This is a genomic window from Paenibacillus glucanolyticus NBRC 15330 (assembly GCF_004000885.1).
Lineage (GTDB): Bacteria > Bacillota > Bacilli > Paenibacillales > Paenibacillaceae > Paenibacillus_AQ > Paenibacillus_AQ glucanolyticus.
The window spans coordinates 230,687-344,129 of record NZ_BIMC01000004.1 but is presented as its reverse complement, the minus strand read 5'-3'; the positions used below and the strand labels follow the sequence as shown (position 1 = coordinate 344,129).

Sequence of the window (113,443 nt, the reverse complement as noted above, 5' to 3'; positions counted from 1 at the left end):
CCATCGATGCCGGCGCAAATGCCCTGCTCTTCAATGTGCTGTCGTACGGATATGATGTTCTGCACGAGCTAAGCAGCGATCCGGATATCACGGTCCCCATCGCGGCGCATCCTGCCCTTGCCGGTGCGATTTACCCGTCTCCTTACTACGGGATAGCGGCTCCGGTACTGCTGGGTCAGCTGATGCGGATAGCGGGTGCAGATCTGGTGCTCTTCCCTTCTCCTTACGGATCCGTAACGATGCCAAGAGAAGAGAATCTGGCCATCCGCGACGAACTGCATAGTGCCAAACTCCGTGTGAAGCGCAGCATGCCCGTACCGTCTGCCGGAATTCATCCGGGACTTGTTCCGCGCATCATCCGGGACTTCGGCACCGATGTGGTTGTCAACGCTGGCGGCGGGATCCACGGCCATCCGATGGGAACCGAAGCGGGCGGCAAAGCCTTTGTACAAGCCATTGAGGCAACGATGAAATCCGTGCCGCTCGCCCACTATGCCGAAGAACACGAGGAACTGAAAGCCGCACTGGACATCTGGGGAGGAGAAGTATGACATCAGGAGAGAAACAGCCGATTATTTTTTGCGACTTTGACGGAACCATTACAAATAACGACAACATTGTAGCCATTATGAAGCATTTCAAGCCGGAAGGTTATGAAGCTATCATGCAGGATACACTTGACCGTTCCATCTCCATTCGGGAAGGCGTGGGCCGCATGTTCGCCCTCTTCCCTTCCTCCATGAGAGACGAAATCACGGATTTCGTCCTTCAGCATGCAGGCATTCGCGAAGGATTCGGAGCATTCCTTGACTATTTGGAAGCCGAACAAATCGAGTTTTTTGTTACCAGCGGGGGGATCGATTTCTTTGTGGATCCGCTGCTGAAGCCTTTTGGCATCCCTGCCGACCATATATTCTGCAACGGTTCGAATTTCGAAGGGGATCGCATTGAAATTACCTGGCCCCATCCTTGCAAGGGATTTTGCCGCAACGACTGCGGCATGTGCAAGGTAACCGTAATGGAACGATTCCCTGCTGATCAGTATTACCGGATCCTGATCGGTGACAGCCTTACCGATTTCGAAGGCGCGAAGCAGGCCGATCTTGTCTATTCCCGTTCCACGCTCACCGAGCAGTGCAGGAAGCTGGGTGTGCATCATGTGCCGTTTGAGACATTTACCGATATCCAGGATGACATGAGAAACAAGTTTAAACAGGAGGTGCTGTAAATGGCATTTTCAGATATCCCGCTTGAACAGAAACAGGCGGCGCTGCATGATCTTAAAGAAATCAAGGCGCTGTTTGCTGCAAGAAACTGGTTCCCCGGCACCAGCGGTAATCTTTCGGTACGCGTTGGCGAGTTTTCGCCAGAACAATTTTATTTTGCAGTAACCGCCAGCGGAAAGGACAAGTCCGTACATACGCCAGAGGATTATTTATTCGTGGATCAGGACGGTGCGCCAAGTGAGGCAACGGGTTTAAAACCTAGCGCGGAGACCTTGATCCACTGCGAGATTTATCGCAAGACCGGCTGCGGTGCCATTTTCCATGTGCACACCATCGATAACAATCTAATCAGTGACTGGTATGGTGAACAAGGTTATGTACCTGCTCAAGGAATCGAGCTGATCAAAGCCTTTAACATCTGGGATGAAGATGCAGCGATTCGCATTCCTGTCCTTCCGAACTATGCCGACATCCCGCGGATTGCCGAATTGGTTCCAGATACGCTTGACCCTGCGGTACCCGGCATTTTGCTGCGCAACCACGGCATTTATGCTTGGGGAAAAAATGCCTTCGAGGCGAAAAAACATCTGGAGGCGTTCGAGTTTATATTCGAATACTCGTATCGGCGTCTTCTTCTCAATGCTGCCAGTACTAAATAAATCAACCAAGTAACACCATTAGAACTTCAACAAGCCGGGATCAGCCGCTTTGACATGTGGCTTGCACCCTGTCTCGACCTGTTTGCAGGGTGCATCCGGCGCTATTTTTTCCGAGGAGCGTGTAGAGGTGCTTGAAAGCTTATCTATTGGCATTGTGTTTATTCTGTACGGGTTGGTCCTCTTTCTTCTTCCACCTAAAAGTTCCAAGAGTTTTTACGCTTATAAAACCACATCATCGCTTAAAAATGAACGGAACTTCAAAGCAGCCAATGCCTACGTCAGCCTGCTGCTGATGGTGTTCGGTGTCATCCTTCTGCTGATCGCCAGGCTTACAGGCCATTTCTTAACCACCGGTATCGCAACTTTCATCGTCTTTATCTTGATCTATATTCTGGTTGAACGAAAACTAAAAAACATCTAAAACGATCCAGATCGTTTTAGATGTTTTACTTTATGTCCTTATATGGATTATAGCCGATTCTGATCATGCTCCGTTAAAGAGAGGGCAGGTATAGGTACCTGCTCAGGCGTTGAATACGTATTCGCGATAAACAAACAGGTTACAACAAACAAAGCAATATACAACAGATAATACAAATTCTTAGCCACGATATCTCCCTCCACGCCTTTTTCAATTATATTAGATCTGCTATCCAGCATCATATTGACTTGTATGCACCGTCTATGTAATGTGCTTTGCCCTAGCTGCTTCGGTCCCTCACGACCACTTTGACCGAAGCCGGCACGGACACCGTCACATCGAACCACGAAGACGATCCCCTGAATGCATAACGGGGTGGATCGTTCAGCTGAACATACAGAATATTACCCGATTGTTTGATTTGAATGAGTGCAGGCAGCTCGGCTTGGCTCCAAATTTCAGAATCTTCCGTCCGCAGACTGCCAAAGATGAGCATCTCATCCGCACTGGAAACATCCTGCCTGATGTTGTGATTGTAACTGCCCTGAACAATGACTTTCTTAACCCCGTCCGGTATGGCCACCTTCTGGTCCGGTATCGGAATCGTTTGCTGTATAGCCATCGTTTCACGCCGAATCTGCTCCATCAACCCAGTTGCACTCAAAGCTGCCATACCAATGCAGCAGAAGGTTAGAAAACCAATAAGGAGAATGCTGAACATATCGTATCTAACCGTATCCTGCTTACGAAAGATTAACGTATACACGACGATTTCCGTGCCTAACAGGACAAATACGATGGGCCACCATCTAACAGCGGAACTGTACACCTCTACACCCTTCCAGGCTGATGACAAGACAAGCAAGCCGAGTATAAGCAGGGAAAGTCCCATGGAGAGTGTGCCGACTCTCCACTGCCGGGCAAACTTCGATGGAGGGGCAGCCAAATCGTGAATAGATATATTATTCGTTGTCGGATTCATAATAGGAACGCTCTCCTCTCACAGGTCCTTTTTTCGAACCTGTCATCAGCTTGATTCCGCCCCCTATCAGGAGAACCGCTACGATTACCGTCTTCATCAAGTCGCGGAAGCGGGAATCCACATACGTCGCAAGATACGGCATAACAAAGCTGTTAAACACAAAATAAATCCCCAGAATCAGCAGTCCAAGCCCGAGCCAGCGCTGTTGATGTCCAAGCCCCGAGATGATCGGCCGATCCCGCAGCGGTTCCCTGCCATACCGGCTTACTTGCTGCAGGCCGTCAAAGAACGCATAGAACCAAATCAGCGGAATCAGAAACAGGAACACGGACAGCTTCAGCACATCCAATACATAAATGCTGCCCAGAAACAGAACCATGAGCTGAAGCCCGCGTTTTTGCAGACCCAGATACATTTGCCCGGCTCCAGGGAGCGCGGATAACAGGGTGGCAAACACCTTGCTGCGGCGCCCGCTCTCCCGGCCGCTCTCCAGTTCGTCAAATAGCGTACGGTCCTCCAGCAGCTCCCCGGCCTGTTTGCGGTGAACGAGCTGTACAACATCAAACATGCAGTAGAGCCATATAATGGGCAGCATCCCCAAAAACAGCAGGAATACGGATTCATGGGTCAGTCCTGTCAGAAACAGGAGGATCGTCCCAAGACCGAAAAATGCGATTAAAAACGACAGTCCGCGCTGCATCAAGCCCAGTTGAAAATGTCCCAGGCCCGGAATGAAGGATAATAAAATCGTGTAGAAGCGTTCCGACTCGTCGCTCTTATCCTGACGAATTTCCATGGGTCTGCCGTACTCGTCATGGATAATCGTGACGGGTGTGTACCTGATTAAGGCGACCAGCAGATCAAGCATGCTGATCCCCCAGATCATTAACGCCCCGAGAATCCCCAGGATCAATACCGAATCGGAGTGCGACATGATGCCGAGCAGAAATCCTCCAAACAAACTTCCGAAGAATAATAGTGGATACAGCAGGGCGCGTCCCTTCCTCCCCCAATAATAGTGACCGAGGCCCGGAAGGATATTTAATATGAAGGCGAACCCTTTATTTCGTTGCGGTTGCACTAGGCATCTTCCTTTCGTATTTTCTTATCTGGACAATAGCTGGTCCAGCCAGCCCGTTGTTTTATTCATCAATTGCTCGCTGTAAGAAGGAGTGTTCGATAAGGGAACTTCACCGCTGATCTCGCCGGGAAGAAGACGGTCGAATGCTCCGGTAAAGAGGAACAGCATGGTAATGGACGCGGCGAAGGTATAGTGAACGATGGCGCGTTCGTACCAGCGCTTGGGACGTTCCTGAATCTGCGACGGTTCTTTGCGAATGTATGGCTTAACGTGTTCATGAGCTACCACCTGATCCGCAAACCCTTCAGGATCTGCCAGATTGGGGAGTTCCGAATCAAGCTCTGCCAGCAATTGCATATATAACTCCAGCACACTGTCATCCGTTAACATGAGCTCTTCATAATACGTTCGTTCTTCAAGTGAACCTTCCCCTCGAATATAGCGTTCAGTTAGCTGTTTAAGCCCGTTGTCCTTAACGTTCATTTCCATTCCTCCTCCTTCCAGGATTTCCGAATCCATTGTCTGGCCCGGTACAGCTTCGACTCCACGGTCTTCACCGTAACGTTCAGCTCGGTCGCAATCTGTTCATAATTTTTCTCATCCAAATAAAAGGCCGTTATAATTTCTCGGTGATTGTCCGGCAGTTGTTCGATCTTCTCTCGAAGCTCTTCTCTTCGCTCCTTATGTATGAGCAGAGAGACCACATCTTCGTCCCGGGAAGGGAGTTTATCCAGCACTTCATCATGTTCACCGGGCAGCTGCTCCGGTGGTTTACGGGAAAGCTTCCTCTTCATATCAATCGCTTTATTTAGCGTGATGCGCGTAATCCAGGTTTTAAACCCTTCAGATCGGTACTGGGGGAGAGCTTTATATACTTGAATAAACACTTCCTGCGACGCATCCTCCGCTTCCTTGGCATCCCGCAAAACCGAGTACGCCGTATGGAACACGTGCTGACTGTAATGGTTCACCAGTTCCCGAAAGGCTTCTTGCTCACCCTGCAGGATGCGCGTGATTAACGTTTCCGCATCAATAGCTCTCCCCTCCTTCCCAAATACAATAGACGTCAGCTTTGGCGGCTGCCCCTGCACTTTTTCAAAAAAATATTTATATCATCAAAAAACGAAGTCCAAATGGCTCAAGCTGGTCCGCTTAGTCTTCCCAAATTCTCCAAACAAAAAAGAACGCCCATCGACGCCCTTTTTTAGAATTGATGATATAGACCGCAACCAGAATGTACAACTTCAAGTTACAGGATCATGCCGCTAAGCACAAAATAAAACGTTCATAACAACGTGCATGACCGTTACGGGGATCATTCCCTGTGAACGGGTAAACACGCCACCCATCATAAAGGCCACGCTATGATTTTATCATACGCCTCTATCATGATGGGATCAACTGGACATTGATTGATTAGTCCACCGGCTGAACCACATTCAGCAAAAATGAACTCCCGTTCAAAAAAGCATGAATATAGGCTAAAGCATAGATCTGCTCACCCTTCAAGCCATCCGTCTCCCTTGGATTGGAGGCGTGATGGCTATAATTCTCCATCATAATCATAATGAAAAAACATTCCAAAGTCCGAATGAAATCTGACTCCAGCTTCCGCACGCTCTTATAACCTTCAATCACCTTATATCGCTGCTTCGGAACTAGTGACAGCATAACCGCCGCCAGATCATAAAGAAAATAACCGAAGCCACATCTGCCAAAATCAATCGGTTGTGGACACTGTCCTGCAAACACGATATTCCCCAAATGTAAATCGGCATGAATGAGACCATAACTTCCATCATGAGCGGTCATAGCGTTAAGCTCTGATAAAACCTTCTCAGCGGCACGCTGATACAGTGCCCAAGAAACTTCTGACATAAAGGTTTCTGAGTATCGCTCCAGCTTGGCAACAGCTGTTCTATAGCTGTCTATCCCCCATGTGGGCCTAGTAAAAGCAGAAGGCCAATCAAAACCGATGGCTGCTTCGTGTAGTCCCGCAATCATGGCCCCAACCTGAAAAGCTTGAACCTCTGTAAGTTTATCGATGACATGCTCACCATCCATCCACCTCATGATAGTGACATAGGGAGATCGGAATCCTCGGTCCGTGTCGATCTTCATCACTCTTAACCCATTGGAAGCGACTACACCTGTCGGTACTGTGATTCCTGTTGCAATAAGGACATCCAGAAATTGAAGTTCCGATTCGATTTCATTCCTGCTCCATCGGTCTGAATGAATCCGCAACAAATATGTTTCTTCCAAGTTAGTCCGGATTTGATATGTAATGGTATCCGATAGGCCGATAAATCTAATGCCAACCCATTGCAAGTTATAGGACTGAAGTGCAGACATGGCAACCTTCTCAGCTCTTGCAAGCAGTCTACCCCGCTGCTCTTCGTTTTCAAATTGAAAAAAATCATCCACGGTCTCACCTCTCCTTGATTCGTTACAACGTTCCTGACTTATTATACTGGCGCAGTCCTGCCAAGCCTATATAACAAATGGATTGAAAAGATTTTTATTGGCATAGCAAAAAGCCACATCAGAATCGAGTCCAATGTGACTTGTCATTACTTGTTTTTGGTATATACGATTTTTTTGATCGAATCGCAGGATAGACAAAATTGAGAAGAAAGCTCATCGATCGTGGTACCCGAAGCAAACTTTTGCCGGATTTCCAGGTTTCTCGTTTTCAGATATACCCGGCTGCCGGAATTTTCTCCCCATTTCTTGCGCAATCCTTCAGGTTTCGGGATGTACACCATCCCGCCCTGTACATATTTCTGAACTTCCTTTAGCAATTCTTCTGGAAGTATAATATCCGCGTTTATATATTTCATGGTAAGCTCTGCTCCTTAAAATTAAAATAAAGGTTTTAAGGATGCAAAGTCCATTAGATAAACGGCCTCTCTACACGAGGTAATCAGGCGGCAACTTTCTTATCGCTCCATGCAAACAACCGCCGTTGTTCATCAAATAGACTTTGCATAGAGCTCATCTGCAATCTTCCCTTCATAATCATGCCCCTCCCTTCAAAATAATGACATTCCGACTGGTTATGACCATTATAACCGATCATACGCCGAAATCGAAATGAAGTTGTTCAAACCACTATACGTGTAAAAGATTGCATCAGCTCTTTCACCGTTTTGACATAATGGGTTGGCTGACATGCCGTCAGCTTGTCCTCTGATCCATATCCATAACCAACAGCCATACTGTGTACCCCGCAGTTAAAGGCACCAATCAGATCATGCTTCCGGTCTCCAATCATCACGGCGTCCGAGGTTTGGATATGGCATGTATCCAGAACGTACTGGATAACCTCGGTTCTGTCGGATCGGGTTCCGTCAAGCTCAAGTCAAATCCTTGATCTGCAGAAGATCACTGATGATATAAGAAGGACGATGATGATCATGCAAAACTTTGCCTCGACGATTATAATAGCAAAAATCAATGCCGGCACGCACAGCTCCTTCATAATCATCCGTGAGTGAATCCCCTATGTACAATACCTCACTCGGACTTAACGCCAATTCCCTCAAGGCCATCTCAAAAATCAACGGATCCGGCTTCCAGCACTTCACCTCGTCCGAGATGATAAAGGAGTCAAAATAATGAAACAAGCCCCCTGTCGTAAGACGCTGGCGCTGTGCTTCACCTATGCCATTGGAAATCACTCCAAGCGCAAATTTTCCATGCAGATGCTCCAGAATCAAATCGGCGTTAGGCTCCTTATGATCAGAACCGCAAAAGAATCCCCAGTATGTTTCCGAGATCTCCCTGAACTGATTGAAATCCCGCTTCAAACCCAGAAAGGTGTCCGTGAACGAATGCTCCAGCACCTGTCTGATGTCGTGATTATTCCGGGTGCGGTTCATCCAGTATTGGAAGTTAATCGGACCAAAGACACTCCAGAACTCATCCCAAGTCAGATCCTCATGCAGTCGGTAATGTTCAAGCGCTTGCTGCATACACGTCTGCTCGCTCTGATTGTAATCCAGCAGCGTGTTATCCAGATCAAAAATAATCGCTTTATATTTCATGTCTCTCTCTCCTCACATCCGGTTGCAGTAAATAGATGAATTCGCTGATGCAGGAATATTCTCCTGCTTCTGATAGCTCCTGTCTGCACATCCCATTTTCAACTATATAAAAAAACAGCCATCAATCCAATCAAATAGCGGATAACAAAAAAAGCACGTCCATATGGACGTGCTTCATCTATCTTCCAATATTCCTGAATTTCTGCGTATAAGCTTTGGCATCCTGCGCGGTGCGTACACGATTGCGGCTCCATTCGAGCAAGATACGGTCGATATAGCGGAAATGAAGCTTGCCCGCAAATACCGCTTCCTTCAGAGCTAACAATATCAACTCGTCCGGATATCGGTCCGCATCGACCCAACCGGAGATGGTCTCCAGCTCCATGGGCGATAAGGGACGGCCGAACTCTTTTTCGAATATCGAGAACAAATTTCGTTCTTCCTTCTCAGGCGTTGACTTCTCCGAGTCCGTTCCTTTGCCCGAAACCGGACGGGCATTTAATAGCGGGGACGCAAAAGTGGTTCCATCAGCGCTCATCTCCTTGCCCTCTTCAGCCAGGCAAGAAGCGAGCCTCTCATACAATCCATTCAGATTGTAGCGCTCATAATGAATCCCCTGTGTCTCGTCCACATACTCATCAATGCCGAGCAGCCCTTCCTTCATCAAGCGCTGCAGGCTTGTGGCGATGAAAGAAGCCGGAGCTCCCGTTACGTCCGAAAGCTCCTCCAGCGAAGGAAACGTCTTGAACTCCACCTGCTGATATCCGATCAGATGTATGAGCAGCATTGCTTCACGGTCGCTTAAACCGATGGAACGATAATACCGAAGCAACGCGTAAGGGATAAGGGTCATCCCTTGGCTCATGCCGGCAGCTGCGCCCGCTGTCCACCCTTTCACGCCTGTGCCAGCGTTGCCGTGGTCCATAGACTCACCTCTCACAGCTTACGGATACAACCGGTACAAGGTCCGTGGGAACGGAATTGTCTCACGTACATGATCCAAACCGCAAATCCAGGCAACGGTGCGCTCCAGACCTAAGCCAAAACCGGAATGAGGGACTGTACCGTATTTACGCAGATCCATGTACCATTGATACGTTTCCATCGACAGCTCATGCTCCTTGAAGCGCTCTTCAAGCAGCTGTTGATCGTCTATCCGCTGCGAGCCGCCGATAATCTCGCCATAGCCTTCCGGTGCGATCATATCCGCACACAGCACCACTTCAGGACGATTCGGATCCGGCTTCATGTAGAATGCTTTGATCCCTGCCGGATAGTGTGTTATAAAGACCGGCTTATCATATTTCTCCGCGATAGCCGTTTCGTGTGGTGCTCCGAAGTCCTCACCCCAAGGAATATCGAAACCTTGCGTATGCAGGAATTCAATTGCCTCGTCGTACGTAATTCGAGGGAATGGTGCATGTATCGCCTCAAGCTTGGAAATGTCGCGACCGATCGCCTCAAGCTCCTGACGGCAGTTCTTGACTACGGATTGCACCACATAACTAATGAACTGCTCTTGTACCTGAAGGCTCTCCTCATGGTCTGTGAAGGCCATCTCAGGCTCAATCATCCAGAACTCGATCAGGTGACGACGGGTTTTGGATTTCTCGGCACGGAACGTAGGACCGAAGGAGTATACCTTACCGAGTGCCATAGCAGCGGCCTCCATGTACAGCTGTCCGCTTTGCGTCAAATAAGCATCCTCTTCAAAATACTTCGTATGGAACAGGTTTGTTGTCCCCTCCGCCGAAGTTGGTGTCAAAATCGGAGGATCCACAAGGGTAAATCCGTTCGTGTCAAAATATGCTTGAACCGCACGGATGATTTCGGCGCGGATCACCATAATTGCCCGTTGTTTCTGTGTGCGAAGCCACAGATGACGATGGTCCATCAAATAATCGACACCATGCTCTTTAGGGGTAATCGGATAGTTTTCCGTAAGATGAATAATTTCAATGCCGGTAACCGTCATCTCGTAACCCGACTGACTGCGCGGCTCTTCACGTATCACACCCGTCACATACAAAGAGCTCTCTTGTGTCAGGCTTTTCGCGTCATCCCATACCTGCTCGGATACTTCGCTCTTCACAACAACACCCTGGATATATCCCGATCCATCGCGAAGCTGCAGGAACTGAATCTTCCCGCTGGAACGCTTGTTGTTAATCCAGGCGCCGATCGTGACGGTCTCACCGACATGCTGGTTGACGTTACGAATCACACTTTTGGTGGCCATGCTTAAATCTCTCCCTTATATCACTACTATTTAACGGTTAGAAGCTTGTACGATACGATGCGTATCCCGAGCAATAACCAATTCCTCGTTGGTAGGAACTACGAGAACCTCTACCTTGGAATTCGCCGTTGAAATACGACGCGGCTCGCCGGAACGAATGCTGTTCAGCTCCTCATCCAATTCTACTCCGAGATAGGTAAGCTGCTCAAGCACTCTTTGACGAAGAACGATCGAATTCTCACCGACTCCCGCCGTAAACACGATAACGTCCACACCGTTCATTGCCGCAGCATAAGAGCCGATGTATTTACGAACACGATATTCATACATATCAAAAGCCAATGTCGAATTCGGATCGCCCTTCTCCATGCCTTCCGTGATCTCGCGCATATCGCTGCTGATTCCGGAAATCGCCAGCAGTCCGCTGTGTTTGTTCAGCATCGAGTTTACTTCATTGACCGTCAATTCTTCCTTGTTCATGACAAACGGAACGATGGCAGGGTCCAAATCACCGCTGCGGGTACCCATCATCAGACCTTCCAGCGGGGTCATGCCCATGGAGGTATCGATAGATTTCCCGCCTTGAACAGCTGTCAGGGAAGCGCCGTTGCCGATATGACAGGTAATGATCTTCAGATCCTCGAGCGGGCGGTCCAGGAACTCTGCTGCTGCCTGGCTGACATAAGCATGGGACGTTCCGTGCGCACCGTAACGACGTACTTTGTATTTATTATAAAGAACTCTTGGAATAGCGTATAGATACGATTTTTCCGGCATGGTTTGGTGGAATGCCGTATCAAATACAACCACCTGCGGCACGCCCGGCATATTCGTTTCCGCAGCCTTAATTCCCATCATAGACGCCGGATTATGAAGCGGAGCCAAGTCAAACAAACGGCGAATCTCGGCTTTTGCATCACTATCTACAAGCGCGGACGCTTTGAAAGATTCACCGCCATGGACCACGCGGTGACCGACAGCCTGAATGTTCTCGATGGAGTCAATAACTCCATGTTCTTCATTCGTCAGCATGCCAAGCACCTTGCGGATGGCCGTTGTATGCTCCAGAATTTCGCTAACCTCGGTTACGTCCTGTTTTCCGGTCGGCTTATGGGTCAAAATGGAGGAATCCATACCGATCCGCTCAACCAGCCCTTTGGCCAGTACGGATTCATCTGTCATGTTGTACAATTGATACTTCAGTGAAGAGCTGCCTGCGTTAATTACGAGAATATTCATACCCGGTCACCATCCTTGTCGTACTTGAAAAAGCCTTCTCCGGTTTTGACGCCCAGTTGTCCTGCGCGAACCATTTTCTTCAAGACAATCGATGGACGGTATTTCAGCTCGCCATACTCGCGGAACATCCGCTCCAGCGCCGCAAGAATGGAATCGAGACCAAAGCGGTCTGCCATCTCCAGCGGCCCGTGCTGGAAGTTATAACCGATTCTCATCGCATCGTCGATATCTTCTGCCGAAGCCACGCCTTCTTGAAGCAGATGCATTGCTTCATTGATGAGGAGCGTGATCATGCGTGTTGTAACGAAGCCTGGGGATTCATAAACCATGATGCCTTTTTTATCGGAAACTTCCTCGACAAAGCGTTTCGTTTCCGTGAACGTATGATCGGAAGTTTTCAGACCGCGGATAATTTCAACCAGATCTACCTTGGAAACAGGATGTATGAAGTGCATGCCAATAACACGCTCAGGATATTTGGTAGAGCTGGCGAGCTCCGTCAAACTAAGCGTGGATGTATTACTTGCTAATATCACATGGCTGGGACATACTTGATCCAGCTGTGTAAACACTTCTTTTTTCGCTTCCAAGTCCTCTATAATGGTCTCAATCACCATATCGCAGGTGCTAAGCTCGGCAAAATGAGTTACTTTTTGAATCCGGTTCAGTATCAGTTTCTTCTCTGCTTGGGTAATTCCCCACTTCTCCAGCTGTTTATCTAGACTGGTCTCAATCATTCGGTATGAATAGTCCAGTTTCTCTGGAGTTTTCTCTACGAGCAGTACGTCAAGACCCTTTGCAGCCAGCATCTCCGCAATGCCCTGCCCCATAGTCCCGCCGCCTACAACGCCGATTTTTTTGAAGTACATGGTTTCTACTCCACCCTTTCCTTATCTCTATACTTTATTGTACCCCATTTGTCGAAAAATACAGTTTAGAGCACAAAGTATAATAATATCTTAGCACGATAAAAAAGTAAAAAAAAATAACCAGCATAACAATTTATGCTGGTAAAAGCGCGTTTTCACGAAATTGACAACGAAATTGTTCTCCCGAGAGGATTTCTTCCTTCAACAGGATGTCAAGAGAATTGTCGAATATTGGCCGATTCTGTTCCAAGAGGCTTTTCGTTCGGTTCATTAACTCTTCCAGAATCATATTATTCTCTTTCATTAACTCTTCCGTAGTTACCATATTCATATTGATGATGCCGAGCGCCGTCAGTCCTGACTTCATCATCGTCTCTACGATGTTAAGCGATTGCTCAAAGTCATTGCTGGAGCCCGTGCTTCGGCCCCCGTAATAAATCTCCTCGGCGGCAGCACCGCCAAGCGCTATCATAATCTGCTCTTCCAGGAACGCCTTGGTATACAGGTATTGTTCCTGTTGCGGATTATGCCTAACATAACCAAGTGCTTTACCACGCGGACTCAATGCTACTTGCTTGACACTGCCGGGACGCACAAGCTCTGCCATAATAGCATGTCCCAATTCATGGATGGCAACGCGCTTCTTCTCTTCGAAATTCGATTCTCGGTCCGAGCGTTCACCCATCATCACTTTGTCAATCGCCATGGATAAATGGCGCTGATGGATAAACTGCTCATTCTCACGCATCGTATAGATTGCAGCTTCATTCATGACACTCTCCAGCTGTGCGCCGGAAAAGCCATAGGCTTCCTCCGCGATTTTGTCCAAGTCGACATCCTCATGCAGCGGCTTGTTACCCGCATGGAGATTCAAGATATGTGTACGCCCCTTCTTATCGGGCAGATCCACCTGAATATGGCGGTCAAATCGTCCTGGACGCAGCAGTGCACTATCCAGCATTTCTTTGCGGTTCGTAGCAGCTATAACCAGTATACGCGGAGTATCCTGAGAATAAATGCCGTCCATTTCAGTTAACAGTTGATTCAGTGTCTGGTCATATTCACGCTGCTGGCCGCCTTCACGCTTGCCGCCAATCACATCAATCTCATCTATGAAAATGATCGCATTTTGTTTGTTTTCTTTTGCAGCGCGGCTTCTGGCATCCTTAAACAGATCCCGGACACGACCGGCACCAACCCCGACATACATTTCAACAAACTCACTGCCGGATGCAGCAACAAAGATAGAATCCGTATAATGGGCAGCGGCTTTGGCCATCAGGGTCTTCCCTGTTCCCGGAGGCCCGGTAAGAAGAATGCCCTTCAACGGACGAATGCCAAATTTCTTGATATCTTCATGACGAATGAGAAAATCCAGAGCCTCGCGGAGTTCTTGCTTGGCATTATCCTGCCCGCCGATTTCTTCGAACGTCAGTTTGGCCGGTCCGCTCTTCTTTCGCTTGCGTTCATTACCAGCCCCCACCGCGATGCCGCCCTTCATCTTTGCAATAAACAGCAGCGTACCCACGAGTGCCGCAGCAATAAACAGAGGCACAACGTTGACGCCTACAAACACGAGGAATACCAACAAAACCGGGATAAAACCCAGCATGATCTCTTTAGCCAGTTTAGGCATGGTTCCAAACCCCCATTTTACCCGGTTGACGCGGCAAGATAATAAATTTACCAGACTTCCCATCCGACAAGCTGACATAAACATTGGTGTCATCAATGGTTGCTTTCGCTTTTAAGTTTGTGGACTCGCCAGCCAATTGCTCAAGCGAAGATTGGATATCGGTGTACTGCTTGTTGTCCATCGCTTCTGCAACGGATAACATCGCCTGCTCCCACCATTGGTCCAGCGCTTCCGAGGAATGCTCCTCCACCTGGATTTTCAGCTCACGCTGCCCAATTACAGATTTGCCTTCTTGCTTTATATGCTGCACAAGCCCCTGCAAATTCGTTTCCGGAGCCAGATCAAGTTTCAAAGTAACCGTATCCTGTTTAATATCTATATGAGAACTCTTCACACCATCATACTGCGAAACAACATTTGCTAGCGGGTTATGCTGTGCCATCTGCCGATACAGAAACCATCCACCAAAGAGGACCGATGCTGAGATCACGACAGTCAGCACGATAGGTACAATGCGTAGTTTCATGAAGTTCCTCCTTAAAATCTTATATAGTTTTTGTCTATCATTTTCTTTGTATATAATGACATGTAACAACGATATAATACGATGCATGTAGTTTGTATGCTTAATTTGTACAAATATGAGTATATCACATTTTATATACTTTTTCATGCGTATCTGTGAAAATATTTAGAACAGTTTTTCCATTTTATTAATTGTAAACGTTGTCAATTGATGTGAAAAAAAGAGGCATCCCGAAATTGATAGGGATGTCTCTCTTTATTTTTCTACTATTGATTTGGAAGAATAATGTCATTGCCGATCGGATTTCCATCTTGGAAACGATAGAATCGATAGCCCCGCTGACCATTGCTTTCGTACTGGAGCTGCCATACAAACTCATTTTCATACATACCCGGCAGCAATCTCTTAATGGTTGCTCCTGGCAAATCATTGTGAATCTGATCCAGTATCTGTGCTTCTGACATTCCGGAACTCAATAAGACAGACTGCACCGCATCGGCACCGTCAACCGGTACATTATCATCGGTGAATTTCACCCAGACCATTCGGTCCTGATTGTCTTTATCCTTGCCGCTGACAACCCAGTAATTGTTGTCCTCGCCCCACACCGATTTATAGGTCTTTCCTGTCGAAACCAAACCGCCATGCTGTTTGGAAGCGTTGATTGCCATTCTCTCTTCATTCCAAGTGTCCTTCATGACATGCGAATAGTAGAGTTGCAGACCTAGCAGCAAGAGCAGCACTCCGGATACACTTAGCAATATCCACTTCGTTTTTTTCTTCAATCCGTCTTCCTCGCTCCCCTTGATTATTCCCTAGAGGGTTGTAAGACGCTCAAATGCAGACTGGGCTTCCCGGCGAATACGTTCCTCGTCGAGGGTAAGGCTGGCGCCATTTTTCACTACCTGCTTGCCGTCAACCCATACATGCTCTACATCCTTTGCACTGGCTGAATAGATCGCATGGGACACATAATCGGTTCGAGGAAGGAAGTGCGCCTGATCTGTATTCAACGCGATCATATCCGCCTTCATGCCGACGGCAAGTGTGCCTATATCTTCAATGAAAGCCGATTTGGCTCCATACTCCGTACCCATCCGCAGTGCTTCGGCTGCTGGAATGGCCGTAGGATCACCGCTTACCCCTTTATGGATCAATGCAGCCAGACGCATCTCTTCAAACATATCCAGATTGTTATTGCTCGCTGGTCCGTCGGTACCCAGGGACACGGTAACGCCGGCTTTCAGGAGTGCAGGCACGCGCGCTATACCACTGGCAAGCTTCAGATTACTGCCTGGATTATGAGAGACCGCGACTTGATATTTAGCCAAAATCTCGATCTCTTCATCAGTCAAATGGACGGCGTGCGCCAGAAGTGTAGGACGAGAGAACATGCCCAGCTTCTCCAGATGCGCAACGGGACGGAGTCCGTAGTCATTCACATTCTGGGCCACTTCCGTGTCCGTTTCCGACATATGTGTATGCAGCGGCAGATTCAAATCATGGGATGCTTGGACGAATTTTTCAATTAGATCCGGTGGACACGTATACGGTGCATGCGGCGAGAGCATCGTTGTGATTCTGCCATCGGCTTTGCCGTGCCAGTCCTTCGCAAATGCAACCGCCTCATCCAGTTTTTGCTGCTGAACCTCAGGCGGACATAATCCGATAACGCCACGGGTCAGGACACCGCGCATTCCTGAATCCTCTACCACTTTAGCAACCTGGTCCATGTGATCATACATATCCACAAAAGTTGTGGTTCCGCCCTTGATCATCTCCAGCACGGAAAGAGAGGCTCCCCAGTAAACATCATCGGCCGTGAATTTGGCTTCCATCGGCCACATTTTTTCCTGCAGCCATACTTGCAGCGCCAAATCGTCTCCATAACCGCGGAGCAGTGACATGGCAGCATGTCCATGGGTATTTACCAAACCAGGCAGGAACAACAGATGTGTGCCGTCGATAATCTCGGTTCCTTCCTCTACCGGCGGCTGTTCCTCACCAAGATAGGTAATGCGGTCATTCTCAACAACCATGTATCCACGAAGAACGGATCTTCCATCCTCAAGCACAGCAAAAGTACCGTTCTTAACCATCCACTTCGTTGTCGTCATGTGAAGCTTCCTCCTTACCGTTGTCCAAATAATAAGCCAAGCTCTGCAAATCGGTTGTAAAATCGGCCGTATGAATACGGATATGAGGTGGAGCTTTCAGGATGGTTGGCGCAAAATTCAGAATCGCTTCGATGCCTGCTGCAATAAGCTGATTAGCTACGTTTTGCGCCTCAAAATCCGGAACGGTAATAATCCCGATACGAATGCCGTATTCATGTACGGTTTTCTCAAGCTCTTCCATCGGCTGAACCGTCAAGTTGTTGATTTTCATACCAACTTTGGGGGAATATGAATCGAAAATAGCCACAATCTTCATATTATCCTTCAGGAATGCATTGTAATTGGATAATGCATGTCCAAGATTACCGGCTCCAACCAATGCTACATTAATCTTCTGGTCCAGCTTCAGAATCTGGCGAATCTTCTCAATCAAATAGGAAACATCATATCCGATCCCTTTCCGTCCAAAATCACCGAAATACGCCAGGTCCTTACGAATTTGAGCAGGATTCAGATCCAGTTTCTGCCCCAGCTCCTGGGATGAAACAGTTGAGACCTCCCGCTTCTGAAGCTCATTCAAATAGCGCAAATATACAGGTAATCTGCGGACCACGGCTTCCGAAATTTTTTCCGATTTCATGCATGCTCCCCCTAGTAAAGGTTAATAACTACATCTCTTGCATTTTCATTCTTCGTTTAGCTATCATTCATCGGATTGGTTATCTGCTCCAACCTCGACCTCTTCCTGAAGCCATTCCGAGATGCGTGGAACAATTCCCTCTGTCGGCATATGCTCCATCTTAGGTCCTGGCAAGGAATATAAGAAATATTTCCCGTAATAGGATTCAATCACCCGGGTATCGTATACAATCACGATCCCTTTATCCTGTGCCGTCCGCACCAGGCGGCCAAACCCTTGCTTGAACCGAATAACCGCTTGCGGAACGGAAAGCTTCATGAAGGGGTTCTTTTTCTGCTGCTGCAGCAGTTCACTCTTGGCTTCCACCAGCGGATGATTCGGCGGCTGGAAAGGCAGCCGTACAATAGCAAGACAGGTCAGCGCCTCGCCCGGAATGTCGACCCCTTCCCAGAAGGAGCTGGTGCCAAGGAGCACCGATGCGCTGCTCTCCTGGAAGCGTCGAATCAACTTGGTTCGACTGGTCCCGTCCATTCCTTGCCCCAGCACCGCAATGTCGCTTAATGCCAATGCTTCCTTCAGTGGCTCATGCACCTGACGCAGCATCCGGTAAGAGGTGAACAGAACGAGCATCCTTCCATGGGTAGCGATCGCCGTTTCGGCCAGTGACTGCACAAGTGTGTTCACAAAGAGGGCATCCCCGACCGATCCCTTCACGCTCGGAAAATCACGCGGAACGACAAGCAGCGCTTGTTCTCTGTAATTAAACGGAGACGGCAGCTGAACCGTGTTCAGATTACCGGCGTCAGCCGCTTCCTGAAGACCCAGATTCTCGATCATGAACTGGAACGATTTATCCACCGACAAGGTAGCCGATGTCAGAATGACGCTTTGTTTTTTATCAAAAAACAATTCCTTTAAATGAGTGCTTACATCAACAGGCACTGCATAGAGCTGCAGCGATTTACTGCGGAAATTGCCATTAGCCTCCATCCAGTATACCGTACCCTCATCATTAAGAGCCATGAAGGAGCGCAAGTCCTCACGGTGAGCGGCCAGGTCTTTAAACAGTCCGGACAGATCCGTAAGCAAGCTGTCTGCACTGTAATCATCCAGATCTTCCTTCATTTCAGCAATCAGCTTGTCACCCTTGCGCACAACGTCACCCAGGGTCACATGAATCTGATGCTCCAGCTCCGCCAGCGATTGCCAATCCTTCGGTTTCTTGAGAGGCGATAACCGAAGTGAGAATTGGCCCGCGTCTCCTGGAGATGCATCCCCGCGTTCCGGCAGCAGTGCAAACAGCTGATCGCTAAGACGATCCCAATTTTCTTTGGCCGTGATGAGATCTGGATACATACGGTCAATGACAGAAGACCATTCTACGGCCTTCTCATGCGGTGAAGCCTGAAGCAGCTGGCGAAGCGCGGGAAGCTGTCCGCTGCGGCTGTCCTTGTACATCCGGGTCAACGTATGCACAACCGTAAAATATTTCATTTGCAAGCCAAGGTGCTTGCCCGCAACGTCCTCAAGATGATGTGCTTCGTCAATGACGAGGCGTTCATAACTCGGCAGCAGCTGATGATTGGCTTTAACGTCAGTGAACAGCTTCGAATGGTTCGTAATGACCACGTCGGCAACGCTCGCTTCATGTTTGGCCCTGTGGTAGTAGCATTTGCGGAACCATGGGCAGGCACGTCCAAGACAGGAATCCGAATCGCTGGAGATCGTCTCCCAGAAATCTCCGCCACGGCCGCCGAGGTTCAGCTCTTCATCGTCGCCGTTTTCTGTCTGTGTCAGCCAGACCAGCATCTGTGCTGCAATGATCACATCTTCCTTCGGCGAATGAAAATCTCTTCTATTTATTTTATGTTCAAATTTTCTCAAACACAAATAATGTCCTCTCCCCTTAAAAATAGCTGCTTTAAAGGGAAAAGGAACAACCTGAGTGAGCAGCGGTATATCCCGGTCACGCAGCTGTTCTTGAAGATTGATTGTATGCGTGCTGACCATGACCTTCTGTTCCTGCTTCACACTTTGATAGATCGAAGGCAGCAAATAGCCGAGGGACTTCCCTGTTCCCGTGCCTGCTTCAATCAACAGATGTTTATTATCATCCAGTGCCTGCATCACTTCTTGGAACATCATATCCTGAGCGTCTCTGCTCTCGTAATGAGGCAGCGTTTCCTTCAGACGGTCACGGACATCGCTCATGTACTGTTCGAAGCTCACATCAGCCAGTGGGTTCGGCTCCGATTCGTCCCTTGCGGGTGCAATATCGTTCCAATCATCAACAGCCAGCGCAAACTGGCGATAATACGTATGGGTATCTCCGCCCTGTACAGCTTGGAATTCCCGTTCCGCCCGGATTCCGTCAAAGAACCAGGCCAAATCGCTATCCTCATCAGCAAAAAGATCACTTAACCGTTGAATGGTCAAGAGCGGAAGCTCATCGATCTCCTCCAGACATTTCAGCAGCGCATAGGCCGTTGCAAGTGCATCGCTGTCCGCTTGATGCGGACGGTCATGCTCCAGGCCGAAATGGGAAGACACCATTCCAAGCTGATATGAAGAAAGCGAAGGGAAGCATATTTTCAAGAAGTGCATCGTATCTAGAATCCGACCGCTGAACGGTAAATAGCCACAGCGATCGAGTGCATTTTGCAAAAAATTAAAATCAAAAGCTACGTTATGCCCAACCAATACCACATCGTCGAGCATGGGCACAAGTTCCATCATCATTTCCTCTAGGGATGGAGCGTCCGCTACATCGCTGTCAGAAATACCGGTCAAACCGGTGATAAACGGAGGGATTGGAATCCCGGGATTGACATAAGTGCCGTACACGCGGGATATACTTCGATCCTCTTCGATGATGGCCAGTCCGACCTGAATAATCTCATCTGCAGACTGGTTGCCCGTGGTTTCAAAATCCAATACGGCAAATTTCATTCGACTAAATCCCTTTCCTCCAGACTAATTAACAGCATACCAGAAGTTGCGGGTTTTGAACATTCCGGGTAAAAAATCCCCTCACCCTCCCCTTCCTGCTTCACACGGCAAAAAGCGATGCCAAAGTCTCTTTAGAATGAGCTCTGGCATCGCTTCTTGTTAGGCTTTTTCTTCTACAGCAAAGAGATCAGTTGGCTGCCGTACTGAAGTTCACCGCGGTTCTTCTTGCAGACCTCCAGATTAATAATGGGATCGGGCAGAGTCGGATCGCTGTGAATTGCCAGTGCGAAATTTTCTTCGGCCTTCCCTTGTTGTCCATTCAATACCTCGATGCATCCAAGTGCATTGTAGATCATCGCCCGGAGCTTCTTGTTATCTGCCAGCGGCAGAATGGACATCAATACATCAGATGCCTGAGCTGTCTGCCCCATATAAAGATGGGACATCGCAATGTACAGCTTGATCAGAAGGCTCTCCGGAAATACCACAGCGGCAGCCCCAAACTGCTGTATTGCCGGCTGGAACATCAACAACTTGTAATAACCTTGGCCACGGATAAAAGCATCAAGCTGCAATTCAGGCGCTTCGGTCGGCGGAAAAACCGGGGGTGATACGGCATTTTCGCGGAAAATGGCCATCTTCTCTTCAAATTGGAGCCACTCCTCGATAATTGCTTCACTCATGCTTTTGAGCATGTTCCAGTTTTGTACCAGCGCCTGTTTTTGGGGACCTTGTGCAGAAGGGTAATGCTTCACAATTTCATCTAACATGTTGTTCATTTCAGCGAATACATGTTGAAACATAGCTGCATCCCACCCTTAGCGGAAAAATGAGATCAGTGCATCGACCTGAACTCATTTTCTGTAGAAGTCGGTCTTTTCATCCCTTTGGGCTTCCGTCACATTTTGGCTCTTAGAGAACCGCCGCGTGGACTTCGCGATACTCCGTCGTAACCGGCTTATTCATTTCGTCGACAATCACAACCGTAGGCGTATGATGGTCGTATTCCTCTTTGGACATCATGGCATAAGAAATGATAATTACATTGTCTCCAGGTTGAACAAGCCTTGCTGCGGCGCCGTTCAGGCATATAACCCCGCTACCGCGTTCGCCTTTGATAACGTACGTTTCCAAACGGGCGCCATTGTTATTGTTCACGATTTGAACTTTTTCATTCTCCAGCAAGTCTGCAGCCTCCATTAAATTTTCATCAATGGTAATGCTGCCCACATAATTCAAATTGGCTTCCGTCACCGTAGCCCGGTGGATTTTGGATTTCATCATCGTTCTAAACATGGGATCCCCCTACTTTTGGTTGGATTAGCGCATTGTCAATGAGACGAGTTCTGCCGAAGCGCACAGCCAGCGCCATAATTACCGGGCTGTCTCCATCAACCATACGATAAGAATCTTCCACTGGAACAAGTTCCGGGAATGTGAGTAATTCTGCATATTCAATATCGGCCAGTGGGGAACGGGATATATATTCTCGAAGATGTGCACGGATCTCTCCTGCCGTTGCCGCCTGCCCTTGCTGGATTGCCTCCTGAGCCGTCCGCAGTGAACCTGACAGCACAAGAGCCTGTTCCCGCTCTTCCGGCTTCAAATACACGTTCCGCGAGCTCAGGGCCAGACCGTCGGCTTCACGGATGATGGGACAGGGCACGATGGTGACATCCATGTTCAAATCCCGTACCATTTGTTCAATGACAGCCACCTGCTGCGCGTCCTTCATCCCGAAAAAGGCGTAATCCGGTTTTATGATATTGAACAGTTTACTGACAACGGTGGTTACGCCGTCAAAATGCCCGGGGCGGGATGCTCCGCACAATAAAGACGTTATTTCCGCTACGGAAATCTTGGTTTTTGTTGGCTGCGGATACATTTCCTGTACAGCTGGAATGAACACCACGTCTACGCCTTCCGATTCCGCCAATGCCACATCACGCGCTTCATCTCGCGGGTAGGTTTCGAAATCTTCACCGGGACCGAACTGTATCGGATTGACGAAGATGCTGATGACCACCGTTCCTGACATTTCACGTGCTTTACGCATCAGACTGGCGTGTCCTTCATGCAAATAGCCCATCGTCGGCACAAGACCTACCGGTCCGTAACCGGATTGCTGGCGATCCTGAATTTCGGATCTCAATTCCGCAATTGTGCGAATCACTTTCATGAAGTCGTGCCCACCTTTTCCTTGGTACCGCCATATAATGTCGTTTCTACCACTGCTTTAGTCTCTGTTTTGAACACATGCTCTTCGGCCGGGAATGAGCGGTCCTTCACTTCCCTAACATACTGTGAAATGCCATCGCGGATGATGGTTCCGACATCAGCGTAGGTTTTAACGAAGCGTTTGTCCCGATAAGGGGACGCATATTTCAATATATCATGGTATACCAGTACTTGACCGTCACAATAACGACCGGCACCAATGCCAATGGTTGGTATGCTCAGCGCTTTGGAAATTTCAGCTGCTGTTTCTTCCGTCACCAGCTCCAATACAACTGCAAATGCACCTGCGGCTTCAAGTGCCTTCGCGTCATTCATGAGCCGCTCGGCATCACGAGCATCCTTGCCCTGTATGCGATAGCCGCCAATCTGATTCACGGATTGAGGCGTCAGCCCGATGTGCCCAAGTACCGGAACACCGGATTGTACAATACGTTTGACGGTATCGGCGATTTCTTCGCCACCCTCCATTTTCACGGCATGCGCATGGCCTTCCTGCATCAACCTCCGAACGCCTCGCAAGCTTTCATCAATGCCCCCATGGTAGGTCATAAACGGCATGTCGGCTACGATAAAGGTCTCTTCCGCCCCCCGAGCAACCGCGCGAGTATGGTATACCATATCATCCAGCGTTACAGGAATCGTTGAATTGTAGCCCAGCACTACGTTGCCAAGCGAATCGCCTACCAATATCATATCGATATCTGCTTCCTCCACCAGCTTGGCAGAAGGATAATCGTACGCGGTCAGCATCGTAATCGGTACGCCCTTCTTCTTCATGTTTTTCATTTTTACAATGTTTAGTGCTTGTTTGCCTGCCATTGTGACACAGCCTCCCTGTGTAATTTAGTTAAACACAATAAAAAAAACCTTTTAGCACGACCGCTAAAAAGTCCGAAAGGCAAAAAAGAGTCACTCGCGATCGTCCCTTCTGTCTCGGTCCTTTCGGCTCAGAGCAGAATCCAACGTAACCGGCATAACAGTTATGAAGGTGTTCTATAACATGTTTCTTGCAAAACTTGCGCAGAGTGCAATTCGCTGTTCACGATACCGCCTCTGGCTATAGTATAACAAAATGCCGCTGCAATTTCACCATGTTTGATTTACCTGGTATTAAAAAGAATATCTCCAGAATAAACAGGTATCGTCTCATTCTCGTTATTCCGCACCAGCAATGCGCCGTCCTTATTGAGGCCTGTGGCGATTCCAATGAAACTGTCTCGCATCGTCTGGACACGCACCTCCCGACCGATTGAGCCTGACAATGCTTCCCAGAGCGATGAAATCGGTTCAAATCCCTGCTCGTTGTACAGTTCATACAGAACTTCCATCTCCGCCATGATGGTTTGAATCAATTCGGTTCGATTGATGGTTTTACCGCCAGCCATTCGAATCGAGGTTGCAACGTCACGCAGCTCTTCCGGAAAATCCGTCTCCTTCAGATTGGCGCTAATTCCGATTCCTGCCACGCAGTAACGGACTCTTTCATCTTCCGTAGCAGACTCCAGCAGAATCCCGCAAACCTTCTTACCCTGAAACAAAATATCGTTAGGCCACTTGATATCCGTCTTTATTCCAGCGGATTTCATGATGGCTCGGCAAACCGCCACGCCCGTCAGCAAGGTCAGCTGCTGGGTTAAATGCAGCGGCTGTTTCGGCCGTAGTACGAGGCTCATCCATATTCCCTTGCCCCGCGGGGAATGAAATCTCCGCCCCATTCGGCCGCGCCCGCCCGTTTGTTCTTCCGAGATGACTAAAGTGCCTTCCGGTGCTCCCTCTTCAGCCAACTGCCGGGCGTCCTCTTGAGTAGAGGTCGTTCTGTCCAATAACTTCACTTGCTTGCCTAGGACTTTACTGGTCATCCCCGCTTCCAGTTGATCCACACTCAGCTTGTCCGGCGATTCCATCATGCGATAGCCGAGTCTCGGGAGAGCTTCAAAATCATAACCCAAACTTCGCAGTTTATTGATCTGCTTCCATACAGCCGTCCGACTTATGGACAGCTTGCGGCTTATTTCTTCTCCTGACAAAAACTGACCGGAATTCTCCTGAAACATTCTCAGCAGCGAATTGTCTTGATCATGATCCTTCATTATTAATTACCACCCGCTTTGCTTCATTAATCAACGATTCCTTATCGTTGTTAATTAGACCTGCCGCCGCCTTCTCCAGCAGTTCCCCGAGAAGTTCGCCAAGCCAGGCTCCACCGCGCTTGTCCAGCGCCAGCAGCAGCTCGCTTCCCGTAATATTCAGATCCTTCAGATTTCGAATCTGAAGCTCCTGCAGCCAGCCCTCAAGCTGCTCCATCACGGCCGGCGATACGGTCGCCGCTCCGGTCCATTCCATAGCCGTCTGCATCTGCAGCCAGCTATGAGCCGCTTCCGCCCCGTGAGCAAGAACAAGCTTGATCCACGTCAGCCTGCCGCTCTGTTTTTCTTTTTCTTCATTAACCTGTGCATATGATTCGTGAAGCGCCAGCAATTTCACAATCGCTTCCCGCTGTTTATTGGAAAATGTCCATGATCTCAGCAGTCTCTCAGCTTCCTGGGCCGAAATGCCGCAGGCAAGCAGCAGCAGCGACCAACGGATGGACGAATGCTCCGGGGCCGTCCGATGGATGGCTTCCATGATAGGAACATCATGCCCAGTGTACGGAAAAGGGGCTTTCATTCGTGAGTAAAGTCCGCTGCGGAGAAACATTTCCAATCCCCGTAATGGGGTTGGTCCGGTCATGATTTTCTCAAATTCACTGCGAATTCGCTCCATGGCAATCCAGCTTAGGGTATCTCTCTCCGATAGAATTCCCTTCCAGGTATGCAGGGCAATGGAGAAACCAAACACCGAAGCGAAGCGAATACAGCGAACCATACGCAGCGCATCTTCACGAAAGCGAAGACGGGCATCGCCGACACAGCGAATCACTTGTTTATCAATATCCTCTCGTCCGCCAAACGGATCCACCCAGGAACCGTCGATGCCTCTGGCCATGGCATTCATCGTAAAATCGCGCCGCGTCAAATCTTCCTTCACATCTCGGACAAAAGCGACCTCGGTCGGATGCCGATGATCCTCATACCCGCTCTCCACCCGATAAGTGGTCACTTCGAAAGCCTGACCTTCCATCAGCACTGTAACGGTTCCGTGCTTGATGCCTGTAGGAACCACTTTCGGAAAGACAGAGCAGGTCACTTCCGGCAAGGCCGAGGTCGTAATATCCATATCGCTGACCCTGCGCCCCATGTATTCGTCACGGACACAGCCTCCGACCCAGTATGCTTCATATCCATGCTGAAGCAGAGTGCGGATCACGTCCGCACTCCGCTCAGCCATATTCGGGTCTGCGTTGCGCCATTGTACTGAATTAAACATCTCTGCCATAGTATTCCCGTTCCTTCACCCGAAAAACAACGAGAGGGTAAGCTTAGCCACAGACCGGCTTCAGCTTGCCTACCTCCCGTCCCAACACTCGGTAATATATTTCTTCATATTTGCCGCGGATTAACTCATTACAGAACATTTTGCTGGATCGCTGCAAACATGCTTTCCGCAGACGTTCGCTCAGTGCTTCATCCTTAAATATCTCAAGCACATGCTGAGCCATTGAATGCGTATCTCCGATCGGAGCCAAATATCCTGTCTCACCATGCGTAACCAATTCAGGGATTCCGCCTGCTGTGGAACCCACGGTGGGTACCCCGCAAGCCATCGCTTCCAGGGCAACCAGACCGAAACTTTCCTTTTCCGAAGGAAGCAGCAGTACGTCGGCCATGGATATTACGTGGGCAATCTCATCTTGCTTGCCAAGAAAATGGACCTTGCTGCTGAGTCCCAGCTCATTGATCCGGCATTGGATCTTCGGCAGCTCAGGCCCTTCACCGACAAGCAGCAGCTTGCTTGGGACCTGTTCCTGTACCTGTGCGAATATCTCCAACACGTCGCCTACTCGCTTCACTGGCCGGAAATTAGAGATATGCATCACAATCTTTTCATCCGGATCGGCATAATCTCTGCGCAGAGACTCCGAATCCCGGGGATAATACACCCTAGGATCAACGAAGTTGTAGGTCAGGTCAACATCCCGGCTTATATCAAGCAGTTCCCGAGTCTCTCGGATCAGATCCTGAGAAACAGCCGTAACCGCATCACTCTCATTAATCGCGAGCCGGATTAGATCCTTCAGCGATTCATCCTGTGCCAGGACGGTAATATCCGTCCCATGCAGGGTGGTCACGACTTTAAGCTGATTCCCGACCATCTGCTTCGCCAAGAAAGCACATACCGCATGCGGCACCGCATAGTGGACATGAAGTACGTCAAGCTGCTGCATTTTTGCCACCTGCGCCATTTTGGTTGCTAGCGATAGATCATAAGGCGGGTACCTAAACACATAATAATCGTTCACTTCAACTTCATGATAAAAAATATTTTTATGAAAAGTCCCTAACCGGAACGGGATGCTATGTGCTATAAAATGAACCTGATGACCTTGCTCGGCCAGAAGCTTTCCAAGCTCCGTCGCCACCACCCCGGACCCGCCCAATGAAGGATAACAGGTAATTCCGATTTTTAATGGTTGTTGATTCATGTCAGGCCTCCTTTATCTACGCCTCTATATATTATGCCTGCTTGGAGCCGAATAGATGAACAACATATGGACTTTTACAAGCAAAACCTTCTGCATAAGGAATAAGCCTGCGCGCTCCAAGCAACGAATCCCTGGCCCGCACACGCTCTATGTATCCCTCTGTCAAAGGGGTAGAGACTGCATCCTCTTCAGCCTTCTGGAATTGGGAACGGTAACAAGACAAGGCTTGCTCTTTAACTGAATAATAATCCGTAACGTCAACGACCAAATCCGCTCTTCCTATGTCATTGATGAAATAAAAATAAAGCTCGTCCACTTTGACCGGTGAGTGCTCCGGCATATAGCGTCGAAGTTTTGCATTGAACACCGCTTCTTCTACCAAACGACTGCAGGCCACATGATCGGGATGACGATCTTCCCAATAGGGTGCAAACACAACCGAAGGAGCAAACCTGCGGATTTCTGCTGTCACCAGCTCAATATGCTCAGGTGTGACGAATAAACCTCGATCCGGCAATCCCAGATTCGTACGGACCTTGAGATCCAGCACACTGGCAGCATGATCTGCCTCTGCTTTGCGAATGGAGACCGTTCCATTGGATGACATCTCTGCCTGCGTCAGGTCACAAATCCCGATAGACAGTCCTGCCGCCGCATGCTTCGCAATCGTTCCTGCCATTCCAATCTCGGCATCGTCTGCGTGTGCCCCGAAGATTAAAATATCCAGCTTGTTGTTCATTAGCTGTCCACGCCCGGTTTGTATTTGTGCACAAGCTCTCTCCATGCAAAATCCCCGCGGTCCAGCGCTTTGACGAGAATTTCTGCAGTGGCTACATTGGTTGCAAGCGGAATTCCCTGCACGTCGCATAAACGAAGCAGTGCGTTAATGTCCGGCTCATGAGGCTGTGCCATCAAGGGATCGCGTAGAAAAATAATTAAATCCATTTCATTATCCGCTACGAGCGCTCCAATCTGCTGGTCGCCGCCAAGCGGGCCCGAAGCAAAGCGATGTATGCTGAGCTGGGTTTGTTCCATAATACGGGTACCTGTCGTGCCTGTGGAGTACAGTTTATGATCTTCAAATACACTTTCATATGCAATAACGAAATTGACCATTTCCTCTTTTTTACGGTCATGAGCGATAAATGCAATATTCATAGTCATTTCTCCCCTATGTTAGTCAATAAAATGATCAAATCCATAGACCAAGCCGGTATAACTCATTACCTTCTCCATTGCCATCTTTACACCTGGCATATAAGCTGCACGCTCATAGGAATCATGACGGATCTTCAGACTTTGACCGTATCCTCCAAAAATAACTTCCTGCTGCGCGAATACACCCGGCAAACGGACGCTGTGTATGCGGAAGCCGTTATAATAACCGCCTCTGGCACCTTCAATTACTTCCTCTTCCTTCGGATTGCCTTGGCGAATTTCCTCACGGTTCTGTGCAATCATTTCTGCTGTTTTTATCGAGGTGCCGGACGGAGCATCCAGCTTCTGGTCGCCATGGGTTTCAATAATCTCAACATGTGGCAAATATTTTGCCGCTTGGGCAGCAAACTTCATCATGAGGATGGCTCCAATGGAGAAGTTCGGGGCAATTAAACCGCCGATATTCTGCTCCGCACACTGCTTGTCCAACTCTTCGATTTGCTCCGGAGTGAAACCGGTTGTGCCTATAATCGGACGCACACCATGCTTAATAGCCAGCGCCGTGTTGCTGTAAGCAAATTGCGGAGTTGTAAAATCAACCATAACATCCGGTCTGGATTCAACCAGCGCCATTTCCAAATCGGATGTTACGCGGATGCCGCAGGCTGGCAGACCAACAAGTGTCCCTGCGTCTGCGCCTGCATCAGATTTTCCTACGGCTGCTACCAGTTCCAGTTCCTCATCACCTAGCACCAGCTTCACAACTTCTTTACCCATACGGCCGCCGGCACCGACGACCGCTACTTTCATTTTGTTTGCCATCTACATTTCCTCACTTTCAATCCGATGCTGAATTCTGCAAATATGATCTCAAGCGCTGTTTAAGCTCCTCCATAATATACTGAAGACCACTTTCCTGAGGATACAGCGCAATGACTTCTTTAAGCGTGGATATGGCAAGCGCGTGCTCGTCGAGTTCACTATAGACAAGGGCCAGCCATACATACGCCTGAGCATATAAAGGGTCCATCGCTACGGCTGATTTCAGATGCGATATGGCCTGATACAGCTCCGTCTTGGTGACATCCTTGCGGTTCTCCACCATTTTTCGGGCTCGCTGCACCAGTTCTGCAGCCTTAATATGCTGTAAATGAACACCATACTCCGGTTTGTCAGGCTGCAATCTTACGGCTTCTTCCGCGTGAATGATCGCCATATCCAGCTTGTTGCTTCTGCCATAGGTGATGGAGCATCGGTAGTGGACTTCAGCATCTCCGGGATTAGCGGCAATCGCTTGCTCAAACCAACGCAACGCCTCGTCGAAATCATTTTGAAGGATGCATCGATATGCTTTTTGTATATAGCTTTCAGGTTTCACTGGCTGTCCCTCCCCACAGCGGGTTTGGTACAGCATATGTAGCAGCAGCCTAATCGGTGTTTATTTTCGTCCAACGATCGGCATCACGCGTCGAAAATTTATGCATGACTTTATTATGGGCCTCCGCCAGATCAATGCCAAGCGAATTGGCAAAACAGATGGTGATAAACAGGATATCTCCAAGTTCCATTTCAATGGAATTATCCGCTTCATCCGCTTTCTTCGGCTTCTCGCCAAACTGATGATTAACCTCTCTGGCAAGCTCGCCGACCTCTTCCGACATCCGGGCCATCATGGATAAAGGACTGAAATAACCTTCCTTGAACTGTGATATATATCGATCGACTTCCTGCTGCATTTCAGCCATTGATTTTTCCAAGATTCCGATAACTCCCTTCACTGCGCAGTAAGCTTCCAACATGAAGTCTTCAGCAGCTTTCACTTGTCGTCACGGCGACAGGTTTTAAACCTATGTTATCGTAAAGCCCATTTGAAAACAAATAAATTTTTATTGCTGCAACATTATCGGCACATACTAGTTAGGGATACGAGTTAACCAGACATACGGATACAGTCCACTACAGGAAATTCAGGAGGTCTTATGAGAACATCCATGTTGATGCATCAGCTTCGAACGATGATTCCAATCATCATCGGTTCTGCCATATACGCATTCGGTCTGCTCTATTTCATCATTCCGAATGAACTCATGGAAGGTGGAGTCACCGGCATCACCGTCCTTCTCAATTACGCCTTCAACATTTCCCCGTCCATCTCGACCATGGTATTAAATATTCCGCTATTTTTGGTTGGAATGAAAATCCTCGGAAAGCGCCAGTCCATCTATACGGGTCTCGGTATCGCCTCACTAACCCTGTTCCTCTGGTTATTCGAGATGCTGATCAATCGGGGATATATTGTGCCGTTTCGGACAGAGCATGATTATATTCTCGCGTCTCTCTATGCAGGCGTAACGCTTGGGGCTGGGCTCGGCATTGTGTTTCGATTCGGCGGAACCACCGGCGGCTCCGATATTATCGCCAGAATCATTAATCGCAAGTTCGGCTTCAGTATGGGTCAGATCATACTGTCACTTGATATTTTGATTATCGGGCTTTCGTTATTCTTTATCCCGCTCGAACGGATTTTATATACCCTGGTTGCCGTGTTCATTGCTTCGAAGGTCATCGATTTTATACAGGAGGGTGCCTATGCTGCCAGAGCTTTTACCATCATTAGTGATCATGCCCCCGAGATCGCCGAACGCATCACCATCGATATGGAACGCGGGGTTACGCTTATTCCCGCCATCGGTGTCTACTCCAAACAAGCCAAACATATGGTTTACTGCGTAGTGTCCAGACAGGAGATCCGCCGACTGACCGAAATAGCCAAATCCATTGATCCTCGTGCGTTCATGATCATTAACGATGTCAATGATGTCCACGGGGAAGGATTTAAAGAGGAATAGCCCGGTTTGCACCGGGCTGCTTCGAACTCATATCATATGTTGCTTACAATTTACGCGGAAACATCGGTTTAGAGCTATACTGCTGACCGCGATATTTGCGATAGCCTACAAACGTTAAAGCTGCCAGGATGAAGGCACCGATGACCAGCTGCCATGTCCAAGGCTCCCTAACCTCTGCCAGAGGAGCAAGGGCCGGCTCATCCTTCTTCTTGCCAAACAGCATATTCATCATTTCCTCGCCCTGCGGCAGCACTCTTTGTACTTCGGATGTTTCTCCAGAGGTCACCAGACCACCCGCATAGGAAATCCAGGATTCAATCATGTTCACATCCTCAGGCTTTCGCTGAATAACGATGGACGGGCGTATGAGCTCATAATGTTCTTCCAGGCTGTCGTAAGCCCTTTTCATGCCGGGTTTATCCTGCTGCGCGGCATACTGCCCCATTACTCTAAGATCTTCACGAATCACCTTGAAGTACTGGAGCCATAATGCATCCCTCGAATGAATCAAGCTGTCTGATGCCATGCGGAGTTTACCTGCAGACCTCATCCAGTGCTGAGGTTCCTGCACGGCTCTTGCAGTAGCTTCTTTCATCTCCAAAATGCTCTCGGCCAGTGCATGAATACCTTCAACTCCGGTCAATCCCTGAAATGAGGAAGCTTCAAAAAGGCTGGATACCCGGCGGGTATCCTCAAGCACGGCTTGTACATTGCCTTCCTCCACATGACGGTACAGCTGCTCTACTTCCTTATTCAGCGCTTTGGCCTGAATGGAAGCAGCGGGCGAGTTTTCCGTATCTCCACTCACGGGATCAGCCCATATAGGATCACAGATGCTGATGGCATGCAGCAGCAATAGTGCAGACAGGACCAGCAGGAGCTTGCGAAAGGTTCGAAACATGGGACATCCCTCCTACCGTATATGTATGGCAGAAGGGATGTGCATAGAACTGTATTGCCGAATTGGCTATAGTCGTTTGGAATTACCGTATCTCATGAATATCCAGGCAGCAAAGCCGCTAGAAAGAGTCAGGAGGTAGGTAAAGAGCTCTACAGCGGAAAGATCATCATATAACTCCCCCGGCAGCCAAGGAAACACTCCATAAGTATAATCCACTGTATCATTCAATAGAGTCCATGCGATGGCCCCGGTAAGCGCTGTCCAGCGGTAATGAAACAACCGGACAAACAGCAGCGCCTCCACCGCCATCGCCGTATGCGAGGCAACCAGCATCCAATCCTGCCATGCCAGCACATCCCCTTGGGCTTGTCCTGCAAATATAATGGCAACTGCCCATACCCCGTACTTCACTGAGGTAACAACGGCCAATGCCTCAATGAACTGCTGAAACAAGGCACTGCCCAATCGCTTAGGCGGGTATAGAAGCAGCAGTAGTGCCAAACAGAAGAACAAACTCGCCGTCGGACTGTCCGGTACAAATATGACCTGCCATATGTAGCCGTGGTTCACCGTGTCAACCATTTGACCACCGTACCATATGTATCCATAAATCGTTCCAAGTGCATTGCATATGAACAATAACCACAGAATCGATCGCTTACTTAAAAATTCCCGGCTCCACAGATGTGAAATTGACAAACTCCGTCCTCCTTGTCTCATATGACTGTATTCTAATTACATAGCTACAGCCGATTATACCTAAACGCCCGATACATTTCATCTAAACCCTTCCTATTTAAAAAAACCTGACCGCATCAGCGGTCAGGTTCCTCTGTGTATCATTACTCTCCAGCAGCTTCTGCTTTCTGGCTTGCAAGCCATTCAGCCAACTGATCAAGCTCTGCTTCGGTTACACCAAAACCTAAAGCCTGACCTTTCATTGGAGGCATAGTACCTTGGCCATTTTCAATGATAGCCATGATCTCTTCCTTGGTGTGGGTATCCCCAACACCGCGAAGCGATGGACCGGATGCCCCTTTCAGATCTGCAGCATGACAGGTGATGCATGTAGCTGTCTTAAAGGTTTCCATTGCCGGATTATCCTTGTCCACAATCGCTACAATACTATCTTCCGACTGCTTGCCGCTGGTTGTCGGCAGTCCCGCTGCATGTTTCTCTTCTGCTTCTTCTTCCCGCTGAATATGCTCAGGCTTCTGTCCCGTAGCTTCCAACTCATGCACATAGTGCGTCCATGCTGCATTCGTCAGATAAATGACGGCAAACAACGACAGAATCATAAGTGCCGAAGTAATCGGCCTTTTATAGAATCGCCGTTCTTTCCCTGTATCAAGGAAAGGAACCAGCAGCAATGCACCGAAGGCGACCCCTGAAACCCCAATTGTACCGAGAACGACATAATCACCGGAAGCGTAAGGAAGCTTCAAGTATTCATACAAGAACAGGAAGTACCAGTCCGGCATCGGGATTACAGAAGCCCCCGGATCTGCCGGATAACCAAGCGGAGCCGGTTCCGAGATGGTCAGCACAAGAAATCCGACCAACACAACGACCCCAACCATCCATTCCTTCAGCAAGAAGTTAGGAATGAACGCTTCTGATTTACCGGGATAAGCGGTGTAATCCGGCGGGGTAACCCATCCGCTGCCTTTTTTCACACGCGAATCGCCGACAAAAACTACTTTCTCATCAGATTTATGACCATGTGCCATAAATATGCGCCTCCCTTCTTCTTATAGTGGACCGGAAATACCTTGTCGGCGGATCATAATAAAGTGTCCTACCAATAGGGCAAGAAGGACAGCCGGAAGGAAGAATACGTGAATAGCGAAGAAACGTGTTAGCGTTTCGGCACCAACAATCGTACCGCCCTGCAGCAATTCTTTAATGATTGGTCCAAGCCAAGGTACGGAGTTCGCAATCTCCAATGTAACTTTTGTAGCGAAGTAAGCTTTGTTATCCCATGGCAGCAGGTAACCTGTCAGACCAAGACCGAGCATAACAAAGAAAATGAGCATGCCGACTACCCAGTTCATTTCACGCGGCGCTTTGTAAGAGCCTGTGAAGAACACGCGCATCGTATGCAGGAACATCATTACGATTACCAAGCTTGCGCCCCAGTGATGCATACCGCGGACAATCTGTCCAAAAGCAACCTGTGTTTGCAGGTACTCGACACTGTTGTAAGCGTTTATGATATCGGGCACATAATACATCGTCAGGAACATCCCCGACAGAATCTGGATGACTGTGATAAAAAACGTCAAGCCGCCGAAACAGTACACAAACGCGGAGAAATGATGCGCCGGGTTTACGTGTTCCGGTACCTCGTGGTCTGCAACGTCTCTCCAAATCGGCGTGATATCGAGACGTTCATCAATCCAGTTGTAGACATTCTTCAACATCTGAATCTACGCCTCCTATTTAACTACGGTATTTGGCACGATGGCGCCGAGGTAAATCCAGCCGTTATCAATTTTCGTCTCGTACTGGTCAAGCGGCTTCGGCGCAACTGCAAGATTCTTACCGTCCGGTGTATAACGTGCACCGTGGCAAGGGCAGTGGTACTCATCCGGGAAATTCTTGTTGTTATTCCATCCAACAAGGCATCCCAAATGCTTACAAATTGGTGAAAGCGCTACAATCTCACCTTGATCGTTCTTACGAATCCACGCCGTCAAAGTGGCTGTACTGTTGTACCAGCCGTCCTGCTGTTTGAGTTCAAAATGGAATTCTTGTGGATCGTTGGTAATTTTGCTCTCTTCCGCTACCTTTACAAAAGATCCTTCTTCTTTATTCTGAAGAATCGGATCAACGGCAAAGCGAAGCATTGGCAAAACTACCCCAGCAGCCATATAAGCTGTGGCACCGCCCAACGTGTATGTAAGAAATTGTCTGCGGGACATCTCTTTCAGACGGGGTGGATTGTGCGATTCTTCATGCTCGTCATTGTGGTTGCTGCTCATTCTGTGTTCAACCCCCTTTGTCAACCGTTCTTAAGTGTCATCAATGATCAAAATCACACGACTTACTAGGACATACTAATAATATATTAGGCACCCAAGACCGTCAAGAATTTGAACCCCAAATTTGGGTTCGCTTCCAATAGCCCTTTCATAAATTGTTGGTTTTTTGTCACATTTCGATACGGCTTTCCTGCTGCCACATTTCACTGATTTGTTCGGCAACAACGGCCGCCAAGGGGGTATCTCCATTGCCTTCAAACCTGCGCCGGGACAGCACCAGCGAACTTTCAGGCACATCCTCTTCAGAAAGCTCGCGATCGGCTGTCATGACAACAACATATTTGAACCCGATGGATTTGACATTGTGACAAACTTCATTTAGAAGCTTTATATCTTCAGTCTTTCCATATTGTATGGCTGGATATGTAATCAATCTGCCCTTAAACGGAATTTCTGCCAAATCCATAAAATCCCGAAGCCGCTCCAGTGCAGCAGTCACTTCCCACGGCGACTCCAAACCTGATAATCCGGTATACGGAATGAGGCAGGTATCATAGAAAGGCTTCAGTTCCTCCCAAGTTTGCTCGTCCACTTCACTAAATTTCATGCAGGGTACATCCTTTCTGCTCACTCATTATGATTTTTCTTCATTATAAGAGTGAATCTGCAGTAAGGCAAAAAAAAGAAGAAATGCGATAAAGCATTTCTTCAATTCAAAGTCCTCAGTTCATCCGTCAGGTTTCGGAAAGCCACTTCGTCGCCGGAAGCCAGCGCTTCGTCAATTTCTTTATACAGCTCTTCACTCCGATGCTTGCGCAATGCTTCGTCCCACACCATCTCGGCCGCCAGACCTAACATAACCTCGTAAGTAACCTTCATCTTATCCATTAGGATGCACCTCCAAACTAAATTTGCATATAGCTTATATTCTTTCCCATTAATTGCTTTACTCTCATAAAATCATTTTGGCTGTTTCGACTACCTAACCATGCTAGAGGATCAAATCGTTCGAATCGCTGATATGTATACTGGCTTCCGCAGCCTTTAAGCCAAGCGCGGTCATTTTGTACGAAGTTCCCATCGTTTGGCTCTCCCCTATACGGATCATCCCTAAATGCATCAGCATACGGATAATCCGATGCTCGAGCATATTTTGCGGACTATCATAATAGAAAGGACGGATTAGCCAACCCAGCGATTCATAAAGAGATGCAGCTGTAACCCAATCTCTTGCACATTGACTGATCCAGTACACAAGAGAAGTGATATTGGGAATTGCGCCCTTATACAGTCTTAACCAAAAGCGGAATATCTGTATCACGCTAACTTGATTTCCTTCCTCAATAAACGAAGTTCCGCTTTCCGTCAAGATTAACCGGGCATTGCTTTCCGTGATCCATTTTCTTGCGTAAGCATAATCGTACAGCAGTGCAAATCGATCGGGATATTCAATGCAGGATCGGCCGTACCCAAAGCGCCATGCACCTTTCGTGATCAGCGGCTCCGTAATATGCAGCGTGCTCATCAGCTGCTGCTGGTTCCGCCTGTACATAAACCCTTCCTGATTCAATTCAATATCATGTCCACCGACATACTTAAGAATCAGCATCAAATCTTCCGCGGCCAGTCCCTGCTCGTCCCGATATACTTCCGGATCATCCGTCAATCGCTGCAGGTTTTCATGGAGACGTTCACGAAGCACGTCCCGAAAGCGCTCCTTCAAATCCGAAGGTACTTGAAACAAATATTTGGTGGAGTGGGTAAAACCGTTAAACAGCCACCCGCTTCGGCGATAGCGTGCAACAGCCTCACGCGGACTTTCCGTTTTCTCGGAAGCCTTCTTTTTCACAGGGGCCTTTGCACCCTTCTCTTCCACATCCGCCGTAAGGCGTATCGCAGCAGTCAATTCTTCCAGGCTGTAGCCTGTTCGAGTGTCAAAGACCAGGTTGTTCAGGAAACGCAAATCGCTTGGTGTCAAGCTGCTAACCTGCTCCTCGAAGAACTCTCTTCTTCCGAGCTTGGACAGGATGCTCTGAATCAACTCATGCTTCGAATTTCTCTTGGCGTCACAATCGTAATGATTCGCTATATTGCTAAGCTGTCCAATATCGGCATATGTGAGCATATCCGCTAGATTCATCTTCCATCGCCTCGCCGTTTTACAACCATTATGGGAAGGTTTTGAACATTTGATACCTGTTTGCTTCAGTTTACGAAATTATTTTTTTGTATATAAAAATGACTATGCTCTCTTATATAATGATAGAATGCCTATAGAGTCAAAATATAACATTTATGAAGCCCTCATCTAATAAAATGAAATGCACGTTGATATGAAAGTGATTTTCAAAATTCAGGAAGGGGAATTATTGTGAGAACACCAGAGCATGAAATATAACTTGGCGCCCATAGAATTCGAGGGCCTCCATATCCAAAGCAATTTCAGATGCAGTTACAACTCATTATAAATTGTTATGGAGGTTGTCAAACCATGATTAAAGACAGACAGTTTATGGCCTATATCCAAGAAGTGGATCAGCATTTTTCTGGATGGGACTTTTCACATATCACGGCTTCAGGACGCATGCAGTCGCAGCTTCTTCCCTAGTCCTTGGGCAGTTTGGTCATTCCCTTGTTGCGGAATGCCAATACGCTGCTGGACATGGGTACGGGCGGTGGGGAGTTCTTATCCTCTCTTCAGCCCTTGCCACAGTCCGTCTACGCAACTGAAGGATATAAGCCTAATGTACCGGTGGCGAAGAAGCAGCTCGAGCCGCTGGGGGTAAAGGTTGTGTATTTCGAAGACGATGCTTCCCTTCCTTTGGAAGATCATTATTTTGATCTGATCATCAATCAGCATGAATCCTATTCCGTCACGGAACTGCGGAGAATTTCGAACGATCGGGGTATATTCATAACCCAGCAATCCGGGGGAACGGATTGCGCAGGAATCAACGAAATGTTTGGAGTCCCGCTGAATGAAGAGTTCGCTCATTGGAATCTGGAAACGGCGATGGAAGAGCTGCTCGATCATCGTTTTAACATCACTCTCAGCCGGGAAGACTTCCCGCTGCAGCGATTTTATGACATCGGTGCGCTGGTGTATTACCTGAAAGCCATTCCGTGGCAGATCCCTGATTTCACCGTGGAACGCTACCTGGAGCCGTTGCATCGAATCCATCTTGTCATCCAGTCCAAGGGCTACTTCGAGATTCAGCAGCATCGATTCATCGTGAAAGCAGAAGTTTAAACGACAGTCCTTATAATAAAGAGGAGCCTCCCCCGGGGAAGGCTCCTCTTTATTATAATTCAATGTACTTACGACTGCTTTGTCAGCAAATGCTTGGTACAGTTAAAGAGAAGGGGCGACCAATCATCGTCTTTTCTCTCCAGGACGGTGAGCGACAAATTGCCAATGCGTTCACTCAGAACACCACGACATACCAGTTTGTACAATTGCGCCAAAAAACCGCCATGACTGACAACCAGAATGTTTGCATTCGGATGTCTATGCCACATATCGTCAAGGAAAACAAGCCCCCTCGACTGCAGCTCAATGTCTGATTCCTGCCCTAAATCCTGCAGATGCCAGTCGGCACCGAACCTGGATTCACGTTCTTCCGCTGTTAAACCCTCCACCTGTCCGTATCTGCGCTCACGCAAACGGTTATCCGGTGGTGCCAATGGAATATTCAGCATGGATGAGATGATCTTCGCCGTCTCCTCGGCACGGGAGAGACCGCTGCTAATCGCAAAATCCCATCGATAGGACTCCTGCAGGAGTCTTTCCCCTAGCAAACGCGCTTGATTACGACCTTCCTCGTTAAGTGGAATGTCCGTTTGGCCTTGTATTTTGCCTACAGCATTCCAATCTGTTAAACCGTGACGAACCAAGCCGATCTGCATGCCACATCTCCTCCATCCTCATGTATTTTATCTTCTCACCCGATTTAATCTCTTCAGGAAAAACAAGGCGAAGCCGATTCCCAGCAGGGACAGGATCATCCAATATTCTGGCTGAGTTGGGCTCATATCAACCACAAAAGGATCAATAATCCCGCTGTTGGTTTTCGGAATGTTGTAATCGTCCTGAGAAGCCAGGCCATGGGCTGTGTCAGCCACTCCCGTAGGAATTATTCCTGTAGTTACCGCTTCCGGTACGGGGTCCGGCTGATTGCCCATCGTTGCAAAATAGACAAAGCTGCAAACAAACAATGCCAGAAACCCTGCAATCATTAGAGTCAACCGTTTACGGGAAACCCGGCTTACCGCACGGCTCTTGGATGTTTCCTCCACCAGCCACGGGAAATCACGATAAATCCGATCCATTACATTGCGGTTGATTTGGTCAGCGTCCATATCCGGAATTTCATGCTCCAACGCATGGACCAGATCTTGACTCTCCACCCACATTTCGTACTCCTCTGCACATGAACTGCAGGTTTGAACATGTGCTTTCAGCCGTTGTCGCCGCAGATCATTGTCAGGCAAATCCCAGACACTTTCCATCAGCTCTTGGGCTTCATCGCAAGTCATCTGCTCTTCATCCCTCTCAGATCCTCAAAAACCGGCTCATGAAAATAAGGTTCGAGCTGAATTTTGACACTGCCACGGGCTCTGAACAACAACGATTTGACCGAGCTGACACTCTGACCCAAAATATCCGCGATTTCTTGATAATCCAGTTGATCGTACTCCCGAAGAATCAGTGCAGATCTTTGTTTCTCCGGCAAATTATTAATGGCTTCTCTTACCATATGTACTCGTTCGCTTCGCAGAATCGCCTGTTCCGGAGCAACCTCCAGTGGAGCCACCGGAACGACTCCACTCTCCTCAAGCGGCAATGTGCCGCTGCGATGCTTGCGGAGCTCGCTGAGCACGGTGTTCCGTGCAATGGTATAGAGCCATGTTGAGAAGGATGCATCTACTTCTCGGAATGAATGCAAGCTTCGGAAAGCCTTGTAAAATGTTTCCGAGCATAAATCCTCAGCCATAAGCTCCATCTGCGAGCTTTTTAACATATGATAGACAAATGCTAATATTTTCCTCTGATAACGTCGCATTAATTCGGAATAAAGTTCGGTATTGCCTTGCTTGATTTCCTGGATCAATTGGGAATCCGTCATATGATTTTTCGTTCCTCCTTCACCCACCGGTGCCTCTTCCTTGTCCTGTACTTGTTCAAGGATGCAAAATCAAGGATTTGCAAAAGTACCGTCAAACCATATATAGTTACGCCTCATGTTGTCTGACTATTCTATGTATTTGGCAATTTCCCCAAATCTTCTACACTAGTACTCTAGCATTATAGCACAATTTGGAGAAAAGTTCAGGTTTGTGCCAGGAGGTTTACCACGGTTAGGAAAATAGACAAAAAAAATCCGCCTTCAAATTTGAAGGCGGTTGCACAAAGTGCAATATTTTGGATAGGAGTGGAGAGAAACCATACTGTACTTTTATTATATGTATACGTTTACATTTTGTCAACACATTAAACACATTTATTTCCGGTTGTTTTAAACAACCGGAAATATCACTGGTAAACCGAATGTCCTTGCGATATCAGCAGCTCTTTAGCACGCTCCTGTTCCATTTCATTGCGGAAGGAAAGTCTCATAACACCCGGAACATCTTCCCGGCTCTCGATAATCTGCATGTTGCTGAGGTTAATGCGGTTTGTTCCCAAATCAGTTGCGATTCGACCGATGATCCCTGGATGGTCAGGTACGTCAAGATACAAATCGTACCGGGATACAATCATACCCTTACGTCTCTCAGGAAGCACACTGCGGAACTCCCCCGCTCTGCGGAAAGCCTCTTCGATAGCAGGTCCGTCTTGATTCTCCAGCATATCCATAAACCGCTGAATTCCTTCATTCCAGTCCCGAAGTAAAGGAAGCATTACATTGCGATTGTTTAATAAAATGTCCCGCCAAACCACGGGATCACTGGATGCAATTCGGGTAATATCCCGGAAGCCACCTGCAGCAAGTGTGCGGTACAGCGGATTCTCCTCATTATAGGAGCTGATTTGGTTCACCAAAGCCACTGCGATCACATGGGGCAGGTGACTGATCGCCCCTACAATCTCATCATGCAGTCTCGGCTCTACCTTCACAATATGCGCCCGTGTATGAGCAAGAAGCTCCACAAGAGTATCCAGCTTCTCCTGAGGCACTTGATCTGGAGGGGTGAGGACATAATAAGCATTCTCGAACAAAACCGTCGAAGCAGCACCTACACCTGATCGCTCCGACCCAGCCATTGGGTGTCCTCCGATAAAGCAAGCTTCCTTAAGTGTTAGCTGTGCTGCACATTCCGCAATGCTGGCTTTTGTGCTGCCTACATCTGTGATAATGCACCCGGGTTTAAGCGGCAATTCGCTTAAACGCTTTATATATGTCTCCAGGCTGCCTACAGGAACGCACAGGAATATCACATCCGCATCCTGGGCTGCTTCTTCTACCGATAGGGTAACCTTGTCAACAACGGACTTGGCCGTAACCTGATCGGCATATTCCTGGGTGTGGGCATAACCCGTAACGGTTATGCCTGGTTTTCCTTTGAAGCATAATGCTAACGAACCGCCGATCAAGCCGACGCCAAAAATAGAAATGTGCATTGTCATGTTCTCTCTCACTCGTTTCAAGCTGCGATTATTTGTGGTGTCATTCGATCAGGCTGGAGAATTCACTTCGTGGAGCACTTGCTCCAAAGCGCCGATAAAAGCCTTGTTCTGTTCCTCGGAACCTACGGTTACGCGAATGTAGCTCGGGTAGACCTCAAATCCCGGTCGCACGATAATGCCTTTGCTAAGCAGTAATTTGAACACTTCGGTACCCGGATTCTGTACATCCACCATGATGAAATTACCGTTCGCAGGGAAGTAGGACAGCCCGAGGCGATCGAATTGCTGCTGAATATACGTAATGCCTTCGGCATTCCGCTGACGGCATTTGGCAACAAACTCCTGATCCTTCAGAGCAGCTTTCGCGGCTACTTGGGCAAGGCGACCTGTGTTAAATGGCTCGCGTACCCGGTTAATCAGGGAGATAACTTCCTGTTGACCGATGCCGTAACCGATGCGAAGCGCTGCCAATCCGTATATTTTGGAGAAGGTACGCAGAATAACCAGATTAGGATAGCGTTCCATCAGCTTGATGCTGGCTGGATAAGAAGCGTCCGTAACATATTCATAATAAGCTTCATCCAGTACAACCATTACGTGGGCAGGAACCTCATCCAGGAAGGATACCAGTTCACTCTCGGATACGATGGTTCCCGTAGGGTTATTCGGGTTGCACACCCATATTATTTTCGTTTTGTCCGTAATGACATTGACCATGCCCGGAAGATCATGCTTCCCGTTGATCAGCGGTACCTCAATGCTCACGGCACCTTCAATGTCTGCATTGGTTTTATACACGGAGAAGGTCTGATCCGCCATAATGGTCTCATCCCCCGGCTCCAGGAACGCTCGAATAATGAGAGCAATAATCTCGTCGGATCCGCATCCGAAAATAATTTGACTGCGTTCAATTGCCAGCTGGTCAGCAAGCTCTGCCGTTAAATCAGCCGCGCTTCCGTCCGGATACAAGCTGAGTGTTCCCAGTTCAGCGGTGATCGCTTCGGTTGCCCGCGGCGAGCAGCCATAAGGGTTCTCATTGGAGGCCAATTTAATGACAACATCAAGTCCTAATTCTTTTTTCACCTCTTCAATCGGCTTGCCCGGTTGATATACAGGAAGATTTACAATTTGCGCTTTTGGTTTCATTCGATATTCGCCTCACCTTTCATAACTGCTGTACACAACGCTAACCTTTTAATTGTGCCACAAACTCTCTAATTTGCAAAAGTCCCTGCTGACGCGTCTCTTCTTTTTCCAAGATAGGTATATTGGATTCAATCTGGCGTACAATCGCGCTTCCGACAACCACACCGTCACAGATTTTCGAGAATCTGGCCACTTGCTCGCCGGACGATATGCCAAAACCAATCGCTATCGGAACATGGCTGTATTGCTTCACCGTTTCAAGGAAGGACTCAATTCCCGAATAAAAATCGGAGCGCTCTCCCGTCACACCAAGCGAGGATACGCAATAGACAAAGCCGGTCGCCTCTGAAGCAATGCTCGCAATCCGTTCATGCGAGGTTGGTGCCACCAGCGGAATCAGGTGGACGCCTGCAGCATGTGCCCGGCTCCTGATCTCTTCGGATTCCTCCACCGGAAGATCGGGAATGATCAAGCCGCTGATATCATTCTTCAGCACTTCCTCAAAAAATGTATCCAGCCCGGTTTGCAGAACCGGATTGTAATAGGTAAAGAGAATGAACGGCAGCTTGCTTCCGAGGTCTCTAGCCAGACGCGCAGTTTCCATGCAAGTTCGGATCGTTACCTTGCTCTTCAGTGCACGCTCGGAAGCGCGCTGGATGACCGGGCCGTCGGCAAGAGGATCCGAATAAGGAACGCCGAGTTCAATAATATCGGCTCCTGCAAGTTCAAGCTCGTGAATGATATCCAGCGTCGACTTCACATCGGGATCGCCGACAGTAAGATAAGGAATCAGGGCGGTTTTGTGTTGCTGTTTTAACGATGCAAAGGTCTCATCAATACGGTTCATTCTGTTATCCCTCCCGTGTAAGCCATGATGGACTCCACATCCTTGTCACCGCGACCAGATAAATTAATCACCACGATATCGTCCTCAGACCATGTTGACGCCATCTTCACCGCTTGTGCCACGGCGTGGGCGGATTCCAGAGCCGGAATGATGCCTTCCGTGCGGCATAACAGCTGCAGGGCATCCAGTGCCTCTTGGTCCGTTATCGGCACATACTGCACACGCTCAATATCTTTCAGGTATGAATGCTCCGGGCCAACACCCGGATAATCGAGGCCGGCAGAAATGGAATGCGCCTCCTGAACCTGACCGTATTCATCCTGGAGCAAATAACTCATCGATCCCTGGAACACACCATGTGTCCCTTTGGACATGGTAGCCGCATGAAAATCGGTATCCACACCTTTACCTGCCGCTTCAACGCCGATCAGACCCACTTCCTTATCTTCGAGGAACGGGTAGAACATCCCGATGGCATTGCTCCCTCCCCCGATCGGAGCGAGAATCACGTTCGGAAGGCGTCCTTCCGTCTCCAAAATCTGCTTGCGGGTCTCATCCCCGATAATTCGCTGGAAGTTCCGCACCATCATCGGATAAGGATGCGGACCTACGACAGAACCCAGAACGTAGAAGGTATCCTCCACGTTGCTGACCCAGTAGCGAAGCGCTTCGTTGCCCGCATCTTTCAGGGTACGGCTTCCCGAAGTCACCGGAATCACTTCTGCCCCGAGCATTTTCATACGGAACACATTCAACTGCTGCCGCTTGGTATCTTCCTCGCCCATGAACACTTTGCATTCAAGACCCAGGAGAGCAGCTACCGTTGCAGTTGCGACTCCATGCTGTCCGGCACCCGTCTCGGCAATCACCTTGCCCTTGCCCATGCGCTTGGCTAATACGCCCTGAGCGATGGCATTGTTGATTTTGTGGGCGCCTGTATGATTCAAATCCTCGCGCTTGAGATAGATTTTGGCCTTGCCCAGTTGCTGGCTTAACCGTTCTGCATAATACAGAGGCGTTTCCCGCCCGGAGTACTGCTTAAGCAAATAAGCGATTTCTTCCTTGAATTCAGGATCCTCCGAAAAGCGATTATATTCCTGTTCAAGCTCTATTAAAGCGTTCATGAGTGTTTCCGGCACAAACCGGCCTCCAAACACCCCGAAACGTCCATTACGGTCCGGAAGCTGTGTCATTTCCCCTTCACCCTTTCTACGAATGCAGTCACTTTGTTTATATCCTTCACGCCAGGTTCACTCTCTACACCGCTGGATACATCCACGCCGTATGGAGCATATTGGCCGATTAAATGCGATACATTATCCGAATCGAGCCCGCCTGCTATAAACAAGGGAATTCCTTGCTGTGAGGCCCACCGCTGGTAAGGTGGAATCAGGTCCCAGGCAAATGTCTTGCCAGATCCACCGCCGTACACCGGATCGTAGGTGTCCAGCAGCAATCCGTCGATGCATCCAGCGTACGCATCCAGTGAGGACAGACGATCCGCTTCCGAACGGTCACTCTCGATAGATACAGCCTTAAAAACGGAAACCGGGAAGCGCTCCTTCACTTCCCGGCAAAATTGCGGCGATTCCTGACCGTGCAGCTGCACGACATCGAGCGCCGCTTCTTGAAGGAGCTCTTCCAGCTCATTCAGATCAGGGTTAACCAAGACGCCGACGGCGGCAGGAGTCTTGCCCGTATCCCATTGCCGCAATACTTGAATCAGCTGTGCAGCTTGCTTGGGCGATACGTTTCGCCGACTCTTCGCAAATACAAATCCGATATAATCCACAGGTAAGTTTATCATAGATTTTAGCACTTCAACGCTTTGAAGTCCACATATTTTTAGAACCGTACTCATCAGCGAATGCTCCCCTTTATTCTGTGTCTGCAGCAATCGGCAAGGGTCCCATCAGATCATTAACCGCCCGGAATACATCCTGCTGACGCATGAAATGCTCTCCTACCAGAACACCATGTGCCCCGACATAATGCAGGTAAGATATATCTGCGGGTCCTGAGATTCCACTCTCGCTGATCAAGGTGATTCCTTGAGGAACTTGCGCTGCGATATCAGCCGTTGTCTGAAGCGAAGTTTCGAACGTACGGAGATTTCGATTGTTAATCCCGATAAGCTGAGCGGTGCCCAGCTCAAGAACCGTCTCCATCTCCTTCTGATCGTGGACCTCGATCAAACAATCCAGACCGATGGAGCCCGCGGTCTCAATGAACTCCGCGATTTGCTGCGGCTCCAGGATGCTTGCAATCAACAGAACCGCATCCGCCCCCAGGAGGCGTGCTTCGTAAATCTGGGCCTCATCAATCAAGAAGTCCTTGCGCAGCAAGGGAATATGAACAGCTGCTCTAACCGCTTTTAAATATTCACCGCTACCTTGAAAATAGTCTCTGTCTGTCAGCACGGAGAGGCAATCCGCATCGGCCGCCTCATACGCTTTAGCGATCATAACCGGATCAAAATCCGGCCGGATCAAACCTTTGGAAGGAGATGCCTTCTTCACTTCGGCAATGAGCCCCATGCTGCGTTTTCGTCCTGTGGACAATGCCTTCTCGAATCCCAATGTGGGCGGTAATTCCGCGATCTGTCTCAGCGCCTCCGAGACGCTGAAGGTTTCGCGCAGCTGAGCAACCTCTTTGCGTTTCGTTTCTACAATTCGATCAAGATACATAACTCATTTCCCCCGTTCTTGAGATCAACTGCTCCAGCTTGGACTGAGCCAATCCCGTGTCGATTGCTCCCGCTGCCCGCTGTACGCCTTCTTTCAAACTGTCCGCCAGCCCCGATACGTAGATGCATGCTCCGGCATTGGCAAGCACAATATCCCGGTAAGCGCTCCGTTCACCGCGCAGCACTGAACCGATAATCGCTGCATTTTCCTTTGCGTCTCCGCCCAGGATGTCGCTCATCGGATGAACCGACAGTCCCAAATCATGAGGGTGAATATCGTAAGTATGGACTTCCCCGCCGCGAAGCTCAGATACACGTGTAGGCGCCGATATGCTGATCTCGTCCAAACCATCATGGCTGGTTACCACCATTGCGCGTTTTAGGCCGAGTTCTTTCAGCACTTGAGCAATAGTTTCCGTTTTATTCATATCGTAAATGCCGAGCATCTGCCGATCGGCGCCGGCAGGGTTCGTCAAAGGTCCAAGCATATTAAATACGGTCCGGATACCCAGCTCTTTTCGCGGTGCAGCGGCATATTTCATGGACGGGTGATAGATTTGTGCAAACAAGAAGCAAATACCGATATCATCCAGACATGCAGTTGCCTGCTCGGCGGTGAGGTGAATATTGACACCCAATGCCTCCAGCACGTCTGCGCTTCCCGCCCGGCCTGAAGCCGAACGGTTGCCGTGTTTTGCCACTCTGACCGATACCGAGGAGGAGATGATCGCGGATACGGTAGAAATGTTGAACTTGTGAATGCCGGATCCTCCGGTACCGCACGTATCCAGCAGTTGATTCCGCTCGGTAACAACGCGCCCGCCCGCTCCTCTCATCGCTTCGGCAAAACCCGTTATCTCCTCTACCGTCTCCCCCTTCATTCTCAAGGCAGTGAGCAGTGCGCCAATCTGCGAATGTGTTGCTTGGCCTTCCATGATGGACTGCATCACCCCACGGGCTTCATCCCGATTCAGGTCTTGACCCGCAATCAACTTCGTAAGACTGAATTGTACCGGTTCCATAACGTTCATAACGTTCTCCTCCTTCAGTTTAGGGTGTGTATTGATACAGATAATCCTGATTGATCAAATCGTTAGCGCCTGTGCTGGTCGGAAACATCGCCTCCGCTACGCGGATCGCCTTGAGCATGCCCTTGGCTTTATTGACGGTCTCCTCGTACTCCTTCTCCGGAACCGAGTCCCATACGATACCGGCACCTGCCTGCACATAAGCCTTGCCCTGACGAAAAATAATCGTGCGGATCGTAATGCAGGAGTCCATATTGCCGCCAAATCCCAGATAGCCGATGGCTCCGGCATAAGCCCCCCGGGCTTCCCGCTCCAGCTCGGCAATGATTTCCATAGCTCGGAGTTTCGGAGCCCCTGATACCGTTCCCGCCGGAAGACAGGATAGGAAAGCGTCAAAGAAATCTTTGTCCTCGCTCAGCTGTCCGGATACGCTGGATACCATGTGCATTACGTGAGAGTATTTTTCAATCTCCATAAACGTGTCGCATTTCACCGATCCAAATTCCGATACACGCCCCAAGTCGTTCCGGCCCAGATCCACAAGCATCAAATGCTCCGCCCGTTCCTTCTCATCGCTCAGAAGCTCTTCCGCCAATGCCTTATCCTCGGCCTCGTCGACGCCTCTTGGCCTTGTACCCGCAATCGGCCTTGTCTCGAGCCTCCGTCCATCCACCTTCACCAAGGCTTCAGGAGAGGTTCCAACAATAATGTCATCATCCATTTTGAGATAATACATATACGGCGAAGGGTTCAGCGTTCTCAGCACACGATAGACGTGGAGCGGCGATACTTCCGTCTCAATATGGAAGCGCTGGGACAATACGACCTGAAATATGTCTCCTGCTCGGATATACTCCTGGGCTTGCTTCACATTGGCCATGTACTTCTCCTTGGTCATGTTGGATTTGATATCCCCCATGTCAACGTCTGCCGGAATGCCTCTGGAATTTACATTCTCACGCGGTCCCTGTTCTTGCAGCTGCTCAGCTGCCGCTTCCAGTTCACGGCATACGTCGATATAGCTTTGACGGATGGTTTCATCCGTATCTCCGGGCTTGACGTGTACATTGCCAATCAGCATGATCTGCTGCTTCATATGATCGAACACGATGACCTGGTCACAGAACATAAAGCGAATATCATCCATTCCCAGATCATCCATGGCATGCGCCGGGAGCTTTTCATAATATTGAAGCAGGTCATATCCAAAAAAACCGATAGCCCCTCCGGTAAAAGGAGGCATATCCTTCAGCTGCGGGCTGCGGTACGTTCGCAGCAGCGCCTTCAGCTCCTCAATCGGCTTGCCTTCGAGCAAAGTTCGTTCCCCGTTCACTTCGATTTCGATCTTGCCTTTCTTACCCGTTATCATTAAGAAGGGGTCTGTTCCGATAAACGAATACCGTGCCCACTGTACACCGCCCTCAACGCTCTCAAGTAAAAATGCCCGCTTCCGCTCCGCATACCGCTGAAAAATGCGAATCGGGGTCTCCATATCGGCTAACAGTCTGATCGCTACCGGAATCAGGTTGTATTCACCTGCCATTGCCACCACTTGCTCCATTGATGGATTCGCCATGTCAATCCCTCCTTAATGAGTGTAAACAACAAAAAAACCTCTACCGAAGTAGAGGTTAACGTTCAGAAAAAGTCTATGAAAAAAGAGCGTGGTCAAGAGAAAGTCAAATCAGTCACAATGACAAACTACAGCGGCTGCGTTCCATTGCCAGGTTCACAAATCCTACTTATAACCCAACGTACGAACAAGCTGTACTATTCGTCATGAATACTAATCATTCTCTAACCCGATTGTGTTGTTACCTAAATGCCTCAGCTCTTCTCAACTCAACTCATCTGTAAAACCTAACTCTACTCAGCTATTCTGATTTCACTATACAGGATAATACCCTAATTCTGCAACCCAAAATTTTAGTCATCAGGCGTTCGAGCCCGATAAATCCGGGCGCAGCCGCTTGGCTTCGTTCAAATACACATGCTTAATCTCGCTTTGGCTTTTGTCCGTGTTGACCTGCACCATAAACCGAATGCAGCGCGGAAGACTGCCCTGAACCGGTATTTCAACCGAACACATCAAAGGGACGAGATCCCAACCCTCCAGCTGGCGTATCGCTTTGGCAGGGAACGCCGCGTCGAGATCCTGAGTCATTGTAATCCATATATTGCTAATATATTCCGGTTGAAGCTCATTACGTCGTACCATCTCTTCAAGCAGTCGCAATGTCTCCTGCACTATTTCCTGTTCATCATTCCGAGTGACGGTTGTCGCCCCCCGGATTCCCCGATTCATCATGAACTATCCCTCTCCCTTCAACTGTTCAACCACGGATCGAACAGCTTCTACCGGCACATCCTTGACAATGGCTACAGAACCGACAGCTTCCGGTACAATAAAGACCATTTGCCCTTCGGTGAACTTTTTATCGTGCTGCATGGCTTCCATAATTCGTTCAACCGAGACATCCTCCGGCAAGGTTACAGGCAGGTTCACTGCCTTCAACATGCTCACGGTCTCGTGATGAAGATCGGCACTTCTGCCCAGCAGCTCTGCGAGGCGAGCCGATCCGGCCATGCCGATCGCTATGGCCTCACCGTGCAAAAAGCGTCCGTACCCTCCGACGGCTTCAATCGCATGTCCAATGGTGTGTCCCAGATTTAGAATGGCACGCAGGCCGCCTTCCCGCTCATCCTGGGATACAACATTTGCCTTAATGGCGCAGCCGCGCTCGAGTCCATAGATCAAGGTCTCCGGAGCCAAGCTCAGCAGCTTCTCCCCATTGTCCCGGCACCAATAGGCAAAATCACGATCCAGAATCAGGCCATGCTTCACCATTTCGGCCAGACCCGAAGACACTTCGCGCGGAGGCAGTGACGCCAGCGTATTCACATCGTAAACCACCATCACCGGTTGATGGAAGGCGCCGATCATATTTTTGGCTAACGGATGGTTGACCGCTACCTTGCCGCCAACACTGCTATCATGCGCCAGTATGGTGGTTGGAATTTGAACAAATGTCACCCCGCGCATGTAAGTAGCCGCTACAAACCCCGCCAAGTCACCAACAACGCCCCCGCCTAGCGCAAATACAGCAGAGCTCCGGTCCAGTTTGCCGTTGATGGCTGTGGTCATAACCTCTTCATAAACTTGAAGCGATTTGGAGGATTCACCAGAAGGTACGATATGAGAAATGACCGTGTACCCTTCTGATTTTAACTGCTCCTCAACTTGAGACAGATAATGAGGTGCAACTTTATCATCCGTTACGATCAGATGCGGACTCTTCCGGCTAATCCCATGCTTTGCACTAAGCGTACCGATGGAATCCAGAATTCCTGCTCCGATATAGATCGGATACGAACGCTCTCCCAGTTCCACCTGCAGTGTTCTCATATTAGTAGTTCTCCAGCTGCTTCAGGTAGTTTTGGTAGTTCGCATGGATTTCTTCCATTGAGTCACCGCCGAACTTCTCAAGAAACGCTTTGGCTACCTCCCAAGTGACAACATGCTCCATCACAACGCTGGCCGCTGGAACCGCACAAGCATCCGAACGTTCAACCTGTGCCGTAAAAGCTTCCTTCGTATCGATATCTACACTCTGAAGCGGCTTGTATAACGTCGGAATCGGCTTCATGACACCGCGAACGACGATCGGCATGCCATTGGTCATTCCGCCTTCAAATCCGCCCAGGCGGTTAGTTGCACGGTAGTACCCCCGTTCCTCGCTGTACATGATCTCATCATGCACTTGGGAACCGCGCAGCTCGCCTGCTTCAAACCCGATGCCTACCTCGACGCCCTTGAACGCATTGATCGACATTACGCCTTGTGCGATGCGGCCATCCAGCTTGCGATCATATTGGACGTGGCTGCCAAGACCAACCGGCAAACCTTCGATGATGCATTCAACAATACCGCCTATGGAGTCGCCTTCTTTTTTGATCAGGTCTATGTAGGTTTCCATCTTCTTCTCCGTCTCTTCATCCACAACCCGGACCGAAGACGCTTCCGTACGCTCAATCAGCTCATCAATCGAAAGGTTATGCGGAGGAGCTTCAATCTCACCGATCCGGATCACCTGGCCTGCCACCTTGACACCGAACTGTGCCAGGAATTGTCTGGCAATTGCGCCAACCGCTACGCGGACCGTCGTCTCACGTGCGCTGGAGCGCTCCAGCACGTTGCGCAGATCCTTTAGGTTGTATTTCAAGCCGCCGTTCAGATCGGCATGTCCCGGTCGTGGACGGTGCATCCGTCTCTTCGCCTCGTCATTGCCTTCAATCGGCTCCACATTCATAATGTTCTGCCAATGCTTCCAGTCGTTATTCTGAACGACCAATGCAACCGGGGCTCCCGTGGTATATCCGTGCCGAACACCGCCAAGAATTTGAGCCGTATCCTTCTCGATTTGCATGCGGCGTCCCCGGCCATATCCCTTTTGTCTGCGATGCAGTTGAAAGTTAAGTGCTTCAAAATCAAGCTCCAAATTGCTCGGTAGCCCTTCGATTATAGTTGTCAGCTGAGGACCATGTGTTTCCCCAGCAGTTAAAAAACGTAAACTCATGATGCTTTTCCCCCTTTAAACTTTTAAGCGTTAAACCGCTAAACTCCGTAAACATCTTCTGCTCATTATAGTATAGGTCCAACGCTTTGACAAGAATGTTGCCGGACAAGCAAAAGCGCCTCTCATCCTCAGGATAGAAAAGCGCTTTATGCGTTAATTATTGCCATCTCTATTGAACTTTGCGGTAGAAAAAGGTTTCATTGCTCTCCAGGCCGTATTGCCCCGGATTAAATATCTGCTCGGTGCTGCCCACAAACAGAAAGCCGCCCGGTTTCAGGCTATTGGCAAATTTCGTATACAGCTTATGCTTAGCCCCTTCCGTGAAATAAATCATCACGTTCCGGCAGACAATCAGATCATAACCGCCTTCAAACCGGTCGGTCAACAGGTTCTGTTTATGAAAGGCAACTTCCTTCTTCAAGTTCTCATTGAAACGATACAGAGAACCTTCTTCCTTGAAGTAGCGAAGGACGATATCCGGAGGCACATCCTTCAATGACCTCTCGACATACAAGCCTTCCGCCGCTTTATGTAATGCGCCATCATCGATATCTGTGGCCACGATGCGTGCACGGTTCAGCATCTTCTGCTCAGCCAGAATCATGGCAAGTGTATAGGGCTCTTCGCCTGTGGAACAGGCAGCACTCCAGATCTTCAGCACACCCGGATTCTGATGCGACAATTCAGGCAAAATCTTATCCCGGAAAACTTCCCAGCGGTTCGGATTACGCCAAAACTCTGAGACGTTAATTGTCATCCGGTCCAAAAATTCATGGAAAAGCGGCTTGTCCTTCATCATCGCGTCATAAAAGGCCGAGAATGTTCCGAAGCCCTTCTTCATGCGCAGCGTTGTCAATCTTCGCTTCATTTGCGTTTCTTTATAATCTGCCAGATTGATCCCTGTGCTTCGTTCGATGTTTCGAACAAAGCTGATATAATCCGGATCATCCAGCACGGGTTCTTGTTCCGTCATCCGTATCATCCTGTTAATCAGATTATTCGCTCCCGCGCTTACTCAATACGTCTACAGCCAAGGGGATAGCGTCTTGTTATGCTCCACCAACTCATTCTCTTCAAAAAAATTGGAAATCTCACGTTGTGCACTCTCCGGGGAATCTGATCCATGGATCAAATTATGCGGCGTATGCGCTGCAAAATCACCACGAATTGTTCCAGGCAATGCTTCCTTCACGTTTGTTTTGCCGATGACTTGGCGAGACAAGGCGATAATGTCGTCCCCTTCCCAAACCATGGCAAATACCGGTCCGGATGTTATAAATCCTACGAGGCTGGCAAAAAAGTCTTTCCCTTCATGCTCAGCATAATGGCGCCTCGCCTGCTCGTCCGAAATCTGCACAAACTTGCCTGCAACCAGCTTAAATCCTTTATCCTCCAAACGGCCGACGATTCGGCCGATCAGTCCACGCTGTACACCATCCGGTTTAATCATTAAAAAAGTACGTTCCATAGGCCTCATCACTCTTCCCCTCACTCTAGGATATTGAACAATCATTCCATGCTCATGTGATGTTACATGTTTGTACCCGTATTTTAACAGAAAGCTTCCTAATGGTTAAGGCTAATATGACCGTTTCGTAATAAAATTTGCAATATCTCTAAGCTGTTTCTTGCTTCTGATGTCAGGCAGCGTATCCAATGCAGCCAGTGCTTTACCGATGTAGCGATCGGCAAGGGCTTCAGCTCTTGCGATCCCATCACTCGAGGTTACAAGCTTCACGGCATCCGACACGTCGCATTGGCCGTTCAGCGCATGAATTCGATCCAGCTCCGCAAGCAGTGCTTCCCTCCGCTCGCTATCCTTCAAGGCAAATATAACAGGCAGGGTAATGTTCCCCTGACGCATATCGCTGCCCGGCGGCTTGCCGATCTGTTTCTCCGTTCCGCACAGATCCAGAAGATCGTCCTGGATCTGAAACGCCATCCCCACGTTGTATCCGAACCGATACAGGCTGTTGGCCACCTGGCGATCCGCATCCGCGGCAAGCGCTCCGAGCTGGCAGCTGACCGCAATCAAAAGCGATGTCTTGCGGCGAATGCGGAGAAGGTATCTTCTTACATCCTGCTCCGTATTAAAGAAATCACGAATCTGTTCCATTTCGCCAATGGACATTTCAACCATCGCTTTGGCCAGAATCTGATGAATTTCGGGCTGCTTCAGGTGAGTCGTCAGTTCGAGCGCTTTGCCGTATATGTAGTCACCGGTATACATGGCGATCCGATTGTCCCATTTTGCCTTAACAGTTGGCTTCCCGCGTCTTGTATCGGCATCGTCAATCACGTCGTCATGAACAAGGGATGCGCTGTGAATCAGCTCAAGCGGCACTGCCACATGCTTCAGCTTATCGATATCATAGTCGCCGAACTTGCCGCCCATCAGCACAAAGACCGGCCGGAGACGCTTGCCGCCTGCTCTCAGCAGATGCAAGGATGTTTCCGTCAGCTCAGGGCTGTCGCCCTCCACACTGAGATAAAGCTCCTTCTCAATGACATCCATATCTTTTTTTAATGTTCCGAATATATCAAATCGTTTCATTTGTTCACCCGTATGCTTAGTTTCTCGTTCCATAACTCCGGCACCACTTCACGCTCCAGCAGGCCAAGTTCATATGCGAACTTGAAATATAAGCGTAACCCTTCCTGTTGTCGTTCGTCAAAATGGTAGCACAGGTTCGAAAAGTATTTCATCCAGTAGCCGCCAGTACCTCCAATTCGCCGAACCGCTTCATCGACAATAGGGGAGAGATCGCTCACACTCCGCTGCTTGCTCTCGAGGAACATGGCGGCAATCTCAGCCATGCCTTCGGGATTCTGCTTCACAGCATGCCTGTTCACCGCCCAGACGGCAAAAGTCATGCTGCAGCCGGTCCATTCTTTCCACCATTGGCCGAGATCCGTCTTATAATAATCCGAATGGCTCCATGAAGCCCGAATCGCATGGTCCCCAATCAGAAGTGCGGCATCCGCTTCAGCCATCATCTCGCTTAACACCGGGTCACAAGTGCGATAGGAATAAGTGCCCCCCAGTGATTTTTCCAGAAGAATCTTCAGCAAGTTGACGGAGGTTGCCGACGTATTGGTTAGCGCAATGGTTGCGTTCTTCAAGGCATCCAGCGGCTTTTTCGAAAACAGGAAGATGGAGTTAACCGCCCCATCTGCGCTCACGGATAAATCCGGCAGCAGCAGGAGCCGGTCCGACATTTCAGCATAGGCAAACGAAGAAAGCGCCCCGATATGGATTTCACCACTGTGCATCCCGCGGTTCAACGCGGCCGGGACTGCCGTTATCATCTCTGCAGGAGTATCCAGTGTTGACGGATTTACGTAATGAAATACCGGCCAAGCGTTGGTGTAACTGATTTTGCCGATGATAGTCTTGCTGTCTGCTCCCGGCATGTCAGTCACCCCATCTTTTGTACAATTGATGTTCAATACGCAGGCTATCCAGCACCTTGCCTACCAGAAAATTCACAATATCATCGATGGTTTTCGGACCATAGTAGAACGCCGGCATCGCAGGAATGATTTTGACGCCAAGCCTGGCCAGCTTCAGCATATTCTCTAAGTGGATCGCATGCAGGGGCGTTTCCCTCGGAACGAGCACCAGCGCGCGGCCTTCCTTCATCATCACATCGGCTGCCCGCCCCATCAGATTATCGGAGGACCCGTGTGCCACCGAGGATAATGTACCCATGGAACAAGGCATAATGATCATGCCTTCAACGAGATAGGATCCACTCGCAATCGTAGCTCCGATATCAGCGATCGGGTGATAAATCACCTTCCCCTCATATCCACCGAATTTTTCGGACAGCATCTCCTCGCGGTTGCCTGCCTGAAAATCCATTTCCTCCTTCAGGACACGCCAGCCTGCATTCGAAATGATCAGGTGCACATCATAGCCCAGCGAGAGCAGGCTTTCGGTAAGGCGTACACCGTATATGCTGCCGCTGGCCCCCGTAATCCCGACAACCCAGCTTTTTCTGCGCGTGGCTTCCATCAGATATACCGCACCACCAAATCAATCAAAGTAAACACAAACAAGATGATGCTGAGCGTACTGTTCATGGTAAAGAAAGCTGTTTGCAGCCGGCTCATGTCGTTTGGCGATAAAATGTGATGCTGATAGAACAAGATTCCGCAGGCAATGAGCATGCCAATCAGGTACCACCAGCCGAGCGGGGTGACAAAGAATAGAATAATAAAGCCAGCCGCAGTCACTACATGGAATCCCCGGGCAAACCATAACGCTTTATGCAATCCGAATCGGGAAGGAATCGAGTACAGCTTCTCCTTCGCATCAAACTTCTCGTCTTGGCAAGCGTAGACAATATCAAATCCCGCTGTCCAGAACGCCAGCGCAATATAAAACACGATTGCTTTCCAGTCGATCTGACCGGTTACCGCAACCCATCCGCCAAGCGGAGCCAATGCGGTTGTAAGTCCGAGAACCAAATGGCACAGCCATGTAAAGCGTTTCGTAAAGGAATAAATAATAAGCATAAAAATTGCAATAGGCAGCAATCGAAAAGCAAACGGGTCCAGCATAAACGTCGCCCAGAAAAATACTGCAAAAGACAAAATAATAAATAAAATCACTTCAAGCGGCTTGAGCAGTCCTGCCGGAATGGCCCGGTTTGCGGTGCGAGGGTTCTTGGCGTCAATGTGTTGATCTGTCAGCCGATTCAGTCCGAACGCGGCGCTGCGTGCCCCGAACATGGCCAGAAAGATCCAGCCGATATCTCCCCAGGAAGGCAGCCCGTCAAACACAACAGCCGATCCCACTAAAGCCCCCATAAAAGCGAAAGGCAGAGCAAACAGTGTATGCTCCACTTTGATCATTTCAAGATACGTTCCTATTTTCTTAAACATCCAGATTCTCCTTGATCCCAATATGTAAGGCTGCGATGCCACCAGTCAAGGGATAGGCCTGAACCTGTTTAAGTCCGGTCTGACGGAAAGCTTCGGCAAGCTCCTCTCTTCCGGGGAATAATGCCAACGATTCCGGCAGCCACTTATACTGCTCATATCGCTTGGCTACCAGTTTCCCCATCCGAGGCAGCACTTGTTGAAAGTAGAAATAATAAATGCCTTTGAACGGCTGCCAGGTGGGCTTGGACAGTTCCAGGCATACAACCATCCCTCCAGGCTTAACCACGCGTTTCATCTCTTGCAATACCTGCATATAATCCGGTACGTTGCGAAGACCGAAACCAATCGTTGCGTAGTCGAATTGACCATCTTCGAACGGAAGGCTCATCGCGTTGCCTTGAACCAGATTGATCTGCTGTTCCAAACCCTCTTTGGCCACCTTCTGCCGGCCGACGTTCAGCATCCCCTCGCTGAAATCAAGTCCGACTATGTGTCCGGATTCACTTGCCTGGGCCATACTGATCGTCCAGTCGCAAGTTCCGCAGCATAGGTCGATGGCCGTATCGCCTTGACGCATATTCATTTTCCTCATCGTATACTTGCGCCAGGCTTTATGTCTTCGAAAGCTGAGAATGTCATTCATCAAATCATATTTCCCTGAGATGCTTTCGAAGACGGAATGAACATACTGCTCTTTCGGATTTTTGCCGTCATGCTTATTCATGTCCAGCTTGTTCGTTTGATTATCCACTGCATCCCCCTACCCTTCACTTACGACGGACCGGAACGTGCTGAGCCGTTTCAGGAAAGGGTCCAGTATGCCGGCGTAAGGGCTCTCTTCTACGCGGCTTGCCAGCTGCTGCTGAATGGCACTTACCGATTCCCGGAGCTTATCCAGCAGCTTCTCTGATGCCTTGTGCTTCAGAATCAGCTTCTTCCAATCCTTCATATCCGTCCTCTTACCGACCAGCATTTTCCGTTCCTCATCGCTTCCCGCCTCGATCAGATGCCAATAGGCGTAACCCCATCTGCCGAATTCAGGCGTTGCACAGCGTTCCATCTCCTGCACAAGTGTTTCACATTCCGTGATTTCCCTGAGCAGCTTCTCCCAAGTCTCTTGCACGGATTCCTCAAGCAGCGGAGTAAAAGAAAGAAACAGCTGCATGTTCAGCTGTACCGTTAGACTTAAATAATCTTCCGAAGGCAGCAGTGCTTCTTTCATTTTGCCGTACAAATTCATCTTCATCACGTTAACATCGCTCACAGCCTTGCTAAGAAGTGAGATAACAGCGATTTCGCCCTTCAGGGCAAGAAGTTGATAAAATCGGCTGCTGAAGTAATCCCCTGCGAGAACTTTTAACTGCCGGGATCTCATCAGCGCCTCTCCTTGATTGCCCTCCGTAACATCGATGCTCTCATGCGTATCGAGTCCCACTTGAACCAGTGAGGTAACCAGCGCGTACAATTCTTCGTGTCCGGAAATATTTCGTCCCGAATCCTTTAAAAATATGTATAGCAAATGAACACGGGCATCCGGGAATTCCGGAAGATCCGTGTGGTTCTTAATCATATCATAATTCATATATTTCTCTGCCAGTTCTGGTACGCGATACGATTTCATTCTCAGCCTCCGTGCACTTGATGTTCTTTTGTCCAATTGAGCCCACAATCCAATCTATTATAACACATGTTCAAGGCACGTACATGCCCTGTCATCTACTAATTTACCCGTTTCAAGGGCTGCTGAATTGCTTCAGCCAAAGATTCGTAAATGTTATGTTGAGGGAGCTTGTTAAGGCCGGCGGCATATCGCCGTTCTCAAGTTGGGTGAGTGCTTCTGCATACCGAGGATCCCATGTTTCTCTGCTCATGTTCGATGCCAACAGCATGTAACGCTTCCCGCCCCAGCGATCAATGGCTATCACTCTCAAATACAACTGCTGTACATTATCGGTACCCTCAAACGAGAAGGACATAACACTTGCAACATCCTCATAGACGTCGGTTACGGTATCTGATTGATCGTTTAATTTGATATCCAGAGTCAGAGCGCCGTCATCATAATCCGCACGGCTAATCCTAAGATGGAGAGGAAGCTCCATCAGCGCATCCACTAATCCGGCATCGTTTAACTCCCGGGAATGATATGGGATTGCAGCGGTCACAGCTCCGACCTTATAACGCGTTTGTGACTGCACGCTAATAAGCAGCGCAAGTATCATGCAGGCGATAGCCGCCGGCACAAGAACAGCTCGTACGGATGGCCAATGCTTCATATTATCTACCTCCTCTGTCCTTAGTTTCCTCCGCTCCCATTAAGTCCATACCTCATTGTATAAAGAAAAAAAGCAGGCTATGCCTGCTTTAAGATATAACGATTAGTTTTCGGACTAGAGGATCGATAGAGCTGTTAGCGTCACTGCCACCCCGAGGGCAGCAATTCGGGCCATATTCATCAGAACAAAATTTTGTACCGCGATCACGAATGTCTTCTCTTTAGAAGGACGAGTCGTAAATTGCACCCCTTTTTTATAAACCGGAATAATCGTTACAAATACCAGAAGAACAAGCACGGGGTGCACCTTCAACATAAGAAGGGCCAGCAGATCAAGGTATGCGAGACCGTAGAAAATACGGAACAGCGATAAGGAATGCTTGAACCCGATGTATACCGGCAGCGTGTACCGCTTGTTCTCCATATCCTCATCCATATCACAGATGTTGTTTGCCAGCATGATGTTAGCAATTCCGAGAATGGCCGGAAGGGACACGACAAGCAGCAGCAGGACTTCGGGAAGATTCACCTGAAGCGAGAGCATCCCTCCATGTATATCAAGAACCGCCAGACTGTCCTTATCCACGTGGATCCAAACCGAGATAAAAATGATGACAAATCCCATAAACAATCCCGAGAACAGCTCTCCAAGCGGCATTCTTGAGATCGGAATCGGACCGAACGAATATAAGATCCCTACCGCAAAGGACAATCCTCCAAGCAGCAGGATCAGCCAGCCCGTGGAGAGAAAGAGCGCGATGCCGGAGCCGACTGCCGTCAGCAAAAGCACCACAATCACACACAGGACTGCCGTCTCCTTTAGTTTATAACGCACAATCGCATTATGCTGCTCATAACCGAAACCATTCGTCTTGATCGCTTTTTTGTAATCATAGTAGTTATTGATCGCTGTCGTTGCCATATCAAACGACAATAATGAAGCCAGCATAAGGACAAAATGATACCCTTCAAACTGCTGAAAGCGAAATAGCGCGTACAAGGTTCCTAACAGGAACGGGATCATGCTGGCTACCTTTGTCTGAATTTCGACCAGTTTAAAAAAAGATCGGACTCCCATCTTCATCACCCTTTATCATAAAAGTATCTAACTCCAGATTAAAGGATGTGAAAACAGGAGGCTGTTCGAATTGTACTTGACAAAACAGCTTCAAAAGTGACGAATGTTACTTTCTAGAGACAAACACCAACCTAGTCGGATGTATCCTTGTCTATTCTTCTACGGCTCCACGGTGTTCCCAGCAGCGGCAGTGCCCAGCGGTCCAGGCCATACCAGCCCGTTAGTATATCCATCGTAAGTTAACTCGACCATAGGACTTTTAACAATGTGTTTACGCACTTCCACGTCAAAAAAACGTTCCATACAAAAAAAGCCGCCACCGATCATGGTGGGGCTTCTCAATAATGCCAAGTGAAAATTAACTGCCAGATTCGATTTTCCCGTGTTTCGTCATGACTTCCGCTTTACCGCGTATTTTCACTGCCGATGTATGATCCGTGAACTGTGCGATGATGACTTCGCCTTTATCCAGCTTCTCGGTATGATGAAACCGGGTGTCCTGTCCGCGGGTAAGACCGATGACTTGAACCCCGTGGTCAAGTGCTTTGACAACAAAATAATCTCCGTTCTGAACGTTCTCCATTTCCAGACCTCCTGACCGTAAGTCTAAAAGAAAAGGCCGTGAACGAATTCACGACCTGTGCTCTTAGGTAATATGTAGAAATCTTTATTTGATTCCGTCTTTGAGCGCTTTACCAGGTTTAAATGCAGGAATTTTGCTCGCAGGGATTTCGATTTCTTCACCTGTCTGCGGGTTGCGGCCTTTCCGTGCGGAACGCTCGCGAACCTCGAAGTTGCCAAAGCCAACCAGTTGAACCTTGTCTCCACTTTGCAGTGCTTCAGAGATCGCATCGAAAACGGCATCAACCGCTTTAGTTGCATCTTTCTTCGACAGCTCAGTAGATTCAGCTACTTGTGTGATCAGATCCGATTTATTCATTCTTTCACCTCCCTAACAAGGATGTGCTCCACTTGCTATTCACTGTTTCCGTTTTACCGCAAATTATACGTGCAATCGGGTATTTTACCCCTATCTCGCGTTTAGAATGCATGACGCGGAACAAATTTATAGTAATACAGCCATCTCATAATTTCAAGCGTTTTGCTTTATTGGACCAAAGAAAACACGAAAAACAGCCGCTAATCGGGACTTTTGACCCGCTAGCGACTGCTTTTTTCCGCTTCCTATCAACGCCTGGATTAGAGAATAATGGCAATCAAACCGCCGGAACCCTCGTTAATAATGCGACCCAACGTTTCCTGTAATTTGTATCTTGCATTGTCTGGCATCATGGCAATTTTGCCCTGAATTCCTTCGCGGACGATCGAGTGCAGCGAGCGTCCGAATATATCGGATTCCCAAATTTTGATCGGATCGTTCTCGAAATCCTGCATCAGATAGCGGACAAGCTCCTCACTCTGCTTCTCTGTTCCGATAATCGGCGAGAACTCGGATTCCACATCGACTCGAATCATATGGATGGAAGGCGCCGTCGCTTTCAATCTTACCCCAAAGCGGGTGCCCTGGCGGATAAGCTCAGGCTCATCGAGAGCCATCTCAGCCAGCGAAGGAGCTGCAATACCGTAACCTGTTGTTTTGACCATTTCAAGAGCTTCAGCGAAGCGGTCATACTCCCGTTTGGCATGGGAGAACTCCTGCATCAGCTGCAGCAGATGATCTTTGCCACGAATCTCAACACCAACGACCTCCATCAAGATCCGATCATACAATTCGTCAGGAGCGAAGAGATCGATCTCTGCGACGCCCTGCCCCATATTCATACCGCTAAGACCAGCGTGGTTAATAAAGTCATACTCCATGAACTGGCTGACAACACGATCCACATCGCGCAGGCGACGGATATCTTTCACGGTGTCTCTAACCGAGTTCTCGTAGTTGCTGCGCAGCCAGTGGTTCTCGTTGAGCACCATAACCCAGCTAGGCAGGTTGACATTCACCTCATGTACAGGGAACTCATACAATACTTCGCGAAGAACGCCGGTTACATCATCTTCGGTCATTGTAGCCGCGCTCAGTGTCATTACCGGAATGTCGTACTTCTCTGCCAGCTCATTACGCAGTTGAAGGGTTTCTTCACTGCGTGGACGCGTGGAGTTAATCACAACCACGAATGGCTTGCCAACTTCCTTCAGTTCCTCAATGACCCGCTCTTCCGCTTCAACGTAAGAACTGCGCGGGATCTCAGCGATGCTGCCGTCTGTCGTTACAACAACACCAAGTGTTGAGTGCTCCTGAATGACTTTGCGTGTTCCGATTTCAGCCGCTTCCTGGAACGGAATCGGTTCTTCGAACCATGGTGTCGAGATCATTCTAGGGCCGTTCTCGTCCTCGTATCCCTTGGCGCCTTCAACAGCGTAGCCTACGCAATCCACCAGTCGTACGTTGACCTCAAGACCATCCGTAACCTTAATCTGCACCGCATTGTTTGGCACAAATTTCGGCTCGGTTGTCATGATCGTTTTCCCTGCAGCACTTTGAGGCAGCTCATCGACAGCTCTTACTCGATCCGCCTCGTTCGTAATGTTCGGGAGAACAATCGTCTCCATAAACCGCTTAATGAAGGTTGATTTTCCCGTACGGACGGCACCGACAACACCTAAGTAAATGTCCCCTCCGGTCCGTTCGGCAATGTCCTTAAAAATGTCCACTTTTTCCAAAAGAGATCCCCTCCTCAAATTACTCCGAAGGAAAAATGCTTTAAGAGCATCCGCTTCGTGTTCCACTCATAGCCAAAGCCATTGCAACAGATGAGCAGCCTTTACAATGTCGCCAGCATCCCGCCGCCGGTATTCCATGAGTTTTGATGGAAACGGCAAAGCGGCGTAACTCGTACATGCATTTGGACTAGTAACATCATATGTACCGGGTTCAAAAATATGACGGTTGCCCCTTAAAGTCCGTCCAGTTTTTTTTAAGATATCGAAGATGTCTAAACAAACTAGACACGAAAAATCAAATATCCCAAGAAAAAACCACCGCATGGAGCGGTCTGTTCTCATGATGCGTCCCCGGACGTTGCCCTGAACCTCATGATGTGGGCAACCGACTCTTGCCCGCACTACTCTTTCAGATTATGAATATGCGCGCACTTTAATAGATATTCCAAATAGATTCATTCAATTTCAAAAAATCATCAAACGGAGTGCATGGCCGATCCTTTGCTGCTAAAACAAAAAAATACCCGCCGGGCTCGACGGGTATTACAGATAGGAGTCAGGATTGCGGCTGGGCCACGGGCTGCCCGTCCTTCCACGTGTAAGCGACTGATTTTACGGGGACATAGTAGGATTCCTCCTCCAAAAACACCCGTAAATCTTGTCCTTCTTGGGGATCGGCCCCATTTTTCTGGATGGCCTGCATAATATCGAAGGCGTAATCCGCATAAACGGTACCCTCTTCATCCATGATGAAGGTCATCTCCTGACCCGAATACACACTCATCAGTTTCAGGGACTTGGCATCGGTCTTGGACAAGTCCACCGCCGTATAACCCGGATAGAGGGCTTCGCCTGCCGGCAGGGCGTTGTCATGGGACATTTTATACAGATTCACTGCTCTTTGAACGTCATTCACCTTCTGGGTCGTGGTCAAGTCCATGACCTTCACGGTCGGCTTCGTTTCTTCATTAATAATAAGAAAGTAACCGCTGCCACCCTGCTCGAAAGCCGTGTTCGGAATCTCATCGAGGTATCCTCTGCCCTTGAGTTGATCCAGATCGACCCGGTACTTCTCATACCGCGGAATCTCCTGGCCAGCCGTTATAATCGGCAGTATTCCCTGCTCTTTGTAAAAATCGTCCACTGCCGATTGTATTCTCTTGATACTCTCCCTGTATGAAACCTGGTTCTCCTGTAATTTCTCATCAGGGTACAGGCAGCCGGTAAGCAGCATCGGTAAAAGTACCAGGATCAAGACGGCAGACATCCGCTTTGAACGGCCCCCTGCTTGGGTCATCCCATTGACTATACTCAACTAACATCATCCTTCACTTTAAATAAAATCATCCAAATCTCGGCTCCTCGCAGCCTCCAACTGCTTGCGTACCGCAGCTTTGAGCGGATCCTCCGGAATCATGACCGTTACATGGTTTGTTATTCTTGTTTGACAGGATAACCGGTAGCCTTGCTCGATAAGGGTTGAACCCAGCTTTCGAATTTCCTTGGATTCAGGGGGCAAGCAGTGCCCACGCTCCTCCTTCGGTATGATAACCTTGCACATCAAACAGCCGGCTTTTCCTCCACAACGGGTCGGAATACGTACACCAGCCCGACGAGAGGCATCCAGAACATTCGTATGTTGACGAACCTTGGCTTTTTTCTGATCTGGCAAAAACAACACCTCGTAGTCCACCGGTAAACGCACCCCCTTTTCTTCCTTATGTACACTAACCTTCGTAATTGCATCTACATATGCAATGCTAAAGCTGCAGTCCCATTAAACGATTCAGTATCTCAAGATGCTCCACGCTCAGACGATTACGGCTTATTAACTGCTGGAGAAGCGGAATGTGATTGTCCTTGTCCTTCAGGATAGCCTCCCCAATAGCTTCATAACGATCCTGCCTGTCCCGCAGCACGTTGAACACCAGTTCATGGGATAACGGCATCAGCCGTACCGCAGCGTCCCGTATACGGCTCTCAGGCGCTGCTTGGTACAAGAGTGACTCAATCTCTACCCTATAGGAGGATCCTGAAGAATTGATCTGAAAGCTGCCCACCAGCTCGATAGGGACTTCGTTAATGACATAGTGGCTCAGAATCGAGGAATACATTCCTTCCTGATCAAGGCGGGGAGCATCAACTGCCGCTGAAGCCAGCGTCTCATGCAATGGGTGAACACCCTCCGCATCGGTATATAAATCGATATCCCTCGGCGGTTTATCCAGCTTCACGTCCTGTAGAAGCAAGCTGCAGCTCCCGCCAAGCAGCCATGCGGTATAAGCCCGATTCAGTCTGTGAATGGCGGCAGCTAGTACCTTCTCCAATTCCGGCAGATCATTCAGCGTCATGCTGCACCCCTTTTACCTTATCATCCCTGATGGCTTCCTTTGTTATATGATGGAGGCCAGTCCAATAATAAAACCAAAAATCATCATCATAAAGGCCACAAACGACAAAGTGCCGCGCAGGAAACCCTTCGTCTTGCTTCGCGCAAGTGTAACCACGATGACAGACAGCGCCATAATCAATAATGCGACAAGGGACAGCCACATCTTTTGCATTGGATCCATGTCACGAAACTCTCCAATCTCTTATCAAATTATTCAACCTATTATATCACGAAAACGGTACCGCCTCACCCCAGGTTTGTCGAAAAAAAGAACAAAAGCCGCCGCCCAGCCGGACGTGGCTTTTGTTCATCATTGCTGCAACTTATTTGTTCATCATCATTTTCATCAAGGCTTCCATATTGCTTGGATTCATGCCGCTCTTCTTCACGGCTCCGACAATCTCCTGGATTGTATCCTCACTAACCGGTATGTTCGCCATGGAAGACACCTGTTTGATCAGTTGACGGAGCTGGGCTTCATTTTGCATTGTAGACGGCTTAACCGTGCTAGCCAGCTTATTGACAGCCCCTGAAGAAATTTTCTTGCCGCTTTTCTTGTTAATCGCATTCAGTACATCCTTGTGAAAGCTTTTGCTCATTTCCACCCCTCCTCCGACATCCTCACAACAATATATGAGAGAGCTATCGGAATGGTGAATAAGCTAGGTGTGCCACTGTTCCCAAGTTTCAAGCGGCATCAATTCCATCTCGGTCTTGGGATCCCGGCCCATTAAAGCTTCCACAGCAGTACGGGGATTGCGATCCTGGAAGAGCACATGATACAGCTGATCGGCAATCGGCATCTGCACGCCATATTTCTCAGAAATGGCATGTGCCGCTTTGGTCGTCCGAATTCCTTCCACAACCATCCCCATGGAGCCCAGAACTTCGTCCAGCTTCTTGCCTTGGCCCAGCATAGAGCCTGCTCGCCAGTTCCGGCTGTGTTGACTCGTAGCGGTAACCACAAGGTCCCCGATGCCGGCAAGCCCGGCAAACGTAAGCGGATTTGCTCCCATCTCCATACCGATTCGCAATATTTCCGCCAACCCTCTGGTGATGAGCGCTGCCTTGGCGTTGTCACCAAAGCCCAAGCCATCTGACATCCCGGCACCTAGTGCAATGATATTCTTCAAAGCCCCGGCAAGTTCCACACCAATCATATCCCGGTTCGTATATACTCTGAAATACGTGTTCATAAACAAATCCTGGGCAGCTGTGGCGGCCGCAGCATCCGATGATGCTACAACAACGGTAGTAGGACAGCGTCTAACTACTTCTTCCGCGTGGCTTGGTCCGGATAATACCACCACACGTCCTTCCTCACAGCCAAGCTCTTCGGAAATGACGGTAGACATCCGCTTCAAGGATTCAGTCTCGAACCCCTTCGTCGCATGGATGACCAGCATATCCTCAGTCCAATATGGCTTCAATTGGCCCGTGACCTCCCGCATAGCGGATGAAGGTGCAACAATGACCACAGCAACAGCCGAAGAAACCGCTTCTTCCATATGGGTTGTAGCGCGGATATTCGATGATAACTCCACACCGGGCAAATAACGGTTATTGGTATGAGACTCGTTAATTTCACGAGTCTGTTCCTCCGTTCTTGTCCAGACTACAACATTCAGATGATTCGAAGCGAGAACACTTGCCAAAGCGGTTCCCCAACTACCTGCCACCAGAACAGCGACTTTGTCAGACAACACGCTTCCCTCCTTTGTCTTTTCCTTTTCCCGAACCCAACTTATTCTCACGACCCTGTACAAGCTTCACAATATTCGTACGATGCCGCCAGAAGGCGAACACACATATAATCAAGCTTGTCCAAAAAATCGGCCAAGAATATCCTGCTATTAAAAGAAAAACAGGGGTGAGAAGCACAAAAATAAGGGAACCCAAAGATACATAACGGGTAAAAACAATCGATAGAATTGCAATAATGCCTGCTATAAACGCCGGTAAAAAGCAAAGTGTGGCCAGCACACCAATGGCGGTTGCAATCCCTTTGCCGCCTCGAAAACGGAAATAGAGCGGCCAATTATGACCGATTATGGCCGCAATCCCGCATAAACCAGGCAGCCACTCATTGTCTCCCCCGAGCCATCGTCCGATCCAAACCGCAGCGATGCCCTTCATTACATCCAATGCCAACACAAGTATGGCAGGCCCCTTCCCCAAGACGCGGAGGGTATTGGTTGCCCCGGCGTTGCCGCTGCCATGCTGGCGAATGTCGATCCCTTTGAGGATTTTGGCAAATAGTACGCTAAAGCTCACCGAACCAAGTAAATAACACACTACAATCGCTACGATCTCCAGAATCAAGCTATTCTCCCCTAACTCTCATCAGACTTTCTTCGTGTAAATATCCTGATGGGTGTACCTTCAAAATCAAACGCTGCCCGAATCTTGTTCTCGAGATAACGCTCATACGAGAAGTGCATCAATTCAGGATCGTTGACAAATACAACCATGGTTGGCGGTTTAACCGCAACCTGTGTTGAGTAGTTAATGCGCAATCTTCTTCCTTTATCCGTTGGAGGCGGATTGATGGCAATCGCATCCGATATCACATCGTTAAGCAGATGTGTCTGGACACGAAGTGAATGCTGATCGGCCACATGTTTAACCACGGGGAGCAGCTTCTGCAATCTCTGCTTTGTTTTGGCGGACAGGAATACGATCGGTGCGTAGGTCATGAACAAGAAATGATCCCGGATCTTCTTCTCGAACTGCTGCATCGTCTTATCTTCCTTCTCAACCATATCCCATTTATTGACAACGAACAAAGAAGCTTTACCAGCCTCGTATGCATACCCTGCAATATGCTTGTCCTGCTCGATGATGCCTTCCTCGCCATTAATGAGCACGAGCACCACATCTGCACGCTCGATGGCACGCATCGCACGCATGACACTGTATTTCTCTGTCGTCTCGTAGACCTTGCCCCGCTTACGCATACCTGCGGTATCGATGAGCACATAACGCTGCCCGTCTTTCTCGAACGGCGTATCAATTGCATCACGCGTAGTCCCGGCAACGTCGCTGACAATAACACGTTCTTCTCCCAATATCGCATTAACGAGGGAAGACTTGCCGACATTCGGTCTGCCAATCAAAGCGACGCGAATAACATCCTCGTCATATCCGTCATCCTCAAGCTCCGGCAAGTTCTCCACGACAACGTCAAGCAGATCCCCGATTCCGGTCCCGTGGCTTCCCGATATGCCCACAGGATCGCCAAATCCTAAGGAATAGAATTCGTAGATATCATCAACACGCTTCAAATTATCCACTTTATTTACGCTTAGAATAACCGGTTTGCCGGATCGGAACAGAATTTGTGCAACTTCCTCGTCCGATTGGGTAACCCCCGCTTTAGCATCGCACATAAATACGATGACATCCGCTTCTTCAATCGCAAGCTCTGCCTGCATGCGTATGGATTTCAATATCATGTCATCACCGTCGATTTCGATACCCCCGGTATCGATGACGCTGAACGCTTTGCCGTTCCATTCAGCACTTCCGTAAATCCGGTCACGGGTAATGCCCGGTTTATCTTCAACGATGGCTAATCTGTCGCCAATCAGTCGGTTAAATATGGTGGATTTACCGACGTTAGGTCGTCCAACGATAGCCACTACGGGTCTTGCCATAGTCACTCCTCCTGTCAATTCTTACGATTATCATCATAGCAAAAAACGTTACAATTGGCTAACCTTTCATCTTATTTCTATTATGCTCTACCCCATGTTACAACATCCGTTCACGTTAGTCCCCTAAAAAAACAAATGGCGAACCCAGGTTTCTGGGTTCGCCGACTTCGTTATGATAGGTCAATAGACCGAACAAAACTGTTCCCGGGCTTACTTGAATTTGCTCAGCTTATCGCCAAAACGCTCTCCAAGCGTAACACTCATGCCTTGATTGTTCAAAGAAACGTTAGGGTTGTCTTTCAGATCGATTTTAGGACCTTTGGACGGTTTTTCAGCTCGTGGAGCTTGAGCTGGTGCCTCTTCAGTTTCTTTGATGCTCAGGCTTACACGCTGCTCGGAAGTGTTGATATCAAGCACTTTAACCTGAACTTCCTGGCCTTCTTTCAATACTTCTTGCGGAGTACCGATATGCTTGTGGGAGATTTGGGAGATATGAACCAAACCTTCAACACCTGGAGCCAGCTCAACGAATGCGCCAAAGGTAACCAGACGTTTTACAACGCCTGTCACGATGTCGCCAGTGTTGAATTGCTCTCCAGCTGTTTCCCATGGACCAGGAGCTGCTGCTTTGATACTGAGGCTGATTTTGCCTTTTTCAGGATCAACTTTCAGCACTTTCACGCGAACTTGGTCGCCTTCGGACAATACATCGGCAGGCTTCTCAACATGGCTCCAAGCAATCTCGGATACATGAACCAAACCGTCAACGCCGCCCACGTCAACAAATGCGCCGAATTGGGTAAGACGTTGTACTGTACCTTCCAGCACTTGACCGTCTTGAAGCTCGGACATTACTTTTTGTTTGTTGGATTCGAACTCTTCTTCCAGAACATCCTTCTGGGAAAGAATCACTTTGTTGTTCTCGCGGTCCAGTTCTTTCACTTTTACGCGAAGTGTGCGGCCTTTGTAGTCGCTGAAATCTTCAACAAAATGACGTTCTACCATAGACGCAGGAATAAAGCCGCGTGCACCAACATCGGCTACAAGTCCGCCTTTCACCACGTCAGCCACCGTTACTTCGAATACGTCTTGATCTGCAAAATGCTTCTCAAGCTCTTCCCATGAATTCTCGGTGTCGATCGCGCGCTTGGAAAGAACCAGGCTTTCCTTGTCATCGTTAATGCTAACGACTTTGCACTCTACCTCTTGGCCAACCTGAACCGCATCAGATGCATTATCAAGTTGTACAGAAGACAGTTCGCGAACAGGAATTACGCCGTCATATTTATATCCAATGCTTACGTAAGCTTGGTTGTCCTCCAGTTTGACGATCGTCCCTTTCACGGTGTCCCCTTTTTTCAAGGATACGATTTGGTCCAGCTGCTCTTGGTTTTCAGCAGCCTCTTGATTTCTTGTTTCTTCCGACATGTCAAATAACCTCCTCAATTCAAACCCCATTTATTTAAACTCGCATTCGCGAAGTTCAAAACATAATTGCTGTAGTATCTTTCCAACTTTCCCATGCTTTTTATGCATGGAGCGAATAAATCAGTTCACGGTTGGTTTGCCGCTTGCACGCATTTCATGAATCTTCGCCATGATCATTCCAGTTGCCGCATCCAGTGCCTCTGGTGATTTATCCCCCTCAAACTGGGACAGATCCACAGGTGCGCCGTAGATGATCTTCACTTTTCTAAAAAGCTTGTAATCACCGATAATCGCAGCTGGTATAACCGTTGCCCCGCTGCGGAGAGCAAAGCTTGCTGCACCCCGTTTCGCTGCGGTAGCATCCGAGTTGCGTGTCCCTTCGGGAAAGATGCCCATGATCTCGCCGGAACGCAAGATGGTAAGGGCCATCTTGATGGAATCTTTGCTCACTCCACCGCGCTTCACCGGAAAAGCTCCAAGCTGGCGGACCAGCCATCCGAACACCGGAATTTTGAACAGTTCCGCCTTCGCCATGAATTTCACCTGGCGTTTGACGTGGATCCCGACAGATATTGGATCTCTTATGCTAATATGATTGCTGCAGATTAGCACGCCGCCTTCTGAAGGTATGTTATGTACGCCGACAGATTCAAATCTGTAGAGAATAGCGAACAAACCGCGGACCACCGCTCTGCAAAAAAGATAAATCATTGCTTTTTCTCCCCATCCCACTTAAGTTTCGCAATATGAAAGAATCGCTTCAACAACCTGGTTGATATCCATATGTGTCGTATCCAGAATGATGGCATCCTCTGCGCATCGGAGCGGCGACACTTCACGTTCCTGGTCAAGCCTGTCACGTTCTGCGATATCTTTTTCCAGTTGTTCCAGCGTGATGCCTTCATCACTCAACTCATTGAAGCGGCGGAGAGCACGTTCCTTGACACTGGCCGTCATGAAAATCTTCACCTCAGCATCCGGCAAAACCGTCGTGCCAATGTCACGCCCATCCATGACAACGCCTTTCTCCAGCGCCATTTGCTGCTGCAAACGGACAAGCTTTATCCGTACGCCCTCGATTCGTGCATATTTGGATACCACTGCACTAACCTGGTGTGAACGAATATAGGGTGTGACATCTTCCCCGTTCAGCAAAACCATTTGACCATTTTCATGCGGTTTTAATTCAATCACCATGTTTTGTGCATATTGAAGCACTTTTTCGGGATCTTCCGGAGAAATCCCTTGGTTCAGCATGAACCAGGTGACTGCCCTGTACATGGCTCCGGTATCCACATAGATGTACTGCAGCCTGCTGGCCACCATACGTGCTACTGTGCTTTTACCCGCGCCTGCCGGACCGTCAATGGCAATATTGATTCTGTCGCGATAACCTGTCCCCTGCATAACCAACGGGGCATTCCTCCTCAAACATATACCTCGAAATCGAAAGGGCTTACCATCCAGATAGGACGGAATCACACTTCCTGAGAAAAAATATACAAGAAAGCGCGAGATGAATTCTGCACCATTCTTATATTTCAAGAAAAAAGCAGGCGCCCGCCTGCGACGTGAAAATTATACCACACTACCTAGAGTGATGCAAAAGAGAAGGGGTGTTTTCCCCCATCCAATCGTTTACATTTGGCTCGTTAACGGGAACGCCCTCCATTTGCTGAACCGGCGAAATATAGGGCCTGCTGGGCTCATAATGCAGCAAAAGCTGGGCAATGACCAAAGCGACTACAAGCCCGATCAGCAGCTTAAACAGCGCTTTTCCGTAACGGTCATGAAGGGCTTGTCCATTCTCATGGAGCGCAGCATTAAGTTCTGTTTCTTCATTCAACGGGTCTTGATGAGGCTTTGCTTCTGTCATGGCAAACGGTCCCTCCGGTACAAATTTCGGATAGTGTACCACCGTTATACCATTTTTATGCATCATCGATTGCGAAAATCGAACTGTCTTTCGAAACAATACCGGATCAGCTTTTGACGTTCCATATCTACGATATGATTGAATTTCAGCATAACGATGCTTCGATTCGTGGGCAGCTGCTTAACCCGCACCACCTCGCCTTCAAAAGGGACGTGCTCCACCGCACCATTCTTGTACGGTATCAGAACCCAGCAAGTCAGCAAGCTTCCTTCCGAAATGGATTGGCCCGGTTTTAGATGAAAGGATACCCCGCCGCCGCCGACATCATCGGTTTTGGTTAAGAACTGTGTGCCGTCTTTAGCAATAACAGCAACTTCGAGCTCCGCCTGCACCCTCAGGAAACTTCTTCTCTGAACCTTCGTTATCTGATCGGGATCCGGCTTCTTAATTCGAACCAGCCGTATAATGTCTTCGTGATGGCTCAAGACGTAGGAATTAAAGTAGTTCTTCACGCCGCCTTCACTTAGGAAATACGCTGACAGCTCGTCCCCAATGAAGAGCTTCTTCAGCCTCCCGGTGCCTTCCTGCAGCGGAACCTCCATATACATGGATTCATCATCCATGTCGGAAATGCGGGATTTATATACAATCTTGGCTTCCTTTTCATCCCCCGTATCCAACTGGATATAGAGGACATCATTGATCTTTGGATACAATGCGCTCACCCACTAATTCATGATAATCAATATTTACCATTATATCATGCGAACCCTGGGTCCATGGGATAAAATCTTCGATTGAAAATGTAAACATGTCTCCCCTTCGCAAACAACGGTTTGTCTGAGGCACTATTCAAGCGCTGATTCCACTGCATCTGCACATTAAAAAAACCGGTCAAGGAGTCTCCTTAACCGGTTCATACCACCATGTTTAGCGCCGTTATTTAATGCCTGCCTGTGCATCCTTCACGACTTCAACCGTTTCCTCAAGGCCGGTATCCGAATTAATATAGATCCGGTATTGCGAGCCGTTGATACGTCCGCCAAACTCGTAGCACAGCACATCCTCCGAACGGTCATTCTTAATTAATGCTTTGCGGTGATAAAGCACCTTGAATTCAGGGTTCAGCACTTTCTCCGCTTCTGCAAGACTCATCTTCGGCTGTGGAATTTGCCGCTTCATCTGGTGCTCATATACAAAGTCGCTGGCCTGAAAACCAATGACATCCCCGTTGTCCATCGCCGAACGAACGGTGATTTTCTCCGGATAGATCAGGACGCCGTCCTCTTCACGGACAAAAGAGAAGTTGGCGAGGTTGTCGTATTGGTCAGCTGAAACCACGGTCATGTCGGAGTAACCCTTTTTCGTCAGGAATTGCTGAGCTTTGTCGATGGCATCCTGGACCGATACTTTCTTCGCACCGACCTTGCGCTCATCCGTATAGGAGATCAATTGCCCTCCTTTTTCGGTAAAATCCAGGCTGAGCATATGACCGTTCGGGTGTTTTACCTTAGCTGTATAAGATACCCATTCCGTGCCGCTGCCGTTCTTCGTGACTTGGACCTTGGCCTGGTTGCCAGCATCCGAGAACTTCAGCGCTTTCCGCTTCACATCCTCTTCCGAAATCGGCATGCCTGCCAACTGTTTGACAGAGCGTCTGTCATAAATGCTGCTGACCGACGGACCCCAGTCCAGCTCAGGGTAAGACTCGACTTTTTTGTCTACCGTTTTGAAACCATCGATAATGGAGTTGTCTCCTACCTTGTTCGTGGCAAGTGCTGTTTCTACATCCATCCAGCGCAAGCTGTTGGTGATGACTTTGTTCTGCACATGCTGCAAATCCTTCGTAATTTCGCCGGAGTTGGCATATAGGGATTTCAGCGTTTTAACCTCATTGTCACTTAGCGGTTCCTTGGTGAAATCTCGGACACCTGTTTTATAGGCAAAATTCGATATCCGGGATAAGAATTCTTCGGTCTTGTTGAATGGCAGCAGCGTAAGCGGCAGCTGGCTGATCTCATTCTGTGCCTCGCTGGTCAGACGCCATACATTCATCAAGCCCTTCCGGTGCATCCCCTGGGAAGTAGAACTGACCGCAAGTGTGTTGCCGAGCTCGGCATGGATCCTGTCCATATTGTAGGACAAGTCGTGGAATGCCCGTTGGTATTGGTTCTCGGCGTTAATCAATATTGCGTTTTTCTCTTTATTCTCTTGATATCCCCATACCAGAGCCCCGATCAATAAAATTGTGGCCACAGGAAACAGAATAGCACTTAATCGTTTGTACATGATGCGATAGTCTCCTTTCTTCTACTCACTGAGGTTAGTTTGACTAGAAGGAAGAAGTCTTATGCATATCTGTATAATTACTTCATCATTTAGAAATCTTCCTCAATATCGAAGTGATCCCGGTTGTTGCACAGGCATTGCTTAAACCCGGTTTCGATCCGGCCATCTTCCTTCTTCCCGCGCAGAATAAAGCGCTCACCACAATCTTTGCAAAGGATTTTCACTTTTATACGCAAAAAAAGACACCTCCCACTCTATATTTCCTTGGCTGACAGCCAAGGCCTATAGAATGAAGTGTGCCCTTATTTATTACGTGTTAACCTCTTCCTCCCGTTTTATGAAACGAAAAGGAGAACGGTTGTTAGCCCTTGAGATCTTACCCATGCCGCCATACCATAACAGCACCATCAGCGGCACGATGAACCATATCCATGAATGGGCCAGCAGATTCAGAATCAGGTCATACAGACCGTGCCACATCCAAGGCAGGAGGAGGGACAAAGCTAGGAAAAATCTTCTCCGCTTTCCTTCCGTGAATCTCGCATGCCCCATGTAGTAACCCATGATGACACCGAACATCGCGTGCCCCGAAACGGGTAGCAGTGCCCGCAAGAACATGGGACCAAAAGCAGCCTGACTGTACCACGCGTAAAGCAAGTTCTCTACAGTAGCGAAACCCAGCGATATAGCCGCTGCATAAAGGATACCATCATAAGGCTCGTCAAATTCCTTGTGTTTGAAAATAATATGGTACATCATAAACCATTTCAGAAACTCCTCAACGCCCGCTGAAACGAACAGTGAGTTGACTACCGGATGATCGCCAAGCCATAGTATCATTCCCCGCTGCAAAATCATAATCGGGAAAACGATCAGAACCCCAAGCATAAACACCTTGATCACCATATGCAGGGGTTCTTGATCATACCTATCTTTCAGGTAAAAATACGTGAGCAATGCGAGTCCCGGCGCCAAAGCTGACGCAATTACCGAGAACACCAGCACTAAAAAATTCCCCTTCCGTTAGTTGCGGGCCTGAAGTCCGGCACGCACGCCCACATTGATTAACGCTGACGCTGGAAGTGTGTACAGATTACCTCAACTGCTTGCTGAGGCATCACTTTCTTCCCGTATTCCTCCAGCACAGCTTCCGTTACTGAGGAGGATTCGCCGAATTCAGCCAGCATGGCAATGACCGCCGGCAGCTTCTCGCTGTTCAGTTCCTCAGGATCGAAATACAAAAACCATTTATCCATATAGTGATAGAGCTTACCTGCTCCGTCTACAAGTTCCTTCAACATATGCGATGCTTCAATGAGCACTTCAAAATCTTGAAAAACATAGACGATGGTATCACTTTGATCCAGCGTTACTTCCATTTCATAAATCTCGTCCGGCATATCTTCTTCGGACAAGCTGCTAAAATGGTGATCGTATTTCCCTCTCGTCACAATAACCACCATGCCCTGGGCAGGCAGTGCAAACACCTCAACGGCAAGAGGTCCGGTGGCATCAAACCCGAGTTCACTGTAGGCCTGATCCATCATCTCCGTAAACAGGTCATAAACTTTCGGTATTTCCTGCCACATCTCTTCCTTCTGGATCCCACGCTCACTCAGATCGTCAAACGTGAGGAAAATCCGTATCTTATCTTGACTCAAACGCTCTATTTTCATGACAGGATCCTCCTTACGTAAACAAAAGTTTATAACAAATTATGATGTCTGGATTATGACGTGATAAAAATGGTTTTATATAATTGATTTTATCATTTAATACCCACAAATGCACGTAAATATGTAGCTGAAGAAAAAAGAATCATTCACAGGGATGTGAAGTCCACTCCCCGAGAATGATTCAAAAAGGTGCGTGTCGTTTACAAACCCGGTATGACGGTGTGAGTCTCTTTGAGAATCTGTTCGACTTCGTTCTTCACGTCTGGATTGTTGCGGATAAAGTCCTTTACTTGCTTCAAGTTGGCAGCTTTCGAATGGGTCGATGTCTGTCCACCAGAAGTTCTGTCGGAATGAGTGGAGCCGTTACGGCCTGAACTGGGAGACACGCTTTCATGGCTTGAGCCGTAGTTATGGCTTTTTGTGCCTTGAATTTTACTCATCGCGGTATCCGCAAAGCGGCCCAGGTTCACATCTTTCATCATGGAAGAGAAACCCATGTTTTTACGGGAAATCATCCGGCATGCAACGGCACCGATAATGACACCATATAGAAATGACGAAGTCTTCACAAATGATACCTCCTTCTATGTTAAACTCGAGATTATTGTTCTCGCACCGCCAGGAACTCATGCTACATAAATACAGGAAAGTGAGATGGAATCATGGTTAGAACACGAACAGTCCTTCTGCTGGCCTGCTGTCTTATGCTCAGTGCGTGCGGCAACAACGGCGCTGCTCAGAAGCAAGACGCGGCTGCGGAAGGCGGTAATGTGCCGACAACACAGCAAAATGAAACCGGGCGGGTGCCCCCTCCAAGCGGGAGTACCGACGCTGTAAACGAAACGGACAAGCCTGATCCGGAATTGAGTGCGAATGGATCTCAAGAACCGCCGACGGATGAACCGGATAAAAAGCCGGATGCAGTGGCTTCCGCCAAACCGCAATATCACATGAATAAAGTGTACCGGATTGTACCGAATGACGATTCTGTGCCAGACAAGGTGGTGCTGCTCACGTTTGACGACGGCCCCAAGGATGAGGACATGATCAACCAATTAATTGACACTCTCGACAAACATGAAGCCAAGGCCATCTTCTTCGTTAACGGATATCGAGTGAAAGAAAATCCCGAATTGCTGAAACTTATCCACGACCGCGGTCAAGTGATTGGGAATCATTCCTGGGATCATATCGATCTGAAAAAAGAGAGCAAACAGAACGTAGAGGAACAAATTGGGAATGTACAGAAAATCGTAAAGGAAACGATTGGTACGGAACCGAAGTTCTTCCGACCTCCTTTCGGCTCTGGCGGGGATACCGTCAAGGACATTGCCAAGGATCATGATTTGTTATTCATGACTTGGTCCAACGGCTCGCTGGATTGGGAAAGCAAAAACAAAAACAAACCCGATGCTGTGGTTAACAATGTACTGGAGCAGCTTCATCCCGGCAGCAACATCTTGATGCATGAGCTTCCCTGGACCGTCGAAGCACTTGACAGTCTGCTCACCAAGCTCGAGTCTAAAGGTTATGGATTTGTGGATCCTGGATTGATCGAACCGAAAATAAGATAACCCTCAATACAAAAAAGCCTTAATTCCGCCGTCATCACTTTGACGAGTTGGAATTAAGGTTTTTTGCGCAATGTAATGACATGATATTCCGCCGGACACTTCAAGCGCAGCGGGATGTGCGAGGTGCCAAATCCGCGGCTGATCAACATTCGGGAAGTGTGAAGGCTGTCGCCAACTTTTCTCGGCAGTGAATACCAACCTGATTTAAACTTCTTATAGAAGCGCTCCAGCCGTACGGCACCGGCAAAAGGAAGCACGATCTGTCCCCCATGCGTATGTCCTGCCAGCAGGAGATCACCGTTCGTTTCCTCCCTGTCCTTCACCCAGATCGGATCATGGACAAGGATGATGTGGTATGAATCTTCTTTTGGATTGCCGCGAAATTGCGTATACGGATGCTTTTTGCTTGCTGGCTGCCGAATTCCGCTCAGCGTTATACTCTCTTCATTCTTCTTCAGTGTTATTGTCTTATCACTTAACAAGGCGACCCCTGTCTCGCGCAGAACCTGACGAACCGCATCCTTGCCTGCATATAGATCATGATTACCCAGGACCGCATATACGGGGGCTATACGGAGCAGGACCGACATGTTATGCCTCATCCGCTGAAAGGATACCCCTTTTTCCGTAATATCTCCTCCAAGAAAAACGCAATCCACTGGCAAGAGATTGGAGGTCAGCTTCTGTTCTGACAAAACTCTGCGATGTATATCGGTTATGAACAATATTCGATACCCGTCAAAAGACTGAGGAATACGGTCGGATACAACTTCCTCTTCACGTACGCGATATCCTCCGGCTTCGGACCTCATCCAGCCGATTGTGCCTGCACCAACAGCCGCAGCACCGGCTAACCACATCAACACACTCATAATAACTCCTTTAATAATTCGCTTAATGGAGGCGCGCCGATCAGTCCCCACCACAACAGTCCTACCATTAATAATATGAATATGACAATCAATGAGTTCACAAACCATTTGCTCATTCTGACACGATAGGAGGAATACGTATTCGTTCGTTTAGGCGCCGATACCTCTTCCCCGGATTGACCTGAGCGTGACCTTGTCGATCTGGACCGGCTCAGTCCTTCAGTCGGACTGTCGTCCTGAAGTTTCTGCTCCACCGGTTCTTTATGTACCGATGATTTAGAGCGATTTAATGTATCTTCTGCACGTTGTGACTTTGATGCAGTTCCTTGTTCCGAAGCAGCGGGTGTCTTGTTCTTCCGGCCTTTATTGCGGCTCCGATGTCGTTCCATTCTGCTAAGCTCGTTCATTTTCCTCTTTCCTCCGAAATCGAATCAGCATCCCTGAGATGAAATCAATCAGAAAATGGCACAGTATAGGCGCCCACAGAGTACCTGTATGAATATAGACGTACCCCAGGCCATAACTGCTCAAGAAAACCCATCCTGTAGGAAGCCAATGCTTTAGATATCTGACATGTATAAGCGCGAACAAAATGCTGGTCCAGTAGGGTCCAAATGCATGCTGTACCGCTCCACGAAACAGAAGTTCCTCACATACAGATACAATCAGGGCAATCACCAAAATATGCCATACCGGCCTGTTCCTAAACAACATTTCATTGATTCCGCCGTCATCCATACTATCTTCAGATACAAAACGGGACAATACAAAATCCACAATCAGCATAGCTGCAGCAAGACCAAGACCCCAATATACAAACTCGACTTCTTTCGGAATGACAAACAGCTCAAACGGATTCCTCTTTTGAAACAAGATCCAGATCAAACCCACAATGAGGGTTAAGGCTTGGGTAAGATACAGATTGATAAGCAGCAGTCGGTCATTCAGTTGATGGGCTTCGATTCTTTTTACGCGTATTTTAAATTTTTTCATAGAAGATGGGCCTGTCTTTCATCTTGATATTTTAGGATAATCTTCGTGTACAACCTCAGTGATATAAGATTGATTCCATCATAGGCGGGCATAAGCATCATAGCAAATTACCGGCATGGTATTCAAGGCTATCCCCTGTTTCTTCGCTCTAAGGACGGAATAAACACCTATTGACACAATGTTAGAGCCATGATACATTATGAAAAAATTAATCTGTGAAAACCGATGATGGAAAAAAGAAGCTGCAACGTCCTCAGAGAGCCGATGGTTGGTGGAAATCGGTGGCGGTAAAGTATTCTTGAGCGTTCCTGAGATATTTCGCTGAACATTGAAGTAGGCGTAAATCGGATGATATCCGTTACCAATCATGGTCTGAACAGACCGCTTGAGGCTGCAGCAAGACAGCAGCGAATAAGGGTGGCACCACGAATAACTCTCGTCCCTTACTACGGAAGTAGTATGCGGATTGAGAGTTTTTTATGTTCCTGATTCTTTGTCACGACACCGCGTCAAACCTGTATAGAATTCTTCTGGCTTTACTAGGCAATCTTTGAACGTGTATAACGGAATGCGCGCCAAGCGTAATCCTTATTCAATATTGCAGTACCGCATTTATAGAGGATTTTAAGGAGGAAGAGAAACCATGTTTAAAGTATTGGTATCGGATCCGATCAGTGATTTGGGGATTCAGCAGTTGATGGATGCTGCCGATGTGCAGGTAGACAAAAAAACCGGGCTCAGTGAAGATGAGCTCACTGCCATTATCGGTGAATACGACGGACTCCTCGTACGGAGTCAGACACGTGTAACAGAACGCATTATGAATGCAGGAACAAACCTCAAGGTGGTTGGCCGGGCTGGTGTCGGTGTTGACAATATTGACCTGGAAGCCGCTACGAAGCGCGGTATCGTTGTCATTAACGCTCCGGATGGCAATACGATTACAACGGCCGAGCATACCTTTGCTATGATGATTGCCCTTGCCCGCCATATCCCGCAAGCCTATGCAAAAACTATAGGCGGATCCTGGGATCGCAAATCCTTCCTCGGCGTCGAGCTGCGCAATAAAACGCTTGGCGTTATGGGAATGGGACGAATCGGCAGCGAGGTTGCCAAACGCGCCAAGGCATTCGGCATGAACATACTTGCCTTTGATCCGTTCTTAACGGAGGAGCGTGCAGACAAACTCGGCGTGAGTCTCTCCTCGGTGGATAACATTATCCGCAATGCGGATTTCATTACGGTCCATACTCCGCTTACTCCTGAGACCCGCCACATGATCGCAAGACCGCAGTTTGAAGTGATGAAACGCGGCATGCGTATCGTGAACTGTGCACGCGGCGGTATTATCGACGAGCGCGCACTGGTCGAAGCCATTGATGAAGGCATTGTAGCTGGAGCTGCTTTTGACGTATTCGAGCATGAACCGCCGGAAAGCGACCATCCGTTCCTGACCCATCCAAAGGTGATCGTGACTCCGCATTTGGGTGCATCTACGATTGAGGCTCAAGAGAACGTAGCCATCGATGTATCGGAGCAGGTGCTGCATATTTTGCGCAATGAGCCGTTTAAGAATGCCGTCAACTTCCCGCTTGTAGCAGCAAGCGTCATGAACAAACTCCAGCCATACTTCTCCCTCGGTGAGAAACTCGGCAGTGTGGCCGCGCAAATTACCGCGCACGCTGTGAAGGAGATTCATGTCGACTATGCGGGCGAGCTGGCTGAAGTGGATACCCAAGCGTTGACACGCTACATCGTAAAAGGCGTGCTTGAGCGTCATCTCGGAAACGAAGTGAACATTGTAAACTCCATGCACCTGGCCAAAAGCCGTGATCTGCATGTCGTTGTATCTCAAACACCAAAAACGAAAGACTTTACCAATCTGGTTACCGTTACGCTTAAAACCCAAAACGGTCTGGAGCGGATTGTAGCCGGTACACTCCTTCTCGGTTATGGGGAACGGATTGTCCGCCTTGACAAATTCCCGGTCGATATCTCGCCGGAAGGTCATCTGATTCTGATCTCTCATAACGATAAACCGGGCATTATCGGTCGTGTCGGGACGCTGCTTGGCGAGAACGATGTCAACATCGCCTCCATGCAGGTGGGCCGTAAAGTCATCGGCGGCGAGGCTATCATGCTTCTGACCGTAGATAAGGACGTGCCTAAAGATGTTCTGATCAAACTCACAGGGCTGGCAGAACTGAACACCGCGCAACAAATTGCACTGGGCTAAACAACTGATTCAGATAAACGCGGGTTAGTCGATGTTCCACGTAGAACAAGATTAACCCCTTTATTTCAACAAAAAAACACGCTCCATGTGAGCGTGTTTTTTCTTTTGTGCGGGCATTCCCTATGATTCTACCGCTTTTGTGGGAATGATCATCGTAAATATGGTGCCTTTGCCAACCTCACTCGTTGCGTTAATCGTTCCGTGATGCGCAGTCACGATGTTTTTCACAATGGCGAGACCAATACCGGTACCCACCGTTTCACCTCTTACACGCGCTTTGTCCGCCTTATAGAACCGTTCGAAAACAAAGGGCAGATCTTCGGGCGGAATGCCGACACCCTGGTCGCAGATTTTCACCTGAAGTGCTTCATCGTCCAAAAGGGTGATCCGGTCTGCGGTGATCTGGATTTGCTTGCCTGAAGGGGTGTGACGGAAAGCATTATCCAGCAGATTCGTAAGCACCTGCTCCAGCTTATCTTCGTCTGCTGCTTCAAGCATCAGATTCGGATGAAGTTTATTCAACTGAAGATCAATTTCCCGCTCCTTGGCACGCACGGCGAATTTCCGGTATACCCGCTCGCACAATTCACCGGCATCCATTTTCCTCAGTGACAACTCCGCGTGTCCCGCTTCCATGCGTGTCAAATCAAGCAGATCCTTCACCAAGCGCCCCATCCGTAGAGATTCCTCATGGATGACCTGGATAAGCTCCCTGCTCTCTTCCGGCGAAGCCGCCATGCCGTCAAGCAATGCTTCGCTGTAACCCTGCATCATCGACAGCGGTGTCCGGATTTCATGTGACACATTCGCAATGAAATCCGTACGCATCTTCTCCAGGGTCACCTGCTCGGTAATATCCCTGAGCACGACAACAGCGCCCCGGATCATATCGTCCGCGTACAGCGGGGCCATATGGGCCGACCATATCCCCTGCTTGACATGCAGGTCTGCACTCTGGTCCCTGCCTTCGTTCACGGTGCTGTAATAGAGCTCGCTCAGCGGCTTCGGCATTACATCAGCGGCCCAGCCGCCCCCTTGCAGCTCATCATCCCACTGCAGTCCCTTCCAGGTCTTCATGATTTCCTGTCCGGGCGGGTTCACCAGTATTACTTGACCATGATGGTCAAAGGTAATGACCGCGTCACTCATACTTCTCAGCACGCTGGACAGATGCTCCTTCTCATGGTTCAAATTACGAATATTTGTCTCCAGTTCGGCTGCCATATGGTTAAACGTATTGGCCAATTCACCGATCTCATCACTGGTTACCAGATTCAATCGTGTTCCGTATTTCCCTTTCCGAATATCATTGGCAGCCTCAATCAATTGCTGCATGGGCTGCGTGATCTTGGTTAACAGAAACAGTCCAAAAAAGGTGGTCATCGAGAATCCGATGATCGCCACATAAGTAAATAAACGTTTGATGGCATCCGAATTCGCAAACGTGGTGTCGATATACGGCAGCAAAAATAATCCGAGCGTCAGCAGTACGCACGCAACCAAACAGGTTATCGTAATCCACAGCTTGCCGACGAGTGATCTCCAGAAACTCACGTTACTTCGGTACCTCCAGCTTGTAGCCCACTCCCCACACGGTTGTAATCATCGCTGCGGAATCGGAGGATGCCTTATTCAACTTCTCGCGCAATCGCTTCACATGGGTATCCACTGTGCGAAGATCACCGAAAAACTCATAATTCCATACATCCTTAAGCAGTTCTTCACGAGAAAACACTTTATCTGGCGAGGATGCCAAATAGTGAAGAAGTTCGTATTCTTTCGGCGTCAGGCTGATTTCGTGTCCTCCTGCCGTCACGCGGTGAGCGTCGTGCTCTATGACGAGATGCGGGAATACGATGCTGTTGCTTGGATTCGTTTCCTTGCTCAGGTAGGCAGTCGCTGAAGACCGGCGTAAAATAGCTTTTACACGATAGATAACCTCGCGCGGACTGAACGGCTTCACGACATAATCGTCGGCCCCCACTTCAAAGCCCTGTACGCGATTGATCTCCTCGCCCTTGGCAGTCAGCATCAGGATCGGCGTAGACTTCACCTGACGAAGACGCGTGCACACCTCGACGCCATCCATGCCGGGCAGCATGACATCCAGAATAACAAGTCCATAATCTTCTGAGCTGGCTTTGCGAAGCGCGGTCTCCCCATCCTCCGCCTCTTCGATTTCATAACCTTCCTTCTCCAGATACATCTTCAACAATCGACGAATCCGTTCTTCATCATCTACAACAAGGATACGATTTCCGTGCTCTGACATTGGCAGCAGCTCCTTCATGTTTATAGGGAAAATCAGAAGTGGCCCTCTTGAATAGGAAAGGGCCCTTCTGATTGTTAATTCATTGCTATTAAGTTAACCATTAATCGGTTCCGGCATAAGAGTGCAGGCCCGCAATAATCAAGTTAACGCCCACCAGCGTGAACATGACAACGATAAAGCCAATAACGGACAGCCAAGAGGAATGTTTGCCCTGCCAGCCCCGTGACAGCCGCAGATGGAGATATACGCTGTAGAAGAGCCAGGTGATAAGCGCCCATACTTCCTTTGGATCCCAGCCCCAGAATCGGCCCCAGGCAATTTCCGCCCAGATCATGGCGAATATGAGTCCGCCGAGCGTAAATACCGGGAAACCAATCGCAATGGCGCGATAACTGATCTCATCCAGATCATCCGGATCCAGTCTGCCGAGCGCAGGCTGGATGAACTTCGCCAGCGGCTTGCGCAGAATGAGACGGAGCAGACCGTACAGGATCAAACCGCTGAGCAGCGACCATATTACTGTATTCAGCTTACGTCCTGCATTCACCCCGTGCATCCATGACGGAGCTTCCATGAGCGGAGATTTCATGCCCAGGAAGGATTGCATACTCTCCGTCTCACTCTTATATGGTGCAACAAGTGGAGGCATGTTATATTCCACTTTTACTATTGTACTATTTTCTGTCTTCGGGTCAACCAATGTCTGATTAAACTCGGCCTGATATCCGCCCGCACGGAAGCTGTATACCGACAAAATAAATCCGATCAGTACCACGATGGCAAACATGCAGAGCTCAAGCCAGCGCTGTTCCCTGCGCGAGCCCTTGTCAGTTCCGCTAAAGTTAACGGTACGAAGCAGGTGCATCAATCCGGCTATAAAACCGACGGCAAAAAACGCATCACCCAGCGCCGCCAATGTCACGTGAATCCCCAGCCAGTAGGATTGAAGCGAAGGAATGAGCGGCTGTACCTGCTGCGGAAATACGGCTGCATAAGCCATGATCAGTATAGCCAGCGGCAATGCAAACAATCCGAGCAGCGATTTTTTGTAGATAAAATAAAGGACAAGAAAAGCAATCATGATGGCCATCGACAAGAAGGACATAAACTCATACATGTTGCTGACAGGCACATGCCCCGAGCCTGCCCATCTTGTAAAGAAGTACAGCAAGTGGCCGATTAAACCGATCGTTGCTGTAACAAATGCAATCTTGCCCCACTTAGCCAAATGAGCTTCCGGATCCCGTTTACGGAACCGGCGTCCCATAACGGCAAGTGCATACATGATGAATGCCGCGCAGTATAAGGTAAAGGCTACAATAAAGGCGTCGCCGCTAAACTCAATTAGTTTCATCCTTACTCCCCCTGTTATTCTCCAATGACTTTTCATCGACTTCGATATTCATTTGCTTGAGGATCGCGGAGATTTCCTTGCGAAGCCCAAACCAGTTTTTGTTCGTATGTGCGCCGAGAGTCAGTGTTTCGTTATCAATACGCAGCCAGATCCGGCGATGGGTGAAATAAAAGCCCATAATCAATCCAATCATGCCGATAAAACAACCCACCCATATGAATGGCATCGCTTTATCCACACGAATGTTCAAATACGTCGTAGATTCCGAAAAGTCCACATCATCCATGCTGAGTACGTCCAGCGATACGAGCGACTCCCCACCCGCCAGCTGTGCATTGATTGCTTCCTGATTGAACCGTTCCTTATCGAGCTGCTTGGGAAAGTAGAAGTATTGAATGCCTTCCTTCGGCAGATCAGGCCCCTTAATCAGAAATAAGAATGCAGGCGCATTCGGGTTGGGTGACAGGTTGACCGGATTACCGTTATCGCCAAGTCCAAAATCAGTAAAGGATTGTGTAAGCGTTAACGTATATTCCCCTGCCTGATACTCCCTCTGGGGATCATTGATCGATAATGTAATCTTGCCAAATTCTTTACCGCTCTTACTATCAATCAGCACCGGCGAAACCGTACGAAGAATCGGGGTCAGGTCATAATCGAATTGGTAAGCTTTAAACCCTTTGTAATTGAGCGGATGATTAACCTCAATGTTATGGCGTGTCAATTCCACGAGCTGAGGCTCTTTATCCAGTCCATCGCAATTGGCCTCACACATATACAGAACAGCCTGGGTTTGGAATTCTTTTGGCAGCACTTTGTTCTTGCCTTTGAATTCTTCAGGCATATCCTCTTCCGTGTAGAATTCAACCTTAAATCCATTATTCAACAAATAATAACTGGTGTTCTTGATGTGCACAGGTTCCCCCTCGGGAAATGCCATGTGCTCGTCCATGTGCAGTCCGGGCAAATTCCGTCCGAGAACTGCAAGCAGGAATATAATGAGACCGATATGAAGCACATAAGGACCCCAGCGGCTGAACCGCTGCTTCTCTGCCAGAAGCGTCCCGCCGTCCGTGCGAACCCGGTAGCCCTTCTTCTTGATCATCGGCTTCACCCGTTCGACCCACTCTGCTCCATCCTCCCCAACCTGCCCTTGATAGACAACTTTCTGACGGGTAAGAAATGACATATGCTTCGGGATACGCTGTCTGCTGAGTGCCTTGTAGAGCGGCAGCACGCGATCAAGACTGCAGATGACAAGCGATGCGCCGATCATGACGAGCAGCAGCACGAACCACCATGATGTGTATGTATGTGACAGCCCGAGCAAGTAGTATATATGCCCCAGCTGCCCGTACTCCTCTTTGTAATAAACCGAGGGGTCAATATTGAGGAATGTGCTCTCTTGCGGAAAAATGGTCCCCAAAGAGGAGCCAATCAGGGTCAGCAAGATCAAATAAATGGCTACCTTTACCGAAGAAAAGAAATTCCATACCCGATCAATAATACCGGGATTTGCTTTTTGTGATCGACGGGCCACCCCGTCATAACGCATTTCCAGAACCGGCTGGGCCTCTGCTTCTTCGGTCAACGGCTTGCCGCATGCCTCGCAAAGGACCGTCCCCGTCGGATTCTGGTGTCCGCAATCACACTTTGTGTTTTGGATCAAAGGCTTGGAACCTTGACTCATTTCGCATTCACCAACTGTTCAATTTGTTTGTCAAGGGTGTTCAAATCCAGTTCGCCTATACGAATATGGTCTATCTTGCCGGAGGCGGAAACAAAGAAGGTTGTTGGCATGGGTCCGACGCCAAAGCTGGCAACGGCATCCCGCTTAGGGTCCATCAAGATGGGGAACTGAACTCCCGTCTGAGCCACAAAATTCTCAACGGTCATCTTGTTCTCTCCCACATTTATGCCAATGATCTCAACGCCCTGACTGCTCCATTTCTCCCACTGAGCTTGAAGAGCCGGCATTTCCCGCACGCATGGCGGACAGTAGGTGCCCCAGAAATTAATAACCCTGGCTTTACCTTCATATTCACTCATGGTATGTACTTTGCCATCCATGCCTAGAAGTTCAAAATCCGCTGCCTTCTGTCCCACTTTGGGAACCTCGTCAGAGCCGAATACAACCGTTGCAACGGCGTACACTCCGACCAGGATGATGGCAAGCAGAATAACAATCTGTACGCTTTTCTTCGATTTGCCCATAAAGCAGCAGCTTCCTTTCTATGACATTCATCATATCGTATACTACGGGTGTGAACATCCTATGAACAATTATAACGAAATTTGTCATAAACGCCGCTCGCCATTTTGAATATTATGTGTCGGGTTTAACGTTTTTTCTTCGGATTCCCGCCTGGCTTCGCGGCTTTGGCCATCTGCATGAGCTGGTTGATTTCATCCGCTGTTAGATGGCGGTACAAGCCACGTTTTAAATTTTGTAGGAGCAGATCCCCGTAAGAGATTCGTTTCAAGCGCAATACCGGATGGGAAATGGCCTCAAACATCCTTCTCACTTGACGGTTACGGCCTTCGTGAATGGTGATGGATATAACGGATTGCTTATTATCAGGATCAACATCCTTGTATTCCACTTCGGCTGGCGATGTCATGCCGTCCTCCAGCATAATCCCCTGGCGCAGCTTGTCCAGCTCAGTGCCATGAGGCACCCCTTTCACAGTAGCCAAATAGGTTTTTGGCACATGATATTTGGGGTGGCTGAGCAGATTGGCAAATTCGCCGTCATTGGTCAGCAGCAGAAGTCCTTCTGTATCGTAATCCAATCGTCCAATCGGATAGACGCGCTCTTTTATGCCCTTCAGATAATCCGATACAATTTTTCGACCTTCGGGATCAGAAGCACTCGTAATGACTCCCTTCGGTTTATTCAGCATGACATATACCTTTTTCTCATGCTTGATCGGTTTGCCAGAAACCGTGATCATATCCTGGGCTGGATCGGCCTTCGTGCCGAGTTCGGTAACGGTCTCTCCGTTCACCTGCACCTTGCCTTCAAGAATCAATTCCTCGCACTTGCGGCGGGAAGCGACTCCGGCCTGTGCCATAATTTTCTGTAATCTCTCCATGTTCGTTAGGTCACCTCATCCCTAATGATAACCATCGACAGGATAAATCACAAGCGCGTTCCATGGAAAATGTGCTCCAGGGCAGGAGTCGGAGTGTGGAAATAAGTATAGCGGAGAAATATCATGAAGCCTGGATAGCTCCAAAATGATTTTGCTGGCGGTAAAAAGCTGGGTTTTCTGATCCAAATTCATGGACTCGTAACCGAGATTGAAGTCTCCTTCCAGGCAGATGTGTATGTGACCCCGCCGCATCAGCACAGACGAGGAAGAAACCGACCCATCCGGGTGGATCTTGAAATCCCAATTCGGCGGCTCCTGCTCGCATACGGTATGATGAATAACAAAACCCTCGAATTCCACTTGCGCCACCCCCACTACAATTCGTAATTGCAGCAGTATATGACACCGTGAAACCAAGGGTATAGGCATACGTCCTGTTACATCGAAAAACGTCCCGTCTTGTTGCATACCTTATCATACCATCGCACACTCCATAGGATATAGGGCTAACCAAAAACCAGCAAACAAACGGCGATTGCGGCAATAAACCCAACCAAATCGGAGAACAGCCCCACCTTCAGCGCATAACGTCCGTTGCGAATACCAACTGCGCCAAAATAAACGGTCAGCACATACAAGGTTGTATCCGTGCTCCCCTGTATAGTCGAAGCGATCCGGCCAATCATGGAATCCGGGCCGTATGCCCTGATCAGTTCCGTGGTGTAGGCAAGTGAACCGGTGCCTGTCAGGGGACGGAGTATGCCTAGCGGCAGTATCTCGCTTGGCACTCCCAATGAATGAAGAAAAGGGCCCGTCCAGCCCACAAAAAACTCCAGCGCGCCGGAAGATCGGAAAACACTGATTGCCACCATCATGCCGACCAAATGCGGAATGATCCCAATCGCCGTGGAGAAACCGTCTTTGGCTCCATCCACAAACGATTCATATACGGGAACTTTGCGTGTATAAGCGTACAGAGGAATGAAGGCGATAATGACGGGAATGGACCATGCGGATACGAGGTTAATCCAAGACAGCAAAGTTCATCACCCCTTTACGTCCGGGCCCAGGCTTGTACCGATTCCCGGCGCCTTCTGGCGACGAATCGTGCGTCTGCGGTACCACCTGTCAGCCATAATTGCTGCCGCAGTAGCAACGGCTGTAGCCAATAACGTGGTGCCTACAATCTCTGAAGGATTGGCCGATTCATAATTCAGCCTGATCGCGATCAGCGTGGTGGGAATTAGCGTAATGCTGGCTGTATTTAATGCAAGCAGCGTACACATTGCTGGAGAAGCCGTCTCCTTGTCCGGATTCAGCTTCTGAAGCTCCTGCATCGCTTTAATTCCCATCGGCGTTGCCGCATTGCCCAGACCGAACAAATTAGCGCTCATATTTGACAGTATATAACCCATCGCGGGATGATTCTTGGGCACATCCGGGAACAGAAAGCGAACAACTGGCCCCAGCAGCTTGGCAACCTTTTTCAGCAGGCCCGAATCTTCTGCCAGCCGCATCATGCCAAGCCAGAACACCAGTATGCTGATCAGACCGAAGGAGACTGTCACCCCTGTTTGAGCTCCGTCAAATGCGGCTTTTGTGACGCTGTCAATGTTCCCGTTAATAGCCGCAAAACCAAACCCGACCAGTATCATCCCCATCCAAATCAAATTAATCATCTCTTCGCCCCCAGTTCGATGCCTCGCTGCATGAGAGTGTAAACAACTCTTCAGCGAAGACTAGTTATGATTGGCCCTGAACAGATGCCTGATCACTTCTCCGGCCGACTGCCATAATGACAACGAACCCAGCGGTCCGGATGTGCTTCTGGACTTCTGCATGACGTCCGGGGTTTCAGGAAGCCTGCTTCCTTCTTCGTAAACAGGAACTTTACCTATGCTGACGTTATCCAGCAGCAGTTCAATATGGCCGCGAAGTCCGAACGAAACATCCGGCGCAGTCGCTTTATGCAGAACGAGTCTCTTCACCAGGCGACTCTCCTCATCATGCGCAAACGCATAGGTGAAGGAACTTCCCGTGACAAGGGTGTATCCCTGGATTTTCTGCCCTTTTTCGGTAACCTTCTTTAGAGGAAAATGGGCAAATCCGTAATCCAGCATGTTGGAATGGTCGTTCCAGTCATTACCATCGTTCAGCGTTACGGCTGCAATCTGCTGGCCATTCCGGGTGGCGGAGCTCACCAGGCAGCGGAATGCTTTTTTGGTGTAGCCAGTTTTAACACCGTCGGCCCCTTCATAGAAACGAAGCATTTTGTTCTTATTGTCCCACTTGTAGTCCCATGACTCGTTTGGATTAGGCGCTTTTTTGGTTGGTGTTTTGACAATTTCACTAAAAACAGGGTTCTTGAGTGCGTAAGCCGTCAGTTTGGCCATATCATTAGCCGAAGAGTAATGCTCGTCATGATCCAGTCCATGCGGGTTCATGAAATGCGAGTTCGTCATGCCAAGCTGGGCTGCCTTTTCGTTCATCAGCATCACAAAGCCTTCCTCTGTACCGCCGACATGCTCGGCAATGGCTGTAGCGGCATCGTTACCCGAACGAAGCATGAGGCCGAACAGTAAATTCTCAAGGGTCATCTCCTCGCCCAGCTTCAAAAAGATAGAGGAGCCTTCCTTGGCAAAAGCATTTTTGGAGATCTTGACACGGTCGTCCAGCTTGCCATGTTCAATCGCCACAATGGCTGTCATAATCTTTGTCAGGCTGGCGATTCTTAAGCGCTCATCACCGTTCTTGCTGTAAAGCATCCTCCCGGAAGTCACATCGATCAGCGCTGCGGCCTGAGCATGGTTCGCTGGCCCTTTCTCATGATCTGCATACACCACGGGCGCAATCGTAACCAGCAAGCAGCATACAGCGATTAACATGGATAACAAGGACTTGCCTTTTTTCCATTTCATTTTCATCATCTTATCCTCCGGTGTTCAGAAATCTTGTACAAGTATATGTCGCCTTCGCTTAAGGTATGTCCAATTCATCAGAGAAACGTCTATCGACGGATTTATACAGTTGCCATGGGGCGTTATTTAGAGGAGGTTTTCCTGCACGCATCATCTTAACGGCAAAAATCCCTTCCGTTAGGAACGGAAGGGATATGCTTGCTCCAATCAGTACGCAGGCGGTGGTGTTGTGCCAGTGCTGTTGCCTGTTTGAAACATCGACTGAATTTGCTCAAGCAAATACGGGGTTGAATCAATGATCCGTTCGAACAGATGGGTCTGGTTATCCAGCGGCACGATGTGCACGCCTTCTTTTCCTACGACTAGAAAAGCAATCGGTCTGATGGATACGCCACCGCCGCTGCCTCCGCCAAAAGGATGGGAAATATGGTCGCTATGCGTCCCGTCTGTGGAATGATGGTGTGTGCCACCGGCTTCAACATTGTAGTCGCTGCCGCCAGCTGCAAAACCAAAGGCCACTTTACTGATGGGCAAGATTACGCTGCCGTCAGGTGTATTAACGGGGTCGCCAACGATCGTATTTACGTCCACCATTCCCTTGATGTTCTCCATTGCCGTTTGCATCAAGCCTTGAATAGGGTGTTCTGCCATGATCTAACTCCTCCTTTCACCTTTAACACGCGAACTATAAGTACCAGTCCAGCATACATAGCTTTTCCGCAGGAGATTTTCGCTATACAGTATAGTTCAGTGGAAATTTGCGGCGGGCCATTAAATATCGGCACTACATCGATTTGAGGCATGTCCTTCATGTTTAAACGGTGGGACATCCATCCAAGAAGCGTATGCTTCACCCCATGCAGCATCCCGGTTGCAACGGCCGTATCTGCCGCATGTTCCAAGGCAATCCGCGTCGACCATCGGACATCCATGAGATGAACCGCCGCCATCGTCTGCTTAACCCATTTTTTAAGACCTTTCGTCGATAATAATGCCCGCACATAATCCCTGTATCGAATGGTTCTGCTTGAAGAAATCTTCTCCTTGTTAGAACCTAACGGGATCCCCTGTTCTCCGGGAACGGTCTCCTTCTTATATTCAATGCCACCGTTGGCCAGATGAAAGGGGACTTCATATTTGCGCGTAATCAAACCGAAAATCATCTTAAGTTCCGCTAACGCTTTATATTCATCTTTTCTTAGAACCACATCCAGCTTAATCGTTATCTTGGAACTCAGCACAACGATCAGCAATACGATGAGGAGGACAACCAGACCGACCGCCAGAAAAATCCAAACCCTCACAAAGTAACCCCCAAAACGAACTTAGTAAAATGTAATCCGCTTGGCTTAGTATGGCAAAATCTCCTCAAAATGATGCGAAAACGATCCCAGGTTCCCGATTTCATGTACTTTCAATCAAAAAAAAATCCCGGACGGTGAATTCACCACGCCCAGGATCAGCTCTTACTTAAGGCTTATAATATTGAATAATGGCTAGCTTTCCTCCACATCATCAAATGTAAGCTGACGACCATCAAGCTTATCAAACAGCAGCTGCGTTTCCTCTTCCAGATTATCGGTATCCTCAAACTGCGACGGCTCCGGCAAATCCTTGATATTGGCAAGTCCGAAATATTCGAGGAACGATTTGGTTGTACCATACAGAATGGGTCTGCCAATCGCCTCCGCTCGCCCGACTTCCTCGATCAAACCTTTACTGACAAGGGTGTGAATTGCCCGCTCGGACTTAACGCCGCGAATATCTTCAATCTCTACGCGCGTAATCGGCTGCCGATAGGCAACGATGGAGAGTGTTTCCAGCGCTGCTTGAGACAGTGAAGACCGTGAAGGCGAATAGGCCAGGCGTTCAAAATACGGCGCATGCTCAGACAATGTAGCCATTTTATAGCTTCCCGCGATTTGAACAATCTGAATTCCGCGCTCCTGACGCTCCCACTCCTCCTTCATATCCTCAAGCGCTTCGCCAACCAGGCCATCCGACTGCTCGGTGATCTCAGCAATTTGCCTTACCGACAAGCCCTCTTCCCCCGATAGGAACAGAAGCCCCTCAATAATCGATTTCAGCTTCGGATAATCCATCAACACGTTCTTCCCCTCTCCACTCCATGACAATATCTTCAAACAACTTCTCTTGATAGCACAATATCTGTTTCATTTTCATCAATTCCAAAATGGCCAGGAAAGTCACTACGATTTCATGCCGTTCCATCTCTTCGTGAAGCAGCTTGGAGAACAGCACACGTCCTCCCGGTCCCACTTGCTCCAGGGCATCCATGACTTGACGAATCCGATCCTTTACCGATATTTCATCCCGCTGAATACGGGCATACGATGTACGTTTGACTGCTTTGTTTAACGCTTTTTGAAAAGCACTGATCAAATCTGAAATGTGCAGCCCCAGCACCGGGTTCTCTTCCACCTCAGGCATAAAAGGAGTGAGGTCTTCCGCTTCCTTGGAGTAGATCAGACTCCGCTCCCATTCCTTCTCATGAAGATGGCGGGCAATGCCTTTGTATTTGCGATATTCGATCAGCTTCTGTATAAGCTCCGCTCTCGGATCCATGTCGTCCTCATCATAAAAATCGAACTCGTCCATTTCGATAACCGGGGGCTTCGGAAGCAGCAGCTTGCTCTTTATAGACAGCAGCGTTGCAGCCATTACCAGAAATTCGCTTGTAATTTCGAGCTCCAGCTCCTGCATATTGTGCAAATAGGCCATGTATTGTTCGGTAATCTCGCTGACGGGGATATCCTGGATGTCGATTTCCGCTTTATCAATCAAATGCAGCAGCAGATCGAGCGGTCCTTCAAACGTTTCCAGCTTGTATAATACGGTCACGGTGAATCCTCCCGCCAAAAAATAAAATGCAGTGCTCTGAAAAAGAGCACTACATTAAATAAGCACTATTTTAGGCTTTTCGTCAAGTTTGCCATTTCGATGGCCGCCATGGCTGAATCCCAGCCTTTGTTACCGGCTTTCGTTCCCGCACGCTCCACGGCTTGTTCGATATTCTCTGTCGTTACCACACCGAAAATGGTAGGTACGCCGGTCTTCAGGTTAATGGCCGATACGCCCTTAGCCACTTCGTTGCACACATAATCATAATGGGTAGTGGAGCCGCGGATGACGGTTCCCAGGGTGATTATGGCATCATACTTGCCGCTTTCTGCCATCTTCTGGGCAATGAGCGGGATTTCAAACGCTCCCGGCACCCAGGCCACATCGACTTCATTCTCCTGGGCTCCGTGGCGCTTCAATGCGTCGAGTGCGCCGCTCAGCAGCTTGCTGGTAATAAATTCATTGAAACGACCCACGACAATACCGTATTTCAGACCTTCGGATACTAATTTACCTTCAAATATTGTTGCCATAATGGGATGACTTCCTTTCGGATTGGAGTTTATATAAGGTCTCACTGGTGTTTACAATTGCTCCTTGAAGCCCGCTGCGCTGACGGCTGCTGCTTCCGATCGCTGTTAACTCCTGATTTCAGGATTTATTTTCCAAGGTGGAAATCAGGAGTTAAAGGCGACCGCTAACGCTTCTCCAGCAGCATTCCGTCCTCTTCGCTCGGTCTGTCTAAGTAGCAACCAAAAAACCAGATTGACCTTTTATTTTGTTGGTGATTAGTTGGTGCTCTCGTTTTGCTCGATATCATCGAATTTCAGCATATGACCGAGCTTCGCTTGCTTCGTATGAAGATAACCGGTGTTATCCTCGTTCTCCGGCATCTGGATCGGCACGCGTTCCACGACCTCCAGGCCATAGCCCTCCAAGCCTTTGATTTTGCGCGGATTGTTTGTCAGCAGGCGGATCTGCCTTACGCCCAGATCCTTCAGAATCTGAGCTCCGATGCCGTAATCCCGCAAATCGGCGGCAAAGCCAAGCTTTAGGTTCGCGTCAACCGTGTCCAGACCTTCTTCCTGCAGTTTATAAGCTTTCAGCTTATTGATCAGGCCAATGCCACGCCCTTCTTGACGCATGTAGAGAAGAACGCCTCTTCCCGCCTCATCAATTTGACGGAGTGCCGCCTCGAATTGAGGACCGCAGTCACAGCGATGGGAGTGAAACACATCACCTGTCAGGCACTCGGAATGCACACGCACCAGGACAGGCTCGCTGCCGTCAATCTCCCCTTTCACCAAGGCAATATGCTCTTTATTGTCCACATCGTTGGTATAGGCAACAGCCTGGAACACGCCGAAATCGGTAGGCATCCGTACAGATACCTCTCGCTGGACAAGCTTTTCCTTCTCATTGCGGTAATGAATCAGATCCTTGATGCTGATCAGCTTCAAGTCATGTTTCTTGGCAATCTCCACCAGATCCGGAAGTCGTGCCATTGTACCGTCCTCCTTGATCACCTCACAGATGACCCCGGCAGGATAGGACCCGCTTAATCTGGCAAGATCTACAGCAGCCTCTGTATGGCCGGCCCGGCGAAGGACTCCGCCGTCTTTGGCTATAAGGGGAAACATATGCCCCGGTCTGCGAAAATCAGCCGCGGTTGCGCTTGAATCCATGATGCCCCGAACGGTCACGGACCGTTCATAAGCGGAGATGCCTGTCGTGGTATGCTTATGATCAATAGAAACCGTAAAGGCCGTTCCATGATAGTCCGTGTTCTGGGTAACCATCGGTTTAAGATCAAGCTCCTGTGCCCGGGACTGCGTCATCGGCAGACATACCAGCCCCCGGCCTTCCGTAATCATGAAATTAATGACTTCCGGAGTTGCCTTGTCGGCAAGTGCGATGAAGTCCCCTTCATTCTCACGGTCTTCATCGTCTACTACAATGACAACCTTGCCTTCCTTCAAATCTGATAACGCCTCTTCGATGGTATGAAATGAAAAGCGCTCTTCCATTGCTACTCCTCCTTCTTCTCATGGAGATACCTGTATGAATATCAGCTAGGCAAATCCATGCTCGGCAAGGTAATCCCTGCTGATTCCCGGGTTCGGCCCACGTCTGCTGCCCGCACCCTCCGAGCCGTAATGCAGCAAGTGGTCCACATATTTACCAAGAATGTCGCATTCGATATTAATCGTATCGCCCGCTTTTTTATAGGCCAGCACAGTCTCGGCCAGCGTGTGGGGGATGATGGAAACCGTAAAGGAGGAATCCGTTGTTTTCACAACGGTCAAGCTGATTCCATCCAGTGTAACCGAACCTTTGGGGATGATGTATTTAAACACGTCATCTTGCGAAGGTGCAATCTCATAGACCACCGCATTCTGATCAGCCTGCACGCTGCGAATCACGCCGACTCCATCCACATGTCCCTGGACGATGTGGCCCCCGAATCTGCCTCCGGCCGCCATTGCCCGTTCAAGATTCACCTTTCCACCTGGTTGAAGCTCCTTAAGGTTGGTATTTCTATAGGTTTCAGGCATTACGTCAACCGTAAATATCCCTCGATCTATCGTCGTTGCAGTCAAGCATACGCCATTGACCGACACGCTGTCACCCAGCTTCAAATCCTCCATGATCCGGCTGGCCGAAATGCTCAGCAGCATGGCTTCGCCTTTGCGGCCAATTCGCCTCATCTCACCTATTTCCTCAACCAATCCCGTAAACACAGGCTTCCCTCCTTCCTTCCCGATGTCTTACATCCAGACCGGAATGCCGGTGATGTAAATATTGTCGCCCAGTCTTTTACTTTCAAGCCCTGTCAGCACAATGGCTTGGTTCATTTGCTCATAACCGCTAAACATGAAATTCCCCGGAGCATCGTACCCTCCAATGATTTTTGGGGCAATAAACTGGATAAGCCGATCCACAAGCTTCTGTTCCAGCATGGCGCCGTTCAGTGTGCCGCCTCCTTCAAGCAGAATCGAGGAAATGCCCATCTGGCCGAGCTTCGCTATGGCCGCCTTCAGATCAACGCGCGGACCTTCCCCGCATGGGATCACTTGAACACCCCGCTCCTCCAGCAATGTCCGCTTGCCTTCATCTGCCTGCTCCGTTGTCAAAATCCAGGTGGGCGCCGTTCCGTCCGATACCACATGACTATCAAGCGGCATTCGCAGGCTGGAGTCCACAATGATCCTGACCGGATGCAGCCCTCCAACACTCAGTCTCGTTGTCAGGCTTGGATTGTCCGCAATAACCGTGGACACCCCGACCATAATGCCTTGATGACGATGACGAAGTGTGTGAACTAGCTCCCTGGATTCTTCGCTCGATATCCACTTGCTGTCACCGGTTTTCGATGCAATCTTGCCATCCAGCGTGCTTGCTGTCTTCAACGTGACGAACGGCTGACCCGTCGTAATGAATTTAATGAAGGCTTCGTTTAAGCGAAGCGCACGTTCTCTCAAGATCCCTGTCACGACCTCGATTCCGGCTGCCCGCAGCATCTGGATGCCTTTGCCCGCAACGAGCGGATTCGGGTCCTCACACGCAACGACCACTCGCTTGACCCCTTCGGCGATCAACCTTTCGCTGCAAGGAGGTGTCGCTCCGTAGTGGCTGCAAGGCTCCAGCGTCACATACACCGTGCTGCCAGCCGCTTTGGTTCCGGCCATGTTCAAAGCATGAATCTCGGCGTGCGGGGTTCCACGCTCCATATGGGTTCCCACTCCTGCAAGCGCACCATTCTTCACAATGACACAGCCGACAACCGGGTTGATACCGGTCTGTCCTTGAGCACGTTCGGCCAGGTCCAGTGCAAGTGACATATAGAATTCATCGTTGACGATATCCATGGTACACATGGGCCCCCTCTCACAACCTCCATAAAAAATAAAGTGATCGATGTACATTCCACATTGTTAGACTGCAGTTAGCAGTAATTGGTCTTGCGATATCATAAAAGCCCCTGTTTCAAAGGGGGCATACTCTCTGATATCTAAAAAAGCCCTGCTTCAGATTCAGAAGAATCGGAACAGGGCTTGATGGAAGTTAAAGGATGACAAGGTAAATAACCGTCATGAACGCAGGTTTTGCCTACAACAAACAACTCAAAGCCATACACAGCGACAACAAATAATCGCCAAAGCCTGCTTTGATTCGCATGTGAAAACCTGCACATAACGCATGTCACGATCTGTGCATAGACACGACTGCACTTGCTGCCGCCAATGTGTCTTTCACTCCTTCTCCCATCCAGACTATACTGTCGGTCCCGGATTTGCACCAGGTCCACCGCATACGGTGTCATTCACACACGTATCCGGGTCACGGACTAAGATGCAGTCATTGGCTAACATTACGTTAAGCCCACTGCATTCATCACCGCCGGTAGGGAATTTCACCCTGCCCCGAAGGATTAAACTTATGAAGTTGTTTTATCTTATGATGAATCTTATCACCACCTTTTGAAAATTGCAAGGAAAAACCACTAACTTTTTTTAAGCACATAACTTTAATATCCATTTCCCATGACCTGCTGTTTTCTTAAATGATGCGCTGGGAGCAGGAGTATCCTGTCGTAAGAGAGAACATAATTGATGGATAAACATGAGGTATTGATCTCTGTTAAAAAGGAGCAAACAACGATGAAAACATCCCTGGACATCATCGTCCGACCTACGGAAATTGACGTCAATGGACATGTAAACAATGCTAAATACCTGGAGTATCTCGAATGGGGCCGAGAAGAATGGTACGAGGCAGGGGACCTCCGGTATGACGTGCTAAAACAACTCGGTGTCCAAACCGTAACCGTCAACATTAATATCAATTATCGCAAGGAGTGCGGTCAAGGCGATCGGTTGACCATCTCGACCGAGCCGAAATCTGTCGGACGGACGAGTTATGTCATGCTGCAGCAGATCCACAACAAGGAAGGTGAACTGTGTGCAGATGCAGAGGTAACCAGTGTAGCCATGGATCCCCATACTCGCAAAAGCAGATCAGTTCCGGAGGAGCTTCGCAGATTATTTCCTTCGTAATCCGCATCCCCGATTTTCTAATTACCATCATCATAAAAACAGGCACACCCTAAGGTGCGCCTGTCCAATCCGGAAGCTAACAATTACGCTTCGTATACTTCTACTTTTTCCATTTTGTCGCGGCCCTTGAATGCATCCACGTACTCCATGCCTTCCACAACTTTACCAAACACAGTATGCTGACCGTCCAGATGCGGCTGCGGCTCGTAGCATACATAGAACTGGCTGCCGCCTGTGTTACGGCCTGCATGCGCCATAGCCAAGCTTCCACGCTCATGTTTGTTAGGGTTAATCTCACAGTTGATGGTATAACCCGGACCGCCGGCACCTGTTCCTTGCGGACAGCCGCCTTGAGCGACAAAGCCAGGGATTACGCGATGAAATACAAGGCCGTTATAAAAACCGGAGTTAGCCAATTTCTCAAAGTTGGCTACCGTGTTCGGCGCCTCGTTCTCAAACAGATCAAGCAATACCTCTTTACCGTTTTCCAGTGTGATCTTCGCTTTTTTTGCCATATAGGTGTATCTCCTTCCGTTATTAGACCGCTTCAGTAGTTTTGTTACATAATGCATTTTATAGTTTACTATGAATTGAGCCTCGAAGCAAAATGAACTTGTCCTCGCGCACCCGCCCTGTCGAGCTGAACAGGCACACCAAAGAGCCCTGACCGCAGCCCTGAGGCATTGGCGGGCCCTCTGATGGAATGGCTTTTCATATCTAACTGAGGTGATTATTTAGCTCGTTACGGTTTCTTTTGCCACATTCGCAGGCACGATGTCGTTACTGATGATGTCTGCAAGCGACTCGCGGCGTACGACCAGATTGCTCTGGCCATCCTTCACAAATACGACTGCCGGCTTGCGGATACGGTTGTAGTTGCTTGCCATAGAGTAGTTGTAGGCACCTGTACAGGATACAGCCAGCAAATCACCTGTCTCTACCTTCGGAAGATCCAGATCCCAGATCAGCATATCCCCGCTTTCACAGCATTTGCCAGCGATGGACACGGTTTCTTCAACCTTATCGTTAGCACGGTTGGCGAGCACTGCTTCATATTTCGATTCATACAACGCCGGACGAGGATTGTCCGTCATCCCGCCATCTACGGCAACATATTTGCGTACGCCTGGAATATCCTTGCTTGTGCCCACCGTGTACAGCGTGGTGCCTGCATCGCCAACGATGCTCCGGCCCGGCTCCACCCAAATTTCAGGAAGCTCGGAACCCAGACCAGCAAAGTGAGTTTTCACCGCATCCGTAATCGCTTTTACATACTGGGATACTTGAAGCGGAGTGTCTCCATCCACATAACGGATACCAAACCCGCCGCCAAGATTTACAACCTTGAACACAACGCCCAAGCCTTCTTTTACAGAAGAAGCAAACTCGGCAACACGCTGAACGGCCATCTGGAAGCCTTCCACCTCAAAAATCTGGGAGCCGATGTGGGAATGAATGCCCATCAAGTTAATGTTCCCTTGTGCTTCTGCAAGCTTTACCGCTTCATATGCGGAGCCGTTACCGATATCAAAACCAAACTTGGAGTCGGTTTGACCTGTGGAGATATACTCATGCGTATGAGCCTCAACACCCGGTGTCACGCGAAGCAGAATGTTAACGGTGCGGTTCTTCTCGGCTGCAATGGCCTGCAGCATGTGCAGTTCAATCACGTTATCCACTACAAAACAGCCGATATGTGCATCAAGCGCCATTTCAATCTCTTCCGGCGTCTTATTGTTCCCGTGGAAATGAATCCGTTCCGCAGGAAATCCTGCTTGCAGCGCTGTGTACAGCTCGCCATCGGAAACCACGTCAAGCGACATGCCTTCCTCATCCGCCAAGCGGCACATAGCCATGACGCAAAACGCCTTGCTTGCATACGCGACTTGGAATTTCAACCCGGAAGCATTGAATGCCTCGATATATTCCCGACAGCGGTTGCGCACCGACTGCTCGTCTACAATATATAGTGGTGTTCCATATTGAGCTTTCAAATCGGATGTGTCGCACCCGCCGATTTCCAAATGCCCCTGATCGTTGATCTTACTTGTACCGTGTAAAAACATGCTTACAATTCCTCCGATCCATTGTTTCAAAATAGGATAACCGAATAATTGTTCACAGTATAGCAGACAACGTAAGCGAAGCAAAATGGATTTTTCAACACAACATTTGTGTTATTGTTAATGCTCTCCTCGCGGATTCATGTCAGAGCCCATTTTTGTGTTGTCACGGGTTTTATTGATAGCCGGCCTTCTTCTGGACATCAGCAGCGGTTTCCGGAATAAAATTTCGCCCATTGCTTTTGCACTAAATGGTATGAATGGCCACAGGTAAGAGGAGTTGTAGGAGCGGTGGGTGGTCAGAATCAAGATCAGAAGTGTGGTCCCTATGACAAAGCCCTTTGCTCCAAACAAGGCCGTGGCAATCAGCAGAATCAGTCTGACCATCCGGTTGGCAAGCCCCAGCTCGTAACTCGGGGTCGCATACATCCCGATGGTCGCAACCGCCATATACAGAACGACCTCGTTGACAAACAATCCGGTTTTAACCGCGATATCGCCAACCAAAATGGCAGCGATCAACCCCATCGCCGAGGCCAGCGGCGTCGGCGTATGAACGGCAGCGAGCCGCAGCAGGTCCACACCGAACTCAACGATCAGAAACTGCATAATAATCGGAATTTCCGTATTCTTCTGCGGACCGAGGATGTCCAGTCCGGGTGGCTTCATTTCCGGATGGATCACCAAGAGCATCCACAACGGCAGCAGGAACATGGATGCAAATATACCAATAAAGCGTATCCAGCGGAGATACGTTCCCATAAACGGGGTCTGTCGGTTCTCCTCGGCATGCTGACAGAGATCGAGGAACGTGGTCGGCATAATCATCACACTCGGAGAAGTATCCACCATGACCACGATCCGGCCTTCGAGGAGATGCGAGGACACTACGTCAGGCCGTTCAGAATACCTGACAAGCGGATAGGGGTGCCATCCCTTGTTCACAATCGCTTCCTCCAGCTGCTTATCGCCTAGGGGCAATCCTTCCAAATCCACTTCCTCGATTTTATTGCGAATAGCCTCAACTTGGGTGCGGTCGACTATGTCATCGATGAAGACCAGACTGACGTCCGTTCTCGTCCGCCTTCCCACTTTGATGATCTCCACGTGCAGTCCGGGATCACGAACCCGTCTCCTGACCAGATTCACGTTGGTCACAAGCGTCTCCGTAAACCCGTCCCGGGCGCCTCGAACGACACGTTCGACCGCAGGCTCTTCAAGTCCCCGAACCGGATATTTCCGGGTGTCCAGGATGATGGCGGAATGGGCATCCTCGATGAACAGGGCGCATAGGCCCGAGAGAACCTCGTCAATTACCTTGCTGAGCCTCGTATCCCGTTCCACCTGGACATGAGGAATATATCGGTTCATCATTTCGTTCAGCGCCTGGTTGTTTACGTCCTCAGGCTTCAGGTACGTCAATCGGGTTAATATTTCCGTCACCACCATATCGTTGGTGAACCCGTTCAAGAAGAGAAGCCCTGCATTTCTGCCAGCAAAATTCATTTCGCGGAATATCACATCAAACGAGACTCCGAGGCCGATCACTTCCTTAAGCGTTTCTTTCAGATCGCTCAGCTTCGCGGGAACATCGTCCGTCTGCTGCCAATAGATGACCGATTCCTTGGTGCTGTCAGAGGTTTCGGCTTCCCTCTTCTCCTTCAGCGCCTCTTCATTCAACTTTTTAATCTCCGATGGGGGAACAATCGGAATATCTTTAACCAGATCAACGTTGCCGTCATTATGTGCTGTTTTATCGTCCATAACCTACCTCCTAGCCATAAACTATCATTTGCTGAATACGAACCAGTCGAACAGGGAGCCCGCCACCTTGCCTGCCACCATGGCCATCAGAAGTCCGAACAGATACCCCTTTAACCGGAGCCGCTTGGCCAGGATTGGCAGCACATTCAGAACTTCCGTCAGCGCGGCTGCCAGCATGCCGATAAAAATGCCGCACATCAACCCGATTACGGTACTCACGATCGGACCCAGCGGAACGGACCATCGCCAGAAATCTGCCACCGTTCCAATGAAAGACCCTGCAATCAGCGCACCTTCATACCAATGCACCCGGTTATAGGTTCCGGTCAGCTGAGACAGTCTGGGAATGATGTCCAGCACAATGATGAGCGCGATCACTCCGCCGCCGACTGCAATGCCTCCCGCTACGCCGAGAACACAGGTGAATATAGCCTGGAGAATGGACAAGATCATGGTTTTTCACCCGGTGGTTTAGCCGCGGTGTTCATTTTCCGGTATTCCTCGGCAACCACGAATTGGTCCAAATTTTCCTGGTAAAGATACATCTCCACCTCAAGCGGGGTCGGCTCCTCATTCCATTTTTTCTTGAACAAATGATTGAAGAACACCGTCATCCCGAAACCGAGACCCAGGGAATACGCAATTTGAAACAAGTATGGATGCTCGTCTCTTTTCCCTGTCACCATTTCGACGATTCGAATTTGTACCTCGAGCATATTGACGTCTGCATGAAAGTTCATGATGGTTAGTGCGGACCCGAAAAACAACAGCAGCCAGATTAGCGGAAACCAGAGTTTCGATCGTTTGCTGTCAGGTCCTACGAGCTCCACGAGGGTATGATGATTTCCCATCGTTTCAATATGGGCGCCCGGAATCACCTTCTGAATCTTCGGTATGATTTGAATCAGATCCATGACGAGCCGGTTGCCATCGATATCCTTCGGCTGCGTTAGCGGCAGGTCTCTAAGCCTTCTCTCCCATTCGGGTTCACAGACTATGAAGGCAACATCACCTAATTTGACGGTCTGATCTCTCGGTAACCGGATGCGGCTCCGGAGCTGCAGAAACACCGTCGGAGTGGGATTAACCTTCATCCGAAACACTCCTTTACTGCTAAATTACCGTTAGTATGGGAAATCCTCCTCGTTTCTACTCGGATTTACCATACTTTCTTTTTTCGGCCACTTGAAAAACAGCTTCGGAAACGCAAAAAAGCGCCACCCTAAGGGCGGCGCCGAATGGAGCAGGCTTATATAGAAAAAAGGAAGCGCTACTGCGCAATCTCGTTTCGAATGCTCTGCAATATTTTTTTCTCAAGCCGCGATACCTGTACCTGGGATATCCCCAGCCGGCTGGCAACTTCCGACTGTGTCTGATCCCGGTAATACCTCAAATACACAATGAGCCGCTCCCGCTCGGTCAAGCCGCCTATCGCTTCGTTCAAGGCCAGCTTGTCGAACCAGCGTTCCTGCGATTCATCGGCTATCTGATCCATCAGCGTAATGGGATCTCCGTCATTCTCAAATACGGTTTCATGAATCGAGGTCGGTGGTTTATTCGCCTCCTGGGCGAACACCACTTCCTCTGGTGTTACCCCTAACTCTTCGGCAACCTCTTTCACCGTAGGCAGACGATCCAGCTGCTTGGACAGCTCGTCCCGCTTCTTCCTGACTTTGTTCGCCATTTCCTTGAGCGACCGGCTGACCTTCAGGGTCCCGTCGTCTCTCAAGAAACGCTGAATTTCTCCGATAATCATCGGTACGGCATAGGTAGAGAACTTTACGTCATAACTGAGATCGAACTTGTCCACTGACTTCAGGAGACCGATACAGCCGATTTGAAATAGATCATCAGGCTCATACCCCCGGTTCATGAACCGCTGAACGACAGACCAGACAAGACGAATATTACAGTTGACGAGCGTATCCCGGGCGACATTATCCCCGCTTTGGCTAAGTGCAATGAGTCGTTTGACCTCCGCGTCGTCCAAATAAGTCTGCGAAGTTTTCTTCACATCGGCATCCATTTGTCCAACCCCTAATTATATAAAGCTTTCTTAGATTCGATCCTCTTTTTCATTTTGATCGACGTACCGCTGCCTGGTTCGCTGACCACTTCAAATTCGTCCATGAAATTCTCCATGATCGTGAATCCCATGCCGGATCGCTCCAGCTCCGGCTTGGATGTATAAAGCGGCTGCTTCGCCATTTCCAAATCTTCAATGCCTCGACCCGAATCCTCAACGCGCAGCGTGATCATATCCCCGTCAATCGAAGCCTCAATCTTGACAACGCCCACCGGATCGCTGTCATAGCCATGGATGATGCTGTTCGTGACCGCTTCGGAAACCACCGTTTTCAGGTCACTGAGCTCATCCATGTTAGGATCCAACTGGGAGATGAACGCAGCTACGGCGACACGGGCAAAGGATTCGTTTTCCGACTTTGCGGCAAACTGCAGAGTCATAAAATTATGCTGTGCTCTTCCTTCACTCATGACACTACCTCCAAACCCGAGAGTGCCGTACCCTCGTTCTCATATATCGGCATGATTTTGAACAGCCCCGACATTTCAAGCAAGCGGTAAACTTGCGGCTTCACATCGCATACCGCCATCTTTCCACCCTTTTGCTTGATGAATTTATAGCGTCCCAGGATGACCCCGAGACCTGAGCTGTCCATAAAGTCCAATTCCTTTAAGCTCAGCACCAAGTGCTCTGTTTGACGTCTCTGAATGGCTTCTTCCAGCTGCATCCGGACATGATCGGCCGTGTGATGATCCAGTTCCCCGGATAGACGGACGATCAGAATATGCCTGTGATGCTCCATCTCAACCTGCAGATTCATGTTTGCTCACTCTCCTCCCTGACATGAACAAAGATTTCTACATTTGAAAAAGACATTCCTGCATCACGACAAAACTAGAAGAAAACTCCCATTAATCTACATGAAACAACTTGCCGGTTGTCCGTTTGAACAGCTTCCAGAAGCCTGCCTTCTTCACCTCAACCGGAGATGTCAGCTCAAACTCCTTCACCAGTCGGTCCCCCTGATAGACCAAGAGCTTGCCGATGACTTGTCCGGCGGAAACAGGAGCCTTCACATTCTGATCCATCTGAATTTCATGACGGATATCCGGGTCCTTTACGCCCTTCTTCACAAGCACGCTGTAGTCTCTGTCCGCTTGAATGGACAGTTCAGGCACATTCCCTTTCTGAACCTTCACGATGCCCAATACTTCGCCTGGCTTATAGATAGAATGCATCGTGTATTGAGCGAACGCATAGTCAAACATACGGGATACTTCATTATTCCGCGTCTTGGTGTCAGGAGCTCCCATGACAACGGCTACTGCGCGCAGTCCATCCCGTTTGGCCGTTGCGGACAAACAGAATTTAGCCTCTGACGTATATCCGGTTTTCAGGCCGTCTGCACCTGTGTAGAAACGAACCAGCTTATTGGTGTTCACCAGCCAGAACGGCTTTTGCGAATCCTTTCGCAAATAATCCTGGTACGAGCCTGTATATTTGGTGATCTGCTCATATTTCAGCAATTCCCTGCTCATGACCGCGATGTCATGAGCTGAAGTATAGTGATTCTCTGCCGGAAGTCCGTTGCAATTCACAAAATGCGTATCTTTCATTCCCAGCTCAGCCGCTTTGTCATTCATCATCTTGACAAAACCTTGTTCGGAACCGGCAAGCTTCTCCGCCATCGCAACAGAAGCGTCATTGCCTGATGCCATGGCAATGCCTTTCAGCATTTCATCAACGGTCATTTCTTCCCCAGGCTCAAGAAAAATCTGCGATCCACCCATGGAGGCAGCATATTCACTGGTACGTACCTTATCCGTCCACTGCAATCGTCCCGCATCAATGGCCTCCATCGTAAGCAGCATCGTCATAATCTTGGTGATGCTGGCCGGAGGCAGCTTATCATGGCTGTTTTTTTCATAAATAATGGTTCCGGTATCCGCATCCAGCAATATGGCGGAACGAGCACTAGGCGCCAGTTCCTCTTGAGATGACCCTTCGCCGGTTTTACTATTTTCTTCTGCATAACTTGGAACAGCCGTACTGGACAACCCAACAAATAGAACAAGGAATCCAGCGATCAACGCTTTTTTCAATTCCGTCCCCTCCTGACATTCGTAATGGCATCCCGCAAGTATACGGGTCTGCTATTCATTGTCGTCAGGATGAAAACAAATTATTCCAGTATTTTACGGAAAAGTTAGGACTCTATACTTTCGGGAGCATAGCAAAAAGGCCGTACTCCGGTAGATTCGCATCTACTAGAGTACAGCCTTGTACTTGGAAATATTACATTTTCGGGATAATGGCCAACACAAGCGCAAGGAATTTCTCGCGAACCTTCTCTGCTGTCTCCATAACCTCATCATGGGAAAGCGGCTGATCCAGAATACCTGCTGCCATGTTGCTGATGCAGGAGATGCCCAGCACCTCAAGCCCCGCATGTCTGGCCACAATCACCTCAGATACCGTTGACATGCCTACCGCATCCGCGCCCAGTGTGCGCAGCATGACAATTTCAGCCGGCGTTTCATAGGTTGGCCCAAGCAAGCCGGCATAAACCCCTTCTCTAAGAACAACGCTCTGACTCACGGCTACTTCTTTTGCCAACTGACGGAGCTTCCGGCTGTAGGCCTGCGACATATCCGGGAACCGTACGCCAAGCTCAGGATCGTTAGGTCCGATTAACGGACTGGTTCCCGTCATGTTCAAATGATCGGAGATCAGCATAAGGTCGCCCGGCTCGAAGGAGGTATTGATACCGCCTGCCGCATTGGTAACGAGCAAACTCTTCACGCCCAGCTCTTTCATGACCCGTACCGGGAACGCCGTCACTTCCGGACCATAACCTTCATACATGTGGAAACGGCCCTTCATCATGACCACAGGTCGGTTGTAAATCGTGCCCAGGAGCAGCTCCCCTTCATGACCTTCTACCGTCGATACCGGAAAATGCGGAATGTCGGTGTATGGGATCGAAACCGGGTCCTGAATCAATTCGGCCAGGACACCGAGTCCCGAACCCAGAATCAGGCCAACCTCGGGTTGAACGCCATTCTGTTCGCGTATGTAAGCTGCTGCTTCCTTAATGCTCTGTTGATTAACTGAACTCATGTTAATACCTCTCCTAACTGAAAATAAGTTGTAGATCAGTGGACATGTTGCGGTCCTTAAGATCTCGGGTGGTAATGATCATAAACTTCCTTCATGCTCTTCTTGGTGGATTGATACATGCCCGTGGTGGATAATGCCGAGTGACCCAGCATTTCCTGAACGGAGCGTAAATCGGCACCATTCTGCAGCAAATGTATGGCAAAGGAATGGCGAAGGGTATGCGGCGTTATTTCCTCATCGATTTCGGCCAGCTTGCCGTACTTTTTAATAATTTTCCAAAATCCCTGCCGTGTCAAGCGGGTACCCAGTGAATTCAGGAATAATGCCTCTTCCTCGGCATCTCTTATGAGCTGGCTCCGCATATCACGCATATAATAAGCCACACTCTGGGCTGCAATCTGGCTGATCGGAAGAATACGCTCCTTCCCCCCGGGTACGGCACAGCGCAAAAATCGCATCTCCATATTCAGGTCATGAATGCTGAGTGAGACCAGCTCCGAAACCTTGATGCCTGAGGCATAGAGCAGTTCCAGCATCGCCCTGTCCCTTGCCCCCTGCGGCGTGCCGGAATCCGGGGCGGACAGAAGCTTGTCCACCTGCTCAATGGTTAAAGCCTGTGGAGGCTTCCGTTCCGGCTTGGGACGATCCAGCAGCTGGGTTGGGTCTTGTCCGATAACTGATTGACGCACCAGATATTGAAAAAAGGACCGCAGGGAAGCCGTGCAGCGAAGCTGGCTCGATGCCGCCTTGCCCTGCTGCCTCAGTCTTCCCAAATACAATCCCAACACCGTCCGGTTCACATCCTGTGGATGGGTCACTTCCCTGTCCGCTGCATATTCAATAAATCCGTTAAGGTCTGCCCGGTAGGATTCAATCGTGCTCCGGGACAGTCTCTTCACTTCTTCCAAATAGGTTACATATTCGTCCAGATATTGCTTCATGATCACTTTATCTCCTATTCCGTGCACCTAAAAAAACACAGTCATTCCCCGTACCAATAATACAATCGCAGGCGTTCCGCCGGCGAATACCGGGAATCCATGGTGCTTTCAGGCTGAAATGCCTTTACAGCTTGGCCCGAAGGTGCACTGTAAGGATCCATCGGGGTCAGCCAGTCGCTTACCCAGCCCAGCACAAAATAAAAAAACATCGCCAGAACGGCAAACATCGAAATAAAACGGATCAGGGAGCCTATTTTCCGAATCGATATAATCACATGCAGCGCCTCTCTTTCATCATCGCGATATGAAAGCTGGTATTCCAGGTATCGCATCACGTAAAGCCTATGATACAAGCTGCAGGATTATGACGACATGACCCTTATCTTCTTTCTATACGGAATAAGGAAAAGGCATCTGATATTTTGAAGAATAAAAAAAACGTCTGACGACGTACTTGTAAATGGTACAGATGGAATGCTCTTATGTGAACGATACAGATGCGTGCATGTTTATGATTATAGGATTGCTATCTAAAAAAACCCTCCCGGCTTACCGCCGTAGAGGGCTTGCCGTGATCGTCATCACTGCTGTTTGGTTAATCGTCATCACTGCTGTTTGGTTAATTGATATAAAATTTATGATTTGTCCTGGTCATTCTTGCCCTTCTCTTTGCAACGGTAGCATATGCCATGGAAATCAAGCCGATGGTCATGAACGGTAAAGTTGAACTCTCGCTCCAACCGCTCTTCCAAAGGACCGAGCCAATCCTCGCGTATCTCATCCATACTTCCACATTGAGTACATATCAAATGGTGATGGTGATGCTTCGAAGTATCCGTCCGCAAGTCATAACGGGCGACACCATCGCCAAAATTTATCTTCTCTACAACATGAAGCTCACTGAGCAGCTCTAGGGTACGGTACACGGTTGCCAGACCGATCTCCGGAGCCTTCTCTTTCACGAGCATAAATACATCCTCTGCGCTAAGGTGGTCGTCTTCATTTTCCAACAATACGCTTACCGTGGCTTCCCGTTGGGGCGTTAATTTGTATCCTTGGGATTGTAGCTGCTGCTTAATTTTGTCGATCCGCGCTTCCATCGTTTCCCTCCCCCTTGGAAATCACTGCACGTTATTGTTCACTTCCTTCATTATAGGGGGATTTGACAAACAAAGTCAAACGGTTTTGCTATATGGAAAAATTCGCGGATTAAAGCAACATTGGAGTGACCCAGCGCATCATAACAGGGGTAACCCAGGTTTCAAAGGATGCAACTCCGAGTGTCAGCAGGACCATGCAGAACGTCAACAAAGCATAAGATGCAAATGGCTTCATCATGCTGCCGCCGCGATTCATAATAAAACGGTCTCTGATGATATATAGAGAGAAGGTGATTGCTGCTACACTGCACATCATGAGCACTGGAATAATCAGCAAATTTTGCGGCGCAATCGACACCAGGGCAAACAGCAGTCCTTTCCACGAATATTGCCCGACCAAATAACCGACCGTGAACCCGATAAGAACTCCCTTTAAGAAATCCAATATCAATATTCCAGGAAGTCCGATGACGGACAATCCCAGAATCCATATCAAGCCGATCCATTTCAGATGAAGGGCTGCGATGCTCCAGTAAGAAGATTGACTCATGGCTTCTCCACCGTCCTGCACGTTAACAAAAAAGTGATTCAAATATCGGGCCATTTCCTGCTGCTGCTCCAGTGAAAGTGCATTGACCATCAACGCTCCAAACAGTACGCCGACTAAGAACAGGACGGCAACAAACACATAGAGCGTAGTCTGATCCTTAAAGGCTTGGCGGAATGATGACATAGAATAGAGTCTCCTTTCTGCGTCTCTACTCTACTCTATGACACTCGTCCTTCTTCTATGACTTTCGGTGAATGAAAGAGAGTCCCGTGGATTTATCGAAGCACTTTCCCGTAAGTGCCTCCCCCGCCTGCCGACAGGGACAGCGTCCCGTTTCGGGCCATGACAATGCTTGCCGCCAGCTGATCGCCGGCAACTGCCGCAAGTTCTGCCTCCGTCGCCTGATGAAGGATATTCATTTCCGTTCCAAAGGCTTGCAGCAGCTTCGACATGGCGGATTTGCCAAGCCCGGGAATGAATTCTAGCGGAACCTGATAGTGATACTCCGGTCGGCTGAGGGGAATCACGGGTTCTTCACGATCCGAGACATGAAGAATCCGATCAAATACCCCCTGTACCAACTTGGTGCTGCCGCAGTATGGACAGCGCTTCATTTCTTTTATATCACTGCCCTCATCCAGAATGCTATCGCATCCGCTGCAATAGGTCCGATGGTATTTTCCCAGTCGGGGATTAAGCCCGTAGTTTGCGCTGATTCTTCTCCCGTCCTTGGCCCCGAGTGCCATTCGGAATTCTGCAAAAGAAGGCTCAGCCATGTCAATTCGGTTATACTCCCTGCCGATCTTACCAAGCGAATGGGCATCGGAGTTGGTCAGAAAGGAATAACCGTCCAGCTCGCTTATCCGCCCTGCCATCGAGGAGTCCGCACTGAGCCCAAGCTCGATTCCGGCGATCCCGTTCAGGTCGAATACCTCGCTCATACGATCCGCCATGCTGCCATACAGCCCCTTATGAGGCGTAAACACATGTGCAGGCACCAGCAAACCGCCGCGGTCAACAATCTCCTGCTGCAATTCACGCGGAGTAACGTAGATGCGCTGAGAGCTCAGCTGCACATTTTTCATATATCTCGCCATCCAGACGGTGAAATCCTGCATCGTACCCAGATCTGGAAAATAGGCCAGCACATGGGCTGCACCACGGCCGCTTTCACGAATTTCGATCTCGCTGCCAAGCAGGATGACCGTATCCCGGTACGCTATCCCTCCGCCATCAATCTCTTGCATGGCTCCACTGTCGAGACACTGGATAATATCCTCCTGCACCGAAGGAGAGTGGCAATCGATGATGCCAATCATCTGGATACCTTTTCGCTCCGATGCCTCGATGGCAATATTCTCAAAGGTCAGATTGTTGCTTGCGCTTATTTTCACAGCTTGCCCGCTGCTCGTGCGCCCGATGTGAATATGCATATCACCATAAAAAGAATGAAGCTGCCGGTCCGTTGTCTGTTCTAAAGATGACAGCATATCAGATTTTCCCTGTCAGTTTGTACATATTCCAGGCATACACAGCCAGGATGGTCTTCGCATCGCTGATTCTCTCTTCTTGAATGAGGGAATAAGCTTCTTCCAGCGTAATTTCCATCATTTCTATAAATTCATCCTCATCCGGATTCATGTCGCCGCTAACGAGATCTTCCGCCAAATACAAATGAATGATTTCATCCGCAAAGCCCGGTGACGTGTAAAAGGAATGAAGCTTCCGAATGGAACCGCAGGTATACCCCGTCTCTTCCTGAAGTTCGCGCTTGGCAGCCTCCAGAGGATCCTCCCCACGCTCCAGCTTGCCCGCAGGTATTTCAACCTCGCAGCGGCCCAGCGGCTGCCTGTACTGATTCACAGCCAGCATTGTGTCGCCTTTTAATGCCAGCACGGCGACCGCACCCGGATGCCGGACAACTTCACGGCTAGCGGTCTGTCCATCCGGAAGTTTCACCGTGTCCACCTGCAGCGAGATAATTTTCCCTTCAAAAATCGATTGAGAAGACAACGTGGTTTCTTCCAGCAATTTATCCGAAGCTTCCCGGTTCTTACTGCCGATATCGCTCATAAAATGACCTCCTTTGTTTAAAAACGGCATGTCTGACCATGCTATTGCATAAGGTGTATTATATCAAAATTCCGCAG

129 protein-coding genes, 1 pseudogene, 1 riboswitch and 1 other annotated feature (1 of these 132 only partly in view) are annotated in these 113,443 nt (G+C 49.0%); of the genes and pseudogenes, 9 read left to right on the top strand and 121 right to left on the bottom strand.

Translation table 11 applies throughout. From position 1 onward, the window contains the following. The 4 genes from PGL02S_RS09725 to PGL02S_RS09710 form a co-directional block, all read left to right on the top strand. Nucleotides 1–551, top strand: partial view of a 2,3-diketo-5-methylthiopentyl-1-phosphate enolase gene (locus tag PGL02S_RS09725; protein ID WP_006209545.1) — the 3' portion only. It extends 664 nt beyond the left edge of the window; only the last 551 of its 1,215 coding nucleotides appear in the window; its start codon lies beyond the left edge, outside the window; the stop codon is at nt 549–551. Beyond that, nucleotides 548–1,228, top strand: a complete 681-nt coding sequence (locus tag PGL02S_RS09720) for a 2-hydroxy-3-keto-5-methylthiopentenyl-1-phosphate phosphatase (protein ID WP_036636921.1) — start codon at nt 548–550, stop codon at nt 1,226–1,228. Before PGL02S_RS09725 ends, PGL02S_RS09720 begins: the two co-directional genes overlap by 4 nt. Beyond that, on the top strand, nt 1,229–1,885 hold the full coding sequence (locus PGL02S_RS09715) for a methylthioribulose 1-phosphate dehydratase (RefSeq protein WP_036636919.1): 657 nt from the start codon (nt 1,229–1,231) through the stop codon (nt 1,883–1,885). A 127-nt stretch (nt 1,886–2,012) separates the two neighbouring features. Then, nucleotides 2,013–2,306, top strand: a complete 294-nt coding sequence (locus PGL02S_RS09710; RefSeq protein WP_036636917.1) for an SdpI family protein — start codon at nt 2,013–2,015, stop codon at nt 2,304–2,306. Between the two features lie 47 nt (nt 2,307–2,353). Here PGL02S_RS09710 and PGL02S_RS28115 read toward each other — a convergent pair whose 3' ends face one another. From PGL02S_RS28115 to PGL02S_RS09560, 31 genes are all read right to left on the bottom strand, one after another. Then, a complete protein-coding gene (locus tag PGL02S_RS28115; RefSeq protein ID WP_164481448.1) occupies nt 2,354–2,494 on the bottom strand; it encodes a hypothetical protein in 141 nt (46 codons plus the stop codon). Between the two features lie 92 nt (nt 2,495–2,586). Beyond that, the gene (locus tag PGL02S_RS09705) at nt 2,587–3,288 is read right to left on the bottom strand and encodes a hypothetical protein (protein ID WP_006209540.1); all 702 of its coding nucleotides are present in this window, start codon (nt 3,286–3,288) and stop codon (nt 2,587–2,589) included. Beyond that, nucleotides 3,269–4,369, bottom strand: coding sequence for a hypothetical protein (locus PGL02S_RS09700; protein WP_036636915.1), 1,101 nt, complete (start codon nt 4,367–4,369; stop codon nt 3,269–3,271). The genes PGL02S_RS09705 and PGL02S_RS09700 overlap by 20 nt, the downstream gene beginning before the upstream one ends. A 24-nt stretch (nt 4,370–4,393) precedes the next feature. After that, complete coding sequence (locus PGL02S_RS09695) at nt 4,394–4,852, bottom strand: hypothetical protein (protein WP_036636913.1); 459 nt, start codon at nt 4,850–4,852, stop codon at nt 4,394–4,396. Further along, a complete protein-coding gene (locus tag PGL02S_RS09690; protein ID WP_006209537.1) occupies nt 4,849–5,460 on the bottom strand; it encodes an RNA polymerase sigma factor in 612 nt (203 codons plus the stop codon). Before PGL02S_RS09690 ends, PGL02S_RS09695 begins: the two co-directional genes overlap by 4 nt. A gap of 325 nt (nt 5,461–5,785) precedes the next feature. Continuing rightward, nucleotides 5,786–6,796, bottom strand: coding sequence for a phosphotransferase enzyme family protein (locus tag PGL02S_RS09685; protein ID WP_036636911.1), 1,011 nt, complete (start codon nt 6,794–6,796; stop codon nt 5,786–5,788). A 146-nt stretch (nt 6,797–6,942) separates the two neighbouring features. Further along, nucleotides 6,943–7,212 carry a CD3324 family protein gene (locus tag PGL02S_RS09680; RefSeq protein WP_006209534.1) on the bottom strand — a complete coding sequence of 90 codons (270 nt, stop codon included), beginning with the start codon at nt 7,210–7,212 and terminating at the stop codon, nt 6,943–6,945. Between the two features lie 263 nt (nt 7,213–7,475). Continuing rightward, nucleotides 7,476–7,694 (bottom strand): HAD hydrolase-like protein, encoded by a 219-nt coding sequence (locus PGL02S_RS09675; protein WP_076152917.1) that lies wholly within the window; start codon nt 7,692–7,694, stop codon nt 7,476–7,478. A 34-nt stretch (nt 7,695–7,728) separates the two neighbouring features. Further along, a complete protein-coding gene (locus PGL02S_RS09670; protein WP_036636909.1) occupies nt 7,729–8,418 on the bottom strand; it encodes an HAD family hydrolase in 690 nt (229 codons plus the stop codon). Nucleotides 8,419–8,596: 178 nt separating this feature from the next. Further along, on the bottom strand, nt 8,597–9,343 hold the full coding sequence (locus tag PGL02S_RS09665; protein WP_036636907.1) for a DnaD domain-containing protein: 747 nt from the start codon (nt 9,341–9,343) through the stop codon (nt 8,597–8,599). Between the two features lie 18 nt (nt 9,344–9,361). After that, nucleotides 9,362–10,657, bottom strand: coding sequence for an asparagine--tRNA ligase (gene asnS, locus PGL02S_RS09660; RefSeq protein ID WP_036636905.1), 1,296 nt, complete (start codon nt 10,655–10,657; stop codon nt 9,362–9,364). Between the two features lie 30 nt (nt 10,658–10,687). Further along, nucleotides 10,688–11,896 (bottom strand): acetate/propionate family kinase, encoded by a 1,209-nt coding sequence (locus PGL02S_RS09655; protein ID WP_036636903.1) that lies wholly within the window; start codon nt 11,894–11,896, stop codon nt 10,688–10,690. Beyond that, nucleotides 11,893–12,765: a 3-hydroxyacyl-CoA dehydrogenase family protein gene (locus PGL02S_RS09650; RefSeq protein ID WP_006209527.1), complete on the bottom strand. Its 873-nt coding sequence runs from the start codon at nt 12,763–12,765 to the stop codon at nt 11,893–11,895. The genes PGL02S_RS09655 and PGL02S_RS09650 overlap by 4 nt, the downstream gene beginning before the upstream one ends. A 133-nt stretch (nt 12,766–12,898) precedes the next feature. After that, entirely contained in the window at nt 12,899–14,401 is a 1,503-nt protein-coding gene (locus PGL02S_RS09645) for an AAA family ATPase (protein WP_006209525.1), read from the bottom strand. Continuing rightward, nucleotides 14,394–14,927: a hypothetical protein gene (locus PGL02S_RS09640; protein ID WP_006209523.1), complete on the bottom strand. Its 534-nt coding sequence runs from the start codon at nt 14,925–14,927 to the stop codon at nt 14,394–14,396. Before PGL02S_RS09640 ends, PGL02S_RS09645 begins: the two co-directional genes overlap by 8 nt. Nucleotides 14,928–15,193: 266 nt before the next feature. Beyond that, nucleotides 15,194–15,712 (bottom strand): cell wall elongation regulator TseB-like domain-containing protein, encoded by a 519-nt coding sequence (locus PGL02S_RS09635; protein WP_006209522.1) that lies wholly within the window; start codon nt 15,710–15,712, stop codon nt 15,194–15,196. A gap of 30 nt (nt 15,713–15,742) precedes the next feature. Beyond that, nucleotides 15,743–17,044, bottom strand: a complete 1,302-nt coding sequence (locus tag PGL02S_RS09630; RefSeq protein WP_036636901.1) for an amidohydrolase — start codon at nt 17,042–17,044, stop codon at nt 15,743–15,745. Then, nucleotides 17,019–17,684, bottom strand: coding sequence for a redox-sensing transcriptional repressor Rex (locus tag PGL02S_RS09625; protein WP_006209520.1), 666 nt, complete (start codon nt 17,682–17,684; stop codon nt 17,019–17,021). Before PGL02S_RS09625 ends, PGL02S_RS09630 begins: the two co-directional genes overlap by 26 nt. Before the next feature lie 63 nt (nt 17,685–17,747). Continuing rightward, nucleotides 17,748–20,633, bottom strand: coding sequence for an ATP-dependent DNA helicase DinG (dinG, locus tag PGL02S_RS09620; RefSeq protein WP_036636899.1), 2,886 nt, complete (start codon nt 20,631–20,633; stop codon nt 17,748–17,750). A gap of 173 nt (nt 20,634–20,806) precedes the next feature. Beyond that, complete coding sequence (locus PGL02S_RS09615) at nt 20,807–21,412, bottom strand: hypothetical protein (protein WP_231888042.1); 606 nt, start codon at nt 21,410–21,412, stop codon at nt 20,807–20,809. A gap of 133 nt (nt 21,413–21,545) precedes the next feature. After that, complete coding sequence (gene panD, locus PGL02S_RS09610) at nt 21,546–21,929, bottom strand: aspartate 1-decarboxylase (RefSeq protein ID WP_006209517.1); 384 nt, start codon at nt 21,927–21,929, stop codon at nt 21,546–21,548. Then, nucleotides 21,922–22,812, bottom strand: coding sequence for a pantoate--beta-alanine ligase (gene panC, locus PGL02S_RS09605; protein WP_036636896.1), 891 nt, complete (start codon nt 22,810–22,812; stop codon nt 21,922–21,924). The genes panD and panC overlap by 8 nt, the downstream gene beginning before the upstream one ends. Continuing rightward, complete coding sequence (panB, locus tag PGL02S_RS09600) at nt 22,809–23,690, bottom strand: 3-methyl-2-oxobutanoate hydroxymethyltransferase (RefSeq protein ID WP_036636893.1); 882 nt, start codon at nt 23,688–23,690, stop codon at nt 22,809–22,811. The genes panC and panB overlap by 4 nt, the downstream gene beginning before the upstream one ends. 281 nt (nt 23,691–23,971) lie before the next feature. Further along, nucleotides 23,972–24,961, bottom strand: coding sequence for a biotin--[acetyl-CoA-carboxylase] ligase (locus PGL02S_RS09595; RefSeq protein WP_036636890.1), 990 nt, complete (start codon nt 24,959–24,961; stop codon nt 23,972–23,974). Next, nucleotides 24,948–26,246 (bottom strand): CCA tRNA nucleotidyltransferase, encoded by a 1,299-nt coding sequence (locus PGL02S_RS09590; protein WP_036636886.1) that lies wholly within the window; start codon nt 26,244–26,246, stop codon nt 24,948–24,950. Before PGL02S_RS09590 ends, PGL02S_RS09595 begins: the two co-directional genes overlap by 14 nt. A gap of 43 nt (nt 26,247–26,289) precedes the next feature. After that, nucleotides 26,290–27,453, bottom strand: coding sequence for an N-acetyl-alpha-D-glucosaminyl L-malate synthase BshA (gene bshA / locus PGL02S_RS09585; protein WP_036636883.1), 1,164 nt, complete (start codon nt 27,451–27,453; stop codon nt 26,290–26,292). A 31-nt stretch (nt 27,454–27,484) separates the two neighbouring features. Further along, complete coding sequence (bshB1, locus tag PGL02S_RS09580; RefSeq protein ID WP_036636882.1) at nt 27,485–28,192, bottom strand: bacillithiol biosynthesis deacetylase BshB1; 708 nt, start codon at nt 28,190–28,192, stop codon at nt 27,485–27,487. Next, on the bottom strand, nt 28,192–28,611 hold the full coding sequence (gene mgsA / locus PGL02S_RS09575) for a methylglyoxal synthase (protein WP_006209508.1): 420 nt from the start codon (nt 28,609–28,611) through the stop codon (nt 28,192–28,194). Before mgsA ends, bshB1 begins: the two co-directional genes overlap by 1 nt. A gap of 18 nt (nt 28,612–28,629) precedes the next feature. After that, entirely contained in the window at nt 28,630–29,433 is an 804-nt protein-coding gene (dapB, locus tag PGL02S_RS09570) for a 4-hydroxy-tetrahydrodipicolinate reductase (RefSeq protein ID WP_006209507.1), read from the bottom strand. Between the two features lie 16 nt (nt 29,434–29,449). Beyond that, nucleotides 29,450–29,989, bottom strand: coding sequence for a tetratricopeptide repeat protein (locus PGL02S_RS09565; RefSeq protein WP_036636880.1), 540 nt, complete (start codon nt 29,987–29,989; stop codon nt 29,450–29,452). A 49-nt stretch (nt 29,990–30,038) separates the two neighbouring features. Beyond that, entirely contained in the window at nt 30,039–30,368 is a 330-nt protein-coding gene (locus PGL02S_RS09560) for a nucleotide pyrophosphohydrolase (RefSeq protein ID WP_036637038.1), read from the bottom strand. A 222-nt stretch (nt 30,369–30,590) separates the two neighbouring features. Between PGL02S_RS09560 and PGL02S_RS09555 the strand changes: the two genes are divergently transcribed. After that, nucleotides 30,591–31,460, top strand: a complete 870-nt coding sequence (locus PGL02S_RS09555; RefSeq protein ID WP_036636877.1) for a YitT family protein — start codon at nt 30,591–30,593, stop codon at nt 31,458–31,460. A gap of 43 nt (nt 31,461–31,503) precedes the next feature. Here PGL02S_RS09555 and PGL02S_RS09550 read toward each other — a convergent pair whose 3' ends face one another. The 8 genes from PGL02S_RS09550 to PGL02S_RS09515 form a co-directional block, all read right to left on the bottom strand. Beyond that, nucleotides 31,504–32,361 (bottom strand): sporulation protein YpjB, encoded by an 858-nt coding sequence (locus tag PGL02S_RS09550; RefSeq protein WP_036636875.1) that lies wholly within the window; start codon nt 32,359–32,361, stop codon nt 31,504–31,506. 66 nt (nt 32,362–32,427) lie between these two features. After that, complete coding sequence (locus PGL02S_RS09545) at nt 32,428–33,060, bottom strand: DUF1405 domain-containing protein (protein WP_006209502.1); 633 nt, start codon at nt 33,058–33,060, stop codon at nt 32,428–32,430. Nucleotides 33,061–33,203: 143 nt separating this feature from the next. After that, on the bottom strand, nt 33,204–34,091 hold the full coding sequence (locus PGL02S_RS09540; RefSeq protein WP_036636873.1) for a menaquinol-cytochrome c reductase cytochrome b/c subunit: 888 nt from the start codon (nt 34,089–34,091) through the stop codon (nt 33,204–33,206). A 21-nt stretch (nt 34,092–34,112) separates the two neighbouring features. Next, nucleotides 34,113–34,784, bottom strand: coding sequence for a menaquinol-cytochrome c reductase cytochrome b subunit (gene qcrB / locus PGL02S_RS09535; RefSeq protein WP_006209500.1), 672 nt, complete (start codon nt 34,782–34,784; stop codon nt 34,113–34,115). Between the two features lie 15 nt (nt 34,785–34,799). After that, nucleotides 34,800–35,345 carry a ubiquinol-cytochrome c reductase iron-sulfur subunit gene (locus PGL02S_RS09530; RefSeq protein ID WP_006209499.1) on the bottom strand — a complete coding sequence of 182 codons (546 nt, stop codon included), beginning with the start codon at nt 35,343–35,345 and terminating at the stop codon, nt 34,800–34,802. A gap of 169 nt (nt 35,346–35,514) precedes the next feature. Next, nucleotides 35,515–35,952 (bottom strand): DUF2487 family protein, encoded by a 438-nt coding sequence (locus PGL02S_RS09525; RefSeq protein ID WP_036636871.1) that lies wholly within the window; start codon nt 35,950–35,952, stop codon nt 35,515–35,517. A 101-nt stretch (nt 35,953–36,053) separates the two neighbouring features. Next, entirely contained in the window at nt 36,054–36,233 is a 180-nt protein-coding gene (locus PGL02S_RS09520; protein ID WP_006209497.1) for an IDEAL domain-containing protein, read from the bottom strand. 103 nt (nt 36,234–36,336) lie between these two features. Continuing rightward, nucleotides 36,337–37,485 (bottom strand): hypothetical protein, encoded by a 1,149-nt coding sequence (locus PGL02S_RS09515; RefSeq protein WP_036636868.1) that lies wholly within the window; start codon nt 37,483–37,485, stop codon nt 36,337–36,339. 351 nt (nt 37,486–37,836) lie between these two features. Between PGL02S_RS09515 and PGL02S_RS09510 the strand changes: the two are divergent. After that, nucleotides 37,837–38,595, top strand: a pseudogene (locus tag PGL02S_RS09510) (class I SAM-dependent methyltransferase). A gap of 68 nt (nt 38,596–38,663) precedes the next feature. On the opposite strand, the gene PGL02S_RS09505 reads toward PGL02S_RS09510, so the two are convergent. From PGL02S_RS09505 to PGL02S_RS09285, 45 genes are all read right to left on the bottom strand, one after another. Beyond that, a complete protein-coding gene (locus tag PGL02S_RS09505) occupies nt 38,664–39,251 on the bottom strand; it encodes a histidine phosphatase family protein (RefSeq protein ID WP_036636867.1) in 588 nt (195 codons plus the stop codon). A gap of 27 nt (nt 39,252–39,278) precedes the next feature. Continuing rightward, nucleotides 39,279–39,881: an anti-sigma factor family protein gene (locus PGL02S_RS09500; protein ID WP_036636864.1), complete on the bottom strand. Its 603-nt coding sequence runs from the start codon at nt 39,879–39,881 to the stop codon at nt 39,279–39,281. Further along, on the bottom strand, nt 39,878–40,471 hold the full coding sequence (locus PGL02S_RS09495) for an RNA polymerase sigma factor (RefSeq protein ID WP_036637036.1): 594 nt from the start codon (nt 40,469–40,471) through the stop codon (nt 39,878–39,880). The genes PGL02S_RS09500 and PGL02S_RS09495 overlap by 4 nt, the downstream gene beginning before the upstream one ends. A 407-nt stretch (nt 40,472–40,878) precedes the next feature. Next, the gene (locus PGL02S_RS09490) at nt 40,879–41,967 is read right to left on the bottom strand and encodes a prephenate dehydrogenase (RefSeq protein WP_006209490.1); all 1,089 of its coding nucleotides are present in this window, start codon (nt 41,965–41,967) and stop codon (nt 40,879–40,881) included. A gap of 54 nt (nt 41,968–42,021) precedes the next feature. Then, the gene (gene hisC, locus PGL02S_RS09485) at nt 42,022–43,119 is read right to left on the bottom strand and encodes a histidinol-phosphate transaminase (protein WP_006209489.1); all 1,098 of its coding nucleotides are present in this window, start codon (nt 43,117–43,119) and stop codon (nt 42,022–42,024) included. Nucleotides 43,120–43,159: 40 nt separating this feature from the next. After that, nucleotides 43,160–43,966 (bottom strand): tryptophan synthase subunit alpha, encoded by an 807-nt coding sequence (gene trpA / locus PGL02S_RS09480; RefSeq protein WP_036636860.1) that lies wholly within the window; start codon nt 43,964–43,966, stop codon nt 43,160–43,162. After that, complete coding sequence (trpB, locus tag PGL02S_RS09475) at nt 43,963–45,159, bottom strand: tryptophan synthase subunit beta (RefSeq protein WP_036636858.1); 1,197 nt, start codon at nt 45,157–45,159, stop codon at nt 43,963–43,965. Before trpB ends, trpA begins: the two co-directional genes overlap by 4 nt. Then, entirely contained in the window at nt 45,156–45,773 is a 618-nt protein-coding gene (locus tag PGL02S_RS09470; RefSeq protein ID WP_006209485.1) for a phosphoribosylanthranilate isomerase, read from the bottom strand. The genes trpB and PGL02S_RS09470 overlap by 4 nt, the downstream gene beginning before the upstream one ends. Before the next feature lie 70 nt (nt 45,774–45,843). Next, nucleotides 45,844–46,653: an indole-3-glycerol phosphate synthase TrpC gene (trpC, locus tag PGL02S_RS09465; protein ID WP_036636856.1), complete on the bottom strand. Its 810-nt coding sequence runs from the start codon at nt 46,651–46,653 to the stop codon at nt 45,844–45,846. Then, nucleotides 46,643–47,683, bottom strand: a complete 1,041-nt coding sequence (trpD, locus tag PGL02S_RS09460; RefSeq protein ID WP_006209482.1) for an anthranilate phosphoribosyltransferase — start codon at nt 47,681–47,683, stop codon at nt 46,643–46,645. Before trpD ends, trpC begins: the two co-directional genes overlap by 11 nt. Before the next feature lie 19 nt (nt 47,684–47,702). Beyond that, nucleotides 47,703–49,256, bottom strand: coding sequence for an anthranilate synthase component I (gene trpE / locus PGL02S_RS09455; RefSeq protein WP_036636854.1), 1,554 nt, complete (start codon nt 49,254–49,256; stop codon nt 47,703–47,705). 357 nt (nt 49,257–49,613) lie between these two features. Then, a complete protein-coding gene (aroH, locus tag PGL02S_RS09450) occupies nt 49,614–49,988 on the bottom strand; it encodes a chorismate mutase (protein ID WP_006209479.1) in 375 nt (124 codons plus the stop codon). A gap of 3 nt (nt 49,989–49,991) precedes the next feature. Continuing rightward, complete coding sequence (aroB, locus tag PGL02S_RS09445) at nt 49,992–51,086, bottom strand: 3-dehydroquinate synthase (protein WP_036636853.1); 1,095 nt, start codon at nt 51,084–51,086, stop codon at nt 49,992–49,994. A 1-nt stretch (nt 51,087) separates the two neighbouring features. After that, nucleotides 51,088–52,257 (bottom strand): chorismate synthase, encoded by a 1,170-nt coding sequence (aroC, locus tag PGL02S_RS09440; RefSeq protein WP_036636852.1) that lies wholly within the window; start codon nt 52,255–52,257, stop codon nt 51,088–51,090. Between the two features lie 169 nt (nt 52,258–52,426). Next, nucleotides 52,427–53,230 carry a CheR family methyltransferase gene (locus tag PGL02S_RS09435; protein ID WP_036636851.1) on the bottom strand — a complete coding sequence of 268 codons (804 nt, stop codon included), beginning with the start codon at nt 53,228–53,230 and terminating at the stop codon, nt 52,427–52,429. A 51-nt stretch (nt 53,231–53,281) separates the two neighbouring features. Next, the gene (gene ndk / locus PGL02S_RS09430) at nt 53,282–53,725 is read right to left on the bottom strand and encodes a nucleoside-diphosphate kinase (protein ID WP_036636849.1); all 444 of its coding nucleotides are present in this window, start codon (nt 53,723–53,725) and stop codon (nt 53,282–53,284) included. A gap of 111 nt (nt 53,726–53,836) precedes the next feature. Next, nucleotides 53,837–54,811 carry a polyprenyl synthetase family protein gene (locus PGL02S_RS09425; RefSeq protein ID WP_036636847.1) on the bottom strand — a complete coding sequence of 325 codons (975 nt, stop codon included), beginning with the start codon at nt 54,809–54,811 and terminating at the stop codon, nt 53,837–53,839. Continuing rightward, on the bottom strand, nt 54,808–55,671 hold the full coding sequence (locus tag PGL02S_RS09420) for a menaquinone biosynthesis protein (protein WP_036636846.1): 864 nt from the start codon (nt 55,669–55,671) through the stop codon (nt 54,808–54,810). Before PGL02S_RS09420 ends, PGL02S_RS09425 begins: the two co-directional genes overlap by 4 nt. 1 nt (nt 55,672) lies before the next feature. Beyond that, entirely contained in the window at nt 55,673–56,275 is a 603-nt protein-coding gene (locus PGL02S_RS09415) for a UbiX family flavin prenyltransferase (protein ID WP_006209471.1), read from the bottom strand. Beyond that, complete coding sequence (locus PGL02S_RS09410) at nt 56,275–57,147, bottom strand: UbiA-like polyprenyltransferase (RefSeq protein WP_036636843.1); 873 nt, start codon at nt 57,145–57,147, stop codon at nt 56,275–56,277. Before PGL02S_RS09410 ends, PGL02S_RS09415 begins: the two co-directional genes overlap by 1 nt. Then, nucleotides 57,140–57,871 carry a demethylmenaquinone methyltransferase gene (locus PGL02S_RS09405; RefSeq protein ID WP_036637031.1) on the bottom strand — a complete coding sequence of 244 codons (732 nt, stop codon included), beginning with the start codon at nt 57,869–57,871 and terminating at the stop codon, nt 57,140–57,142. Before PGL02S_RS09405 ends, PGL02S_RS09410 begins: the two co-directional genes overlap by 8 nt. 36 nt (nt 57,872–57,907) lie before the next feature. Continuing rightward, nucleotides 57,908–58,768 (bottom strand): heptaprenyl diphosphate synthase component 1, encoded by an 861-nt coding sequence (locus PGL02S_RS09400; RefSeq protein WP_036636841.1) that lies wholly within the window; start codon nt 58,766–58,768, stop codon nt 57,908–57,910. A gap of 112 nt (nt 58,769–58,880) precedes the next feature. Then, on the bottom strand, nt 58,881–59,423 hold the full coding sequence (locus PGL02S_RS09395) for a hypothetical protein (RefSeq protein WP_006209467.1): 543 nt from the start codon (nt 59,421–59,423) through the stop codon (nt 58,881–58,883). Between the two features lie 114 nt (nt 59,424–59,537). Continuing rightward, nucleotides 59,538–60,500 (bottom strand): 1,4-dihydroxy-2-naphthoate polyprenyltransferase, encoded by a 963-nt coding sequence (locus PGL02S_RS09390; protein WP_036636839.1) that lies wholly within the window; start codon nt 60,498–60,500, stop codon nt 59,538–59,540. 358 nt (nt 60,501–60,858) lie between these two features. After that, entirely contained in the window at nt 60,859–61,083 is a 225-nt protein-coding gene (mtrB, locus tag PGL02S_RS09380) for a trp RNA-binding attenuation protein MtrB (RefSeq protein WP_036636837.1), read from the bottom strand. Between the two features lie 84 nt (nt 61,084–61,167). Next, the gene (locus PGL02S_RS09375; RefSeq protein WP_006209463.1) at nt 61,168–61,440 is read right to left on the bottom strand and encodes an HU family DNA-binding protein; all 273 of its coding nucleotides are present in this window, start codon (nt 61,438–61,440) and stop codon (nt 61,168–61,170) included. A 260-nt stretch (nt 61,441–61,700) separates the two neighbouring features. Then, a complete protein-coding gene (spoIVA, locus tag PGL02S_RS09370) occupies nt 61,701–63,179 on the bottom strand; it encodes a stage IV sporulation protein A (protein WP_006209462.1) in 1,479 nt (492 codons plus the stop codon). Between the two features lie 556 nt (nt 63,180–63,735). Beyond that, nucleotides 63,736–64,476 carry a DUF3939 domain-containing protein gene (locus tag PGL02S_RS09365; protein WP_036636835.1) on the bottom strand — a complete coding sequence of 247 codons (741 nt, stop codon included), beginning with the start codon at nt 64,474–64,476 and terminating at the stop codon, nt 63,736–63,738. A gap of 36 nt (nt 64,477–64,512) precedes the next feature. After that, complete coding sequence (locus PGL02S_RS09360) at nt 64,513–64,872, bottom strand: 2Fe-2S iron-sulfur cluster-binding protein (RefSeq protein WP_036636832.1); 360 nt, start codon at nt 64,870–64,872, stop codon at nt 64,513–64,515. A 67-nt stretch (nt 64,873–64,939) separates the two neighbouring features. After that, nucleotides 64,940–65,530 carry a hypothetical protein gene (locus tag PGL02S_RS09355; protein ID WP_006209458.1) on the bottom strand — a complete coding sequence of 197 codons (591 nt, stop codon included), beginning with the start codon at nt 65,528–65,530 and terminating at the stop codon, nt 64,940–64,942. A gap of 42 nt (nt 65,531–65,572) precedes the next feature. Further along, complete coding sequence (locus tag PGL02S_RS09350; RefSeq protein WP_006209457.1) at nt 65,573–65,752, bottom strand: DUF2768 family protein; 180 nt, start codon at nt 65,750–65,752, stop codon at nt 65,573–65,575. Nucleotides 65,753–65,894: 142 nt separating this feature from the next. Beyond that, complete coding sequence (locus PGL02S_RS09345) at nt 65,895–66,170, bottom strand: stage VI sporulation protein F (protein WP_006209456.1); 276 nt, start codon at nt 66,168–66,170, stop codon at nt 65,895–65,897. 63 nt (nt 66,171–66,233) lie between these two features. Then, nucleotides 66,234–67,274 carry an NAD(P)H-dependent glycerol-3-phosphate dehydrogenase gene (locus tag PGL02S_RS09340; RefSeq protein WP_036636829.1) on the bottom strand — a complete coding sequence of 347 codons (1,041 nt, stop codon included), beginning with the start codon at nt 67,272–67,274 and terminating at the stop codon, nt 66,234–66,236. Continuing rightward, entirely contained in the window at nt 67,267–67,893 is a 627-nt protein-coding gene (gene plsY / locus PGL02S_RS09335) for a glycerol-3-phosphate 1-O-acyltransferase PlsY (RefSeq protein WP_006209454.1), read from the bottom strand. Before plsY ends, PGL02S_RS09340 begins: the two co-directional genes overlap by 8 nt. An 11-nt stretch (nt 67,894–67,904) precedes the next feature. Further along, nucleotides 67,905–69,227 carry a ribosome biogenesis GTPase Der gene (gene der, locus PGL02S_RS09330; RefSeq protein ID WP_006209453.1) on the bottom strand — a complete coding sequence of 441 codons (1,323 nt, stop codon included), beginning with the start codon at nt 69,225–69,227 and terminating at the stop codon, nt 67,905–67,907. Between the two features lie 210 nt (nt 69,228–69,437). Continuing rightward, nucleotides 69,438–70,655 (bottom strand): 30S ribosomal protein S1, encoded by a 1,218-nt coding sequence (rpsA, locus tag PGL02S_RS09325; RefSeq protein WP_006209452.1) that lies wholly within the window; start codon nt 70,653–70,655, stop codon nt 69,438–69,440. A 120-nt stretch (nt 70,656–70,775) separates the two neighbouring features. Continuing rightward, nucleotides 70,776–71,366, bottom strand: a complete 591-nt coding sequence (locus PGL02S_RS09320) for a lysophospholipid acyltransferase family protein (RefSeq protein WP_006209451.1) — start codon at nt 71,364–71,366, stop codon at nt 70,776–70,778. Nucleotides 71,367–71,387: 21 nt separating this feature from the next. Further along, entirely contained in the window at nt 71,388–72,068 is a 681-nt protein-coding gene (gene cmk, locus PGL02S_RS09315) for a (d)CMP kinase (RefSeq protein WP_006209450.1), read from the bottom strand. Nucleotides 72,069–72,243: 175 nt separating this feature from the next. Then, entirely contained in the window at nt 72,244–72,531 is a 288-nt protein-coding gene (locus tag PGL02S_RS09310; RefSeq protein WP_006209449.1) for a DUF5359 family protein, read from the bottom strand. A gap of 62 nt (nt 72,532–72,593) precedes the next feature. After that, on the bottom strand, nt 72,594–73,247 hold the full coding sequence (locus tag PGL02S_RS09305; protein WP_006209448.1) for a flagellar brake protein: 654 nt from the start codon (nt 73,245–73,247) through the stop codon (nt 72,594–72,596). A 223-nt stretch (nt 73,248–73,470) separates the two neighbouring features. Further along, complete coding sequence (gene ypeB / locus PGL02S_RS09300) at nt 73,471–74,820, bottom strand: germination protein YpeB (RefSeq protein ID WP_036636823.1); 1,350 nt, start codon at nt 74,818–74,820, stop codon at nt 73,471–73,473. A gap of 89 nt (nt 74,821–74,909) precedes the next feature. Then, the gene (locus tag PGL02S_RS28110; protein ID WP_006209446.1) at nt 74,910–75,056 is read right to left on the bottom strand and encodes a hypothetical protein; all 147 of its coding nucleotides are present in this window, start codon (nt 75,054–75,056) and stop codon (nt 74,910–74,912) included. Between the two features lie 73 nt (nt 75,057–75,129). Then, on the bottom strand, nt 75,130–75,825 hold the full coding sequence (gene prsW / locus PGL02S_RS09295) for a glutamic-type intramembrane protease PrsW (RefSeq protein WP_006209445.1): 696 nt from the start codon (nt 75,823–75,825) through the stop codon (nt 75,130–75,132). 59 nt (nt 75,826–75,884) lie between these two features. After that, nucleotides 75,885–76,496, bottom strand: a complete 612-nt coding sequence (locus PGL02S_RS09290) for a genetic competence negative regulator (protein ID WP_006209444.1) — start codon at nt 76,494–76,496, stop codon at nt 75,885–75,887. A gap of 200 nt (nt 76,497–76,696) precedes the next feature. After that, entirely contained in the window at nt 76,697–77,065 is a 369-nt protein-coding gene (locus PGL02S_RS09285; protein ID WP_006209443.1) for a hypothetical protein, read from the bottom strand. Between the two features lie 93 nt (nt 77,066–77,158). On the opposite strand from PGL02S_RS09285, the gene PGL02S_RS09280 reads away from it, so the two are divergent. Further along, nucleotides 77,159–78,070, top strand: a complete 912-nt coding sequence (locus tag PGL02S_RS09280; protein WP_036636821.1) for a polysaccharide deacetylase family protein — start codon at nt 77,159–77,161, stop codon at nt 78,068–78,070. 53 nt (nt 78,071–78,123) lie between these two features. On the opposite strand, the gene PGL02S_RS09275 is transcribed toward PGL02S_RS09280, so the two are convergent. The 3 genes from PGL02S_RS09275 to PGL02S_RS09265 are packed head-to-tail and all read right to left on the bottom strand — an operon-like array spanning nt 78,124 to nt 79,935. Next, nucleotides 78,124–78,930, bottom strand: a complete 807-nt coding sequence (locus PGL02S_RS09275) for a metallophosphoesterase (RefSeq protein ID WP_255308621.1) — start codon at nt 78,928–78,930, stop codon at nt 78,124–78,126. A gap of 8 nt (nt 78,931–78,938) precedes the next feature. Then, complete coding sequence (locus PGL02S_RS09270; RefSeq protein ID WP_006209440.1) at nt 78,939–79,349, bottom strand: hypothetical protein; 411 nt, start codon at nt 79,347–79,349, stop codon at nt 78,939–78,941. Beyond that, on the bottom strand, nt 79,336–79,935 hold the full coding sequence (locus PGL02S_RS09265; protein ID WP_006209439.1) for a CPBP family intramembrane glutamic endopeptidase: 600 nt from the start codon (nt 79,933–79,935) through the stop codon (nt 79,336–79,338). Before PGL02S_RS09265 ends, PGL02S_RS09270 begins: the two co-directional genes overlap by 14 nt. Nucleotides 79,936–80,151: 216 nt before the next feature. Next, nucleotides 80,152–80,382, top strand: a binding site (T-box leader). Between the two features lie 196 nt (nt 80,383–80,578). Here PGL02S_RS09265 and serA point away from each other — a divergent pair. Beyond that, on the top strand, nt 80,579–82,171 hold the full coding sequence (gene serA, locus PGL02S_RS09260) for a phosphoglycerate dehydrogenase (protein ID WP_006209438.1): 1,593 nt from the start codon (nt 80,579–80,581) through the stop codon (nt 82,169–82,171). Nucleotides 82,172–82,291: 120 nt separating this feature from the next. Here serA and PGL02S_RS09255 read toward each other — a convergent pair whose 3' ends face one another. From PGL02S_RS09255 to ribD, 18 genes are all read right to left on the bottom strand, one after another. Continuing rightward, nucleotides 82,292–83,725, bottom strand: coding sequence for an ATP-binding protein (locus PGL02S_RS09255; protein WP_036636815.1), 1,434 nt, complete (start codon nt 83,723–83,725; stop codon nt 82,292–82,294). Between the two features lies 1 nt (nt 83,726). Next, nucleotides 83,727–84,443: a response regulator transcription factor gene (locus PGL02S_RS09250; RefSeq protein WP_036637029.1), complete on the bottom strand. Its 717-nt coding sequence runs from the start codon at nt 84,441–84,443 to the stop codon at nt 83,727–83,729. Nucleotides 84,444–84,543: 100 nt separating this feature from the next. Beyond that, on the bottom strand, nt 84,544–85,797 hold the full coding sequence (ccsA, locus tag PGL02S_RS09245; RefSeq protein ID WP_036636814.1) for a cytochrome c biogenesis protein CcsA: 1,254 nt from the start codon (nt 85,795–85,797) through the stop codon (nt 84,544–84,546). Continuing rightward, complete coding sequence (resB, locus tag PGL02S_RS09240; protein WP_036636812.1) at nt 85,784–87,487, bottom strand: cytochrome c biogenesis protein ResB; 1,704 nt, start codon at nt 87,485–87,487, stop codon at nt 85,784–85,786. Before resB ends, ccsA begins: the two co-directional genes overlap by 14 nt. Beyond that, nucleotides 87,484–88,011, bottom strand: coding sequence for a redoxin domain-containing protein (locus PGL02S_RS09235; RefSeq protein ID WP_036636810.1), 528 nt, complete (start codon nt 88,009–88,011; stop codon nt 87,484–87,486). Before PGL02S_RS09235 ends, resB begins: the two co-directional genes overlap by 4 nt. A 125-nt stretch (nt 88,012–88,136) precedes the next feature. Further along, nucleotides 88,137–88,892: a pseudouridine synthase gene (locus PGL02S_RS09230; RefSeq protein ID WP_006209431.1), complete on the bottom strand. Its 756-nt coding sequence runs from the start codon at nt 88,890–88,892 to the stop codon at nt 88,137–88,139. A 21-nt stretch (nt 88,893–88,913) separates the two neighbouring features. Further along, the gene (locus PGL02S_RS09225; protein WP_006209430.1) at nt 88,914–89,252 is read right to left on the bottom strand and encodes a hypothetical protein; all 339 of its coding nucleotides are present in this window, start codon (nt 89,250–89,252) and stop codon (nt 88,914–88,916) included. Nucleotides 89,253–89,398: 146 nt separating this feature from the next. Next, nucleotides 89,399–89,932: a spore maturation protein gene (locus PGL02S_RS09220; protein WP_006209429.1), complete on the bottom strand. Its 534-nt coding sequence runs from the start codon at nt 89,930–89,932 to the stop codon at nt 89,399–89,401. 6 nt (nt 89,933–89,938) lie between these two features. Continuing rightward, nucleotides 89,939–90,571, bottom strand: a complete 633-nt coding sequence (locus PGL02S_RS09215; RefSeq protein WP_006209428.1) for a nucleoside recognition domain-containing protein — start codon at nt 90,569–90,571, stop codon at nt 89,939–89,941. A 60-nt stretch (nt 90,572–90,631) separates the two neighbouring features. Continuing rightward, nucleotides 90,632–91,819 carry a D-alanyl-D-alanine carboxypeptidase family protein gene (locus PGL02S_RS09210; protein ID WP_036636808.1) on the bottom strand — a complete coding sequence of 396 codons (1,188 nt, stop codon included), beginning with the start codon at nt 91,817–91,819 and terminating at the stop codon, nt 90,632–90,634. A 198-nt stretch (nt 91,820–92,017) separates the two neighbouring features. Continuing rightward, nucleotides 92,018–92,461 (bottom strand): GerW family sporulation protein, encoded by a 444-nt coding sequence (gene ytfJ / locus PGL02S_RS09205; RefSeq protein WP_006209426.1) that lies wholly within the window; start codon nt 92,459–92,461, stop codon nt 92,018–92,020. Beyond that, a complete protein-coding gene (locus PGL02S_RS09200; RefSeq protein ID WP_006209425.1) occupies nt 92,434–93,114 on the bottom strand; it encodes a DUF2953 domain-containing protein in 681 nt (226 codons plus the stop codon). Before PGL02S_RS09200 ends, ytfJ begins: the two co-directional genes overlap by 28 nt. Before the next feature lie 192 nt (nt 93,115–93,306). Then, on the bottom strand, nt 93,307–93,912 hold the full coding sequence (gene scpB, locus PGL02S_RS09195) for an SMC-Scp complex subunit ScpB (protein WP_006209424.1): 606 nt from the start codon (nt 93,910–93,912) through the stop codon (nt 93,307–93,309). Continuing rightward, nucleotides 93,881–94,672, bottom strand: a complete 792-nt coding sequence (locus PGL02S_RS09190; RefSeq protein WP_006209423.1) for a segregation and condensation protein A — start codon at nt 94,670–94,672, stop codon at nt 93,881–93,883. Before PGL02S_RS09190 ends, scpB begins: the two co-directional genes overlap by 32 nt. Before the next feature lie 65 nt (nt 94,673–94,737). Then, nucleotides 94,738–95,205, bottom strand: coding sequence for a 6,7-dimethyl-8-ribityllumazine synthase (ribH, locus tag PGL02S_RS09185; protein WP_006209422.1), 468 nt, complete (start codon nt 95,203–95,205; stop codon nt 94,738–94,740). A 255-nt stretch (nt 95,206–95,460) separates the two neighbouring features. Next, entirely contained in the window at nt 95,461–96,699 is a 1,239-nt protein-coding gene (locus PGL02S_RS09180; RefSeq protein ID WP_006209421.1) for a bifunctional 3,4-dihydroxy-2-butanone-4-phosphate synthase/GTP cyclohydrolase II, read from the bottom strand. A 45-nt stretch (nt 96,700–96,744) separates the two neighbouring features. After that, entirely contained in the window at nt 96,745–97,413 is a 669-nt protein-coding gene (ribE, locus tag PGL02S_RS09175) for a riboflavin synthase (protein WP_036636804.1), read from the bottom strand. 27 nt (nt 97,414–97,440) lie between these two features. After that, nucleotides 97,441–98,541, bottom strand: coding sequence for a bifunctional diaminohydroxyphosphoribosylaminopyrimidine deaminase/5-amino-6-(5-phosphoribosylamino)uracil reductase RibD (gene ribD, locus PGL02S_RS09170; RefSeq protein ID WP_036636802.1), 1,101 nt, complete (start codon nt 98,539–98,541; stop codon nt 97,441–97,443). Between the two features lie 384 nt (nt 98,542–98,925). Continuing rightward, nucleotides 98,926–99,108, bottom strand: a riboswitch (FMN riboswitch). Nucleotides 99,109–99,333: 225 nt separating this feature from the next. On the opposite strand from ribD, the gene PGL02S_RS09165 reads away from it, so the two are divergent. Beyond that, entirely contained in the window at nt 99,334–99,729 is a 396-nt protein-coding gene (locus PGL02S_RS09165; RefSeq protein ID WP_036637027.1) for an acyl-CoA thioesterase, read from the top strand. Between the two features lie 83 nt (nt 99,730–99,812). On the opposite strand, the gene PGL02S_RS09160 is transcribed toward PGL02S_RS09165, so the two are convergent. The 16 genes from PGL02S_RS09160 to PGL02S_RS09085 form a co-directional block, all read right to left on the bottom strand. Then, entirely contained in the window at nt 99,813–100,244 is a 432-nt protein-coding gene (locus tag PGL02S_RS09160; RefSeq protein ID WP_006209417.1) for a peptidylprolyl isomerase, read from the bottom strand. A gap of 219 nt (nt 100,245–100,463) precedes the next feature. Beyond that, nucleotides 100,464–101,795 (bottom strand): diaminopimelate decarboxylase, encoded by a 1,332-nt coding sequence (gene lysA, locus PGL02S_RS09155; RefSeq protein ID WP_006209416.1) that lies wholly within the window; start codon nt 101,793–101,795, stop codon nt 100,464–100,466. A 117-nt stretch (nt 101,796–101,912) separates the two neighbouring features. Next, a complete protein-coding gene (locus PGL02S_RS09150) occupies nt 101,913–103,556 on the bottom strand; it encodes a spore germination protein (protein WP_006209415.1) in 1,644 nt (547 codons plus the stop codon). A 24-nt stretch (nt 103,557–103,580) separates the two neighbouring features. Continuing rightward, entirely contained in the window at nt 103,581–104,009 is a 429-nt protein-coding gene (locus PGL02S_RS09145) for a stage V sporulation protein AB (RefSeq protein ID WP_006209414.1), read from the bottom strand. Next, complete coding sequence (locus PGL02S_RS09140) at nt 104,006–104,650, bottom strand: stage V sporulation protein AA (RefSeq protein ID WP_006209413.1); 645 nt, start codon at nt 104,648–104,650, stop codon at nt 104,006–104,008. The genes PGL02S_RS09145 and PGL02S_RS09140 overlap by 4 nt, the downstream gene beginning before the upstream one ends. A gap of 176 nt (nt 104,651–104,826) precedes the next feature. Next, nucleotides 104,827–105,582 carry an RNA polymerase sporulation sigma factor SigF gene (gene sigF / locus PGL02S_RS09135; RefSeq protein ID WP_006209412.1) on the bottom strand — a complete coding sequence of 252 codons (756 nt, stop codon included), beginning with the start codon at nt 105,580–105,582 and terminating at the stop codon, nt 104,827–104,829. An 11-nt stretch (nt 105,583–105,593) separates the two neighbouring features. Further along, the gene (spoIIAB, locus tag PGL02S_RS09130; RefSeq protein WP_006209411.1) at nt 105,594–106,052 is read right to left on the bottom strand and encodes an anti-sigma F factor; all 459 of its coding nucleotides are present in this window, start codon (nt 106,050–106,052) and stop codon (nt 105,594–105,596) included. After that, complete coding sequence (gene spoIIAA / locus PGL02S_RS09125) at nt 106,049–106,402, bottom strand: anti-sigma F factor antagonist (protein ID WP_006209410.1); 354 nt, start codon at nt 106,400–106,402, stop codon at nt 106,049–106,051. Before spoIIAA ends, spoIIAB begins: the two co-directional genes overlap by 4 nt. A 91-nt stretch (nt 106,403–106,493) precedes the next feature. Further along, nucleotides 106,494–107,684 (bottom strand): D-alanyl-D-alanine carboxypeptidase family protein, encoded by a 1,191-nt coding sequence (locus tag PGL02S_RS09120; protein ID WP_006209409.1) that lies wholly within the window; start codon nt 107,682–107,684, stop codon nt 106,494–106,496. A gap of 193 nt (nt 107,685–107,877) precedes the next feature. After that, nucleotides 107,878–108,702, bottom strand: a complete 825-nt coding sequence (locus PGL02S_RS09115; protein ID WP_036636799.1) for a purine-nucleoside phosphorylase — start codon at nt 108,700–108,702, stop codon at nt 107,878–107,880. A gap of 56 nt (nt 108,703–108,758) precedes the next feature. After that, nucleotides 108,759–109,643 (bottom strand): tyrosine recombinase, encoded by an 885-nt coding sequence (locus PGL02S_RS09110; RefSeq protein WP_036636797.1) that lies wholly within the window; start codon nt 109,641–109,643, stop codon nt 108,759–108,761. Nucleotides 109,644–109,684: 41 nt separating this feature from the next. Continuing rightward, entirely contained in the window at nt 109,685–109,996 is a 312-nt protein-coding gene (locus PGL02S_RS09105; RefSeq protein WP_244892253.1) for a YqzK family protein, read from the bottom strand. A gap of 282 nt (nt 109,997–110,278) precedes the next feature. Beyond that, complete coding sequence (gene fur, locus PGL02S_RS09100; protein WP_006209405.1) at nt 110,279–110,743, bottom strand: ferric iron uptake transcriptional regulator; 465 nt, start codon at nt 110,741–110,743, stop codon at nt 110,279–110,281. Between the two features lie 109 nt (nt 110,744–110,852). Beyond that, nucleotides 110,853–111,476, bottom strand: coding sequence for a stage II sporulation protein M (gene spoIIM / locus PGL02S_RS09095; RefSeq protein ID WP_006209404.1), 624 nt, complete (start codon nt 111,474–111,476; stop codon nt 110,853–110,855). A 92-nt stretch (nt 111,477–111,568) separates the two neighbouring features. Beyond that, nucleotides 111,569–112,783: an endonuclease Q family protein gene (locus tag PGL02S_RS09090; RefSeq protein WP_036636795.1), complete on the bottom strand. Its 1,215-nt coding sequence runs from the start codon at nt 112,781–112,783 to the stop codon at nt 111,569–111,571. Between the two features lies 1 nt (nt 112,784). After that, a complete protein-coding gene (locus tag PGL02S_RS09085) occupies nt 112,785–113,366 on the bottom strand; it encodes an NUDIX domain-containing protein (protein WP_036636793.1) in 582 nt (193 codons plus the stop codon). Nucleotides 113,367–113,443: the final 77 nt, after the last annotated feature.

What these genes read in the sequence shown, in the direction of transcription:
- dapB (WP_006209507.1), bottom strand. Translation starts at nt 29,433, where the DNA reads ATGGCAAACAAAATGAAAGTAGCGGTCGTCGGTGCCGGCGGCCGTATG.
- PGL02S_RS09645 (WP_006209525.1), bottom strand. Translation starts at nt 14,401, where the DNA reads ATGCCTAAACTGGCTAAAGAGATCATGCTGGGTTTTATCCCGGTTTTG.
- trpB (WP_036636858.1), bottom strand. Translation starts at nt 45,159, where the DNA reads ATGACACAGCTTCCGGACCGTAATGGACGTTTCGGGGTGTTTGGAGGC.
- PGL02S_RS09550 (WP_036636875.1), bottom strand. Translation starts at nt 32,361, where the DNA reads ATGTTTCGAACCTTTCGCAAGCTCCTGCTGGTCCTGTCTGCACTATTG.
- PGL02S_RS09350 (WP_006209457.1), bottom strand. Translation starts at nt 65,752, where the DNA reads ATGGATCCAATGCAAAAGATGTGGCTGTCCCTTGTCGCATTATTGATT.
- PGL02S_RS09290 (WP_006209444.1), bottom strand. Translation starts at nt 76,496, where the DNA reads ATGAAAATAGAGCGTTTGAGTCAAGATAAGATACGGATTTTCCTCACG.
- PGL02S_RS09090 (WP_036636795.1), bottom strand. Translation starts at nt 112,783, where the DNA reads ATGCTGTCATCTTTAGAACAGACAACGGACCGGCAGCTTCATTCTTTT.
- PGL02S_RS09235 (WP_036636810.1), bottom strand. Translation starts at nt 88,011, where the DNA reads ATGGGCAAATCGAAGAAAAGCGTACAGATTGTTATTCTGCTTGCCATC.
- PGL02S_RS09615 (WP_231888042.1), bottom strand. Translation starts at nt 21,412, where the DNA reads ATGAACAACATGTTAGATGAAATTGTGAAGCATTACCCTTCTGCACAA.
- trpA (WP_036636860.1), bottom strand. Translation starts at nt 43,966, where the DNA reads ATGAACCGTATTGATGAGACCTTTGCATCGTTAAAACAGCAACACAAA.
- PGL02S_RS09180 (WP_006209421.1), bottom strand. Translation starts at nt 96,699, where the DNA reads ATGGAAGAGCGCTTTTCATTTCATACCATCGAAGAGGCGTTATCAGAT.
- aroC (WP_036636852.1), bottom strand. Translation starts at nt 52,257, where the DNA reads ATGAGTTTACGTTTTTTAACTGCTGGGGAAACACATGGTCCTCAGCTG.
- fur (WP_006209405.1), bottom strand. Translation starts at nt 110,743, where the DNA reads ATGGAAGCGCGGATCGACAAAATTAAGCAGCAGCTACAATCCCAAGGA.
- spoIIAA (WP_006209410.1), bottom strand. Translation starts at nt 106,402, where the DNA reads ATGAATCTGCAGGTTGAGATGGAGCATCACAGGCATATTCTGATCGTC.
- PGL02S_RS09525 (WP_036636871.1), bottom strand. Translation starts at nt 35,952, where the DNA reads ATGAAATTTAGTGAAGTGGACGAGCAAACTTGGGAGGAACTGAAGCCT.
- panB (WP_036636893.1), bottom strand. Translation starts at nt 23,690, where the DNA reads ATGGCAGGCAAACAAGCACTAAACATTGTAAAAATGAAAAACATGAAG.
- PGL02S_RS09275 (WP_255308621.1), bottom strand. Translation starts at nt 78,930, where the DNA reads ATGTGGTTAGCCGGTGCTGCGGCTGTTGGTGCAGGCACAATCGGCTGG.
- PGL02S_RS09145 (WP_006209414.1), bottom strand. Translation starts at nt 104,009, where the DNA reads ATGATCTTGTCCATTCTCCAGGCTATATTCACCTGTGTTCTCGGCGTA.
- ribH (WP_006209422.1), bottom strand. Translation starts at nt 95,205, where the DNA reads ATGGCAACAATATTTGAAGGTAAATTAGTATCCGAAGGTCTGAAATAC.
- PGL02S_RS09655 (WP_036636903.1), bottom strand. Translation starts at nt 11,896, where the DNA reads ATGAATATTCTCGTAATTAACGCAGGCAGCTCTTCACTGAAGTATCAA.
- ypeB (WP_036636823.1), bottom strand. Translation starts at nt 74,820, where the DNA reads ATGTACAAACGATTAAGTGCTATTCTGTTTCCTGTGGCCACAATTTTA.
- scpB (WP_006209424.1), bottom strand. Translation starts at nt 93,912, where the DNA reads ATGGATTATCCGAAGCTGAAATCGATTATTGAGGGGCTTCTGTTCCTA.
- trpD (WP_006209482.1), bottom strand. Translation starts at nt 47,683, where the DNA reads ATGAACGTTATGGAACCGGTACAATTCAGTCTTACGAAGTTGATTGCG.
- PGL02S_RS09160 (WP_006209417.1), bottom strand. Translation starts at nt 100,244, where the DNA reads ATGGCAAAAAAAGCGAAGATCACACTGGAAAACGGTAAAGAGGTATTG.
- aroB (WP_036636853.1), bottom strand. Translation starts at nt 51,086, where the DNA reads ATGAGAACACTGCAGGTGGAACTGGGAGAGCGTTCGTATCCGATCTAT.
- qcrB (WP_006209500.1), bottom strand. Translation starts at nt 34,784, where the DNA reads ATGTTGAAGAATGTCTACAACTGGATTGATGAACGTCTCGATATCACG.
- panC (WP_036636896.1), bottom strand. Translation starts at nt 22,812, where the DNA reads ATGAAAGTGATTCGCACAATTGCGGAATTGAGATCCGAAATTCAGGAT.
- PGL02S_RS09715 (WP_036636919.1), top strand. Translation starts at nt 1,229, where the DNA reads ATGGCATTTTCAGATATCCCGCTTGAACAGAAACAGGCGGCGCTGCAT.
- PGL02S_RS09650 (WP_006209527.1), bottom strand. Translation starts at nt 12,765, where the DNA reads ATGTACTTCAAAAAAATCGGCGTTGTAGGCGGCGGGACTATGGGGCAG.
- PGL02S_RS09515 (WP_036636868.1), bottom strand. Translation starts at nt 37,485, where the DNA reads ATGAATCTAGCGGATATGCTCACATATGCCGATATTGGACAGCTTAGC.
- PGL02S_RS09405 (WP_036637031.1), bottom strand. Translation starts at nt 57,871, where the DNA reads ATGAATAAGCATGACGGCAAAAATCCGAAAGAGCAGTATGTTCATTCC.
- PGL02S_RS09680 (WP_006209534.1), bottom strand. Translation starts at nt 7,212, where the DNA reads ATGAAATATATAAACGCGGATATTATACTTCCAGAAGAATTGCTAAAG.
- PGL02S_RS09355 (WP_006209458.1), bottom strand. Translation starts at nt 65,530, where the DNA reads ATGACGCTGAATGATCTGCCGGAATTGGAGAAGGTACTAGCTGCCGCC.
- lysA (WP_006209416.1), bottom strand. Translation starts at nt 101,795, where the DNA reads ATGTTTTTACACGGTACAAGTAAGATCAACGATCAGGGGCATTTGGAA.
- ribD (WP_036636802.1), bottom strand. Translation starts at nt 98,541, where the DNA reads ATGGATATCGTCAACGATGAATTCTATATGTCACTTGCACTGGACCTG.
- ndk (WP_036636849.1), bottom strand. Translation starts at nt 53,725, where the DNA reads ATGGAACGTACTTTTTTAATGATTAAACCGGATGGTGTACAGCGTGGA.
- trpE (WP_036636854.1), bottom strand. Translation starts at nt 49,256, where the DNA reads ATGGCGAATCCATCAATGGAGCAAGTGGTGGCAATGGCAGGTGAATAC.
- bshB1 (WP_036636882.1), bottom strand. Translation starts at nt 28,192, where the DNA reads ATGAACAACAAGCTGGATATTTTAATCTTCGGGGCACACGCAGACGAT.
- PGL02S_RS09425 (WP_036636847.1), bottom strand. Translation starts at nt 54,811, where the DNA reads ATGAAACGATTTGATATATTCGGAACATTAAAAAAAGATATGGATGTC.
- PGL02S_RS09280 (WP_036636821.1), top strand. Translation starts at nt 77,159, where the DNA reads ATGGTTAGAACACGAACAGTCCTTCTGCTGGCCTGCTGTCTTATGCTC.
- PGL02S_RS09375 (WP_006209463.1), bottom strand. Translation starts at nt 61,440, where the DNA reads ATGAATAAATCGGATCTGATCACACAAGTAGCTGAATCTACTGAGCTG.
- PGL02S_RS09420 (WP_036636846.1), bottom strand. Translation starts at nt 55,671, where the DNA reads ATGCCGGGAGCAGACAGCAAGACTATCATCGGCAAAATCAGTTACACC.
- PGL02S_RS09500 (WP_036636864.1), bottom strand. Translation starts at nt 39,881, where the DNA reads ATGACTTGCGATGAAGCCCAAGAGCTGATGGAAAGTGTCTGGGATTTG.
- PGL02S_RS09150 (WP_006209415.1), bottom strand. Translation starts at nt 103,556, where the DNA reads ATGGACGATAAAACAGCACATAATGACGGCAACGTTGATCTGGTTAAA.
- PGL02S_RS09625 (WP_006209520.1), bottom strand. Translation starts at nt 17,684, where the DNA reads ATGAAATCGGAAAAAATTTCGGAAGCCGTGGTCCGCAGATTACCTGTA.
- PGL02S_RS09320 (WP_006209451.1), bottom strand. Translation starts at nt 71,366, where the DNA reads ATGATTTATCTTTTTTGCAGAGCGGTGGTCCGCGGTTTGTTCGCTATT.
- panD (WP_006209517.1), bottom strand. Translation starts at nt 21,929, where the DNA reads ATGTTTAGAACGATGATGAAATCCAAAATCCACCGGGCTACGGTGACG.
- PGL02S_RS09085 (WP_036636793.1), bottom strand. Translation starts at nt 113,366, where the DNA reads ATGAGCGATATCGGCAGTAAGAACCGGGAAGCTTCGGATAAATTGCTG.
- PGL02S_RS09140 (WP_006209413.1), bottom strand. Translation starts at nt 104,650, where the DNA reads ATGAAGGTTAATCCCACTCCGACGGTGTTTCTGCAGCTCCGGAGCCGC.
- der (WP_006209453.1), bottom strand. Translation starts at nt 69,227, where the DNA reads ATGGCAAGACCCGTAGTGGCTATCGTTGGACGACCTAACGTCGGTAAA.
- spoIIAB (WP_006209411.1), bottom strand. Translation starts at nt 106,052, where the DNA reads ATGAGTGAAGGAAGAGCACAGCATAATTTTATGACTCTGCAGTTTGCC.
- trpC (WP_036636856.1), bottom strand. Translation starts at nt 46,653, where the DNA reads ATGTATCTTGATCGAATTGTAGAAACGAAACGCAAAGAGGTTGCTCAG.
- PGL02S_RS09630 (WP_036636901.1), bottom strand. Translation starts at nt 17,044, where the DNA reads ATGACGACAACGAAGTGGATGGTTAAGAACGGTACTTTTGCTGTGCTT.
- mtrB (WP_036636837.1), bottom strand. Translation starts at nt 61,083, where the DNA reads ATGGAGAACGTTCAGAACGGAGATTATTTTGTTGTCAAAGCACTTGAC.
- PGL02S_RS09110 (WP_036636797.1), bottom strand. Translation starts at nt 109,643, where the DNA reads ATGAAGCAATATCTGGACGAATATGTAACCTATTTGGAAGAAGTGAAG.
- PGL02S_RS09165 (WP_036637027.1), top strand. Translation starts at nt 99,334, where the DNA reads ATGAAAACATCCCTGGACATCATCGTCCGACCTACGGAAATTGACGTC.
- PGL02S_RS09540 (WP_036636873.1), bottom strand. Translation starts at nt 34,091, where the DNA reads ATGGCACATGGTCATAAATCTGATGAGAAAGTAGTTTTTGTCGGCGAT.
- PGL02S_RS09115 (WP_036636799.1), bottom strand. Translation starts at nt 108,702, where the DNA reads ATGAGTTCAGTTAATCAACAGAGCATTAAGGAAGCAGCAGCTTACATA.
- PGL02S_RS09250 (WP_036637029.1), bottom strand. Translation starts at nt 84,443, where the DNA reads ATGTCAGAGCACGGAAATCGTATCCTTGTTGTAGATGATGAAGAACGG.
- PGL02S_RS09265 (WP_006209439.1), bottom strand. Translation starts at nt 79,935, where the DNA reads ATGAAAAAATTTAAAATACGCGTAAAAAGAATCGAAGCCCATCAACTG.
- PGL02S_RS09210 (WP_036636808.1), bottom strand. Translation starts at nt 91,819, where the DNA reads ATGATGAAAATGAAATGGAAAAAAGGCAAGTCCTTGTTATCCATGTTA.
- sigF (WP_006209412.1), bottom strand. Translation starts at nt 105,582, where the DNA reads ATGGATGCCGATGTGAAGAAAACTTCGCAGACTTATTTGGACGACGCG.
- hisC (WP_006209489.1), bottom strand. Translation starts at nt 43,119, where the DNA reads ATGAAACCAAAAGCGCAAATTGTAAATCTTCCTGTATATCAACCGGGC.
- PGL02S_RS09640 (WP_006209523.1), bottom strand. Translation starts at nt 14,927, where the DNA reads ATGAAACTACGCATTGTACCTATCGTGCTGACTGTCGTGATCTCAGCA.
- PGL02S_RS09590 (WP_036636886.1), bottom strand. Translation starts at nt 26,246, where the DNA reads ATGGCAGAGATGTTTAATTCAGTACAATGGCGCAACGCAGACCCGAAT.
- PGL02S_RS09720 (WP_036636921.1), top strand. Translation starts at nt 548, where the DNA reads ATGACATCAGGAGAGAAACAGCCGATTATTTTTTGCGACTTTGACGGA.
- serA (WP_006209438.1), top strand. Translation starts at nt 80,579, where the DNA reads ATGTTTAAAGTATTGGTATCGGATCCGATCAGTGATTTGGGGATTCAG.
- PGL02S_RS09555 (WP_036636877.1), top strand. Translation starts at nt 30,591, where the DNA reads ATGAGAACATCCATGTTGATGCATCAGCTTCGAACGATGATTCCAATC.
- PGL02S_RS09410 (WP_036636843.1), bottom strand. Translation starts at nt 57,147, where the DNA reads ATGTTTAAGAAAATAGGAACGTATCTTGAAATGATCAAAGTGGAGCAT.
- PGL02S_RS09400 (WP_036636841.1), bottom strand. Translation starts at nt 58,768, where the DNA reads ATGAAATCGTATCGCGTACCAGAACTGGCAGAGAAATATATGAATTAT.
- PGL02S_RS09345 (WP_006209456.1), bottom strand. Translation starts at nt 66,170, where the DNA reads ATGAGCAAAAGCTTTCACAAGGATGTACTGAATGCGATTAACAAGAAA.
- PGL02S_RS09310 (WP_006209449.1), bottom strand. Translation starts at nt 72,531, where the DNA reads ATGACAGAAGCAAAGCCTCATCAAGACCCGTTGAATGAAGAAACAGAA.
- mgsA (WP_006209508.1), bottom strand. Translation starts at nt 28,611, where the DNA reads ATGAATATTGCATTTATCGCTCATGACCGTAAAAAAGAGGAAATGGTC.
- PGL02S_RS09270 (WP_006209440.1), bottom strand. Translation starts at nt 79,349, where the DNA reads ATGAACGAGCTTAGCAGAATGGAACGACATCGGAGCCGCAATAAAGGC.
- resB (WP_036636812.1), bottom strand. Translation starts at nt 87,487, where the DNA reads ATGAGTCAAGGTTCCAAGCCTTTGATCCAAAACACAAAGTGTGATTGC.
- PGL02S_RS09695 (WP_036636913.1), bottom strand. Translation starts at nt 4,852, where the DNA reads ATGAACGTTAAGGACAACGGGCTTAAACAGCTAACTGAACGCTATATT.
- PGL02S_RS09230 (WP_006209431.1), bottom strand. Translation starts at nt 88,892, where the DNA reads ATGGAGAGATTACAGAAAATTATGGCACAGGCCGGAGTCGCTTCCCGC.
- ytfJ (WP_006209426.1), bottom strand. Translation starts at nt 92,461, where the DNA reads ATGGCAGAACACCCTATTCAAGGCTTGATGCAAACGGCAATGGAGAAC.
- PGL02S_RS09415 (WP_006209471.1), bottom strand. Translation starts at nt 56,275, where the DNA reads ATGGAAGCCACGCGCAGAAAAAGCTGGGTTGTCGGGATTACGGGGGCC.
- PGL02S_RS09365 (WP_036636835.1), bottom strand. Translation starts at nt 64,476, where the DNA reads ATGACCCAAGCAGGGGGCCGTTCAAAGCGGATGTCTGCCGTCTTGATC.
- PGL02S_RS09435 (WP_036636851.1), bottom strand. Translation starts at nt 53,230, where the DNA reads ATGACGGAACAAGAACCCGTGCTGGATGATCCGGATTATATCAGCTTT.
- PGL02S_RS09390 (WP_036636839.1), bottom strand. Translation starts at nt 60,500, where the DNA reads ATGGGAGTCCGATCTTTTTTTAAACTGGTCGAAATTCAGACAAAGGTA.
- PGL02S_RS09705 (WP_006209540.1), bottom strand. Translation starts at nt 3,288, where the DNA reads ATGAATCCGACAACGAATAATATATCTATTCACGATTTGGCTGCCCCT.
- PGL02S_RS09520 (WP_006209497.1), bottom strand. Translation starts at nt 36,233, where the DNA reads ATGGATAAGATGAAGGTTACTTACGAGGTTATGTTAGGTCTGGCGGCC.
- ccsA (WP_036636814.1), bottom strand. Translation starts at nt 85,797, where the DNA reads ATGAAACTAATTGAGTTTAGCGGCGACGCCTTTATTGTAGCCTTTACC.
- PGL02S_RS09470 (WP_006209485.1), bottom strand. Translation starts at nt 45,773, where the DNA reads ATGATAAACTTACCTGTGGATTATATCGGATTTGTATTTGCGAAGAGT.
- PGL02S_RS09395 (WP_006209467.1), bottom strand. Translation starts at nt 59,423, where the DNA reads ATGAAGCATTGGCCATCCGTACGAGCTGTTCTTGTGCCGGCGGCTATC.
- PGL02S_RS09505 (WP_036636867.1), bottom strand. Translation starts at nt 39,251, where the DNA reads ATGCAGATCGGCTTGGTTCGTCACGGTTTAACAGATTGGAATGCTGTA.
- PGL02S_RS09665 (WP_036636907.1), bottom strand. Translation starts at nt 9,343, where the DNA reads ATGGACCACGGCAACGCTGGCACAGGCGTGAAAGGGTGGACAGCGGGC.
- aroH (WP_006209479.1), bottom strand. Translation starts at nt 49,988, where the DNA reads ATGATGAATCGGGGAATCCGGGGGGCGACAACCGTCACTCGGAATGAT.
- PGL02S_RS09495 (WP_036637036.1), bottom strand. Translation starts at nt 40,471, where the DNA reads ATGACGGATTCCCAATTGATCCAGGAAATCAAGCAAGGCAATACCGAA.
- spoIIM (WP_006209404.1), bottom strand. Translation starts at nt 111,476, where the DNA reads ATGTCATCATTCCGCCAAGCCTTTAAGGATCAGACTACGCTCTATGTG.
- PGL02S_RS09490 (WP_006209490.1), bottom strand. Translation starts at nt 41,967, where the DNA reads ATGCACATTTCTATTTTTGGCGTCGGCTTGATCGGCGGTTCGTTAGCA.
- asnS (WP_036636905.1), bottom strand. Translation starts at nt 10,657, where the DNA reads ATGGCCACCAAAAGTGTGATTCGTAACGTCAACCAGCATGTCGGTGAG.
- PGL02S_RS09530 (WP_006209499.1), bottom strand. Translation starts at nt 35,345, where the DNA reads ATGAGCAGCAACCACAATGACGAGCATGAAGAATCGCACAATCCACCC.
- PGL02S_RS09595 (WP_036636890.1), bottom strand. Translation starts at nt 24,961, where the DNA reads ATGAAGGATCATGATCAAGACAATTCGCTGCTGAGAATGTTTCAGGAG.
- dinG (WP_036636899.1), bottom strand. Translation starts at nt 20,633, where the DNA reads ATGAAATTTGCCGTATTGGATTTTGAAACCACGGGCAACCAGTCTGCA.
- PGL02S_RS09215 (WP_006209428.1), bottom strand. Translation starts at nt 90,571, where the DNA reads ATGATTAATTTGATTTGGATGGGGATGATACTGGTCGGGTTTGGTTTT.
- rpsA (WP_006209452.1), bottom strand. Translation starts at nt 70,655, where the DNA reads ATGTCGGAAGAAACAAGAAATCAAGAGGCTGCTGAAAACCAAGAGCAG.
- bshA (WP_036636883.1), bottom strand. Translation starts at nt 27,453, where the DNA reads ATGAATCAACAACCATTAAAAATCGGAATTACCTGTTATCCTTCATTG.
- PGL02S_RS09670 (WP_036636909.1), bottom strand. Translation starts at nt 8,418, where the DNA reads ATGAAATATAAAGCGATTATTTTTGATCTGGATAACACGCTGCTGGAT.